General features: G+C 64.3%; 98 protein-coding genes, 1 tRNA gene and 1 other RNA gene. 43 read left to right on the plus strand and 57 right to left on the minus strand.

Going from position 1 to position 115343, the window contains the following annotated elements:
* Positions 1 to 197 precede the first annotated feature (197 nt).
* An RNA gene (gene rnpB, locus MA07_RS27830) (RNase P RNA component class A) lies at positions 198 to 589 on the minus strand.
* Between the two features lie 98 nt (positions 590 to 687).
* Positions 688 to 1494, minus strand: coding sequence for a lytic transglycosylase domain-containing protein (locus tag MA07_RS27810; protein WP_152568845.1), 807 nt, complete (start codon positions 1492 to 1494; stop codon positions 688 to 690).
* Between the two features lie 289 nt (positions 1495 to 1783).
* Here MA07_RS27810 and MA07_RS12540 point away from each other — a divergent pair, with 289 nt between their 5' ends.
* The 6 genes from MA07_RS12540 (at position 1784) to MA07_RS12565 (ending at position 7204) form a co-directional block, all read left to right on the plus strand.
* On the plus strand, positions 1784 to 2062 hold the full coding sequence (locus MA07_RS12540; protein ID WP_036351002.1) for a glycine zipper domain-containing protein: 279 nt from the start codon (positions 1784 to 1786) through the stop codon (positions 2060 to 2062).
* Between the two features lie 85 nt (positions 2063 to 2147).
* Entirely contained in the window at positions 2148 to 2873 is a 726-nt protein-coding gene (locus tag MA07_RS12545; protein ID WP_036351004.1) for a TerB family tellurite resistance protein, read from the plus strand.
* Positions 2874 to 2877: 4 nt separating this feature from the next.
* The gene (locus tag MA07_RS12550) at positions 2878 to 3645 is read left to right on the plus strand and encodes an N-acetylmuramoyl-L-alanine amidase (protein ID WP_036351007.1); all 768 of its coding nucleotides are present in this window, start codon (positions 2878 to 2880) and stop codon (positions 3643 to 3645) included.
* An 81-nt stretch (positions 3646 to 3726) separates the two neighbouring features.
* On the plus strand, positions 3727 to 5241 hold the full coding sequence (locus MA07_RS12555) for an efflux RND transporter periplasmic adaptor subunit (RefSeq protein ID WP_081928937.1): 1515 nt from the start codon (positions 3727 to 3729) through the stop codon (positions 5239 to 5241).
* Positions 5242 to 5252: 11 nt separating this feature from the next.
* Positions 5253 to 5975 carry an ABC transporter ATP-binding protein gene (locus tag MA07_RS12560; protein WP_036351010.1) on the plus strand — a complete coding sequence of 241 codons (723 nt, stop codon included), beginning with the start codon at positions 5253 to 5255 and terminating at the stop codon, positions 5973 to 5975.
* Entirely contained in the window at positions 5972 to 7204 is a 1233-nt protein-coding gene (locus MA07_RS12565) for an ABC transporter permease (protein WP_036351011.1), read from the plus strand. Before MA07_RS12560 ends, MA07_RS12565 begins: the two co-directional genes overlap by 4 nt.
* 268 nt (positions 7205 to 7472) lie before the next feature.
* On the opposite strand, the gene metH is transcribed toward MA07_RS12565, so the two are convergent.
* The 26 genes from metH to MA07_RS12700 form a co-directional block, all read right to left on the minus strand.
* Positions 7473 to 11228, minus strand: coding sequence for a methionine synthase (gene metH / locus MA07_RS12570; protein WP_036351014.1), 3756 nt, complete (start codon positions 11226 to 11228; stop codon positions 7473 to 7475).
* A 61-nt stretch (positions 11229 to 11289) separates the two neighbouring features.
* Entirely contained in the window at positions 11290 to 12195 is a 906-nt protein-coding gene (gene metF, locus MA07_RS12575) for a methylenetetrahydrofolate reductase [NAD(P)H] (RefSeq protein ID WP_036351016.1), read from the minus strand.
* Positions 12195 to 13208: a metalloregulator ArsR/SmtB family transcription factor gene (locus MA07_RS12580; RefSeq protein WP_052003122.1), complete on the minus strand. Its 1014-nt coding sequence runs from the start codon at positions 13206 to 13208 to the stop codon at positions 12195 to 12197. The genes metF and MA07_RS12580 overlap by 1 nt, the downstream gene beginning before the upstream one ends.
* A 67-nt stretch (positions 13209 to 13275) precedes the next feature.
* A complete protein-coding gene (locus MA07_RS12585) occupies positions 13276 to 14157 on the minus strand; it encodes a DMT family transporter (RefSeq protein ID WP_036351018.1) in 882 nt (293 codons plus the stop codon).
* A gap of 11 nt (positions 14158 to 14168) precedes the next feature.
* Positions 14169 to 15647, minus strand: coding sequence for an AMP nucleosidase (locus MA07_RS12590; protein ID WP_036351020.1), 1479 nt, complete (start codon positions 15645 to 15647; stop codon positions 14169 to 14171).
* 201 nt (positions 15648 to 15848) lie between these two features.
* The gene (locus MA07_RS27815; protein ID WP_152568846.1) at positions 15849 to 16253 is read right to left on the minus strand and encodes a hypothetical protein; all 405 of its coding nucleotides are present in this window, start codon (positions 16251 to 16253) and stop codon (positions 15849 to 15851) included.
* A gap of 143 nt (positions 16254 to 16396) precedes the next feature.
* Positions 16397 to 17083 carry an SDR family oxidoreductase gene (locus MA07_RS12605; RefSeq protein ID WP_036351023.1) on the minus strand — a complete coding sequence of 229 codons (687 nt, stop codon included), beginning with the start codon at positions 17081 to 17083 and terminating at the stop codon, positions 16397 to 16399.
* A gap of 5 nt (positions 17084 to 17088) precedes the next feature.
* Positions 17089 to 18741 (minus strand): energy-dependent translational throttle protein EttA, encoded by a 1653-nt coding sequence (ettA, locus tag MA07_RS12610; protein ID WP_036351026.1) that lies wholly within the window; start codon positions 18739 to 18741, stop codon positions 17089 to 17091.
* Between the two features lie 876 nt (positions 18742 to 19617).
* Positions 19618 to 20961: an erythromycin esterase family protein gene (locus MA07_RS12615; protein ID WP_036351028.1), complete on the minus strand. Its 1344-nt coding sequence runs from the start codon at positions 20959 to 20961 to the stop codon at positions 19618 to 19620.
* A 159-nt stretch (positions 20962 to 21120) separates the two neighbouring features.
* The gene (locus tag MA07_RS27820; protein ID WP_052003124.1) at positions 21121 to 23463 is read right to left on the minus strand and encodes a glycoside hydrolase TIM-barrel-like domain-containing protein; all 2343 of its coding nucleotides are present in this window, start codon (positions 23461 to 23463) and stop codon (positions 21121 to 21123) included.
* 208 nt (positions 23464 to 23671) lie between these two features.
* Positions 23672 to 25420 carry a hypothetical protein gene (locus MA07_RS12625; protein WP_036351030.1) on the minus strand — a complete coding sequence of 583 codons (1749 nt, stop codon included), beginning with the start codon at positions 25418 to 25420 and terminating at the stop codon, positions 23672 to 23674.
* A complete protein-coding gene (locus tag MA07_RS12630) occupies positions 25417 to 26274 on the minus strand; it encodes an ABC transporter permease (protein WP_036351033.1) in 858 nt (285 codons plus the stop codon). Before MA07_RS12630 ends, MA07_RS12625 begins: the two co-directional genes overlap by 4 nt.
* Before the next feature lie 5 nt (positions 26275 to 26279).
* A complete protein-coding gene (locus tag MA07_RS12635; protein WP_036351035.1) occupies positions 26280 to 27200 on the minus strand; it encodes an ABC transporter permease in 921 nt (306 codons plus the stop codon).
* Positions 27201 to 27270: 70 nt separating this feature from the next.
* A complete protein-coding gene (locus tag MA07_RS12640) occupies positions 27271 to 28797 on the minus strand; it encodes an ABC transporter substrate-binding protein (RefSeq protein ID WP_036351038.1) in 1527 nt (508 codons plus the stop codon).
* A 27-nt stretch (positions 28798 to 28824) separates the two neighbouring features.
* Entirely contained in the window at positions 28825 to 30699 is a 1875-nt protein-coding gene (locus MA07_RS12645) for an ABC transporter ATP-binding protein (RefSeq protein ID WP_036351361.1), read from the minus strand.
* 169 nt (positions 30700 to 30868) lie between these two features.
* Positions 30869 to 32134 carry an aminopeptidase gene (locus MA07_RS12650; protein ID WP_036351039.1) on the minus strand — a complete coding sequence of 422 codons (1266 nt, stop codon included), beginning with the start codon at positions 32132 to 32134 and terminating at the stop codon, positions 30869 to 30871.
* Positions 32135 to 32217: 83 nt separating this feature from the next.
* The gene (gene modC, locus MA07_RS12655) at positions 32218 to 33324 is read right to left on the minus strand and encodes a molybdenum ABC transporter ATP-binding protein (protein ID WP_036351041.1); all 1107 of its coding nucleotides are present in this window, start codon (positions 33322 to 33324) and stop codon (positions 32218 to 32220) included.
* Entirely contained in the window at positions 33324 to 34016 is a 693-nt protein-coding gene (modB, locus tag MA07_RS12660) for a molybdate ABC transporter permease subunit (RefSeq protein WP_036351043.1), read from the minus strand. Before modB ends, modC begins: the two co-directional genes overlap by 1 nt.
* Complete coding sequence (gene modA / locus MA07_RS12665; RefSeq protein ID WP_244445245.1) at positions 34016 to 34771, minus strand: molybdate ABC transporter substrate-binding protein; 756 nt, start codon at positions 34769 to 34771, stop codon at positions 34016 to 34018. The genes modB and modA overlap by 1 nt, the downstream gene beginning before the upstream one ends.
* Before the next feature lie 120 nt (positions 34772 to 34891).
* A complete protein-coding gene (msrQ, locus tag MA07_RS12670) occupies positions 34892 to 35533 on the minus strand; it encodes a protein-methionine-sulfoxide reductase heme-binding subunit MsrQ (RefSeq protein WP_052003125.1) in 642 nt (213 codons plus the stop codon).
* Positions 35533 to 36477, minus strand: a complete 945-nt coding sequence (msrP, locus tag MA07_RS12675; RefSeq protein ID WP_036351367.1) for a protein-methionine-sulfoxide reductase catalytic subunit MsrP — start codon at positions 36475 to 36477, stop codon at positions 35533 to 35535. Before msrP ends, msrQ begins: the two co-directional genes overlap by 1 nt.
* 95 nt (positions 36478 to 36572) lie before the next feature.
* Positions 36573 to 37241, minus strand: a complete 669-nt coding sequence (locus MA07_RS12680; protein ID WP_036351045.1) for an N-acetylmannosamine-6-phosphate 2-epimerase — start codon at positions 37239 to 37241, stop codon at positions 36573 to 36575.
* 1 nt (position 37242) lies between these two features.
* Positions 37243 to 38097 carry a carbohydrate ABC transporter permease gene (locus MA07_RS12685; RefSeq protein WP_036351048.1) on the minus strand — a complete coding sequence of 285 codons (855 nt, stop codon included), beginning with the start codon at positions 38095 to 38097 and terminating at the stop codon, positions 37243 to 37245.
* On the minus strand, positions 38094 to 39026 hold the full coding sequence (locus tag MA07_RS12690; protein ID WP_036351051.1) for a sugar ABC transporter permease: 933 nt from the start codon (positions 39024 to 39026) through the stop codon (positions 38094 to 38096). The genes MA07_RS12685 and MA07_RS12690 overlap by 4 nt, the downstream gene beginning before the upstream one ends.
* Positions 39027 to 39166: 140 nt before the next feature.
* Positions 39167 to 40417 (minus strand): extracellular solute-binding protein, encoded by a 1251-nt coding sequence (locus MA07_RS12695; RefSeq protein WP_081928938.1) that lies wholly within the window; start codon positions 40415 to 40417, stop codon positions 39167 to 39169.
* Positions 40418 to 40494: 77 nt separating this feature from the next.
* A complete protein-coding gene (locus MA07_RS12700; protein WP_036351052.1) occupies positions 40495 to 41370 on the minus strand; it encodes a hypothetical protein in 876 nt (291 codons plus the stop codon).
* 163 nt (positions 41371 to 41533) lie between these two features.
* Between MA07_RS12700 and MA07_RS12705 the strand changes: the two genes are divergently transcribed.
* The 3 genes from MA07_RS12705 (at position 41534) to MA07_RS12715 (ending at position 45260) form a co-directional block, all read left to right on the plus strand.
* On the plus strand, positions 41534 to 41851 hold the full coding sequence (locus MA07_RS12705) for a hypothetical protein (protein WP_036351054.1): 318 nt from the start codon (positions 41534 to 41536) through the stop codon (positions 41849 to 41851).
* 54 nt (positions 41852 to 41905) lie between these two features.
* Complete coding sequence (locus MA07_RS12710) at positions 41906 to 43816, plus strand: DEAD/DEAH box helicase (protein ID WP_036351056.1); 1911 nt, start codon at positions 41906 to 41908, stop codon at positions 43814 to 43816.
* A 295-nt stretch (positions 43817 to 44111) separates the two neighbouring features.
* The gene (locus MA07_RS12715; protein ID WP_244445240.1) at positions 44112 to 45260 is read left to right on the plus strand and encodes a PHB depolymerase family esterase; all 1149 of its coding nucleotides are present in this window, start codon (positions 44112 to 44114) and stop codon (positions 45258 to 45260) included.
* A gap of 56 nt (positions 45261 to 45316) precedes the next feature.
* Here MA07_RS12715 and MA07_RS12720 read toward each other — a convergent pair whose 3' ends face one another.
* Entirely contained in the window at positions 45317 to 46144 is an 828-nt protein-coding gene (locus MA07_RS12720) for a DUF1194 domain-containing protein (RefSeq protein WP_036351060.1), read from the minus strand.
* Positions 46145 to 46435: 291 nt separating this feature from the next.
* Between MA07_RS12720 and MA07_RS12725 the strand changes: the two genes are divergently transcribed.
* Positions 46436 to 46675 (plus strand): hypothetical protein, encoded by a 240-nt coding sequence (locus MA07_RS12725; RefSeq protein ID WP_152568847.1) that lies wholly within the window; start codon positions 46436 to 46438, stop codon positions 46673 to 46675.
* Between the two features lie 30 nt (positions 46676 to 46705).
* On the opposite strand, the gene MA07_RS12730 is transcribed toward MA07_RS12725, so the two are convergent.
* Together MA07_RS12730 and MA07_RS12735 are read right to left on the minus strand one after the other, a co-directional pair.
* The gene (locus MA07_RS12730) at positions 46706 to 47350 is read right to left on the minus strand and encodes an extensin family protein (RefSeq protein ID WP_348270404.1); all 645 of its coding nucleotides are present in this window, start codon (positions 47348 to 47350) and stop codon (positions 46706 to 46708) included.
* 410 nt (positions 47351 to 47760) lie between these two features.
* Complete coding sequence (locus tag MA07_RS12735; RefSeq protein WP_081928939.1) at positions 47761 to 48237, minus strand: HU family DNA-binding protein; 477 nt, start codon at positions 48235 to 48237, stop codon at positions 47761 to 47763.
* Positions 48238 to 48618: 381 nt separating this feature from the next.
* Here MA07_RS12735 and MA07_RS12740 point away from each other — a divergent pair, with 381 nt between their 5' ends.
* From MA07_RS12740 to MA07_RS12750, 3 genes are all read left to right on the plus strand, one after another.
* Positions 48619 to 49521: a sugar kinase gene (locus MA07_RS12740; RefSeq protein ID WP_036351064.1), complete on the plus strand. Its 903-nt coding sequence runs from the start codon at positions 48619 to 48621 to the stop codon at positions 49519 to 49521.
* Positions 49522 to 49559: 38 nt separating this feature from the next.
* The gene (gene eda / locus MA07_RS12745; protein ID WP_036351067.1) at positions 49560 to 50225 is read left to right on the plus strand and encodes a bifunctional 4-hydroxy-2-oxoglutarate aldolase/2-dehydro-3-deoxy-phosphogluconate aldolase; all 666 of its coding nucleotides are present in this window, start codon (positions 49560 to 49562) and stop codon (positions 50223 to 50225) included.
* 77 nt (positions 50226 to 50302) lie between these two features.
* Positions 50303 to 51943, plus strand: a complete 1641-nt coding sequence (locus MA07_RS12750; protein ID WP_036351069.1) for an acyl-CoA synthetase — start codon at positions 50303 to 50305, stop codon at positions 51941 to 51943.
* A 3-nt stretch (positions 51944 to 51946) separates the two neighbouring features.
* Here the strand turns inward: MA07_RS12750 and MA07_RS12755 are convergent, their stop codons facing one another.
* Entirely contained in the window at positions 51947 to 52747 is an 801-nt protein-coding gene (locus MA07_RS12755; RefSeq protein WP_036351071.1) for an enoyl-CoA hydratase, read from the minus strand.
* 123 nt (positions 52748 to 52870) lie between these two features.
* On the opposite strand from MA07_RS12755, the gene MA07_RS12760 reads away from it, so the two are divergent.
* Positions 52871 to 53452 carry a peroxidase-related enzyme gene (locus MA07_RS12760; protein WP_036351373.1) on the plus strand — a complete coding sequence of 194 codons (582 nt, stop codon included), beginning with the start codon at positions 52871 to 52873 and terminating at the stop codon, positions 53450 to 53452.
* Here the strand turns inward: MA07_RS12760 and MA07_RS12765 are convergent.
* Positions 53449 to 54831 (minus strand): FAD-binding oxidoreductase, encoded by a 1383-nt coding sequence (locus tag MA07_RS12765; RefSeq protein ID WP_036351073.1) that lies wholly within the window; start codon positions 54829 to 54831, stop codon positions 53449 to 53451. The two genes, MA07_RS12760 and MA07_RS12765, sit on opposite strands and share 4 nt — an antisense overlap.
* A gap of 116 nt (positions 54832 to 54947) precedes the next feature.
* A complete protein-coding gene (locus MA07_RS12770; RefSeq protein WP_036351075.1) occupies positions 54948 to 55736 on the minus strand; it encodes an SDR family NAD(P)-dependent oxidoreductase in 789 nt (262 codons plus the stop codon).
* Between the two features lie 482 nt (positions 55737 to 56218).
* Here MA07_RS12770 and MA07_RS12775 point away from each other — a divergent pair, with 482 nt between their 5' ends.
* The 6 genes from MA07_RS12775 to MA07_RS12800 all read left to right on the plus strand — a co-directional run bounded on the left by MA07_RS12775 (position 56219) and on the right by MA07_RS12800 (position 62340).
* Positions 56219 to 57307: an ABC transporter ATP-binding protein gene (locus tag MA07_RS12775; protein ID WP_036351076.1), complete on the plus strand. Its 1089-nt coding sequence runs from the start codon at positions 56219 to 56221 to the stop codon at positions 57305 to 57307.
* 9 nt (positions 57308 to 57316) lie between these two features.
* Positions 57317 to 58417 carry an ABC transporter ATP-binding protein gene (locus tag MA07_RS12780; RefSeq protein WP_036351078.1) on the plus strand — a complete coding sequence of 367 codons (1101 nt, stop codon included), beginning with the start codon at positions 57317 to 57319 and terminating at the stop codon, positions 58415 to 58417.
* Positions 58414 to 59310 carry a sugar ABC transporter permease gene (locus MA07_RS12785; RefSeq protein WP_036351081.1) on the plus strand — a complete coding sequence of 299 codons (897 nt, stop codon included), beginning with the start codon at positions 58414 to 58416 and terminating at the stop codon, positions 59308 to 59310. Before MA07_RS12780 ends, MA07_RS12785 begins: the two co-directional genes overlap by 4 nt.
* Positions 59311 to 59414: 104 nt before the next feature.
* Positions 59415 to 60191 carry a carbohydrate ABC transporter permease gene (locus tag MA07_RS12790; RefSeq protein ID WP_036351375.1) on the plus strand — a complete coding sequence of 259 codons (777 nt, stop codon included), beginning with the start codon at positions 59415 to 59417 and terminating at the stop codon, positions 60189 to 60191.
* Positions 60192 to 60201: 10 nt separating this feature from the next.
* Complete coding sequence (locus MA07_RS12795; protein ID WP_036351083.1) at positions 60202 to 60483, plus strand: DUF2160 domain-containing protein; 282 nt, start codon at positions 60202 to 60204, stop codon at positions 60481 to 60483.
* Positions 60484 to 60636: 153 nt separating this feature from the next.
* Positions 60637 to 62340 (plus strand): ABC transporter substrate-binding protein, encoded by a 1704-nt coding sequence (locus MA07_RS12800; RefSeq protein WP_052003143.1) that lies wholly within the window; start codon positions 60637 to 60639, stop codon positions 62338 to 62340.
* Positions 62341 to 62398: 58 nt separating this feature from the next.
* Here MA07_RS12800 and MA07_RS27825 read toward each other — a convergent pair whose 3' ends face one another.
* Together MA07_RS27825 and MA07_RS12810 are read right to left on the minus strand one after the other, a co-directional pair.
* Positions 62399 to 65845 carry a PAS domain S-box protein gene (locus MA07_RS27825; RefSeq protein WP_052003127.1) on the minus strand — a complete coding sequence of 1149 codons (3447 nt, stop codon included), beginning with the start codon at positions 65843 to 65845 and terminating at the stop codon, positions 62399 to 62401.
* Between the two features lie 111 nt (positions 65846 to 65956).
* Positions 65957 to 67024: a patatin-like phospholipase family protein gene (locus MA07_RS12810; RefSeq protein WP_036351086.1), complete on the minus strand. Its 1068-nt coding sequence runs from the start codon at positions 67022 to 67024 to the stop codon at positions 65957 to 65959.
* Between the two features lie 371 nt (positions 67025 to 67395).
* On the opposite strand from MA07_RS12810, the gene MA07_RS12815 reads away from it, so the two are divergent.
* The gene (locus tag MA07_RS12815) at positions 67396 to 67659 is read left to right on the plus strand and encodes a hypothetical protein (RefSeq protein ID WP_036351088.1); all 264 of its coding nucleotides are present in this window, start codon (positions 67396 to 67398) and stop codon (positions 67657 to 67659) included.
* Between the two features lie 123 nt (positions 67660 to 67782).
* On the opposite strand, the gene MA07_RS28975 is transcribed toward MA07_RS12815, so the two are convergent.
* Together MA07_RS28975 and MA07_RS12820 are read right to left on the minus strand one after the other, a co-directional pair.
* Positions 67783 to 68514 (minus strand): Crp/Fnr family transcriptional regulator, encoded by a 732-nt coding sequence (locus MA07_RS28975; RefSeq protein WP_081928941.1) that lies wholly within the window; start codon positions 68512 to 68514, stop codon positions 67783 to 67785.
* Positions 68515 to 68737: 223 nt separating this feature from the next.
* Positions 68738 to 68813 (minus strand) — tRNA-Ile (locus MA07_RS12820).
* A 229-nt stretch (positions 68814 to 69042) separates the two neighbouring features.
* Between MA07_RS12820 and MA07_RS12825 the strand changes: the two genes are divergently transcribed.
* A complete protein-coding gene (locus MA07_RS12825) occupies positions 69043 to 70029 on the plus strand; it encodes a glutathione S-transferase family protein (protein WP_036351090.1) in 987 nt (328 codons plus the stop codon).
* Here the strand turns inward: MA07_RS12825 and MA07_RS12830 are convergent.
* Positions 70017 to 71237: an adenylate/guanylate cyclase domain-containing protein gene (locus MA07_RS12830; protein WP_036351091.1), complete on the minus strand. Its 1221-nt coding sequence runs from the start codon at positions 71235 to 71237 to the stop codon at positions 70017 to 70019. The genes MA07_RS12825 and MA07_RS12830 overlap by 13 nt on opposite strands.
* A gap of 126 nt (positions 71238 to 71363) precedes the next feature.
* Here MA07_RS12830 and MA07_RS12835 point away from each other — a divergent pair, with 126 nt between their 5' ends.
* From MA07_RS12835 to MA07_RS12845, 3 genes are all read left to right on the plus strand, one after another.
* On the plus strand, positions 71364 to 71984 hold the full coding sequence (locus MA07_RS12835) for a TIGR02466 family protein (protein ID WP_036351093.1): 621 nt from the start codon (positions 71364 to 71366) through the stop codon (positions 71982 to 71984).
* A 70-nt stretch (positions 71985 to 72054) separates the two neighbouring features.
* Complete coding sequence (locus MA07_RS12840) at positions 72055 to 73116, plus strand: trifunctional transcriptional activator/DNA repair protein Ada/methylated-DNA--[protein]-cysteine S-methyltransferase (RefSeq protein ID WP_036351095.1); 1062 nt, start codon at positions 72055 to 72057, stop codon at positions 73114 to 73116.
* An 8-nt stretch (positions 73117 to 73124) separates the two neighbouring features.
* Positions 73125 to 73889 (plus strand): isocitrate lyase/phosphoenolpyruvate mutase family protein, encoded by a 765-nt coding sequence (locus MA07_RS12845; protein ID WP_036351097.1) that lies wholly within the window; start codon positions 73125 to 73127, stop codon positions 73887 to 73889.
* 12 nt (positions 73890 to 73901) lie between these two features.
* On the opposite strand, the gene MA07_RS12850 is transcribed toward MA07_RS12845, so the two are convergent.
* Positions 73902 to 75122, minus strand: coding sequence for an MFS transporter (locus tag MA07_RS12850; RefSeq protein ID WP_036351099.1), 1221 nt, complete (start codon positions 75120 to 75122; stop codon positions 73902 to 73904).
* 275 nt (positions 75123 to 75397) lie between these two features.
* Between MA07_RS12850 and MA07_RS12855 the strand changes: the two genes are divergently transcribed.
* Positions 75398 to 76606: a CAP domain-containing protein gene (locus tag MA07_RS12855; protein WP_036351101.1), complete on the plus strand. Its 1209-nt coding sequence runs from the start codon at positions 75398 to 75400 to the stop codon at positions 76604 to 76606.
* A 70-nt stretch (positions 76607 to 76676) separates the two neighbouring features.
* On the opposite strand, the gene MA07_RS12860 is transcribed toward MA07_RS12855, so the two are convergent.
* Entirely contained in the window at positions 76677 to 77951 is a 1275-nt protein-coding gene (locus MA07_RS12860; RefSeq protein ID WP_036351102.1) for a dicarboxylate/amino acid:cation symporter, read from the minus strand.
* Positions 77952 to 78147: 196 nt separating this feature from the next.
* Between MA07_RS12860 and MA07_RS12865 the strand changes: the two genes are divergently transcribed.
* Positions 78148 to 79257 carry a serine hydrolase gene (locus MA07_RS12865; RefSeq protein WP_081928949.1) on the plus strand — a complete coding sequence of 370 codons (1110 nt, stop codon included), beginning with the start codon at positions 78148 to 78150 and terminating at the stop codon, positions 79255 to 79257.
* A gap of 37 nt (positions 79258 to 79294) precedes the next feature.
* Here the strand turns inward: MA07_RS12865 and MA07_RS12870 are convergent, their stop codons facing one another.
* The 3 genes from MA07_RS12870 to dnaG all read right to left on the minus strand — a co-directional run bounded on the left by MA07_RS12870 (position 79295) and on the right by dnaG (position 83970).
* Complete coding sequence (locus tag MA07_RS12870; protein WP_036351379.1) at positions 79295 to 79744, minus strand: DUF1801 domain-containing protein; 450 nt, start codon at positions 79742 to 79744, stop codon at positions 79295 to 79297.
* 137 nt (positions 79745 to 79881) lie between these two features.
* On the minus strand, positions 79882 to 81882 hold the full coding sequence (gene rpoD, locus MA07_RS12875) for an RNA polymerase sigma factor RpoD (protein ID WP_036351105.1): 2001 nt from the start codon (positions 81880 to 81882) through the stop codon (positions 79882 to 79884).
* 195 nt (positions 81883 to 82077) lie between these two features.
* On the minus strand, positions 82078 to 83970 hold the full coding sequence (gene dnaG / locus MA07_RS12880) for a DNA primase (RefSeq protein WP_036351107.1): 1893 nt from the start codon (positions 83968 to 83970) through the stop codon (positions 82078 to 82080).
* A 218-nt stretch (positions 83971 to 84188) separates the two neighbouring features.
* Between dnaG and MA07_RS12885 the strand changes: the two genes are divergently transcribed.
* Positions 84189 to 86324 (plus strand): M10 family metallopeptidase C-terminal domain-containing protein, encoded by a 2136-nt coding sequence (locus MA07_RS12885; RefSeq protein ID WP_036351110.1) that lies wholly within the window; start codon positions 84189 to 84191, stop codon positions 86322 to 86324.
* 257 nt (positions 86325 to 86581) lie between these two features.
* Here the strand turns inward: MA07_RS12885 and MA07_RS12895 are convergent, their stop codons facing one another.
* Positions 86582 to 88741, minus strand: coding sequence for a PAS domain S-box protein (locus MA07_RS12895; protein WP_052003128.1), 2160 nt, complete (start codon positions 88739 to 88741; stop codon positions 86582 to 86584).
* Between the two features lie 290 nt (positions 88742 to 89031).
* A complete protein-coding gene (locus tag MA07_RS12900) occupies positions 89032 to 89274 on the minus strand; it encodes a hypothetical protein (protein WP_036351113.1) in 243 nt (80 codons plus the stop codon).
* 164 nt (positions 89275 to 89438) lie between these two features.
* Between MA07_RS12900 and MA07_RS12905 the strand changes: the two genes are divergently transcribed.
* Complete coding sequence (locus MA07_RS12905) at positions 89439 to 90197, plus strand: invasion associated locus B family protein (RefSeq protein WP_036351115.1); 759 nt, start codon at positions 89439 to 89441, stop codon at positions 90195 to 90197.
* Positions 90198 to 90267: 70 nt separating this feature from the next.
* On the opposite strand, the gene MA07_RS12910 is transcribed toward MA07_RS12905, so the two are convergent.
* Positions 90268 to 90702 (minus strand): Lrp/AsnC family transcriptional regulator, encoded by a 435-nt coding sequence (locus tag MA07_RS12910; RefSeq protein ID WP_036351117.1) that lies wholly within the window; start codon positions 90700 to 90702, stop codon positions 90268 to 90270.
* 117 nt (positions 90703 to 90819) lie between these two features.
* Between MA07_RS12910 and MA07_RS12915 the strand changes: the two genes are divergently transcribed.
* Positions 90820 to 91398 (plus strand): cysteine hydrolase family protein, encoded by a 579-nt coding sequence (locus MA07_RS12915; RefSeq protein ID WP_036351119.1) that lies wholly within the window; start codon positions 90820 to 90822, stop codon positions 91396 to 91398.
* Between the two features lie 111 nt (positions 91399 to 91509).
* Here the strand turns inward: MA07_RS12915 and MA07_RS12920 are convergent, their stop codons facing one another.
* Positions 91510 to 91968 (minus strand): GatB/YqeY domain-containing protein, encoded by a 459-nt coding sequence (locus tag MA07_RS12920; RefSeq protein ID WP_036351121.1) that lies wholly within the window; start codon positions 91966 to 91968, stop codon positions 91510 to 91512.
* Positions 91969 to 92111: 143 nt separating this feature from the next.
* Here MA07_RS12920 and carA point away from each other — a divergent pair, with 143 nt between their 5' ends.
* From carA to MA07_RS12935, 3 genes are all read left to right on the plus strand, one after another.
* Entirely contained in the window at positions 92112 to 93311 is a 1200-nt protein-coding gene (carA, locus tag MA07_RS12925; RefSeq protein ID WP_036351123.1) for a glutamine-hydrolyzing carbamoyl-phosphate synthase small subunit, read from the plus strand.
* 129 nt (positions 93312 to 93440) lie between these two features.
* Positions 93441 to 93815, plus strand: a complete 375-nt coding sequence (locus MA07_RS12930) for a hypothetical protein (protein WP_036351125.1) — start codon at positions 93441 to 93443, stop codon at positions 93813 to 93815.
* Between the two features lie 193 nt (positions 93816 to 94008).
* Positions 94009 to 94557: a cupin domain-containing protein gene (locus MA07_RS12935; protein ID WP_036351127.1), complete on the plus strand. Its 549-nt coding sequence runs from the start codon at positions 94009 to 94011 to the stop codon at positions 94555 to 94557.
* Between the two features lie 67 nt (positions 94558 to 94624).
* On the opposite strand, the gene MA07_RS12940 is transcribed toward MA07_RS12935, so the two are convergent.
* Positions 94625 to 95044: an organic hydroperoxide resistance protein gene (locus MA07_RS12940; RefSeq protein WP_036351129.1), complete on the minus strand. Its 420-nt coding sequence runs from the start codon at positions 95042 to 95044 to the stop codon at positions 94625 to 94627.
* A 152-nt stretch (positions 95045 to 95196) separates the two neighbouring features.
* Between MA07_RS12940 and MA07_RS12945 the strand changes: the two genes are divergently transcribed.
* On the plus strand, positions 95197 to 95658 hold the full coding sequence (locus MA07_RS12945) for a MarR family transcriptional regulator (RefSeq protein ID WP_152568848.1): 462 nt from the start codon (positions 95197 to 95199) through the stop codon (positions 95656 to 95658).
* A 23-nt stretch (positions 95659 to 95681) separates the two neighbouring features.
* The gene (locus tag MA07_RS12950) at positions 95682 to 96407 is read left to right on the plus strand and encodes a class I SAM-dependent methyltransferase (protein ID WP_036351133.1); all 726 of its coding nucleotides are present in this window, start codon (positions 95682 to 95684) and stop codon (positions 96405 to 96407) included.
* Here the strand turns inward: MA07_RS12950 and MA07_RS12955 are convergent.
* From MA07_RS12955 to MA07_RS12965, 3 genes are all read right to left on the minus strand, one after another.
* Entirely contained in the window at positions 96368 to 97618 is a 1251-nt protein-coding gene (locus tag MA07_RS12955) for an MFS transporter (RefSeq protein WP_036351135.1), read from the minus strand. The two genes, MA07_RS12950 and MA07_RS12955, sit on opposite strands and share 40 nt — an antisense overlap.
* 173 nt (positions 97619 to 97791) lie before the next feature.
* Entirely contained in the window at positions 97792 to 98187 is a 396-nt protein-coding gene (locus tag MA07_RS12960; RefSeq protein ID WP_036351137.1) for a GtrA family protein, read from the minus strand.
* Positions 98188 to 98218: 31 nt separating this feature from the next.
* A complete protein-coding gene (locus tag MA07_RS12965) occupies positions 98219 to 99004 on the minus strand; it encodes an SDR family oxidoreductase (RefSeq protein ID WP_036351383.1) in 786 nt (261 codons plus the stop codon).
* A 320-nt stretch (positions 99005 to 99324) separates the two neighbouring features.
* On the opposite strand from MA07_RS12965, the gene carB reads away from it, so the two are divergent.
* The 3 genes from carB (at position 99325) to MA07_RS12980 (ending at position 103916) form a co-directional block, all read left to right on the plus strand.
* On the plus strand, positions 99325 to 102795 hold the full coding sequence (gene carB, locus MA07_RS12970) for a carbamoyl-phosphate synthase large subunit (protein ID WP_036351139.1): 3471 nt from the start codon (positions 99325 to 99327) through the stop codon (positions 102793 to 102795).
* A gap of 106 nt (positions 102796 to 102901) precedes the next feature.
* A complete protein-coding gene (gene greA / locus MA07_RS12975) occupies positions 102902 to 103378 on the plus strand; it encodes a transcription elongation factor GreA (protein WP_036351141.1) in 477 nt (158 codons plus the stop codon).
* 34 nt (positions 103379 to 103412) lie between these two features.
* On the plus strand, positions 103413 to 103916 hold the full coding sequence (locus MA07_RS12980) for a twin-arginine translocation signal domain-containing protein (RefSeq protein ID WP_081928943.1): 504 nt from the start codon (positions 103413 to 103415) through the stop codon (positions 103914 to 103916).
* 12 nt (positions 103917 to 103928) lie between these two features.
* Here MA07_RS12980 and MA07_RS12985 read toward each other — a convergent pair whose 3' ends face one another.
* Complete coding sequence (locus tag MA07_RS12985; protein WP_036351387.1) at positions 103929 to 104414, minus strand: Lrp/AsnC family transcriptional regulator; 486 nt, start codon at positions 104412 to 104414, stop codon at positions 103929 to 103931.
* A gap of 173 nt (positions 104415 to 104587) precedes the next feature.
* Here MA07_RS12985 and MA07_RS12990 point away from each other — a divergent pair, with 173 nt between their 5' ends.
* The 3 genes from MA07_RS12990 to MA07_RS13000 all read left to right on the plus strand — a co-directional run bounded on the left by MA07_RS12990 (position 104588) and on the right by MA07_RS13000 (position 107683).
* Complete coding sequence (locus MA07_RS12990) at positions 104588 to 105601, plus strand: mitochondrial fission ELM1 family protein (protein WP_036351143.1); 1014 nt, start codon at positions 104588 to 104590, stop codon at positions 105599 to 105601.
* Positions 105601 to 106563: a thioredoxin-disulfide reductase gene (trxB, locus tag MA07_RS12995; RefSeq protein WP_036351145.1), complete on the plus strand. Its 963-nt coding sequence runs from the start codon at positions 105601 to 105603 to the stop codon at positions 106561 to 106563. The genes MA07_RS12990 and trxB overlap by 1 nt, the downstream gene beginning before the upstream one ends.
* A 229-nt stretch (positions 106564 to 106792) precedes the next feature.
* Positions 106793 to 107683, plus strand: a complete 891-nt coding sequence (locus MA07_RS13000) for a LysR family transcriptional regulator (RefSeq protein WP_036351388.1) — start codon at positions 106793 to 106795, stop codon at positions 107681 to 107683.
* Positions 107684 to 108157: 474 nt separating this feature from the next.
* Here MA07_RS13000 and MA07_RS13005 read toward each other — a convergent pair whose 3' ends face one another.
* The 4 genes from MA07_RS13005 to MA07_RS13020 all read right to left on the minus strand — a co-directional run bounded on the left by MA07_RS13005 (position 108158) and on the right by MA07_RS13020 (position 113712).
* Positions 108158 to 109891: an AMP-binding protein gene (locus MA07_RS13005; RefSeq protein WP_036351147.1), complete on the minus strand. Its 1734-nt coding sequence runs from the start codon at positions 109889 to 109891 to the stop codon at positions 108158 to 108160.
* Positions 109892 to 110033: 142 nt separating this feature from the next.
* Positions 110034 to 112073, minus strand: coding sequence for an elongation factor G (locus tag MA07_RS13010; RefSeq protein ID WP_036351149.1), 2040 nt, complete (start codon positions 112071 to 112073; stop codon positions 110034 to 110036).
* Between the two features lie 149 nt (positions 112074 to 112222).
* Positions 112223 to 112510, minus strand: a complete 288-nt coding sequence (locus tag MA07_RS13015) for a hypothetical protein (RefSeq protein WP_052003129.1) — start codon at positions 112508 to 112510, stop codon at positions 112223 to 112225.
* Positions 112510 to 113712, minus strand: a complete 1203-nt coding sequence (locus MA07_RS13020; protein ID WP_036351150.1) for a pyridoxal phosphate-dependent aminotransferase — start codon at positions 113710 to 113712, stop codon at positions 112510 to 112512. Before MA07_RS13020 ends, MA07_RS13015 begins: the two co-directional genes overlap by 1 nt.
* 136 nt (positions 113713 to 113848) lie before the next feature.
* On the opposite strand from MA07_RS13020, the gene MA07_RS13025 reads away from it, so the two are divergent.
* Both MA07_RS13025 and MA07_RS13030 read left to right on the plus strand, forming a co-directional pair.
* Positions 113849 to 114829: a tripartite tricarboxylate transporter substrate binding protein gene (locus tag MA07_RS13025; protein ID WP_036351152.1), complete on the plus strand. Its 981-nt coding sequence runs from the start codon at positions 113849 to 113851 to the stop codon at positions 114827 to 114829.
* Positions 114830 to 114958: 129 nt separating this feature from the next.
* Positions 114959 to 115339: a VOC family protein gene (locus MA07_RS13030; protein WP_036351154.1), complete on the plus strand. Its 381-nt coding sequence runs from the start codon at positions 114959 to 114961 to the stop codon at positions 115337 to 115339.
* Positions 115340 to 115343 lie beyond the last annotated feature (4 nt).

Below are 115343 nucleotides of genomic sequence, written 5' to 3' on the forward strand. Positions count from 1 at the left end.
TGCTTGACGCCCTCTTCGGAAGACACCGTCGACGGGATGGTTTGGGATAACATGGGATAATATGGTCGTCAACGGAACGGAGAGGGAGCGCAGGCCTTGTGGCATGCGACCCCCATGAGACGCATTTACGGTTAATGAATCGTAAGCGGAGCAAAGGTTTGCTCCGCTTTGTCGCAGAATGTGGCCTGTGGAAAGATGGGGTCAGCCGGCCTGTAAGCCGGGTTCTGTAGGGCCCAAAGTCTAAGACTTCGGACGTGGCGACCATTCCTCTGGGACGATCATTGCTGACCGCCTCTAGCAACCAACCCGGACGACCAGCCTGGAAGCAGGCCTGGCGCGAGCGCCTGTCGTCCCTATTCGGTTTTGCTCCTGGTGGGGTTTACCATGCCGTCCGCATTGCTGCGTCCGCGGTGCGCTCTTACCGCACCCTTTCACCCTGACCCTGGGGTCCGAAGACCTTGCAGGGCGGTCTGCTTTCTGTGGCACTTTCCCTAGGGTTACCCCCGCCGGACGTTATCCGGCACCTTGCTTCCATGGAGCCCGGACTTTCCTCCCCGAGCGAACTCGAAGCGGCCGCCCAGCCGGCTGACGGTGGGATGTGGTGCCAAAAGGGGCTTGACGTCAAGGGCGAAGAGCTGAGCATCGGATCGACCCCAAAAGTGAAGATCCACTTTTGGGTCCGATGCTCTAATCGGCCGCTGCCGTGATGACCTTCACCTTGGCGCAATAGGCCCGGGAGGCAGCCGTCATGGTCTGCGTGCGGTGGCCGAACTGGTAGCGCAGGATCGTGCCGCAGGTATCGCCGCCCGCGAGCTTGTAGGCAGTGGCCAGGTACTTGAGGCCATAACGGAGATTCGTTTCCGCATCGAGAAGTCCGGCGGCATTGCCCTGATAGCCCAGCGACTGCGCCGTGCGCACATTGATCTGGGTGAGGCCCATGTTCGGACCGTTCCGGGCGCCGGCATTGTAGCGGCTCTCGAGCCGGACCACGGCATCGGCCAGTTCGTAGGGCACTCCGTTCTCGGAGGCGTAGCGGGCGATGAGAGGCTTGAGCGCAACGGCGCGCGTTGCATCGGACGTGCGGGCTTTCGACCCCGTGCCGATCAGCGACACGGGAAGAGACGTGGGAAGGGACGCGGTCTGCTGATCCGCCTCCTCCGGCGCGGCCGTCGCTTTCGCAACCGGCTTGGGCTGCGCCTCTTCCGCCTTGTCCACCTGAGGCTTCGCGGGCTTGGAGGCGACGGTTTCCTTCAGCTTCTTCTTGCCTGCAGCCTTGGCGTCCGGCTCCGGCGCCTCCCCGGCAGACGCTGCGGCCGCTTCTTCCTCAGCGAAGGCCGCCGATTCAGCCGCCGCGGCGCCAAGGAACTGCTCGGCCTGGTCGGGGGAGATGGGGGCGTTCTCGCCTCCGCTCGCCCGGGCCTGCGATGCCACCGCAAGGGCGGCCGCGCCCAAACCTGCAATCGCCAGCGTTCTGAGGAAGTGTTGCCAAGTCAAACCGAAACTCCAGCTGGCGATAATCATGAGGGGGCGCTGGGTGACGGCGAAATGAGGCGAAGATGTGGCGCCTCAGGGCACGATTATGTTCAGAATTGGTTCAAGCTTGACCGTATTGTCTTCGTGGTGCTTGGGCCCTACAACGGGATTCTAGCCTCAAGACGGCTCTGAATCCTGCCCTCTTCCGCGTGTTTGGAGGAACTCTTTCTCCGCACAGGAGTTGGCGACAGCGTAAGGTCAAGCTAATTACCGCCGGGCCAAGGGCCCGCTCAACAACAGGGAAGCCTCCATGAAGAAGATCATGACAGCCATTGCCGCCGGTGCCCTCACCCTCTCGATGGCAGCCTGCAATACTCCTGGTGAGCGTGCAGTCGGCGGCGCAGCCATCGGCGGCCTCGCTGGTGCGGCCATCGGCGGCGCAGCAACCGGCTCGGCAAGTGGCGCTCTGGCCGGTGCGGCCATCGGCGGCGCAGGCGGCGCGATCGTGGGCGCCTCGACGGCTCCGCGCGGCCCGGCCTGCCCCTATGGCACCTACCAGGACGTCTACGGCAACGTGTACTGCCGCTAATCTCGCGAGAGAGCGAATTTCAGGGGCCGAGGCGTTCTCGGCCCCTTTTCTTTTGCCCGCACTTGAGCGTACCACTGGTCTCAAGATGATTCAGTCGATTTGGGGTAAGCTCGGAGGCGCCGGCATAGGCCTCGCGTTTGGCGGGCCGATAGGCGCTCTCCTGGGCGGGGTCGCCGGCCATGTTCTGGTCGATCGCGAAGGCGCTTTGTTCGGAAAGCCGCCGCGCGACGTCATGTTCACTATGGGCCTCGTGGCGCTCGCGGCCAAGATGGCGAAGGCTGACGGCGTGGTGGTCGATGTTGAGGTCCGGGCCTTCAAGCAGATCGTCGAGGTGCCGGACAGCGAGCACGACAAGGTGGAGCGCCTGTTCAACCTCGCCATGCAGACCTCGGACGGGTTCGAGGCCTACGCCCGGCAGATCCACGAGGAGTTCAAGGAGGAGCCTGCGCTTCTCGAGGACGTGATCGACGGCCTGTTCCACATCGCCAAGGCGGACGAGGCCGTGCACGAGGCCGAATATGCCTACCTCAAGGACGTGGCGACGATCTTCGCCTTCTCGGACGTGGATTTCGAACGCATCGCCGCGCGCCATGTGAAGCGCAAGGACGATCCTTATTTTATTCTCAAGGCCGACAGGAGCATGAGCGACGAGGAGCTCAAGCGCCACTACCGCAAGCTCGTCGCCGACAACCACCCGGACCGGGAGATCGCCCGCGGCCTGCCGCCGGAGGCCGTGAAGATCGCCACCGAGCGGCTTGCCACCATCAACGCGGCCTGGGAACGCATCGCCGCCGAGCGGAATCTCAGGTAGCCGCATGAGCACGCTGACACCGGAGAGCCCGCTGGCCGCCAAGGTGTTTCCATCCCCCAACCACGGGGAGCGCAAGGACGGCCGGCGCCCCAGCATGCTCATCCTGCACTACACTGGCATGCCCGACGAGGGCGAAGCGCTGCAGTGGCTGTGCAATCCGGTCTCGCAGGTCTCCGCCCATTACTTCGTGTTCGGCGACGGGCGCGTGCTGCAGCTGGTGCCGGAAGCGCGGCGGGCCTGGCATGCGGGCCTCTCCTCCTGGGACGGGGAGACCGACATCAACTCCAGCTCCATCGGCATCGAGATCGCCAATCCCGGCCATCCCGGCGGCCTGCCGCCCTTCCCCGATGGGCAGATCGAGAGCGTGGCGGCCCTGGCGAAGGACATCGTCACCCGCTGGCGCATACCGTCCACCCGGGTGCTCGCCCATTCGGATGTGGCGCCCGGCCGCAAGGTCGACCCCGGCGAACTCTTTCCCTGGAAGACCCTGCACGCGGCTGGTGTCGGCCACTGGGTCCCACCGGCTGCGATGAGCGACGGACGGTTCTTCTCGCGCGGTGACCAGGGCATGCCCATCGAGGCCCTGCAGGCCATGCTCGTGATGTACGGCTACGGTCTGAAGATCAACGGCGTCTTCGATGAGGACACCGAGAAGGTCGTGAGCGCCTTCCAGCGCCATTTCCGGCCCGAGCGCGTGGACGGCGTCGCGGATGCCTCCACCATCATGACCCTGCGCAACCTGATCGCAGCGCGGCCGCAGGCCGGCACATGACAAAGAGTTAACTCGCAACACTATAGGAAATCGGCCACAATCGCCCCGCATGAATGATCATGTCTTGCTGAGGGTTGTCGGGTGCGTCGCGTCTGGTTGTGGCTGATCGTCGTTGTTCTGGTGGCAGGAAGCGCTGGCTTCGTGCTGTGGAAGCCGACGGGCGGCAACGCCTCGGATCAAGCCTACCGCCTCGGCTCCGTCGATCGCGGGTCGATCACCGCGAGCGTGCGCGCCACGGGGACGCTCAACCCGGTGACAACGGTGCTCGTTGGCTCGCAACTGTCCGGCCAAGTTGTCGAGATCCTGGCCGACTACAACACGCCCGTGAAGGAAGGCCAGGTGGTGGCCCGCCTTTATGCGGAGCAGATCAAGTCGCGCCGGGATGCGGCCCTGGCGGATCTCGCCCAGGCGAAGGCCGATCTCGACACGAAGCGTGCCCAGATCGACAAGGCCCGCTCGGCGCTTCAGCGTGCCGAGGCGCAGGCCGCCGACCTTCGGGCGCAGCGTGAACGCACTCAGGCCCAGCTGGAGGAAGCCCGGCGCGGGAGCGAGCGGCAGACGCAGCTCAACACGCGCGCGGTGGGAACGCAGACGGCCCTGGAGCAGGCGCGCACGCAGGTGGACATCCAGACCGCGAACCTCGCTTCGGCCGACGCGCAGATTGCGTCCAACCAAGCGGAGACGCTCGGGCTGAAAGCCGATCTGGCCCTGGCGGAAGCGAATGTGAAATCCGCCGAGGCGATCATCCTGCAGCGGCAGGCAAAGCTGCGGGACATCGAGATCGATCTTGGACGCACGGAGATCAAGTCGCCGGTCGATGGCGTGGTGGTGAAGCGCGAAGTGGAGCTCGGCCAGACGGTCGCCGCGTCGCTCTCCTCGCCGACCCTGTTCACCGTCGCGCAGGACCTGAGCGAGATCGACATCTACGCCAATATCGACGAGGCGGATGTGGGCCGCCTCAAGGAAGGGCAGAAGGTCTCCTTCACGGTCAACGCCTATCCGAACCGCACCTTCGACGGCCGGGTGCGCATGGTGCGTCTCGCCGCGCAGACGGTGCAGAACGTGGTCACCTACACGGCGGTCATCAGCGTGCGCAACCAGGACCAGGCGCTGCTGCCCGGCATGACGGCCAACCTCCAGATCATCACCGACGAGCGCGAGGACGTGCTGCGCATTCCGAATGCGGCATTGCGCTTCCGGCCCGCCATCACGATGGCAGCCACCGAGGCACGGGACGGCACGCCGGATGAGCAGACGCCAGGACGTCGGCCTCGCTCTCAGGATGCGCAGGCTGGCAACGGCGAAGGAAGAGGCGCGGCGCCGCATGGCCAGGGACCGCGGCGGCGCCCCCGTGGCGAACAGGCCGGGTCCATTGAGGACGAAGGCACCCGGGCGCGCATCTACCGTGTCGGGCCTGACGGCAATCCCCAGCCCCTGCCCGTTCGGCTTGGCGTGACGGATGGAGCCTACACGGAGATCCTTCGCGGCGATCTGCAGGAAGGCGCTGCCGTCATTGTCGGTGCGCCGCGCGCCGATGCGGCGAATGACACGAACGGCGCCACCAACCGCCGCCCGCGTCCGCCGCGGATGTTCTAGGAACGCGCCCCGTGGCCCTCATCGAAACGCGCGATCTCAGCCGGGTTTACGATCTCGATGCCGGACGCGTCGTAGCGCTCGACAGCGTCTCCCTCGACATCGACCAGGGTGATTTCGTGGCTGTCATGGGACCGTCCGGTTCGGGCAAGTCCACCTTCATGAACCTGATCGGCTGCCTCGACCGACCGACGGGCGGCCAGTACCGGCTCGCCGGCACGGCTGTCGAGAGTCTCGATGCGGACGGCCTGGCGCGCCTGCGCAACCGCGAGATCGGCTTCGTGTTTCAGCAGTTCAACCTGCTGCCGCGCGTGGATGCCCTGGGCAATGTGGAACTGCCGATGGTCTATGCGGGCTTCGACCGCAGAACCCGCCGCGAGCGCGCCCTGCAGGCCCTCGGCCGCGTCGGTCTTGCGGACCGCGCCCATCACCGCCCGATGCAATTGTCCGGCGGGCAGCAGCAGCGCGTGGCAATCGCGCGGGCTCTCGTCAACAGCCCGAGCCTCCTGCTGGCCGACGAGCCGACCGGCGCCCTCGACAGCCGCACGGCGAACGAGATCATGGCGCTGTTTCAGGAGCTCAACCGCGAGGGCGCCACCATCGTGCTCGTGACGCACGATGCGGAGGTGGGGCGGCACGCGCAGCGCCTCGTGCGCTTCCGCGACGGCCGCGTGATCGAGGATCGCCGCCAGACTCCCGTCGATGCCCGCGATCTCGCGCCGGAGGCCGCCGAATGAGGCTAGTCGAGGCGATCCGCTCCGCGTTCTCCGCCATCATGGCCAATGCCCTGCGCAGCCTGCTCACCATGCTCGGCATCGTGATCGGCGTCGCGGCCGTCATCGCCATGGTGGCGATCGGCTCGGGTGCGCGCAATCTCGTCGACAGCCAGATCCGCTCGCTCGGCGCCAACCTCGCCATCGTCACGCCCGGCAACGTCACGCAGGGCGGAGCACGCCTCGGTGCCGGCGCAGCCTCGTCGCTCACGGATGAGGACGCACGGGCCATCCGGCGCGAGATCGACGGCGTGGTGGCGGCCGCGCCCTTCGTGCAGGGCGGCGCGCAGGTGGTGGCCGGCGGCAACAACTGGGGCACGCGGATCTACGGCATCGATCTCGACTGGTTCTCCGCCCGCGAATGGGATGTCGCCACCGGGCGCACCTTCGATCCGGAAGAGGTGCGCCGCGGCGACATCGTCATCCTTCTCGGGCAGACGGTCGCCCGCAACCTCTTCGGCGAGGACGATCCCATCGACCAGATCGTGCGCGTTCGCAACGTGCCGTTCCGCGTGATCGGCGTGATGGCGCCGAAGGGCCAGTCGGCTTTCGGGCAGGACCAGGACGATGTGGTCTTCGTGCCGCTCGACACGGGACGTCGCCGGGTGATCGGCCGCAACTACGCCAAGGACGGCTCCGTCGGCTCGATCTTCGTGAAGTTCGCCAACGAGAGCGACATCGTACCCGGGATCGAGAGCATGACGGAGCTGCTGCGCCAGCGCCATCGGATCATCGGAGAGCAGGAGGACGATTTCTCGATCCGCAACCTGACCGAAATCGCCAACACTGCAACCGCCTCCGCCAACACCCTGTCCATGCTGCTCGCAGCTGTGGCTGCCGTCTCGCTGCTCGTGGGCGGCATCGGCATCATGAACATCATGCTGGTCTCCGTCACCGAGCGCACCCGCGAGATCGGCCTGCGGCTGGCCGTCGGCGCGCGCCCGCGCGACATCCTCAGCCAGTTCCTCATCGAGGCGACAACGCTCTCCACCATCGGCGGCGCGCTCGGCATCGCGCTCGGCGCAGGCGCCGCCTATCTCGTGGCGCAGCTCGCCGGCTGGCCCTCGCTCGTATCGACGAACGCCATCCTCATGGCCGTGGGCTTCTCGGCGCTGGTCGGGATCTTCTTCGGGTTCTATCCGGCACAACGCGCGGCGAAGCTCGACCCGATCGAGGCGCTGCGGCGGGAGTGACCTCCCAAATTCGTCATCCCGGACGGCGGAGCCGATCAGGGATCGCAGGACCATTAAAGCGCTGTCATTCCGGGGCCGCAGAGCGGAGCCCGGAATCCATAAACACGACGGTTGAAGAAAATGCGATCAGCGTTGCACTTCTTTCTGCACCGTTAACGGTTATGGATTCCCGCATTCGCGGGACTGACTGTGTTGAGGTTCCAGTGGGAATCGTGACGCGATCCCGGATCTCCGCTGCGCTCCGTCCGGGATGACCCGTGAGGAAACCTTACTCCGCCGCCATCACCCGGTAGCTTGCCGGATCGTAGTTGAGGATCGGGCTGAGCCAGCGCTCGACCTCCGTCACGCTCATGCCCTTGCGCTCGGCGTAATCCTCGACCTGATCGCGCTCCACCTTGGCGACGCCGAAGTAGTAGGATTGCGGGTGCGACAGGTAGAGGCCCGACACGGAGGAGCCCGGCCACATGGCGTAGGATTCCGTGAGCTTGACGCCGATGCGGCGCTCGGCTTCGAGCAGGCTGAACAGGGTCGCCTTCTCGGTGTGGTCGGGCTGCGCCGGGTAGCCGGGAGCCGGGCGGATGCCCTGGTATTCCTCGCCGATCAGACCGTCATTGCCCAGGTTCTCGTCCGGCGCGTAGGCCCAGAATTCCTTGCGCACGCGCTCGTGCATGCGCTCTGCAAACGCTTCCGCGATACGGTCGGCAAGCGCCTTCACCATGATCGAGCGGTAATCGTCGTTGGCGCGCTCGAACCTCTCGGCGATCCGCACCTCCTCGATGCCGGACGTCACCACGAAGGCGCCGATCCAGTCGGGCTTGCCGCTCTCGACGGGCGCCACGAAATCGGACAGGCAGATGTTCGGCTTGCCGTCGCGCTTGGAGAGCTGCTGGCGCAGGCCATGGAAGGTGGCAAGCTGTTCCGAGCGGCTCTCGCCCGTAAAGAGTCGAATGTCGTCGCCCACCGTATTGGCAGGCCAGAAGCCGATGATCGCCTTCGGGTTGAACCAGCGCTCCTCGACGAGCTGCTTAAGCATGGCCTGCGCATCGTCCCAGAGCTGGCGCGCGGCCTCGCCCTGTTTCTCGTCCTCAAGGATCGCCGGAAAGCGGCCCTTCAGTTCCCAGGTCTGGAAGAACGGCGTCCAGTCGATGTAAGGCACCAGTTCCCCCACATCGTAGCTGCGGAACACCCGCGCGCCGGTGAAGGCGGGCTTGGGCGGATGATACGATGCCCAGTCGATCTTCAGGCTGTTTGCGCGGGCCTTCTCGATGGAGAGGCGCTGCTTGTCGGCTTCCGAGCGCGCATGGGCATCTGCCACCTTCCGGTACTCGGCCCGGAGCGTCTCCACATAGCCGTCCTTCATGTCGGACGAGAGCAGCGAGGACACGACGCCGACGGCGCGGCTCGCATCAGTCACGTAGACCGCCTGACCCTTGTTGTAGTTCGGGTGGATCTTCACCGCCGTATGCACGCGGCTCGTGGTGGCGCCGCCGATGAGCAGCGGGATGTCGAAGCCTTCGCGCTCCATCTCGCTCGCCACGTTCACCATCTCCTCGAGCGACGGCGTGATGAGGCCGGAGAGGCCGATCACATCCACGTTCTCCCGGCGCGCAGTCTCCAGGATCTTCTGGGCCGGCACCATGACGCCGAGGTCGATGACCTCGTAGTTGTTGCAGGCGAGAACCACGCCGACGATGTTCTTGCCGATGTCGTGCACATCGCCCTTCACGGTCGCCATCAGCACCTTGCCGGCGGCAGAACGCTCGGTGGATCCGTTAGCTGCCTTCTCGGCTTCCATGAACGGCATCAGATAGGCCACCGCCTGCTTCATCACGCGGGCGGATTTCACAACCTGCGGCAGGAACATCTTTCCGGCGCCGAAGAGATCGCCCACCACGTTCATGCCGTCCATGAGCGGGCCCTCGATCACGTGCAGCGGACGCTCTACGGATTGCCGTGCTTCCTCCGTGTCCTGCGCGATGAACTCGGTGATGCCGTTGACGAGGGCGTGCTCGATGCGCTTGCCCACAGGCCAGGAGCGCCATTCGAGATCGGCCGCCTTTACGGCACCGGTGCCGTCACCCTTGAAGCGGGGCGCCGCTTCGAGAAGGCGCTCCGTGGCGTCGGGACGACGGTTGAGCACCACGTCCTCGCACAGGTCGCGCAGCTCCGGATCGATCTCGTCATAGACCGCAAGCTGACCGGCATTGACGATGCCCATATCCATGCCGAGCTTGATGGCGTGGAACAGGAACACCGAGTGCATGGCCTCGCGCACGGGCTCGTTGCCGCGGAAGGAGAAGGACAGGTTCGACACGCCACCCGAGATATGAGCATGCGGCAGCGTCTCGCGGATGATGCGCGTCGCCTCAAGAAAGTCGACGCCATAGCCGTTGTGCTCCTCGATGCCAGTCGCCACCGCGAACACGTTCGGATCGAAGATGATGTCTTCCGGCGGGAAGCCCACCTGCTCGGTGAGCATCTTGTACGCGCGGGTGCAGATTTCGACCTTGCGCTCCAGGGTATCCGCCTGGCCCACCTCGTCGAAGGCCATCACCACGACGGCGGCCCCATAGGCGCGGCAGATTTTCGCCTGCTCGATGAAGGCCGCCTCGCCCTCCTTCATGGAGATCGAATTCACGATGGCCTTGCCCTGCAGACACTTGAGGCCGGCCTCGATCACGTGGAACTTGGACGAGTCCACCATCACCGGCACGCGGGCGATGTCCGGCTCGGCGGCCACAAGGTTGAGGAACTCGACCATGGCCTTCTCGGAATCGAGCAGGCCCTCGTCCATGTTGACGTCGATGATCTGGGCGCCGTTCGCCACCTGATCGCGCGCCACGTCGAGCGCGGCGGCATAATCGTTGTTGGTGATGAGCTTGCGGAACTTGGCGGAGCCGGTGACGTTCGTGCGCTCGCCCACATTCACGAACGGGATGTCGGAGGTGAGCGTGAACGGTTCGAGGCCCGACAGGCGCATGAGCGGCTGCACCGTCGGAACCGAGCGGGGCGCCTTGCCGGCGACGGCTTCCGCGATGGCTCGGATATGCTCCGGCGTGGTGCCGCAGCAGCCGCCGACCACGTTGACCAGACCTGAATCGGCAAACTCGGCCAGCATGGAGGCCGTTGCTTCGGGACGCTCGTCGTAAAGGCCGAACTCGTTCGGCAGGCCTGCATTCGGATAGGCACAGACGAGTGTATCGGCGACACGGCCGATCTCCTGAATGTGCGCCCGCATCTCGCGTGCACCGAGAGCGCAGTTGAGGCCGATGGAGAACGGCTCCGCGTGGCGCACGGAGTACCAGAAGGCTTCGGGCGTCTGACCCGACAGTGTGCGGCCGGAGAGATCCGTGATCGTGCCCGAGATCATCACGGGCAGCTTGACACCCTTCTCGGCGAAAACCTGCTGCGTGGCCACGATGGCCGCCTTGGCGTTCAGGGTGTCGAAGATGGTCTCGATGAGGATGATCTCGGAACCGCCGTCGACAAGCCCCCTCACCTGCTCGGCATAAGCCTCGCGCACCTGATCGAAGGTGACCGCGCGGTAGCCGGGGTTGTTCACGTCGGGCGAGATAGAGAGCGTGCGGTTCGTCGGACCGACGGCGCCGGCGACGAAGCGGCGGCGGCCATCCTCCTTCTCGGCGATCAGCGCAGCCTCACGGGCAAGGCGCGCGCCATCGAAGTTCAGCTCGTAGACGATCTCCTCCATGCCGTAATCGGCCTGGGCGATGGGGGTGCCGGAGAAGGTGTTGGTCTCGACGATGTCCGCGCCTGCCAGGAAATAGGCGAGATGGACATCGCGCACCGCATCCGGCTGCGTGAGGATGAGCAGATCGTTGTTGCCCTTGACGTCCTGCTTCCAATCCCTGAAGCGCTCGCCGCGAAAATCCTCTTCCGAGAAACGTGAATTCTGCAGCTCCGTGCCCATGGCGCCATCGAGCACGAGAATCCGCTTAGATGCGGCTTCACGAAGCGCCTTGAGCACGTCGGAGCCATTGGCCGAGCGAGGTGTGAATGCAGTCATTCGATCTGTTCTCTTTGCATCGCAGCCGGTTCGTGGGCTGTCGACGGTGATTTCATTGATGTCAGGCGGCAGCCTTCACGCTGTGATCGCGCAGCCCAAGCAGATGGCAGATGGCATAGACCAGATCGGCGCGGTTCATGGTGTAGAAGTGGAATTCGCTCACGCCGCGATCGACGAGGTCGATCACCTGCTCGGCGGCCACCGCTGCGGCCACGAGCTTTCGCGTCTCCACGTCGTTGTCGAGCCCGTCGAAGCGAGCAGCGAGCCAAGCGGGAACGCTCGCGCCGGTCTTCGACGCGAAGTTCGCCGTCTGCTTGAAGTTCTGCACCGGAACGATGCCGGGCACGATCGGGATGCTGATGCCGCGGGCATGCACGCGGTCGAGAAAGCGGAAGTAGTGATCGTTGTCGAAGAAGAACTGCGTGATGGCGCGATCCGCACCGCAATCCACCTTGGCCTGAAGCGCGTCGATATCCGCGTCCAAGGACGATGCTTCCGGATGCTTCTCCGGATAAGCCGACACGGAGACCTCGAAATCGCCGATGGCCTTGATGCCGGCCACCAGATCGCAGGTCTGCTGGTAGCCGCCCGGATGGGCCTCATAGGCGGTGCCGATGCCGCTGACCGGATCCCCGCGCAGAGCCACGATGTGGCGCACGCCTGCATCCCAATAGGAGCGCACCACATCGTCCACCTCGTCCTTCGTGGCCGCAACGCAAGTGAGATGCGCCGCAGGCTTCAGGTCCGTTTCCTGCACGAGGCGGGAAACCGTGGCGTGAGTGCGCTCACGGGTGGAGCCGCCTGCGCCGTAAGTCACGGAGACGAACTGCGGATTGAGCGGGGCAAGACGCTGGATCGACGACCACAGGGTCGCTTCCATCTCGGGAGTCTTCGGCGGGAAGAACTCGAACGACACCTTGATCGGACGGGAGGCCTGCCGGCTGGGGCGAAGGGTGAGCGGTGACATCAGGCGACCTCTCTGTCGGGTTCACTCATGGGCCAATCCGTCACCACGCGGCGATCCTGGCCAAGCCAAAGGGATACGGTCAGATGCTCGTCGCCCTTCGCGGGCGGAGCGATCTCTCTGTTGAGGGTGCAGTCGAGCCCGGCCTCGTCGAGCCAGCCTGCAACCTGAGCCGGTGCGAAGCCGAGGCGGCGGTGAGCCTGCGCCTCGCGCAGGAATTCGAGGCTGTGGGGCGCGAAATCCACCACGAGGATGCGCCCGCCCGGAGCCACGAGGCGCGCCGCCTCGCGGATCGCCCGAGCTGGGTCGTCGAGATAGTGCAGAACCTGATGGACGACGACGAGATCGAACGTGTCGCGCGGAAACGGCGGGGCATAGATGTCCCCCTGCCGCAGCTCGATGCCTCTTAAGCCAGCCTTCTCCAGATTGGCGCGGGCCACCGAGAGCATGGCATGGCTGGCGTCGAGGCCAACGGTTCGCTGCGCGCGTGGCGCCAGCAGCTGCAGCATGCGGCCGGTGCCCGTGCCGAGATCGACGAGGTTGCGGATCGTGCGCGTGCCCAGGGCATCGAGCACGGCGGCCTCGACCACCGCCTCGGGTGCGTGCAGCGAGCGAATCCGGTCCCATTCCGGTGCCAAGCGCGAGAAGAAGGCCTGCGCGGCCTGCGAACGCTGGGCGCGCACAGCCTGAAGCCTGGTCCGGTCTTCCAGCAGCCGCGGATCGGAATGGTCCAAGCTCTCCAGGGTAGGGCGAATGATGCGCAGCGCGACACCCCGGTCGGTCAGCCGGAAGAAGGCCCAGGCCCCCTCCCGGTGCCGCTCCACGAGGCCGGCCTCGACCAGGAGCTTCAGGTGGCGGGAGATGCGGGGCTGGGACTGGCCCAGGATGTCGGTGAAATCGGAGACGGAGAGCTCGCCCTCCGTCAGAAGGGCGAGCATCCGCAGGCGCGTCTCTTCCGCAGCGGCCCGCAGGACGTCCAGGGTCAGGTCCAGGGATGGAGACGGGGTGTCAGCCACGGCTAAATCTCGCTCTTACATATAAAGATATGTTTATATCTTTTTTACAGCAGGAGCAAGCAAGGCTTTAGGACTTTTCTCGGCGGACCTTCGCGCGCCCTGAGAGAACCACCAGGACGACGACAGCCGCGGCCACAAACCAGGCGGACAGCGCGATGTCCTCCCGGTTCAGAACGGACGCGATCAGCAGGGTGATGAAGGTCTGCAGGAGCTGGACTTGGGCAACATGGGCGATGCCCCCGATGGCAAGGCCGGCATTCCAGGCGAAGAAGCCCAGATACTGGCTCATCAGGGCGACATACGCGAAGCTGATCCAACTCCAGGTGGGGATCGCTCCCGGCTCGGCCGGCATGGTCCAGAGCGCCACCGGGATCGTGACCGGCAGGGCGACGACCAGCACCCAGGAAATCACCTCCCAGCCGGCGAGGCCGGCGCGAGCGAGCTTGCCGGAGAGCACATAGCCCAGGGCCGACGACAGGGCAGCCCCGAGGAGAAACACATCCCCCTGCCCCAGGGAGCCGCCGCCCTCGTGCAGGGTGAAACCGATCACGAGAGCCGCGCCGGCTACAGCCGCCAGCCAGAAGGCCGGGCTCGGACGCTCGCCTGCGATCAGGGTGCTGATAGCCGAGGTGGCGAGCGGCAGGATGCCGAGCACCACGCCGCCGTGGGACGCCGGCACCGTCTGCATGGCAAGCGCCGTGAAGCCCGGAAACCCCGCAACCAAGCACAAGGCCACGAGGGCCAGGGTGCCGACCTGCCGCCGCGACGGCCAGCGCTTGCGAAGCAGGAGAAGCGTTGCCAGGGCCAGGAGCCCTGCGAGCGCCGCCCGGCCGCCTGTGACGAAGAGCGGGCTCAGATGCTCGACGGCAATATGCGTGAAGGGCAGCGTGCCGGCGAAGATGCAGACGCCGACGAAGCCCAGGAGCAGGCCGAGGGTTTCGCGCGACACGGAGCGCCCGCTTACCGGAAGGGCGGTTCGTCGAAGCTCCGCAGCTTGCGCGAATGCAGGGAGGTGCGCTGTCCTCTCAGGATATCCAAGGCCGCCAAGCCGATCATGAGGTGCTCACTCACGGCGCGCTCATAGAAGGCATTTGCCGCGCCCGGCAGCTTGATTTCTCCGTGGAGCGGCTTGTCCGAGACGCAGAGCAGGGTTCCGTAGGGCACGCGCAGCCGATAGCCCTGGGCCGCGATGGTGCCGCTTTCCATGTCCACCGCGATGGCGCGGGAGAGGTTGATCTGGCGCCGTTCCTGGCTCCAGCGCAGCTCCCAGTTCCGGTCGTCATAGGTGACGACCGTGCCGGTGCGCAGGCGCCGCTTCAGCTCCTCGCCCTTCTCGCCGGTGACCTGAACGGCCGCCTCCTGCAGGGCGACCTGGATCTCCGCCAGCGCCGGGATCGGAATTTCCGGCGGGACGGCCCCGTCGAGGATGTGGTCGCGCCGGAGATAGCCGTGGGCCAGCACGTAGTCGCCGATGGACTGCGACTGGCGCAAGCCCCCGCAATGGCCGACCATGAGCCAGCAATGGGGGCGCAGCACGGCAAGATGGTCCGTGATGTTCTTCGCGTTCGATGGGCCGACCCCGATATTGACCAGGGTCACGCCCTGCCCGTCCTTGCGCATGAGGTGGTAGGCGGGCATCTGGAACCGGTGCCAGGGCGAAGAGGCGATCAGCTCTTCGGTGGCTGCTTCTTCGAGCCCACGCTCAATGGTGATGCCGCCCGGGAGTTCGAGTCTGGTGTAAGGCCCGCTCTCGTCGGCCAGTTCCTTCACGGCCCAGCGGATGAACTGGTCCACGTAGCGGTGGTAGTTGGTGAGCAGGATCCAGGGCTGGACGCAGCGCCAGTCGCTGCCGGTGTAATGCACCAGGCGCCGCAGGGAATAATCCACCCGGGCCGCATCGAAGAGCGCCAGTGGCCGCGCCTCGTTCTCCTGGAAGTTCCAGGTGCCGTCGGCGATCTCGTCGCCGACTTTGGCCAGAAGCGGAGTCGGAAAGTGCTGGGCCAGCTCGGAGGCGGAATGCGCTCCCCGGCCCAATTCGTCGCCGCGTTCGAACACGTAAGGGTACGGAATTTCCTGATCGCTGACCCCGACCTCGATGGTGGCGCCGTAGTCGCGCACGAGGAAGTTCAGCTGCTCCAGCAGGTAGTTCCGGTAGAAGGTCGGCTGCGTGATGGTCGTGGCATAGACGCCCGGCCCCTGGAACTTGGCATAGGCGCGCTGCTTGATCGGCGGCACAGACGACGCCCGGTAGTCCAGGCGCAGCTCCGGGTAGCGGAAGCGGGAGCGCTCGAGGGGCGTGGGGGCCGTGCCGGTGGCGAAGAAATGCTCCAGCGCATGGCGCTGCGCCTCGATGGCGCTGTCATGGAGCTCGATCAGCCGCTCGACGGCTTCCTGCGGGGTTGCGACGGATTCGAAGCTGGAAATGTTGTCGACTGGCACGTGGACTCTCTTCTTATGTCTCGTGCCTCAAGGGTCATACACTGTTTCGTCGAAGAACCCAACCGGGTTGAAGAAGTTCGTGATGAGGAGCCGGTGCCTCGTAGAGGAAACACGCGCAAACAGCCCAAGACGGGCGCTCGGAATTCGGGCTGTGCGCATCCAGCGGGAATAGGCAGCCGACGAAGCTGCCTTTCCCCTAGATTACTCGCAAACCTGCTCCCGACGAATGAAGACCCGTCCCCAATCGTCCACGAGGCGGCGGCGCACCGTGTAGCAGGTCGGCTCATCGTAGACCGGCGAGCCGTAATAGGTCGGATAGGTGGAATAAGCCGGGTAAGCGGGATACGCATAGGCCGGGCGTGACGCCAGCGCACCGAGTGCCAAGCCGCCGATCACCCCGGCAGCCACCGCGCCACCGACATTGGAGCCACGACGATAATGCGGACGATATCCGTACCCGGCGTTGGGCCGAACGATCCCATAGGGCGTGGCATACGATCCGTCGCGCCACCGGCCCGTTCTTTCACCCGCCGCCGCAGGAGCCGCAGCCATGAGAGAACCGCTCAGGACGAGAGCGGACGCTCCAACCGTAAGAACGCGCTTCATGCAGACCATGTGACCCTCCAGGCGGACCGAAGGTCGGGAGATCACGTCTCGTGGCCATCCCCGATCCTTGAACACGAGGGAGTTTAGTCCGGCCAAGATGAACTTGGGCTGAAGGTTTGCCGGCGCTCTCTGCAGGATCTTCACTAAAATGGAACAGGCTCTCCCTGCCAATCGAAGAAGCCGCCGCTGTGTTCAACCGTGAGGCCATCGATGAGCTTCACGAGACCGGCGGCGCTGTCCTGGACTGAAACATCAGCCCCCGATCCGCCCATATCCGTACGAACCCAGCCGGGATGAACGGATATGGCAACGATCCCCTCTTCCCGAAGATCCGTTGCGATCCCCTGCATCACCTTGTTCACCGCAGCCTTGGAGGCGCGATAGGCGATGCGGTCGGACTTCGCATGGGAGAGCGAGCCCATGCGGCTGCTGATGGTGACGATCCTGGCCGCCTTCGCGCGCCTCAAGTGAGGCAGGAAGGCCTGGACGACACGCAGAGGGCCGAGGGTGTTGATGTTCAGGGTTTCAAGAAACCCATCGAAATCCATGTCGAGGGTCGATTGCCGCTGCGGCCCGATGATGCCCGCATTGTTGACCAGAACATCGACGGGCTCACCGAAGCTCGCAGCCGCCTCAAGGATCGAGGCACCGTCCCGGACGTCAAGCGCCAGCAGCCTGAGCTGCCCACCGGCGATGAACCCGCTCCATTGGGGCGAGGCCTGACTCAAGTCCCGGAGGGTGCCGACGACGCGATCGCCGCGTTGCAGAAGAACGCGGGCGAGCTCCTGCCCGATCCCGCGTCCGATGCCCGTGATGAGGGTAGTCCCCACGGCAATTACCGCGAGAACTTCTTGTACTTGATCCGGTGCGGGATCGTGGAATCCGTGCCGAGGCGGCGCTTCTTGTCCTCCTCGTAATCGGCGAAGTTGCCTTCGAACCATTCCACGTGGCTGTCGCCCTCGAAGGCCAGAATGTGGGTGGCGATGCGGTCGAGGAACCAGCGATCGTGCGAGATGATCACGGCGCAGCCCGCGTAATCCTCCAGCGCCTCTTCGAGCGCCCGCAGGGTATCCACATCGAGGTCGTTGGTCGGCTCGTCGAGGAGCAGGACGTTGGAGCCCGACTTCAGGATTTTGGCAAGGTGCACGCGGTTGCGCTCGCCGCCCGAGAGCACGCCCACCTTCTTCTGCTGGTCGGAGCCCTTGAAGTTGAAGGCGCCGCAATAGGCGCGGGCATTGATCTCGCGCTTGCCGAGATAGAGCACCTCGTTGCCGCCGGAGATCTCCTCGTAGAGGGTCTTGTTGGCGTCGAGCGAGTCGCGGCTCTGGTCGACGTAGCCGAGCTTGACGCTCTCGCCGATCTTGATGGAGCCCTCATCCGGCTGCTCCTGGCCGGTGATCATGCGGAACAGGGTGGTCTTGCCGGCGCCGTTCGGACCGATGATGCCGACGATGCCGCCCGGCGGCAGCTTGAAGGACAGGCCGTCGATGAGGAGCTTGTCGCCGAAGGCCTTCTTCAGGTTGTCGAACTCGATGACGTTGTTGCCCAGGCGCTCGGCGATCGGGATGATGATCTGAGCGGTCGTCGGGCCCTTCTCGTTGGCCTTGGCCACGAGGTCCTCGTAGCGCTGGATACGGGCCTTCGACTTGGCCTGACGGGCCTTCGGCGAGGCCGACACCCACTCGCGCTCGCGCTCGATGGTGCGCTGGTGGGCCGCGTCCTCACGGCCCTCCTGCTCGAGGCGCTTCTGCTTCTGCTCAAGCCAGGACGAGTAGTTGCCCTCGTAGGGAATGCCGCGGCCGCGGTCGAGCTCGAGGATCCAGCCGGTGACGTTGTCGAGAAAGTAGCGGTCGTGGGTGACGATCAGGATCGCGCCCGGATAGCTGCGCAGGTGGCCTTCGAGCCAAGCGGTGGTCTCGGCGTCCAGGTGGTTGGTGGGCTCGTCGAGGAGCAGCAGTTCCGGCTGCTCCAGGAGCAGCTTGCAGAGCGCTACGCGGCGGCGCTCGCCGCCCGAGAGCTTGTCCACGGACCAGTCGTCCGGCGGGCAGCGAAGGGCGTCCATGGCCTGGTCGACCTGGGAGTCGAGATCCCACAGGCCCTTGGCCTCGATCTCGTCCTGGAGACGGGTCATCTCGTCCATCGTCTCTTCGGAATAGTTCATGGCGAGCTCGTTGTAGCGGTCGAGGATCGCCTTCTTGGCGGCCACGCCCTCCATGACGTTCTCGCGAACGTTCTTCGACGGATCGAGCTGGGGCTCCTGCGGCAGGTAGCCGACGCGGGCGCCCTCGGCCACCCAGCCCTCGCCGGTCCAGTCCGTGTCGGTGCCGGCCATGATGCGCAGCAGGGTCGACTTACCGGCGCCGTTGACGCCGAGCACGCCGATCTTGGCGTCCGGGTAGAAGGACAGATGGATATTATCCAGGACCTTCTTGCCGCCCGAATAGGTCTTGGTGAGGCCACGCATGTGGTAGATGAATTGACGGGACACGGGAAAAAGCCCTGCTTGATCGAGATGTGAATGGAGTTGGCCGTCAGTTAGCAGGAGCAGGCGACCGGGACAAGGCGGAGGAGTGTCGCCGGGGTCCTTCGCCAGCTGAGTTCCACGAGCCAGCGCCTTGTGACCCGCAGCTTGCGCTGCGAGCCTGAAGAGTAATCGAGGGTGGCGCGAATGGCAGCCCGGCTCGATGATGGATGGTGAAAGGGAAGAGCCGGAGTGCCTCTTCGCGCACGGCTTCTTTAGGCGTTCAGGCGATGCCAGCCCGGTGACCGTTCCAGGCGGGGTCCGTCTGCTCGACGGGGGCCTTGAACCGATTCCGACCACCGGCACGCAGCCTGGGCCTCCTGTCGAATGAGGCTGCGTCACCCCACCCACAGGACCGTGCCTGCCTCCACACTGCGACGCCTCGCGAGCGCGCCCCTCAACAGAGGCAGGTCTACACAACGATATAGCCGAGCTTGCAGCTTCTGTCAAGAACAAAATAAGAACATGAGCACGGCTGTCATTCCGGGCGAGCGAGAGCGAGAGCCCGGAATCCATAATCGCTGACGGTGCAGGAAGAGGCGCTACGCTCCTCGCTCTTTTCTGAGCCGTCGTGTTTATGGATTCCGGGCTCCGCTGTGCGGCCCCGGAATGACAGCGCGTGTGTCATTCCCGGCCGGAGCGAAAGCGGAGGGGAAGGGAATCCACTCACACGCGGCGCCATGGATCCCCTTCCCGGTCCTGCGGACCGCCGGGGATCCCGATCCGTGAATCACGGCGCTTTTCCAACCGGGATGGCCAGCAAAGGGCAGCCATGACGCCGATAGCGTCATGGCTGGGCAAGAATAGCGCGCCCCTCTCCCGAGACGATGAGAGTTATCCGCATCAGAGCCCGAACGGGTAGGTCTCCGGCATGCCCTTGCCGTGGGCGTGGGTGAGCGGCGTTACGGCCTTGGTCTCTTCGAACCAGACGAAGGCGTCGAACTGTTCGGCCAGAACCGCTTCGAAGTAATGGCTGTAGTGTTCCGTCTCCGGGCGGTAGACCACCCCAATGGCCCGCTCCAGCCGGGGCCGGGAGAGAACCTCGGTGAGGTCGGCCTGGCCGTTCTCACGCCAATCAGTGAGGAAGCAGCCTAGGCCCGTGTCGCGGAAGATGCGCTCGTGGCTGTCGGGCCGTGCCGGGCGGACGCTCTTCACCTGCATGGGCTCGTCCCAATCGTCGGCCGCCGCCACCGTGCCGCGATCCGTCCCGAAGCCGATGAGCACGGCCTCGTTGCGGTAGGTCTTGCGGCAGAGCTCGCCAATGTTGAACTCGCCCTGCCAGCCCATGGCCGTGGCGGCGGCGTTGCCGATGTGGGAGTTGTGCGCCCAGACCACGGCCTTGGCGTTGTCGCGTCGCGCCAGCAGGCTCTGGAGCGTCTCGAACATGTGGCGGTCGCGCAGGTTCCAGGACTCGGTCGCACCCTCGTACATGATCCGGTAGTAGTGCTCGGCCGCGTGGACGATCTTGGCGTTCTGCACCGCGTCAAAAAAGGCCTCGCCGCCATCGGCCTGGAGATACTCCATCCGCTTGTCGAGGATATCCTGAAGCTGGCGCAGCAGGGCCTCGTCGCAGGGCTTCTTCTGCCCGGTGAGCACGGCACGGCCGTAGCGGGCCGGATCCGACTGCCAGGGGCTGAGGCAGCCATAGCGTCCCCTCGCCTCCTGGGCGGCTTCCGGATCGACCTTGTCGAGATAGTCGAGAACGGAGCGGATGGACCCGTTCAGGCTGTAGACGTCGAGGCCACGGAACTCGGCCCGCTCGTCCTCGGCCCGTTCCTTGTTGTGCTCGCGCATCCAGTTGACGAAATCGGCCACCTCCTCGTTGCGCCACATCCAGGTGGGAAAGCGCTCGAAGGCCTCATCGTCGCCGTCGGGCACGGGGCGGTGGCGCACATAAGCATCGATCTGCGCTGCATCCGGCCAGTCCGCCTCGACGGCCACAATGGTGAAGCCGTGCTGCTCGATCAGGCGCTTCGTGATGGCAGCCCGCGCGCGATAGAACTCCGAGGTGCCATGACTCGCCTCGCCCAGCAGCACCACCTTGGCATCGGCAAAGCGGTCGAACATGGCGCCGAACGCCTGCTCGTCGGCAATCGGCGGAAGAGGCTCGCCATGCTCGCGCACGAGGTCGATGGTCTCCTTGACCGAGGCATCGTTCTCATTCTGCTTCCAGGACAACCGGGCCATGGCTGCATCTCCCGCATGGCCGGGCGCACCATATCCCGGCTCAGCCGGAGAACGGCGGCAGGACTCGGCTTGTTCCAGTGGCGGGAAACTGCCGTGGCGAAATGGAAACGGCCGGGGAAAGGTTCTCCGGCCGTTGCTTTGCTGAAAGGGATCCGGCTCTTACCAGAACCAGATATCGTCTCGTTGCAAGGTAGACGCCTTGAAGTTCTTCAGGGTCAGGACGTCACCTTCGCCGAAATTGATGACGGTGTCGCGGCCAACCTGCTTCACCAACTGCCTGAAGATCTGCATGACCTCCGCATCAGTCCTGCCGCTGCCGATGCCGGTTCCGTTCATGTCACCCTGGATGATGAGCTGATCTTCCTCTTTCAGCTTGAAGTCGTAGATCACGTCCTTGCCAATTCCTTGGCCGATCATGAAGTTGTCTGCGCCTTTGCCGCCCCACATCCTGTCGGTGCCTCCACCGGGGGTCACCAGATCGTCGCCTTTGCCGCCCCAGAGGTTGTCATTGCCGAACCAGCCCTCGATAACGTCGTTGCCGTCACCGCCGTAGAGCCTGTCGTCGCCATCGTCGCCCTCGATCCTGTCATCGCCGGCGCCGCCTTGCATGGTGTCGTTGCCGTCGCCGCCAGCCAGCTGATCGTTTCCGGCCTCGCCGTAAAGCTTGTCGTTGCCGTCGCCGCCATTGACAAGATCGAAACCGTCACCGCCACGGACCAGGTCGTTTCCGGCGTCGCCGTAGAGCATGTCGTTGCCAAGGTCGCCGCGAACCTGATCGTCGCCTGCGCCGCCATAGAGAATGTCGGCGCCGTCTCCACCATAGAGGCGATCCGCTCCGGCATTGCCCTCGAGGTAGTCGTCACCCGCATTGCCATAAACCGCATCGTTGCCGTCGCCGGCATGGATGCTGTCATCACCAAGACCGCCGGTCAGCCTGTCGCTGCCACCGAGGCCATGAACGATGTCGTTTCCGGCAAGCGCATTGATCACATTGGCCCGGCTGGTTCCGGTGATCTCGTCATCACCGGATGTCGGCTTGATCGAGGGTCCGGTCTGACCGATGGTGAACGTGAACCACTCGGCACGGATCGGCTCCGATGTCAGGATAGTGATGCTGCCGTTGTCGAAGCTGACCCGGTAGCCTCCCGCTATAGCGGCGACCTGAAGATCGGCGTAGCTGGCGGCACCTGCATTGAGCAGGCGGATCTTGTCCCCCTGAGCATAGCTGAAATCGAGAATCGTATCGTGGCCATCTCCGCCGGAATAGGAGAAGACATCCGCGCCTTTGTTGCCTCGGAGCGTATCGTTTCCTAAGCCGCCGATCAGCGTATCGTTGTTGAAGCCTCCGGCCAGCGTGTCGGCGAAGGATGTACCGGTCTTCTCGAGTCCCGTGACGGAGAGAGGATTCTTGAAATACTGCTCGACGATGGCGTCTGCGAGCTTTCCGTGGGTGGAGTAACCGTGATCCGGGCTCGGGTTGAGGACCCCTTCGCCCGCATCGTAGTTCCAGAACCAGTAGCCGGCCAGCCAGCCCTCATCCGCACGATCGGTGATGATCTTGTAGAAGGCCTTGTGCATGTTGAGTTGCTCGACTTCGTCGATAGGTCGGGTATCACCCCATTCCCACGGAGCCGTATTGTTGCCGTCCATGCTGCGGAAGCCGGTCTCGGTGAAGACGAGTTTCTTGCCGAACTGCTCGCAAATCCGCTTCAGAGCATCCATTGCGGAGATGTTCTGGCCGAACTTCTGGATGATCGGCCCACTCGTGCTGGAAACCTCCGACGGCTTGGTCCAACCGTCGATCAACTGCTGCAGCGTCGGATTGAAGTTGTTCTGCGTGAAAGCGATATAGGGGTTGGTTCCGACATAATCGAGCTTGTCCCAGAACTGAACATGGAGAGCCTTAGTCCAGGTGGCCGCGTAGGTGAGTTTGACGCTGCTGCCCGTGATCTCGCGAACATCTTCGATGATGTCGTTCCAGAACCCTGTGAAACGGGGATGCGTCATGCTCTCGCATTCGTTGCCGATGGCGAACGTCGTGACGCCCTGCTCCTTGGCCAATCGTGCGTAGTGGAGAACGGCCTGTTTGTAGGAAGCAAACCAAGCCGCGCCGAATTCCATCCACTGCGCTTCGGTCGGAGGTGTTCCATCGGGGTTTCTGCCGGGGCCGATCAGCGCATTCCAGTCGTCGTTCTGCATGTTCACATGCAGCTTGAAGATCACTTCGAGACCGCGGGCCTTTGCCTCCGAAATGGCCGTTCTGATGGAGTTGTCACTCTCGGTCCGGGGACGACCATCGACATTGTTCCCGCCGGGATCACCGTTGTCGCGGTACACCGTGGTGGAGCGGAGGCTGTCCATGTAGACGGTAGGAACAATCACCACCTGGGAAGCGCCATCCTTCTGGATCTCTGTCAGAACGTTCCGCGCGGCCTGGCTCTGGTAGTTGCCATCCCACCAGGACGGCATGCTCTCGGCCCGGAATTCAAAAAGCTTAGCCATGTAATCTGCCCCTAAGACTCAAAAATTTCGCCTATTATGCGTTATGAAGTTTTACTACAATATAACACAACATCCGGCAAGCGGAGCGCAGGTGCAGAAGATCAGCCTCGGCCTAATACCAATCGGGATGGAAGAAGATGGAGCTCTCCTGACCCGACGAGGGATCGGGTCAGGAACAATTACTTGACGTAACGGAAGTTCTGAGACCTCAGGCAACAGCGCCCATCAGCGTGTTGAACGCCTCTTCGGCCGCGATGACGGTGGCCATCTGCACCGTGTGCGCGAAGCGATAGGCGTCACCGTAAATCGTCTCGTCCGGGAATTCCGTGATCAGCGTCATCGGGCTCGGGTGCCGCTCGTCCGCCGTGATCAGGCAGGGGATGTCGTTGATGATCTCATAGGGCGTTCCGCCGGAATGGATCGAGCAGATCTCGATCTGGCGCCGGTTGAACTCGGCCAGATCCGGCACCGCCGACAGGCCCGTCGTGACGGCTTCGACCAGGGTCCGGGCCGTCTCGCCCCAGGCGGGATGGTGCCGCATGATCAGGAAGAAGCCCTTGGGGATCGTCCAGAGTTCGAAACCCCGCGGCAGGTAGCCCGTGAAGGGGCGCGTCCATTCATGGGCCGGGTAGCCGTGAAGATTGAGGTGCAGCTGCGCGCCCGAGAGGGCCAGGGCCTGATTGCGGGCGCCGATCTCATAAAGAGGCTCGCTGCCCCCGTATTCCAGGTCGTTGCCGAGCGACGTGTAGCGCGCCGCGTGGTGCATGTGGCGCAGGCTGCCCTCGCAGAGGCGCCCATGCAGGGCATACCCGTCCGGATTTTCGACCGGGATGTAGGCGATGTTCGCCTCCGGATTGGCGAGAAGCCGCCGCACGGCCCGCAATGTTCCGATAGGGGCCGAAGTCTCATTGGCATGCTGCCCGCTCGTGATGAGGACGGCGGCGCGCGAACCGGCACGATAGATGCCGCGAACCGGCCGCCCCTCGCGGGAGACGCCCTCGAAGGTGTCGCCCGGCAGGTCCGTAAGCTCGCGATGGATCTGGGCAAGAGACGGTGCGGCATCTGCCGTCTCGATATCCTGCTCCGGCCGCACCGGATCGGACGGCGCGCCGAAGGAGCGCAGGCTCACGCGAACGTCCGCATCGCCTTCGCCTGGGCGGATATCCGGCACGATCTGGCCCGGCTGCAGGCCGCGATCCTCGGCCGGGCGGCCCGAGCGATGCTTGAAGAACTCGAGGATCGAGAAATAGAAATCCTCGTGCAGCGCCTCGCGGGTGCTCATGACCTCGTCGCCGTAAGCGAGCTCCCGCTCGATGCCCGGAATGGCGACATCGATGGCGAGCGTCTCGACATAGGGCTCAGTTGCGGGCCAGTCATGGGCCATGACGGCCGCCATCACCTTGTGAAACACCTGCTGGATCTCGGTCTCGACAGGCTCGTCCAAGTCGGCGCCCCCGTCGGAACGCCCCGTCACCTTCAGCCAGCCGGTCGGGGTGAGATCGACCTGATCGAGATGGTTGGCGCGCAGGCGGTTGGGCGCGAACACCTCATGCTCCGCAACGCTCCCATCCGCGTAGTCGAGCGTGATCTGGTAGGTCAGATCGGCCTCGCCGGGCTCGAACCGGGTCTCGACTGTTCCGAGCAGGGCCGCCAGGGGATAGGCCTCGGAGAGGAAGCGCAGGCGGTCGGCCTTCTCATGCACGGGATAGCGCACGACCACGCGGGTCACGCCCGCCATGTCGAACTCTTCGAGAAAGGCATGCACGAGCGGCTTGTAGGCGCTGCGCAGGCGGGCGTGGATGCCGGATGCGGCGAAGACCTGTTCGGCCCGGCGGCGCGCCGCCTCGTCCTCGAACAGCCAGGCCTCCAGGACCATGCCGCGATGGTCGGCGCTGGCCCATTCGCGCACGAGGAGGTCGAGAGTGCGCGGAACCCGCTCGTCGAGCAAAATCGTCATTTCGAGGTCTGTCCTGTCGGATCGAGATAGTCGCGCAGCCAGTCGCCCAGAAGGTTCAGGCCGAGCACGGTGAACATGATGGCGAGCCCGGGGAACACGCTGACCCACCAGGCCGTCTGCAGATAGGTGCGCCCATCGGCCAGCATGCCGCCCCAGCTCGGAATGAGCGGATCGACGCCGAGGCCGAGGAAGGTCAGGCTGCTCTCCAGCAGGATGTTGTTGGCCACCTGCAGGGTCATGAGGATGACGATGGGGCCGAGCACGTTGGGGAGCACGTGCGTGAAGATGATGCGCCCGTTGCCGACCCCGATGGCGCGGGCCGAGAGAATGAACTCCCGCTCCCGCAAGGCCAGCACGGAGCCGCGCACGAGGCGGGCATATTGCACCCACTGCGTGGCGATCATCACGAGGATCACCTTGTCGATGCCCGCACCCAGGATGGCCAGGAACATGATCGCGACGAGGATGAAGGGCAGCGCGAGCTGAATGTCGACGAAGCGCATCAGGAGCATCTCGGCGATGCCGCGATAATAACCCGCCACCAGACCCACGAGCGTGCCGATGATGACGGCGCCGAATACGGAGAGAAAGCCGACCATGAGGGAGATCTTGCCGCCCACCGCGACGCGGGCCAGCACGTCGCGACCGAGGGGATCGGTGCCGAGGATGTGTGCCCAGCTCTGGAACGGAGGGATGAGCCTCGCCATGAGGTCCATGCCCTCGCCGCCGTCCGGAAACAGGATGGGTGAGAGCAGCACCACCAGGGCGATGCCGCCTGCGAAGAGGAGGCCGAGGACAAGCTCGAGCGACTTGAACCACGAGCGCGACGAGGAGACGGCCTGAGCCGTTGCCATGGGCCTTACTCCGTCCGGATGCGCGGGTCGATCAGCCCATAGGCGATGTCGACCAGGAGATTGATGAGAATGATGAACAGCGCCAGCACCGTGATCGTGCCCTGGAGCACCGGATAGTCGCGGTTGGAGATGGCATCGAAAGCGAGCGTGCCCATGCCGGGCCAGTTGAACACCCGCTCCACGATCACGATGCCGCCGATGAGGCCGCCGAACTGCAGGCCGATATAAGTGACGAGCGGAATGGCCGAGTTGCGCAGGGCGTGCTTGTAGAGCACGATCCGGTCGCGCAGACCCTTGGAGCGCGCCACCATGATGTATTGCTGCGAAAGCGTCTCCAGCATGGAGGTGCGCACGAGGCGCACGTTCGTGGCTGTGAGGATGACCGCCATGGTGAGCGCCGGCATGACGAAGCTCTCAGGCCCTTCCATGCCGCTCGGCGGCAAGACCCCGAGCACGATGGAGAACAGCAGCACCAGCATGATGGCGAGCCAGAAATTCGGGAACGACAGGCCGACCAGCGACAGGATGCGGATCATCTGATCCGGCCAGCGGCCGCGATTGACGGCCGCATAGATGCCGAGCGGGACGGACAGAATGATGGACGCAATCAGCGAGGCGAAGGCCAGCACGAGCGTTGCGGGCAACGCGCGGGCAATGAGCATGGAGACGGGCGTGCCGCCCATGAAGCTCTTGCCGAAGTCGCCCGTCAGAATGCCTTCAAGAAAGCTGAAGTATTGAACGAAGAACGGACGCTCTAGACCCAGCGCCTGTCGGATATTCTGTAGATCCTGCTCGGTGACGCTGCCGGCGCCGACCATCATGACAGCAGGGTCGCCCGACAACCTGATCGCAAAGGAGACGATCAGCGTGACAGCGAGGATCACGAAAATGGCTTGCAGCAATCGCTTGAGAATAAAGCCCGCCACGGGGTTTCCTTCTACACTGGAACAGGCCCCACTTTCGCGGGGCCTGTTCGATCATTACGAGGATATGAGCTTACTCGACCGTCACGTCGTTGAAGCGGAAGCGCAGGTCCGCCGGCGGGACGAAGTTCTTCACCCGCTTGCTTACCCCCATCACTGTGTTCTGGTTGTAGAGCGGGATCTCAAGCGCCTGATCTGCCACGTAGCGCGCGACTTCCTGCAGGATCTTCTGGCGCTGTTCCGTGTCGTAGATGGTGCGCTGCTTCTCGAGCAGGGCATTCAGCTTCGGATCGTTGTCGTACGGGTTCCACTTCTCGCCCGAGTGATACATCAGGTAAGCGGTGTTGTCGTAGTCGAAGGTCCATCCACCCCAGGAGTTGTGCCAGGCTTCGCCCGTCTTGCCATTGGGGATGATGTCGTTGAGCAGAACCGGAGGCTCGTGCGGCTGCAGCGACGGCTTGAGGCCGAGCGCCTGGAAGTATCCGGCGGCCGCCTGCGCCACCTCGCGGAAGGTCGCGTCATTGCCGCGGAAGTCGATCCGCACCTGCGAACCAGCCGGCACATTCGCCTGCTGCAGCATCTGCTTCGCCTTCGTGAGGTCGAAGGGCAGCGGCTTCAGGGCCGGGTCGTTGCCGAAGGACAGCTCGGACTGGAAGCTGGCAATCGGCTTGCCGTGGCCGAGCAGCACCGCCTTGATGATCGCGTCCCGGTCCACCGCCATGGTGAGGGCCTTGCGGACGTTCACGTCCTTGGTGATACCCTCCTTGGTGTTGAGACGCAGGGCCACGACCGTCGGACCCGTGATGCTGACCAGAGTGGCGTTCGGGCTCTTCTCCACCGTCGGCGCAAGGCCGAAGGGGATGAGCGTCGCGATATCGATGCGGCCGGCCTGCAGCTCTGCCACCTGGGTGTTGGCTTCAGGAATGAAGCGCGTCACGACCTTGTCCAGCTTCGGCGCGCCGCCCCAATGCTCGGGGAACGCCTCGAGCACCAGGTTCACCTTCGGCGTATATTCCACGAACTTGAACGGGCCGGTGCCGACCGGGTTCATGTTGAAGTGCGCGTCGCCCTTCTCCTGGATGTACTTCGGCGGCACGATCATGCCGCCGTAGCCGGCGAGCTTGGTCAGCAGAACGGGATCGGGCTGCTTCATGATGAAGTCGACGGTGTAGTCGTCGACGATCTCCACCTTGGAGATGGAGTTGTAGTTCGATTGCTGCGGCCCCTTTTTGCCTTCCTCGCCGAGCAGGCGGTCGAAGGTGAACTTCACGGCTTCGGCGTTGAAGGGTTCGCCGTTGTGGAACTTGACGTTCTGGCGCAGCTTGAAGCGGATGCGGCTGTTGTTGTCGAGAAACTCCCAGGAGGTGGCGAGAGCCGGCTGGAGCTTCATGTCAGGCCCGCGCGAGGTCAGGCCGTCATAGATGTTGTTGGCCGCCGACGACCAGGGCACGAGGAAGCTGTCGATCGGGTCCCAGCTGCCGGGATCGATTGTCGTTGCGACTGTAATGGTTCCCGCCGCCTGCGCACCGGATGCCATGAACGGCAGCACGGCTGTCGCGACGGTGAAACCGAGCGCTTTCAATGTTGTCGAAAACTTCATCCTGTTGTCTCCCTCTGAAGAGTCTTTTTACGCTGCGCCACGAAGCGAATCCGCCTCGATGGCAACCCAGTGTCCCGGCGCGACCTCGCGCATGCGATGGATGGCGGGCTCCTGCCCGACCGGACGCACGGGGCTCGGGATTTCTCCCTCGATCCGCACCTTCGCCCGCTCCCGCTGCGGATCGGCGATGGGCACGGCTGCCAGCAGCTTGCGGGTATAGGAATGCTGCGGGTTCTCGAAGATCGCTTGGCGCGACCCGAGCTCGACGATCTGGCCCAGATACATCACGGCGACGCGATGGCTGATCTTCTCCACCACGGCCATGTCGTGGGTGATGAAGAGATAGGACAGGCGCCGCCTCTCCTGCAGCTCCATGAGCAGGTTGACGATCTGCGCCTGAATCGACACGTCGAGAGCGGATACGGACTCGTCCGCGATCACGAGCTTAGGGTCACTGGCGAGTGCCCTGGCGATGCAGATGCGCTGGCGCTGTCCGCCGGAGAACTCATGCGGGTAGCGCTTGGCATGCTGCGGCAGCAGGCCGACCTGATCGAGCAGCTCGTGCACGCGCCGCTCGCGCGCCTTGGAATCCTTGATCAGCCCATGGACGATGATGGGCTCGGCGATGCTGTAGCCCACCGTATGACGCGGATCGAGGGACGCGAAGGGATCCTGGAAGATGTACTGGATCTCCTGCCGCAGGCGCCGCCGCTCGGCCTGGCTCATGCCCCCCATGTCGCGCCCATCGAAGCGCACCGTGCCGCCCGTGGGCTCGACGAGCTGCTGCAATGTGCGCCCGATGGTGGACTTGCCGCTGCCGGATTCGCCTACCAGCGCCAGCGTCTCGCCGGGGTAGATGTCGAAGCTCACCTCCTCGACCGCATGGACGCGATGCGTCACGCGGCCGAAGAAGGTCTTGCCCACGTCGAAGCGCGTGGTGAGCTTGTCCACCTGGAGAATGGGCCTCGTGTAATCGGCCGTGTTCTGTTCGTGCGTGCCGCCGACGGGCTTGGCCACGCCGCCGTCCATGACCATCACGGGCGTGCGCTTGGGCAGCGGCTGGCCTGTGAGAGAGCCTAGGCGCGGCACTGCGGAGAGAAGCGCCTTGGTGTAGGGATGCTGCGGAGAAGCGAAGACGTCGCGCACCGGCGCCTGCTCCACCTTCTTGCCCTTCCACATCACCACCACGTCGTCGGCCATCTCGGCCACCACGCCCATATCGTGCGTGATGAAGATGACGGCGGTGCCCATCTCGGCTTGCAGGTCGCGGATGATGTTGAGGATCTGCGCCTGGATCGTCACGTCGAGCGCGGTCGTGGGCTCGTCGGCGATCAGGAGCTTCGGGTTGCAGGCGAGCGCCATGGCGATCATCACGCGCTGGCGCATGCCGCCGGAGAGCTGATGCGGGTAGCGGTCGAGGAGCTTGTCCGCATCCGGCAGTCGCACCTTCTGCAGCAGGTCCCTGGCCCGCAGCCGCGCCTCGCGCCCGTTCAGGCCCTGATGCAGGATCAGCGTTTCGGCGATCTGGTTGCCGATGGTGAAGACCGGGTTGAGCGACGTCATCGGCTCCTGGAAGATCATCGCGATGTCGTTGCCGCGGATCTCCCGGAGCCTGGTGTCGGAGGCCCGGACGAGATCGATGGCCTCGCCGCCATTGGGGCGGAACAGCACCTGCCCATTGGTGATGCGGCCGCCCGTGTAATCCGTCAGGCGCATGATCCCCAGGGAGGTCACGGACTTGCCCGACCCCGACTCGCCGACGACCGCCAGGGTCTTGCCCGGCTGCACGTCGAAACTGACTTCCTTGACGGCCTTGAAGGCTCCCTCCCCCGTGCCGAACTCCACCGACAGGGAGCGGACCGACAGGAGGGCTTCAGATTGACGATTGGGTGTGTCCGACATCCATCCACGCTCTTGAGACAGCACCGGTCCGACCATCGACCGAACCGGTACCTCTTTGATACCTGTTATCCATCACAGTCACGATGCCGTTGCGTCAAGCACCGTTTGCATCAGATCAGGCAATCGCCTGGATCATAGATCCGGCATGGGGCAAAGGGCGAGTCCTTTGTTACGATGTCACCCATTCGCCGCCGCGCATGAGCGGCTCGGCCCTGCCGTCTTGTGTGATACCATCCACGTCCACCTGATCGGAGCCGATCATCCAGTCGATATGGATCAGGCTCTTGTTGGAGCCGCGCGAGCCGAGCTCATCCTCGTTCATGGCGCCGCCGCCGCGGATGCACTTGCTGTAGGCCTGGCCGAGGGCGATGTGGCTGGAGGCGTTCTCGTCGAACAGGGTGTTGAAGAACAGGAGCCCGCTCTGCGAGATCGGCGAGGAATAGGGCACCAGGGCCACCTCGCCAAGGCGGCGCGCGCCCTCGTCCGTATCCAGCACCTTGTTCAGCACGGCCTCGCCCGTGCGCGCCTTGCTCTCGACGATGCGCCCGCCCTCGAACCGCACCTGAATGTCCTGGATCAGGGTGCCGTTGTAGGAGAGCGGCTTGGTGCTCGTCACCGTGCCGTCCACGCGATCCTTGTGCGGGGTGGTGAAGACCTCCTCGGTGGGGATGTTGGCATTGCAGACGAGGCCGTTCTTCGCGGTCGTCGAGCCGCCGTTCCATTCATGCCCGTCCGCGAGGCCGACGCGCAGGTCGGTGCCGGGGCCGCGGAAATGGAGCGCGGCATAGTTCTTCTCGTTCAGCATGCGCGTGCGGGTCTGCAGGGCCGCGTTGTGCTTCTCCCAGGCAGCGATGGGATCGGGCGTGTCGACGCGGGATGCCGAGAAGATAGCCTGCCACAGCTTGGCCAGGGCGACCTCGTCCGCATCGTCCGGGAACACGGTCTTGGCCCAGGCCGGGGTGGCGGCGGACACGATGGTCCAGTTGATGTCGAAACCGGCGATCATGTTGAGGGCCGGCATATAGGCCTTGGAACGGGCCCGGTTGGCGCGTGAGACCTTCTCCGGATCCTCCTTGGCAAGGAGCGACGGGTCCTCGCCCACGATGGCAAGCCGGGCGGCGCCCTTCTTGTAGGCCTCGGCCATGCCCTCATAGAGCCAGGCCGGAGCCGTATCGAAGCTCTCGTCCCGGCCATGGCGGAAGCGCATGAGCGTGCTCTCCTCGTCGGAAAAGATCGTGGTGACAAGCGAAGCGCCCGCCTTGTAGGCATGCTCCGTGATGCGCCGGACGAGGGCCACGGCTTCGAGCGGCGCGGTCAGGACCAGTTCCTGCCCCGGCTTCAGCCCAAGCCCGACCCGAACGGCGACCTCCGCTAAGCGGTCGAGCAGCTGGGCATGGAAGGCTGCATCGGGCAAATTCCGGACTTGTTCGTTCATGATCTGGGTCTCTCGACGCTGGAAAAGATGACCGGAGAGGCTACACGGCTGTGCCATCCAAGCAACCTCAATGGGACCGGACCTCACATATTCTCCGCGCTCGCGACGCCAAGGGCCTCCGGGTCGAAGGCGATGCTCTTGATGATGGCGTGAACGGCAAGGCCAGGCTTCAGGCCAAGCTCCTCCACGGACTTGCGGGTCACGCGGGCCACGACAGGATCCCCGCCGCAGTCGAGCTGCACATCCACGCTCGCTCCCTCGGCATTGTCGATGGAGGAAATGAATCCCGGCAGCACGTTCAGGGCGCTCAGGCCCTCGGGCACCTTCAGCGACAGGATGATGTCGCGGGCGCGCAGGCGCACGCGCAGACTCGTGCCGACGGGATGCGAGAGGCGCGGAACGCTTAGAGTACCGGCTTTCGCCTGCAGCACGGTCAGGTCGTAAGCCGCATCATGACCCGACACCTGTGCCTCGATCAGCGCGCCGGCCTCCGTGAGTCCGCCCTGCGCGAAGGAATGCGTGTGCCGCAGGACTTCCACCGCCGGACCGGAGGCGACCACCTTCCCCTCGGAGAGAACCACCACGGATGTGGCCAGTCGCGCGATCTCGGCCACGGAATGGCTGACGAGCACGATGGGAACGCGGCCCTCGTCACGCAGGCGCTCGATGTAAGGATAGATCTCGGCCTTTCGTGCCTCATCGAGGGACGCGAGCGGCTCGTCCATCAGCAGGAGCTGCGGATCGGCGAGCAGCGCGCGGCCGATGGCCACGCGCTGCTTCTCGCCGCCGGACAAGGTCGACGGGCGGCGGTCGAGTAGATGGCCGATGCCGAGAAGATCCACCACATGATCGAAGCTCGCTGTCCGCTCACCCTTCGGTGTGAACCAGCGGCCGAAGAGCAGGTTGTGCCACACATTGAGATGCGGGAAGAGCCGCCCCTCCTGGAACACGTAGCCGATGCGCCGCCGGTGCTTGGGCACGACGATGTTTGCCTTCGTATCCACAAGCACACGGCCCTGCACCACGATGCGAGCATGATCCGGCCGCACGAGACCACCGATGGCGTTCACGATGGTTGTCTTGCCGGAACCGGACGGGCCGAACAGAGCCGTGAGCTTGCCATCGGATTGGAAGCTTGCCTGCAGCGCGAAGGCGCCCTGTTCATGCTCGATGCCGACGTCGAGGATCATCAGGCGTGAACCCTGCCACGCACACGCCGCGCCAGCCATTCGGAGAGCCACAGCGCCGCGATGGAGATGACGATGGACACGAGCGTCAGCCGCATCGCCCCACCCTCGCCTCCCGGCACCTGGGTGTAGGCATAGATCGCGCTCGGGATGGTCTGCGTCTCACCGGGAATGCTGGACACGAAGGTGATCGTCGCGCCGAACTCCCCCATGGCTTTCGCGAAGGAGAGCACCATGCCGGCGATGATGCCGGGCAGGATGAGAGGCAGCGTCACCACGCCGAACACCCAGACAGGATGCGCACCGAGCGTGCCCGCCGCATCCTCGAGCTTGCGGTCGACGGCTGCAATGGACAGCCGGATGGCGCGCACCAGCAGGGGAAAGCCCATGATGGCGCAGGCAAGCGCCGCGCCCGTCCAGCGAAACGAGAACACGATGCCGAAATGCTCCGCGAGAAACGCTCCAATGGGACCGCGGCGCCCGAAGCCGATGAGCAGAAACCAGCCGACCACGACGGGCGGCAGAACCAGCGGCAGATGTACGAGGACGTCGAGCGCTTGCCGCCCCCAGAAGCGTCCGCGCTCCAGAAGGAACGCGATGGCGATGCCGGGGATGAGGCTTGCCGCCATAGCCACGAAGGCGACCTTCAGGCTGAGGCGAACGGCGGTCCACTCTTCCGGAGAAAGCCCCTCCATCACGAGCCCGCTTTGTTCAATAGGGTGAAGCCCTGCTTCTCGAAGAAGGGTCTGGCCTTGTCCGAGCGGAGGAAAGCCATGAACTGCGCGGCATCGGGATTGGTCGAATCCCTGGTGAGTGCGGCCGGATAGACGATGGCCGGATGGCTGCCTTCCGGAAACGCCCCGACGATGGTGACGTTCGCGTCGGATACGGCATCGGTCTTGTACACGATCCCGAGGGGCGCCTCGCCGCGCGAGACGAGCAGAAGCGCCGCGCGCACGTTCTCGGTCTGGGCGATCCTGTCCTTCACCCCCGCCCAGGCGCCGAGATGTTCAAGAGCGGCCTTGCCGTATTTGCCGGCCGGCACCGCATTCACATGCCCCATGGCCAGGCGGTTGCTGCCAAGAGCCGCCGCGAGATCGAGCCCCGGCTTGAGTTCGACCTGCACTCCAGAGCCCTTCGACGCGATGAGCACAAGGGAGTTGCCGAGAAGGCTGACGCGGCTTTCCGGCCGGATCAGTCCCTTGGAGACCGCATAGTCCATCCAGTCGAGATCGGCGGAGACAAAGATGTCGGCCGGGGCTCCCGCTTCGATCTGCCTGGCGAGCGCGTTGCTGGCGGCATAAGACACCACGGCTCGCCTGCCGCTGTCGCGCATCCAGGCGGCGGCGGCATCGTCGAGCGCATTCTTCAGGCTGGCAGCGGCGAAGACAACCACGTCCCGGTTCTGGGCCGAGGCTCCACCGGGCACCGCGAGGCTCGCCCAGACCAGCCCGATCAGGAGCACCCGGGCGAATGCGCCGACGACGAAGCCCGCTCGATGGGTGATCCTGCCGTTCAAAGGAGAAGCCTTGCTTTTACCCGGCGCATCCTAGCCGAGTAGGCTGGCTCTTCAAGCGGGGCGCCGCCGGGGAGAAGGCTTCTTCACCAGGGAACGGACCAACCGGTAGCCGAGGAGCACGGCCACGATGGTCGCATAGACCAGAGGCTCGGGCGGCCAGGACTTCACCACGAGGATGTAGTGGAGCACCGCACCGACGGCCGCCGCATACACGAGCTTATGCAGCTTGGCCCAGGCCTGCCCGCCCATGCGCCGGATGGCGGCGTTGTTGGAGGTCACGGCCAAGGGCACGAGGATGACGAAGGTCGCCATGCCGATGGTGATGTACGGCCGCTTGATGATGTCGGCCACGATGGCCGCCATGTCGAGTCCCTGGTCGAGCACCAGATAGGTGATGAGGTGGAGGGCCGCGTAATAGAAGGCCAGCAGCCCGATGGCGCGGCGGTAGCGCAGGAGGTTGATGCCGAGGAGCTGCCGCAGCGGCGTGATCGCGAGCGTCGCAATGAGAAAGCGCAAGGCCCAGAGGCCGAGCGCCTGCTCGAGATAGCGCATGGGATCGGCGCCGAGCTGATCCATGATGCCGGCATAGAACAGCCACACGGCCGGAATGAAGCCGACGATGTAGACGAGGATCTTCGGCACCTGAGGCAGGGCAAAACCCTTGGCGGCGGGCGCAGAGGCTCTTCCGGCCATCAGTAGAGCTTCCGCAGGTCCATGCCCGTGTAGAGGCTCGCCACCTGCTCGGCATAGCCGTTGAACATCAGGGTCGGGCGGCGCTTCACGAACAGGCCGCCCTCGCCGATGCGCCGCTCGGTCGCCTGACTCCAGCGCGGATGATCCACCGTCGGGTTCACGTTGGCGTAGAAGCCGTATTCGCTGGGAGCCTGCTTGTTCCAGGAGGTCGGCGGCTGCTTGTCGACGAAGCTGATGCGGGTGATCGACTTGATGCCCTTGAAGCCGTATTTCCACGGCACCACGAGGCGGATGGGCGCGCCGTTCTGGTTCGGCAGCGTCTCGCCGTAGAGCCCGACCGCCAGGAGGGTGAGCGGGTTCATGGCCTCGTCCAGGCGCAGCCCCTCCACATAGGGCCATTCGAGCACCGGGAAGATGGAATCCATCCCCGGCATCTCCTCGGGCCGATAGGCCGTCTCGAACGCCACGTATTTCGCGCTGCCCAAGGGCTCCACGCGCTTGACGAGGTCCGCCAGCGGGAAGCCGACCCAAGGGATCACCATGGACCAGCCTTCGACGCAACGCATGCGATAGATGCGCTCCTCGAGCGCCGAGGACTTGATCAGGTCCTCGATGGCGAACTCGGCCGGCTTGCCCACCATGCCATCGACCTTGACCGTCCAGGGCGAGGTCTTGAGCGACTTGGCCTTGGCGGCCGGGTCGTCCTTGCCGGTGCCGAACTCGTAGAAATTGTTGTAGCTTGTGACGTCCTCGCGGCTCGTCAGCTTCTCGTCCGTCGAGAACGGGCTCTTGGCCGCCTGAAGCGGAGCCGCCTCCAAACCTCCCGGCAGGGCTGCCGCGAACGCAAGCCCGGCCGCGCCCGTCATCCACTGGCGACGGTTGAGATAGACCTCCCGAGGCGTGATCTCGGAGGGCAGGATATCGGAAGGGCGGCGGATCAGCACGGCATCACCTCGTTTGGAACCCATTGTGGATGGGTACACCCGAGAACGCCAGAGGTGCTCTCACGTTTCCGTTACAAACTATCCTCGGCTGTGCCTTAGGGCAGCGCCCGCACAAACTTTCTCGTGATCTCGCGCGGATTGGTGATCGCCGTGCCCACCACCACCGCGTGGGCTCCGCGCCTGAAAGCTTCCGCAACGAGCTCCGGCGTGTCGAAGCGCCCCTCAGCCACGATAGGACCCGGGATCTCGGCCACGAGGGCGGACAGAAGCTCCAGATTTGGCCCCTCGGTCTTGCGGGAGGCCGTCTCCTCCGTGTAGCCGGAGAGCGTCGTCGCGATGTAGGTCGCGCCCGCAGCGTGGGCGGCGCGCCCCTCCTCAAGGGTTGCGATATCGGCAAAGACCTCCCGGCCGAGTTCGCTGCGGATGCGCCCGATCAGGCGCTCCACCGGCTCACCGTCGCGCGGGCGCGGGGTGGCATCGAGGCCGATGATGTCGGCGCCGGCCCTCGCGATCTGCTCAGCCTGCGCGAAGCCCGGCGTGATGTAGACCGGGAAGCGGTCGTCCCACACCTTGGCGATGCCGATGATCGGGAGCGCGGTCACGGCGCGGATGGCCGCCACATCGTCTGAACCATTGGCGCGGATGCCCCTGGCGCCGCCCTGCTCCGCCGCCCGTGCCATGGCGGCCATGAGGACCGGCCCGTGCAGCGGATTGTCGGCTCTCGCCTGGCAGGAGACGACGAGCGCGCCTTTCGGGATCAGCATGCTACTTCACCGCGCCCGCCGTCATGCCCTGGATGAACTGGCGCGACAGGGCGATGTAGAGGAGCGTGATGGGCGCCGCCGCGATGGTGAGGCCGGCGAACAGCATGCCCCAGTCGGTGGTGTATTCGCCCATGAAGGTGGTGAGCCCCTGCGGCAGGGTTTTGCGCGCGTCGGTCTGGATGAAGACGAGCGGGAAGAAGAAGTCGTTCCAGATCGGCACTGCGTTCTGGATGGCGGCAATCGCCATGGGCGGGCGCGCCAGCGGCAGCATCACCGACCACATGATGCGGGGCTCGGATGCGCCGTCGATGCGGGCCGCATCCTCGAGTTCCGACGGCAGCGTGCGCAGGAAGCCCGCCATGATGAACACGGCGGAGGGCAACCCGATGGCCGTGTAGGTGACGATGAGACTCCAGCGGCTGTCGAGGAGGCCGAGATCGCGCAGCAGGATGAAGAGCGGGATGACCGCGAGCTTCAGGGGCAGCATCAGCCCTGCGAGGAAGAACAGCAGGATGAAGGTGTTGGTGCGTGATTCGTAGCGCGCCACCGCATAGCCCGCCATGGTGCCGAGCACGAGGATGAGGAGAACCGACGTGCCCGTCACCAGGATCGAGTTCACGAAATAGGTGGGCATTGCCGTTTCGCCGAGCACCTTGGCGAAGTTCCCGACTTGCGTGAAGTCGGGCAGCGCGAACGGATGCTCGAAGATCTCGCCCGTGGTCTTGAAGGCGGAGAGCACCATCACCACGACCGGATAGAGCATGATGAAGGAGTTGGCGATCAGGATGACCTGCGCGAGAAGCGCGAAGGAGATCGGCTGGCGCGATGCGGGCGCCTGGGATGTAAGGGCGGTCAAAACTGGATCTCCCGACGGCGCAGCCACAGGGTCAGCATGGACGCGAAGACGACGATGAAGAGGAACAGGAGCGTGGCAAGCGCCGATCCCATGCCGAAGTTCTGGATGCTGGCGCTCTGGTTGCCGAAAGCCGTGCGGTAGAAGACGAGACCGAGCACGTCCGTGGTGCCGAAGGGCGACCCGTCGAGGCCCACCATCACGTAAGGGATCTCGAACCAGTTGAACGCGCCGATGAAGAGCAGCGTGAACAGGATGGTGGTGCTCGGCGCCACCAGGGGCCACACGATGTTCTTCAACAGCTGCCACTCGTTGGTGCCGTCGAGCCGCGCCGCCTCGATGATCTCCGACGGGATGCGCTGCATGCCGGCGAGATAGACCAGCGTCGGGAAGCCCACGAAGTGCCAGGCGTTGGCGAGGATGAGAGCGCCGAGCGCCGTCGATGAGTCGCCGAGCCAGGGCTTGGCCCATGAATCGAGGCCTAGTGAATAGAGAGCCTGATTGATGATGCCGAAATTCGGGTTGAGGAAGAGCTTCCAGAGGAAGCCCACGATGATGGTTGAGAGCACCACCGGGACGAACACGGCGATCCGGTGGAAGCGGAAGCCGAAGGGTTCCTTGTAGAGCAGCCAGGCGAGAAGGAACCCGCCGCCGTTCTGGATGATCATCAGCGCAACGAGCGCGTAGACATTGTGCAGGAACGCGTTCCACACCACGGGCGCCATGGTGGCGCCGAACAGCACTTCCTTGAAATTCTTCAGGCCCACGAACTCGCCGCGCGCCAGCCCCTGCCAGTCGTAGAAGGCATAGGCGAAGGCCGACAGGATCGGATAGACCACGAACAGCGACATGAACACGATGGGCGGAACGACGAGGAACGCCACCCATAATTGCCGCTTCAGCGACGGGGCCTGTTTGCGCGAGACGAGCATGTATTGACCTTGATCGATCCTCGGGGATCATCCCTGCCGTCATGGCCGGGCTTGACCCGGCCATCCACGTCTTGAGAAACGCTGCGCCACCAAGACGTGGATCCCCGGGCTTGTCCCGGGGATGACGTGGGGTAGTAGTCTTACTTCTGGAACGGCTTGTAGTAGGTCGCGATGCCCTTGTTGATCTCGGCCGCGGCCTGCTCCGGGGTCTGCTGGCCGGCGAGCATCTTCTGCACGTTCGACTGCAGCAGCACCGAGCCGCTCGGCTCCTGGTAGCGGAAGCGCACAAGCATCAGGTAGGACATGGAGTTTTCGGCGAGCTTCGCCACCTCCTGGGTGATCGCATCCTCGATCTTGATGCCCTTGATCGGCGACAGGTTCTTCAGGGTGTTGGTGAAGGCCGTGCCGTATTCGGGCGTCGCGAGGTAGCGCACGAACTTGAGCGCCGCGTCCTTCTTCTCGCTCTTGGCGTTCACCGCGTAGCCGCCGTCGTAGTAGGTGGCGATCAGGTGCTGATCGCCGGCCTTCAGTACGGGAGCCGGGAACACGCCGAGGTCGAGGGTCGGGTTCTGGTTCTTGAAGTTCGCCACTTCATAGGAGCCGCCCGCGAACATGGCCGCGCGGCCCGCCACGAAGAGCTGCTGCGAGGACGGGTAGTCGACGCCGGTGAAGTTCGGCGAGAAGTACTGGCTGACGTCCTTCAGCTTGGTCAGCGCAGTGACGAAGCGCGGATCGGTGAAGTTCGCCTTGCCGGACACGATGTCGGCCTCGAACTCCTTGCCGAGCATGGACGAAAGCAGGCCGCCCACGATGGTCTCGTTCTGCCAGGCGGTGGCCGTGCCGTTGGCGAACGGCGTGATGTTCTTGGCCTTCAGGGCCTGGGCGAGCGTCATCAGCTCATCCCAGGTCTTCGGCGGGGTCACGCCGTTATCCGCGAAGATCTTCTTGTTGTAGACCACGAGCTGGGCCTGCATGGCGAAGGGAACGGCATAGACCTTGCCGTCGGCGCGCAGGGTCTCGGCGGCGAGCGATGCTTCAGGGAAGTTCGCCAGCTCCGGCACGTTCTGCTGGTCGAGGGCGAGCAGGTAGCCGGGGGTCGCGATGGTCTCCAGGTTGCCGTAGGCGCGCACCTGGATCACGTCCGGGCCGCGGCCGGCGGCGAGCGCCGTGGAGAGGATCGTCTGGTAGTTCTCAGGCGCATAGGTCTCGAACTTGACCGTGATGCCGGGGTTCTTCTCCTGGAACTTCTTGATGGTGTCCTGGTAGAAGGCGCGGTCTTCCTGGCGCCAGCTCCAGAAGGTCAGCTCGGTCTGCTGCGCCATGGCGGCGCCGGACGAGAGCAGGAGGCTGCCGGCGGCAGCGCCCATCAGAATGCGTCGGGTCAGTTTCATCGTCGTTTCCCTCATTGTTGAAGTCCTTGTCCTCCCACCGCAGGGCCTGTCTTTCGAACAGGCCTTGCGGAACTCGTTCAGCGCGATCGCTCGGCTGCAATGACGAGAAAGGTCGCGTCGTCGTGTGTCTTAACACGAGGATAAGCGCCTGCCATGAGGTCGCCCCGCTCCCTGTCCCGCAATTCCCGCATCAGGTCCTGCCCTTTTCCCGCGGCGAGCCGGTCGTAGAGCTCGGCGTCCGAATAGGCTTCGAACACGTCCACGAGCCTCATGAAGCCGTCGGTGGCGAGCACGATGGGCGCGCCCGGCCGCACCTGCGCGTCGAACCGCAGCTCCTGGCCGGCCCAGGGCCGACGCGGGTTCACGACCCAATAGCCGTCCTGTTGGTTGAGCCGGGCGCGGTTCTCCAGAATTTGATTCCTCACGGCCTCGGGAATCCGCCCCGGCTCATGCCCTTCGGCACCGAGAGCCGCCAGCGTCTTGCGCTCGAAAGGCTTCGCCCGCTCGTCGCTCCAGCGGGTGATCCCATGCTCCGACGGCACCAGGGCGATCACATCGCCAAAGAAACGCCCCTGGAGCCCGAGGAGACCTCCCTCCTCCTGCATCAACGCGATCAGGCCGAGACACGCAGAGGGGGTGTGATGGTCGCTGACATCCGGCACCCGGGCGGTCTCTTCCTCGAAGGCCGATCGAACGTCGACCTCAAGCTGCCGCAGCACCATATCGGCGCCCTCCGCTCCGGACAGGGCCGTCAGCCGCTCGCCCACGAAGGCCGCAAGCCAGGCGGCATCGCTGCCTCCGGAGGTCAACTGGTCGTCTGAGAGACCAGTGGCTCCGTCGATGATCCAGGCGAAACGGCCGTGCAGGCCGGCCCCGTCCTCATTGACGCGAGAGCCAGTCAGGGAAAGCCGGTCGAGGGACCGGAAGCAGAAGGTGGAGCCAGTCACGTTCACGACGTAACTGGTCTCATATTGGTTGCCTCCTGTCCATACTGGTCTCAAGGGCTGTTCACACCCTTCCTCAAGACCCCGAAAGGCTTACGCAGGATCAGTTTGATCGAATTCCGGGCTTGAGCGTTAGTCCCTTGGACCCCACTGCAGCGGCAAAGGATGAGCCATGGTCACCCTGGAGATAGGCGGCAAGGCGGTTGCCGTGACGAATGCGGACGAGAGCCAGGCCCGTGAACTCTTTCTCAGCGAGAGCTTCAAAGATGACCTGAAATCGTTTAAGAGCGAGGGCCGCTCCCTCTGGGACGGCTCAGCTGCCTTGACGACACGGCCCGCATCGGAAGACGAGATCGATGCCTTCTATGAGGCTTTGGACGAAGAGGACGAGGTCGACGAAGACGGCGAAGACGATGATGACGACCTCGATATCGATGTCGTGTTCCTGGTGTCCATCGACGAAATAGACGACGCCGCTGCCTCCGGCTGATCATCCTTACCGGAGCCCTCGAGGGCTCCTCTTGAAACGGTTCAGCCCATTCTCATGCCTTTCCCTAAGTCCAATCCCAGCCTCGACCGTGCCCTTGCCGACAAAGGCTACAACGATCCGACCCCCGTCCAGGCCGCCGTGCTGCAGCCGGAGGCTGTCGATCGCGATCTCCTCGTGTCCGCCCAGACGGGCTCCGGCAAGACGGTCGCCTACGGGCTCGCCATGGCGTCCACCCTGCTGGGCGACGCCGAGCGCTTCGAGGCTCCGCGCGAGCCCCTGGCCCTGATCATCGCCCCCACCCGTGAGCTCGCCCTCCAGGTCAACCGTGAGCTGATCTGGCTCTACGGCCCGGCCGGAGCCCGGGTCGCTTCCTGCGTCGGCGGCATGGATGTGCGCCGCGAGCAGAGGGCGCTCGCCGATGGCTGCCATATTGTGGTCGGCACCCCGGGCCGCCTGCGCGACCACCTGGAGCGCGGCCGCCTCGACACCTCCAAGATGCGCGTCGTGGTGCTCGACGAGGCGGACGAGATGCTCGATCTCGGCTTCCGGGAGGATCTGGAATTCATCCTCGACGCCACGCCGGAGGAGCGCCGCACGCTCCTGTTCTCGGCCACCCTGCCGAAGAACATCGTCGCCCTGGCCCGGCGCTACCAGCGCGACGCCCACCGCATCGACACCCTGGTCGAGAACGAGCCCCATGGCGACATCGACTACCGGGCCCTGAGGATCGCGCCCAACGAGGTCGAGCATGCGGTCGTCAACGTGCTGCGCTTCTACGAGAGCCGCGGCGCCATGGTGTTCTGCCATACCCGCGAGGCCGTGCGGCACCTGCATGCGAGCCTGATCGAGCGCGGCTTCGCGGCCGTGGCGATCTCGGGCGAACTGACCCAGAACGAGCGCAGCAACGCCCTGCAGTCGCTCCGGGACGGACGCGCCCGCGTGTGCGTCGCCACCGACGTGGCGGCCCGCGGCATTGACCTGCCGGATCTGGGCCTCGTGATCCATTTCGACCTGCCGAACGACCATGAGACCCTTCTGCACCGCAGCGGCCGCACGGGCCGCGCCGGCCGCAAGGGCACCTGCGTGATGCTGGTGCCCTATACACGCCGCCGCAAGGCCGAACGGCTCATCGACATGGCTCGGGTCGACGTGACCTGGGCCGGCGCACCCACGGCCGATGAGATCCGCCTGCGCGACCGCGAGCGCCTGATGCAGGACCCGATCTTCGCGGAAGAGGCGACGGACGAGGACATGGGCATGGCGCGCGCGCTTCTGGCCGAGCGCTCGGCCGAGGAGATCGCCAATGCCCTGGTGAAGTTCCACCGGGCCCGCCTGCCGGCCCCGGAAGAGATCGTTGATGCGGGCACCGACCGCGAGCCGCGCCAGCGCAAGGACAAGCGCGAACGGACCGAGGAGCGCACCCGCGGCTTCAAGGATCGTGGCGCGTCGGAGGGCGGCTTCGAGCGCTCGTCCGAGGACATGGTGTGGTTCCGCATGAGCGTCGGCCGCCGCAACAACGCGGATCCCCGCTGGCTGCTGCCGATCATCTGCCGCCTCGGCCACGTGACGAAGAAGGAGATCGGCTCGATCAAGATCTTCGACCGGGAGACGAAGTTCGAGATCGTCAAATCCCAGGCTGCGAAATTTGCCTCTGCCGTGCGCAAGACCAACGACGAGGACATGCGTATCGAGCCTGCCGATGCTGGGCCCGGCAAGCCGGGATACGGCAAGGGAGAACCCGGCAAGCCGCGCGACGCGAAGCCCTGGGGCGGACCGAAGGGCAATGGGCCCAAGAGCAGCGGGCCGAAGAGCCATGGCCCCAAGGAGCGGAGCGCCCATTCCGCCCGCAAGGGACCGCCAGCCGACAAGGGTCCGCAAGACTTCAAGGGCCCAAAGGACTTCAAGGGTCCGAAGGATTTCAAAAAGTCGAAGGACAAGAAGCGCTCATCCGACAAGCGCCCCTGATTGAAGCAACAGGCCGGGACATGTTCATGTCCCGGCCTGAGTTCATTTTGGCCTCGGAGGAGCCCTTCTCCTCCCGAAGCTTCCGGCAAGGCCCTGGTCTGTGGGCACGGACGGCTCGAAATTTCGCTCAATAGGATTGTTGCATTGCAGCATGGATATTGTGCATCGCAACATAAGCACCATATTAGGCGTTAGCTTCAGATCTTATCTTACCCGGAAGGGCCCAACCATAATGCAACGCTTAGGTCAGATGATTCAGCACCTGGCGCGCCATCGGCGCCAGTGGGAAACCACCATGAAAGCCTCCGGCGCAGCGGCGGCTTCCTTCGACAGTTCAACCATAGCAAGCCGCCTGACCGAGACGGTCAGCTTCGGTCCCAATCCGGGCAACCTGCGCATGCTGACCCATGTGCCGGAGATGGTCTCTTCATCCCCGGCTCTCGTGGTCGTTCTGCATGGCTGCACGCAGACCGCGGCTGGATACGATCATGGCTCCGGTTGGTCGTCCCTGGCGGATCGCTACGGCTTCATCGTGCTCTATGCCGAGCAGCAGGACGCCAATAACCCCAAGCGCTGCTTCAACTGGTTTCAGGCCGGCGACATCGAACGCGACAAGGGCGAAGCGTACTCGATCCGGCAGATGGTCGAGCATGCGATCAAGCAGCACAATGTGGATCGCAGCCGCGTCTTCGTCACCGGGCTTTCGGCGGGCGGAGCCATGACGGCGACCATGCTCGCCACCTACCCTGAGGTATTCGCCAGCGGTGCGATCATTGCGGGCCTTCCCTATCGCTGCGCCACCAGCGTTCCGGAAGCGTTCGAGTGCATGTTCCAGGGACAGACCCGATCGGCGCAGGAATGGGGTGATCTCGTGCGCAACGCCTCGTCCCATCGGGGGCCATGGCCCAAGGTGTCCGTCTGGCACGGCAGCGCCGACGCGACCGTAAAGCCGATGAACGCCGGCGAGATCATCAAGCAATGGACCAACGTCCACGGCCTGAAGCCGAGTCCCAGCTTGAGTGAAACCGTCGACGGTTACCCGCACCGTGTCTGGACCAACGCGTCCGGCGAGGACGTGATCGAGGAATATGTCATCACCGGCATGGCGCACGGCACGCCGCTGGCCACCGGCGACGACGAGAACAGCTACGGCGCGGCTGGCCCGTTCCTGCTCGATGTGGGTATTTCATCCAGCTACCGGATCGCAAGCTTCTGGGGGCTGACCGAACAGGCCGATGAGGTCTCGCGGGTGCGCACCACCTCTGAGCCCGTTCGGCATGCCCCGCCAACGGTGATCACCGGCAAGCGGCCTGCAGAAGACGAGTGGGCGGCAAGAGGCGCCACACGCAAGCCGCGGCAGGGCAACCCGAATTCCGGCATGCCGCATATGGATGTGGGCTCGGTGATCACGAAGGCCCTCAAGGCGGCAGGTCTGATGAAGTAAGCCGGTTGCGAGGGCGCACGAACGAGGGTCAGGCATCTGCGGGCGCCTGGCCCTTTTCACTTGTTCGATGGCTTTCTATCCTGACTCAGCAGGTCTTCCTGCTTGCGCTTCTCGCCCGTCACGCAATTCATGCTCGGGATGGTGGCTTGCGCCGGGATGATGCGAGGAGTGACATCATCGATCCCGGCGATCTCGCGCATGATCTTCGTGCGGATGACCATGGCGAACTGCTCGGGATCGTGCAGGGGCAGAACGAACGATCCGACGCCGCCGATCACGCATTCCTTGAAGTAGAGATCGAGATCCTGCAGTTCCGTCGAGCCTGACGCCCGCCTGAACATGATCGGCAGCCCATTGATGACGATGCCGTCCGCGACAGCCTCATCCCTGGCATAGGTGACGTGGCGGCCGTCGTTGTTGGGACCATCCCCGGATACGTCGACAACGCGGCGGATCGGAGCCCCGCCCAATTGCTCGAACAGCCTGCGGCTATGATCGACGATGCCGGAAATCGATGTCATGCCGGCCTGGCGAATGGGCTGGTAGGAAAGATGATTGGCGAAAGAAGTCGCCTTCTCGGGACTGTCGATGATGGTCCATGGCACGAGAACGCGCTGATCCTTCACGCCAGACCATTCCACGTAAGTGACGGCGATGCGGCCATTCAGGCCGTTTGCGATGGCCTCGTGCACAAGGGAGGATCGGAAGGCTTCAACGAAGCCCTCACGCTGCAGGCCCTGCTCATCGCCTTCCATGGACGAGGAGACATCGACCGCGATGACGAGAGCAACATCGAGTTCCGCTTCGGGGGTTAGCGGCCCGGCCGCTAGAACTTCACTGGCCAGAAGAAAAAACGCGAGAGTACTCAGGAGCCTGTTCGCCATGACTACCTCCGCTCCCGGCCCTCGATCCACCGACCGCTGCCAAGGCTGCGCTTGTCAACGCGCCAATCGGGCATTTGATACGCGGGAGCCGTCACAAATTCTGCGCTGGCGGATGGGAGCGAGCAGACGCCGCGTTATTTTTCGCCAGTCGAGCGGTGAAAAAATCATAACCACTGCAAGGACTTACCTCTTAAAAGTCAAACGTAACAAAATCCACTCTCTATACGCAGAGCAGACAAGGATCGGGCTGTTCAGTAAGGTTTAATGACGTTACGCAAGGGGGCTATAACAATGAAACCGGACATGGACCTGATCGGCGCTCTCACCAGCTTCTCCGTCGGCACGCTCGACGGCCAGGACGCGATGATGGTGATTGAATTGGCCACCACGCCTGAGGAATACGAGCAGGGTATCCGGCGTCAGATGCCGGTGGCCATGACCCCCGAGCATGCCCGCGAACCCGGCGAAGCGCTCCTTCTGGCGGCTAAGGCGGCTCAGATGGGTGAGGCCCCCAGCTACGCGATGAACTGATCCACTGGCTTTTAAGTCATGCGGGACCTGCTATCGGCACGCTCGGTAGGATCCCATATCGAAGTGGAAATGATCGTGGTGAGCCTCGTTGTAAGCGGGGCTGAGCACAACATCGAAGAACCGGCAGGCTCCATCTCTCAAGGCGCGCAGGAAAGCCACCCGGCGCCCATCGCCTCCTGACCAATCGTCCTTCACCGTGATCTGCTGCCCGTTGGCGAGGACGAAGCCTGCAATATCGATGGCATTGGCGGTGGCATGCTCGCTGCGCCGACCACCAGCCCGATGATTGATGTTCCGGCAGGCATAAGTGCCGAAATGCACGACCCTCACGACCTCCTGTCCGAGATGCTCCCGCGCGGCCGGAAGCAGGACGTGCTGCTCGAACAGGGCCCAGGCGACCGTCAGCGGGCATGTGGCCGTGAAATTCGCGCTCAACCCGACCGAAGACCGGGACACCTCGACGGCGTTCGACAGCCCGCAGCCGTCCTGTGAGGCACGATCCGGCACGGTTCGGTGAGACACTGTTGACCCATCCAATACAATCAAGCACTGCCTGGGATCACGCTCGAGACGGGAGAGCTTCCAGCCGGTCAGCCAATTGACCTCGTCCGCAACCCTCAGGGGCGTGAAGGGATTGAGCCGGTTCGGAATATCGAGAACACCGCCTCGGACCAATCACAACGCGACTGCAGCCCCAAGCACGAGAGCAAGAGCCAGCCGGACAAGGATGACCCGCATGATGCTGGAGCGCGGCTTCTGTTGAGGCTGATCGTCATGCACCCTCCTGTTCTAGGGCTACCCCGTGCAGGATCCACCTGATTGCTAAAGCATCGGACCCAAAAGTGGACTTGCACTTTTGGGGCTTATCCGATGCTTCCTCTGTCGATGAGAGCATCGTTCCTGCGGACCCGGTGGGACGCACGATGCTTGGGTGCGCAGCGTTCCTCTACGACGCAGCAAACCATGCAGGTGATGCGCTGCAGGTGCGAGGCAACAAAAAAGCAAGGCAGTTTCCTGCCTTGCTTGTGTCGAGACCCGATATCCTCTGCGGTCGAAGGGGCATCCCTCCGACTCGGAAGATTCGCTCAGATGGAGTCCTTGAGGTCCTTGGCCGCGCGGAAGGCGATCTTCTTCGAAGCCTTGATCTTCACGGGCTCGCCGGTCTGCGGGTTGCGGCCCATGCGGGCGGCGCGCTTGCGCACCTGCAGGATGCCAAGGCCGCTCAGGCGGATCTTGTCGCCCTTCTTCAGGCTCTTGGCGATCATCTCGACCACCTGGTTCAACATCTCGTTGGCCTGGCGCTTCGGAACCTCGTGCATCTCGGACAGACGGTCGGCAATGTTGCGCAGCGTCAGGATCGGGGAAGCCGACGAGGCCGAAGCCTTCGCGGTCTTCTTCACGGATGCCTTCGAAGTCTTGCTCGCAGCCTTGGTCGCAGCCGCCTTGCCGGCAGCCTTGGCGGGCGCCTTTGCGGTCTTCGACGTTGCCTTTGCTGCAGCCTTCGGCGCCGCAGCCTTCTTGGCCGGGGCCTTCTTGGAAACCTTGGTTGCAGTCTTGGCCATCAGGAACTCCTTGTTTTCGACGGTGAATGCATAAGACAGCAGTTCCTCATTAGCGCGTTCAGCGAGGAATTAAAGTGGCAAAGTTGGTTTTACGCACAATAGTCGAGGGATACTTGCCCATATCTCGTCAAGAGGCGCCCGATTGCTGCCTTGCATTCATAGAACCCGCGCCGTTGCACCGCCGATCGCGTTCGCCGTCGATAAGCGCAGCAGAAGTCAGGTCTCATCGGAGAATCAGCTCCGTATGCTTGGCCCATCGAAGCAAGTCCGAGCGACCGCCATTGTTCGGCGGCCCGGGCGAATGATAGCAATATTCAGATCGACAAAGAGCCTCGTCCCATCATATTCCCTAGCGGGATAGAACAACGCCACGGTGAGAACATGACACGGGTCGCCTGCATTGGGGAATGCATGATCGAGCTTCGCGAGGAGGCTGATGGCAGGCTCTCCCGAAGCTTCGGCGGAGACACCCTCAACACGGCCGTCTATCTCGCCCGCCTCGGCTCACAGGTCGATTACGTCACGGCCCTGGGGGACGACAGCTGGAGCGACGAGCTCATCGCAGCCTGGGAGGCGGAGGGCGTGGGCACAAAACGCGTGCTGCGCCTGGCGGGCCGCCTGCCCGGTCTCTACATCATCCAGACCGACACCAAGGGCGAACGCCGGTTCTCGTACTGGCGCGACACAGCCGCTGCCCGCCTGCTCTTCCAGGCTCCTGAAGCCCACACGATCATCGCCTCTCTCGCCGATGACGACCTCGTCTATTTCTCGGGCATCTCGCTCTCGCTTTACGGAGATGAAGGACGCGGGCGCCTGTTCGATGCGTTGCGCGCGGTACGCTCAGCCGGCAAGCGCGTGGCCTTCGATACCAATTTCCGCCCGCGGGGCTGGCCCGATCGGGAGATCGCCCGAATGGCCTTCCGGCAAGCCTTCGCATGTGCCGATATCATTCTGGCGTCCACGGAAGATCTCGAGCTCCTGTTTGAAAGCACCGGCACGGATGAAGTGCTGGCCTTCGCAGATCGGGCGGAAATCGTCCTCAAACATCCGGACCTGACGTGCCGGGTTATGCTGCAGGGCAAGGAGATCGTCGTTCCGGGCACGCCTGCGGACGACGTCGTCGACACGACTGCGGCCGGCGACAGCTTCGCGGCCGCCTATCTGCACACGCGCCTTCTGGGCAAGGACCCTGAGGCCGCGGCCCGTGCAGGCCATCGTCTCGCGGGACAGGTGGTGCGCTATCGCGGCGCGATCATTCCTCGCGATGCGATGCCCCAGCCCTAAGCCGCCTGCATGAATACATCGCTCAAGGAGTTCCTCGGATGACCCAAGATCTGTCAGCTCTCGCTGAATCCCGCGACCGGCAGCTTGCCGATCTGCTCCGCTCCGGTCCCGTCGTTCCGGTTATCACGCTGGAACGTGTGGAGGATGCGGTTCCTCTCGCACGCGCCCTCGTGGCGGGCGGGCTGCGCCTTCTCGAGATCACCCTGCGCACACCGGCAGCAGTCGATGCGGCAGCCGCCATCATCCGGGACGTGCCGGACGCCATCGTGGGCATCGGCACGGTGCTGACGCCAAAGGACCTGGAGCGGGCCCAGGCGCTCGGCGCCCGCTACGCCCTGAGCCCCGGCGCCACGCCGGACCTGCTCGATGCGGCGTCTCGAAGCGAGATGCCGTTCATTCCCGGCATTGCCACGGCGTCCGAGCTGATGATGGCGCTGGCTCACGGCTTCCAGACCGTCAAGTTCTTCCCTGCCGTTGCAGCGGGAGGCATTCCCGCCCTGAAGGCTCTCGCAGGACCGTTCCCACAGGCACGCTTCTGCCCCACGGGCGGCATCGACGAGAAGAACGCCAAGGACTGGCTTGCCTTGCCGAATGTGGTGGCGGTCGGCGGCTCATGGATCTGCTCAACCACCGACATTCGCGCACAGGCCTGGGATGAGATCACCGCAAAGGCGCAAAGAGCAGTAGCTTCAGCGAAGGCCTGAGGACCTTCCTCGCATTTGGTAGGATTGTCAGGCCCCTCCCCCGTGGCGATACTTCCGCGTAATGGGGAGGACCAGACGTGGCTCCGAGCATCTACGACACCGATCTCGACAAAAACCCGGCGAACTACCAGCCGCTGACGCCCCTCAGCTTCCTGGAGCGTGCGGCCGGCGTGCATCCGGACAGGATCGCCGTCATTCACGGACCGTTGCGGCGTAGTTATCGAGACCTCTATGCGCGCGCACGACGGCTCGCATCGGCCCTGACCCAGCGCGGCATCGGGCGCGGCGACACGGTGTCGGTGATGCTGCCGAACACCCCGGCCATGCTCGAATGCCACTACGGCGTGCCGATGGCCGGCGCGGTGCTCAATACCCTCAACACACGCTTGGACGCAAAGATCATCGCGTTCTCCCTGGAGCACAGCGAAGCCAAGGTTCTGATCACGGACAGGGAGTTCTCCGGCACGGTCAAAGCCGCTCTCGCGTTGAGCGCGAACAAGCCCCTCGTCATCGACTATGACGATCCGGAGTTCGCCGGCCCGGGCGAACGCCTCGGGACTATGGAGTACGGGGATCTGGTGAGCGAGGGAAATCTGGACTTCGCCTGGAGCCCACCACAGGACGAGTGGGACGCGATCACCCTCAACTACACCTCAGGCACAACCGGCGACCCGAAAGGCGTGGTCTATCACCATCGCGGCGCCTATCTGCTCGCCATGGGCAACATCATCACGGGCGGCATGGGCCAGCACCCGGTCTATCTCTGGACCCTGCCCATGTTCCACTGCAACGGCTGGTGCTTCCCGTGGTCGCTCTCCATCGTTGCAGGCACCCATGTGTGCCTGCGCGCAGTGCGGGCCAAGCCCGTGTACGATGCGCTCGCAGACCACAAGGTCACCCATCTGTGCGGTGCGCCCATCGTTATGTCGACGCTGCTCAATGCGCCTGAGGCCGAGAAGCGGCCGGTGCCGCATACGGTGAAGTTCATGACCGCGGCGGCTCCCCCGCCGGAAGCGGTGCTCGCCGCCATGAAGAGCGCAGGCTTCGACGTCACCCATGTCTATGGCCTGACGGAAGTCTACGGCCCTGCCGTCGTCAACGAGTGGCACCAGGACTGGGACGATCTCGACTCGGGCCAATACGCGGCGAAGAAGGCGCGCCAGGGCGTGCGCTATCCGGTGCTGGAATCCCTCGACGTGCTCGATCCCGAAACCCTGCAGCCCGTGCCGGCGGACGGTCAGACCCTCGGCGAAGTGATGTTCCGCGGCAACGTGGTGATGAAGGGCTATCTCAAGAACCCGAGCGGCACGGCCACGGCCTTCGAGGGCGGCTGGTTCCATTCCGGCGACCTTGGCGTGAAATACCCGGACGGCTATGTGCAGTTGAAGGACCGCTCGAAGGACATCATCATCTCGGGCGGCGAGAACATCTCGTCCATCGAGGTGGAGGATGCGCTCTACAAGCACCCGGCCATTCAGGCTGCCGCCGTCGTGGCGATGCCCGACGACAAATGGGGCGAGACGCCCTGCGCCTTCGTGGAAGTGAAGCCGGACCAGTCCGTCTCGGCCGAGGACATCATCGCCTGGTGCCGGCAGAATCTGGCATCCTACAAGTGCCCGCGAACGGTGATCTTCACCGAGCTGCCCAAGACCTCGACGGGCAAGATCCAGAAGTTCCAACTGCGCGAGATGGCGCGGGCCTACAAGGCCGCAAGCTGAGGGTTAGCGCCCCTTCCACACGGGCTTGCGCTTCTCGATGAAGGCATCGATGCCCTCTGCGGCGTCCTCGGCCATCATGTTGCAGGCCATGACATTACCTGCATAGGCATAAGCCTCCTCCAGGCCCATGGAGCGCTGGCGGCTGAACATGGCCTTGCCGGTGCGGATGGCGACCGGGCTCTTCGCGCAGATGCTCGCCGTCAAGTCAGCGACCGCCTCATCGAGTTCCGCATCCGGCGCCGTGCGGCTAACGAGCCCGAAGGACAATGCCTCGGTGGATGAAATGAAGCGGCCCGTCACCAGCATGTCGAAGGCATGCTTGGGCGAAACGTTGCGCGAGAGCGCCACCGCCGGCGTGGAGCAGAACAGCCCCACATTGATGCCGGAAACCGCAAATGTCGCGCTCTCGGCAGCAACGGCGAGATCGCAGGAGGCCACCAGTTGGCAGCCGGCGGCGGTGGCCATGCCGTGCACGCGGGCGATCACGGGAACCGGCAGGTTCACGATGGCCTGCATCACCCGGCTGCACTGGGCGAACAGCGCATCGTAGTAGTCCTGGCGTGGATTGGCCCGCATCTGCTTGAGGTCGTGGCCGGCACAGAAGGCTTTTCCTGACGCGGCAATGACCACGCAGCGGACCGCCTCGTCCTGCCCCAAGTTGTCGAGCGCCTCCTGCAGGGCCGTCAGCATCTCTTCGGACAGGGCATTGAACTGGGCCGGGCGGTTAAGGGTGAGCGTGACCACCCCTGCCTGCTCCTCGCGCAGCAGGATGCTCTCCTCGGACAAGGCCTGCTGGGCGCTCATGGCTGCTCTCCTTTGAATCCGAACCCGTTGTTTGAGGAATCCAACCCGAATAAGCTCGAACTTGCAAGAAGCCCGTGGAGGAGCGCCACCTCCGTGCAGGCCGAGGATGGAAGAGGTGCCCCCGTGACCAAGCCGATCAGCCGTTTTCCCGTTCCCGAGATCGCCGATCTGCCGGAGGATATCCGCTCGCGCATCCTGGCCGTTCAGGAGAAATCCGGCTTTGTGCCGAACGTGTTTCTGGTCCTCGCCCGCCGGCCCGACGAGTTCCGCGCCTTCTTCGCCTATCACGACGCGCTCATGGACAAGCCCGGCAACCTCACCAAGGCTGAGCGCGAGATGATCGTGGTGGCGACCAGCAACGCGAACCAGTGCCAGTATTGCGTCATCGCCCACGGGGCCATCCTGCGCATCCGGGCCAAGAACCCGCTGATCGCCGATCAGGTCGCCGTCAATTACCGCAAGGCCGACATCACGCCCCGACAGAAGGCCATGCTGGATTTCGCCATGAAGGTGGCGCTGGAGGCTCATACTGTCGGTGACGCGGACATTGCGGTCCTGAGCGCCCACGGCTTCGGTGAGCAAGACGTGTGGGACATCGCGGCGATTGCCGCATTCTTCGCCATGTCGAACCGACTCGCCAATGTCAGCAACATGCGGCCGAACGACGAGTTCTACATGCTCGGCCGCGTGGAGAAGCAGGCTTAAGGGAGCAGCACCTTCCCCGGATTGAGCCGGTTGTCGGGATCGAGCGCCCGCTTGATCCTGCGAGCCAGCTCCATCTCCGTGGACGCGCGGTAGCGGGCGAGTTCACCGACGCGGTACTGGCCGATGCCGTGCTCCGCCGAGATGGAGCCGCCGAAGGCCGCCACAACGTCATGCACGATGCGGTTCACGGCACCTGCATCGTGATCCGCTCCGACGAGCACGTTGTAGTGAATATTGCCGTCGCCCAGGTGCCCGAAGGCGTTCACGCGGGTTCCGGGCGCCCCGGCCGCCAGCGCCTCTCCGGCCTCAGAAAGAAAGCGCGGCACCTCCGTGAGCGGCACCGAGACGTCGTGCTTCACGCTCTTGCCCTCCCGCGCCTCCGACTCCGTGACATGCTCGCGCAGGGCCCAGAGCTGGGCCGCCTGCGCGCCCGACTCGGCGATCACGCCGTCGAGCGCGATCTCCTGCTCGAAAGCAGCGCCGAGCATGGTCTCGGCGGCTTCGCGCAGGCCTGCGAGGCTGGAGGCGGCCTCGATCAGCACGAACCACTCCCCCTCGGCGATCGGAGCCTTCAAGCCGGCATGCTTGGCCACGAGCTGCATGGAGGTGGCGGAGATCAGCTCGAAGGCGGAGATCTGGTCGCCCAACTCGTCCTGTGCCAGCGCCAGGAGCCTCAGGGCGGCAGCGGGATCGGCCACCGAGAGCAGCGCCGTGACAGAGTGTTTCGGCCGCGGCAGGAGCCTCAAGACCGCAGCCGTGACTATCCCCAGCGTGCCCTCGCTGCCGATGAAGAGCTGCTTCCAGTCATAGCCCGCATTGTCCTTGCGCAGCCGGCGCAGGCCGTTGGCGATGGTGCCGTCCGGCAGCACCACTTCGAGGCCGAGTACGAGGCTGCGGGTCATGCCGTAGCGCAGCACGTTCACGCCGCCCGCATTGGCCGCCACGACTCCGCCGATAGTGGCCGAGCCTTCCGCCGCCAGGCTGATCGGCAGGAGCCGGCCCGCCGAAGCGGCCGCATCCTGCGCCACCTTGAGAATGCACCCGGCCTCCGCCTCGACGGTCAGGCCGACAGGATCGACATAGCGGATGGCCGTCATGCGGTTCAAGGAGAGGACGACCTGAGTGCCGGACGCATCCGGCACCGCTCCGCCGGCCAGCCCCGTGTTGCCGCCCTGCGGCACGATGGCCGCTCCCGCCTCGCGGCAGATCTGCACGATCCCGGCCACCTGTTCGGTCGAGGACGGACGCACGACGCAGGCCGGCCTGCCAGGGAAGAGCTTGCGCCAGTCGACGGCATAGGGTTCGAGGTCAGAGCCGCCCGTAACGACGCCTGCCGGTCCCACAAGGCTCGTCAGGCGCTGCAGCAGATCCGTCGTCATCGCAAAACCTCTCGTGGCCGTCGAGTTTACGGCATGGATTACCGCTCCTGACCGATCAAGACGGGATCGTCAACGCGACATCCAAGAGAGGCAGGGAGAACGCAGCAGAGTTGCGTTCACTTCTTCCCGGATCCGGGCTCGGCCATCTTGCGGTGCTGCTCGGCCAGCATCCCGGCTGGGGTCACGGAAGCTAGGACGGTCGTGAACTTGTTCTTCCACCCGCTCACCACATCGCCGTCGCCGCGCATCATGGCATCGAAGCCGATCTTGGCCACATCGGCCGGATCGTCCTTCTTGTCCTGCCCGACCTTGGTGTCCTCCATGTCGGCGCGCTCGAAGAACTCGGTGTCGGTGGCCCCGGGCATGAGGCACGTCACCGTCACGCCCGTATCCTTCAGCTCGTTGCGGAGCGCGAACGAGAAGGAGTCGATGAAGGCCTTGGTGCCGTTGTAGACCGCCTGGAAGGAGCCCGGCATGAAGCCGGCGATGGAACCGGTGATGAGGATGCGCCCCTCACCGCGTGTTCGCATATCGCGCCCGACCTTCTGGATGAGATAGATCGTGCCGGTGATGTTGGTGTCGATCACATGGCGCACCTGGGCAAAGTCCTGATCCAGGAAGGCATGCCCAAGACCATGTCCAGCATTGGCCAGAAGAGCGCCAACGGGCCGGCCCTTCACAGCCGCGTAGAGCGTATCGACGCCCTCGATGGTGGCAAGATCGACTTCGACAGCATCGACGGAGGCCCCGAGAGCTTCGAAATCCTTTGCTGCGTCGTGAATGGCAGCCTGATCGGCCGCGATCAGCAGATCATATCCGTTCTCGGCGCACAGCTTGGCAAGCTCGTATCCGATTCCAACGGAAGCTCCGGTGACGATGGCGAGTGGTCTTGATGTATCCGGCATGGCGCTCTCTTTCGCAGGTGTGACGGCATTCAACCGGCCACTGCTGGAGAGGAGTGAACCCGGCGCATAAGCTTGAACTCCTGAAGGACGCGAGGGTTCAATGGCCTGCCGGGACTTGCAGACGGCGTCCGGTCGCGGAGCAGCCTCAGTCCACTCGAAGACCACTTCCGGAGCGAATACCACCCGGTTGCTTTCGCCCGGAGGGCAAGATACCTTCACCATAACAATAACGACAGATCAGACCCGGAGGGTCGGCAGTCGGGAGAAGCGCTCTTGGTTGGAGAGGTAACGGCGACGTTATGCGTCGCGGTGAGGGATGGCGCATATGGGCACGGCAGAGCCCTCGACGCGACCGAACGTGTCGCCGCGAAGAACTTTGCCGGATATGGAATGCCTGTACCTCCAACCCTTCCAGAGCAGACCGGCATCACTCCTCTGATTCTCGATAGTTTCTTTGCCGCTCGACTTCCAGGGAAGTGCCGATGACACTCGTTCTTGATGGCGCCTCCAAGAAGGTCGGAGCCTCCACGCACATCGAGAATGTCAATCTCACCCTGGAGCGCGGTTCCCTCAACGTGCTGCTTGGCGCGACATTGGCCGGCAAGACCTCGCTCATGCGGCTGATGGCGGGGCTCGATGCGCCGACGAGCGGTCGCGTCATGGTCGACGGTCAGGATGTGACGGGCTGGGCCGTGCAGCGGCGCAGCGTCGCGATGGTCTACCAGCAATTCATCAATTACCCCTCGCTCACGGTCTACGAGAACATCGCCTCGCCCCTGCGGGTCTCCGGCGTCGCCCAGAGCGAGGTCGATGCACGGGTGCGCGATGCCGCCAGGCTTCTGAAGCTCGAGCCCTATCTCGACCGCAAGCCGCTCAACCTCTCCGGCGGCCAGCAGCAGCGGACCGCCATCGCCAGGGCGCTGGTGAAACGTGCCGACCTCGTCCTCCTGGACGAGCCGCTGGCGAACCTCGATTACAAGCTGCGGGAGGAACTGCGCGAGGAGCTGCCGCGGGTGTTCGCGGCGTCGGGCGCCATCTTCGTCTATGCCACGACCGAGCCGTCGGAGGCCCTGCTTCTCGGCGGCAACACGGCCACCCTCTTTCAGGGCCGGGTGACCCAGTTCGGGCCGACGCCGCAGGTTTACCGCCAGCCTCACGATCTGGTCACGGCGCAGGTCTTCTCCGATCCCCCCCTCAACACCCTGAAAGCCCGCAAGGTGGATGGCAGCGCGACATTGAGCACCGGCGGACAGGTTCCTGCGGTTGGGCCTCTCGCCAGTGTTCCCGATGGCGAATACACGGTCGGATTCCGGGCCCATCATCTCACCCTCGAGCCTGTGGGCACGCACGAGATCACGATCGCCTCGACCGTGTCGGTGGCCGAGATCACAGGCTCGGAGAGCTACGTTCATCTCGATGCGAGCGACCACCGCTTCGTCGCTCTGGTGCCTGGCGTGAGGCGCCTGGAACCGAAAGCTCCGGTGACTGCCTATCTCGATCCCCGCCGCCTCTTCCTCTTCGATGCGGATGGCCGCTTGGCCGCAGCAGATCCGGCTCAGAAAGCAGCGTGAGAAAGACCCATGGCCCGCATCACGCTCGATCATCTCGCCCACGCCTATAAGGCCAATCCCCGCACGGCCGAGGATTACGCCCTCAAGGAGATCAACCACGTCTGGAGCCAGGGCGGCGCCTATGCCCTGCTGGGTCCTTCGGGCTGTGGCAAGACGACCCTGCTCAACATCATCTCCGGTCTCGTGCGTCCGACGCGCGGGCGCGTGCTCTTCGACGACCTCGACGTGACGGACCTGTCGACGGAGGCGCGCAACATCGCGCAGGTGTTCCAGTTTCCCGTGGTCTACGACACGATGACCGTGCGCGAGAACCTCGCCTTCCCGCTCAAGAACAGGAACGTGCCCCGCGACCGGACGGCTCGGCGGGTGGAGGAGATCGCAAGCCTCCTCGATCTCACCCGCGTGCTGGACCGCAAGGCCAGCAATCTCACGGCCGACATGAAGCAGAAGATCTCTCTCGGGCGCGGCCTCGTGCGTCCCGACGTGGCGGCGATCCTGTTCGACGAGCCCTTGACGGTCATCGACCCGCACCTGAAGTGGCAGCTGCGCTCCACCCTGAAGGAAATCCACAGCGCCCTCGACATCACCATGATCTACGTGACGCACGACCAGACCGAGGCGCTCACCTTCGCCGACAAGGTCGTGGTCATGCATGACGGCGCCGTGGTCCAGACCGGCACGCCCGAGGAGCTGTTCGAACGGCCCGCCCATACCTTCGTGGGTCATTTCATCGGCTCGCCGGGGATGAACATCCTGCCCTGCCGGGTCGAGGGAACCACGGCCTTTCTCGGCAGCACGACCATTCCTCTGCAGCGGGCCTATCGGACATTATCGGAGTCGGACCGTGTCGAACTCGGCATCCGCCCTGAATTCGTGCGCCTGCAGCCGAAGGGTGCGGGACTGCCCGTGCAGGTGAGGCGCATCGACGATATCGGGCGCGCCCGCATCGCCCGGGTCGAGATGAACGGGCGCCCCCTTGCAGCGAGCGTGCCGGACGGCATCTCCATCGAAGGAAGCGAGGCCGCACTCGCGATCGATCCTCGCCACGTACACATCTATGCGGATGGGCACCTGGTGCCGGGCGAAGCCACGGGAGGGCATGCCGCGTGACAAAGACGGTCAACAACAGGGCCTGGTTCTTCGTCCTGCCGGTCTTCGCCATCGTGGCGTTCTCGGCGGTTCTGCCGCTGATGACCGTCGTGAACTACTCGGTGCAGGACACCTTCGGCAACAACCAGTTCTTCTGGAACGGCATCGGCTGGTTCCAGGAACTGCTCGATCCGTCGAGCCAGCTCGGTGAGCAGTTCCTGTCGTCGCTCATGCGCACGCTCCTGTTCTCGTTCATCATTCTGCTGATCGAGGTGCCGCTCGGCATCGCGGTGGCGCTGGCCATGCCGCGCGAGGGCTGGACGGTGGCGCTCTGCCTCGTGCTGATGGCAATCCCGCTACTGATCCCGTGGAACGTGGTCGGCACGATCTGGCAGGTTTTCGCCCGCGGCGACATCGGCCTCCTCGGCTGGATCGTCAATCGCCTCGGCGTCGACTACAACTACACGGGCGACCCCGTCGATGCCTGGATCACCATCATCGTCATGGACGTGTGGCACTGGACGAGCCTCGTCGCCCTCCTCTGCTATGCGGGGCTCAAGTCGATTCCGGATGCCTACTACCAGGCCGCCCGCATCGACGGCGCTTCGCGCTGGGCGGTCTTCCGCACGATCCAGCTGCCGAAGATGCGGCGCGTGCTGCTGATCGCCGTGCTCCTGCGCTTCATGGACTCGTTCATGATCTATACGGAGCCCTTCGTGCTCACCGGCGGCGGACCTGGCAATGCCACCACCTTCCTGTCCATCGATCTGGTGAAGCTCGCCCTCGGCCAGTTCGATCTCGGCAAGGCGGCCGCCATGTCGCTGGTCTACAATCTCATCATCCTCGCCATCTGCTGGGTCTTCTATACGGTCATGACCAATGTGGATGCGCAGCGCGACAGGGTCGAAGCATGAGCGGTACCATCGCGGTCACCCCATCGAACGTGAAGACGGCCGCAAAGCCGGCCGCCGTCAATCGCGCCCTCTCGGGGCCTCGCGTGAGCGGCCGCGTGGTGGTGATGACCCTCTATCTCCTGTTCCTCATGCTGCCGATCTACTGGCTCGTGAACATGAGCCTGAAGACCAACATGGAGATCACCTCCGGTCTCACCCTCTGGCCGCGGGAGATCACCTTCGACAACTACGTCAGGATCTTCACGGACGAGAGCTGGTATTCCGGCTACATCAACTCGCTCACCTACGTGGTCATCAACACGGTGCTGTCGATCGCCTTCGCGCTGCCGGCGGCCTATGCGTTCTCGCGCTATCAGTTCCTCGGCGACAAGCACCTGTTCTTCTGGCTGCTCACCAACCGCATGGCGCCACCGGCGGTGTTCGCCCTGCCCTTCTTCAACCTCTATTCGGCCATCGGGCTCTTCGACACGCCCTGGGCCGTGGCCCTGGCGCATTGTCTCTTCAATGTGCCTCTGGCCGTCTGGATTCTCGAAGGCTTCATGTCGGGCGTGCCGCGGGAGATCGACGAGACTGCGGCCATCGACGGCTATTCCTTCCCGCGCTTCTTCATCAAGATCTTCATGCCGCTGATCGCGTCGGGCATCGGCGTCGCGGCGTTCTTCTGCTTCATGTTCTCATGGGTCGAGCTGCTGTTGGCACGCACCCTGACCTCCGTCACCGCCAAGCCCATCGCCGCCACGATGACCCGAACCGTCTCGGCCTCGGGCATGGACTGGGGCATGCTTGCCGCAGCGGGCGTGCTCACCATCCTGCCGGGCGCGCTCGTGATCTGGTTCGTCCGCAACTACATCGCCAAGGGCTTCGCCCTGGGGCGTGTTTAAGGAGGCCCCCATGCCCGATTTCGCCTGGATGGCCTGGACGTGGCAGACAGGGCTTTTCTTCGCCATGATCGCGAGCCTGCTTCTTCTGATGACCCTGCTGGCGATCTATCGTCCCGAGACAGAGCGTGTCGGGATCCTGCGCATTCCCACGACGCGCGGCGATCGCCTGTTCATCTCGCTTCTCGGCGCCGCCTTCATCCATCTCGGCTGGCTCGGCCTCGTCGGGCTGGACCTTTGGTGGGCGTCTGCTCTTTCGCTTCTCTATGCGGCATTCGTGTTCCGCTACGTGTGAGGAGGATCGAATTCAAAAGCCCTTCGGTTCAACCGGACGGAAGGGATAAGACCGGCGATCAAGCCGGCCAGGGGCTAATCTGGGAGGACAAGAATGAAGCTTACCCAAACTCACCGACGCTTGAAGCTTTTCGTCTCGACCAGCGTCGTCGCCATGGCGCTCGGCACCGGCGCCGCTTTTGCCGGGATGGAGGAAGCCCGCCGCTGGATCGACAGCGAGTTCCAGCCCTCGACGCTCTCGAAGGACGAGCAGCTGAAGGAGATGGAATGGTTCGTGAATGCGGCCAAGCCCTTCGCCGGCATGGAGATCAACGTGGTCTCGGAGACCATCACGACCCATGAATACGAGGCGCGCACCCTCGCCAAGGCGTTCTCGGAAATCACCGGCATCAAGCTCACCCACGACCTGATCCAGGAAGGCGACGTGGTGGAGAAGATCCAGACCCAGATGCAGTCCGGGCGCAACATCTATGACGCCTGGGTCAACGATTCCGACCTCATCGGCACCCACTTCCGCTACAAGCAGGCCGTCGCCCTCGACGACTGGATGGCGGGCGAAGGCAAGGACGTCACCTCGCCGACGCTGGATATCAACGACTTCATCGGCAAATCCTTCACGACCGCGCCGGATGGCAAGATGTACCAGCTGCCGGACCAGCAGTTCGCGAACGTGTACTGGTTCCGCTACGACTGGTTCCAGCGCCCGGACATCAAGGAGAAGTTCAAGGCCAAATACGGCTACGATCTCGGCGTGCCGGTGAACTGGTCGGCCTATGAGGACATTGCCGAGTTCTTCACCAATGACGTGAAGGAGATCGACGGCGTCAAGGTCTACGGCCACATGGACTACGGCAAGAAGGACCCGTCGCTCGGCTGGCGCTTCACCGATGCGTGGTTGTCCATGGCCGGCAACGGCGACAAGGGCATTCCGAACGGATTGCCCGTCGACGAATGGGGCATCCGCATGGAAGGCTGCCGTCCGGTCGGCTCCTCCATCGAGCGCGGCGGCGACACCAACGGACCTGCAGCCGTCTACTCGATCACGAAGTATCTCGACTGGCTGAAGAAGTATGCCCCTCCGCAGGCGGCGGGCATGACCTTCTCCGAGTCGGGTCCCGTGCCGGCTCAGGGCAACATTGCCCAGCAGATGTTCTGGTACACGGCATTCACGGCCGACATGGTGAAGCCGGGTCTTCCGGTGGTGAACGCGGACAACACGCCGAAATGGCGGATGGCTCCTTCACCGAAAGGCGCGTACTGGAAAGAGGGCATGAAGCTCGGCTACCAGGATGCGGGCTCGTGGACGCTGCTCAAGTCCACCCCCGTGGATCGCCGCAAGGCCGCTTGGCTCTATGCGCAGTTCGTGACCTCCAAGACGGTCTCCCTGAAGAAGAGCCATGTGGGCCTCACCTTCATCCGCGAGAGCGACATCTGGCATAAGTCCATGACAGATCGCGCCCCGCAGCTCGGCGGCCTCGTCGAGTTCTACCGCTCGCCCGCCCGCGTGCAGTGGACCCCGACGGGCAACAACATCCCGGACTATCCGAAGCTTGCCCAGCTCTGGTGGCAGAACATCGGCGATGCGGCCTCCGGATCGAAGACGCCGCAGCAGGCGATGGACTCGCTCGCAGCTGCCCAGGATGACGTGCTCACTCGTCTCGAGCGCGCCAATGTGCAGGGCGAGTGCGGCCCGAAGATGAACCCCAAGACCTCGGCCGAGGAGTGGTTCAAGAAGGCCGAAGCCGCCGGCACCATCGCACCCCAGCGCAAGCTGGCGAACGAGAAGCCGAAGGGCGAGACGGTGGATTACGACACGCTCATCAAGAGCTGGCCGGCCAATCCGCCGAAGCGCAGCTGATCGACCAGGGCCCCGCCTTTGCAGGCGGGGCCTTTCTCATTGCTCCTGAACCTAACGCCTACTCGCTTTCGAGCACGCGCTTCACCTTGTCGGTGAGGCTCCTGCGCGTGAACGGCTTGGTGATCAGGTTGACGCCCTCGTCGAGCCGCCCGTGATGGACGATGGCGTTGCGCGTGTAGCCCGTCGTGAAGAGCACCTTCAGCTCAGGTCGCAGCTTCCGGGCCTCGTCGGCGACCTTGCGGCCATTCAGCGGCCCCGCGAGCACCACGTCGGTAAACAGCAGATCGACCTCGGGATGGCTCCTCAACAGCGCCAGGCCGCTCGGCCCGTCCGCTGCCGCGAGGACCGTGTAGCCGGCTTCCTCAAGAGCCGAGACCGTGAACTCGCGCACCATGTCCTCATCCTCGACGACGAGGATGACTTCGCCATTGCCTTCCTGCAGAGGAGTCGGAGGCTGGAGAGCCTCTTCGCTCTTTTCCCGACTCTGACGCGTGAAGCGGGGGAAATAGAGCTTGACGGTCGTGCCTTCGCCCACCTCTGAGTAGATCACCGCATGGCCACCCGTCTGCCGCAGGAAGCCGTAGACCTGGCTCAAGCCCAGGCCGGTGCCCTTGCCGACGGGCTTCGTCGTGAAGAACGGTTCGAAGACGCGGTCCCGGATCTCGGGCGACATGCCTGCGCCCGTGTCGCAAACGGCAACCATGACATACTGACCGGCCTTGATCTCGCCACGCGCCACAGCGGGATAGGTCTCATCGAGATGGGTGTTGGCCGTCTCGATGGTGAGCTTGCCGCCCTCCGGCATGGCGTCGCGAGCGTTCACGCACAGGTTCAACACCGCGTTCTCCGCCTGGTTCGGATCGGCCTCCGTGCGCCAGAGGCCGCCGGCCAGAACCGTTTCGATGGAGATGGTCTCGCCGAGCGTCCGCCGGATCAGCTCCGACATGCCGGAGACGAGCTTGTTCAGGTCGACCATTTCGGGCTGGAGCGGCGACTGGCGCGAGAAGGCGAGCAGGCGGTGTGTCAGCGTCGCCGCGCGCTGCGCGCCCTCCATGGCATTCTGGATGTTGCGCATCAGGCGCACATCGCCTTGTCCGGCATCGAGCTTTCTATGGGCAATCTCGAGATGGCCCGTGATCACCGTGAGAAGATTGTTGAAGTCGTGAGCCACGCCCCCGGTGAGCTGCCCCACCACTTCCATCTTCTGCGACTGCCGCAGCTGCTCCTCCGTTTTGCGAAGGATCTCGGCCGCCTCTCTCTCCCCGGTGATGTCGCGGGCAATCGCATGGATGAATCTGCGATCGGGAACGGCGGTCCAGGACAGCCAGCGGTAGGAGCCGTCCTTATGCCGGTAGCGGTTGTCGAAGCGCAGGGTCGTCAGGCCCTCCGAGAGGCGGCCTGCCTCGGCCATGGTGTTGGCCTTGTCGTCAGGATGGACCAGGTCGAGGAACGAGGTTCCGATCAACTCCGCCTCGGTCCAGCCGAGGATCGCGCTCCAGGCCGGATTGACCGCGACGATCTCCCCGTCGAAGCGGGCGATCAGCATGATCTCTGCCGACAGGCGCCAGATCCGGTCGCGTTCCGCAATGGCGTCCTCGACACGCTGCTCCAGCGTTGTGTTGAGTTCCCGCAGTTCCGCCTCGGCCCGCTTCTGCCGGTCGATATCGAGGCAGGCCACAAGACCGCCTGTGATTCGGCCCGAGGCATCCCGAATTGGGGCGCCGATGATATGCACCCAAGTCTGCCGTCCGTCTCCGCGCTGGTAGAGAACTTCGAGCTCAGGCCTCTCTTCCCCGGCCTTGAGCACCCGTGAGAGAGGGTATTCCGCGGCCTCGACCATGCGGCCGTCAGCATGATAGCTGATCCACTCGTGGTATCCCTCGACGTCCTTGGAAGTTAGAACCGGATGCCCGAAGATGCGCTCGACCTGAGCATTGCCGTCTGTGATGCGGCCCGACGGCGCCTCTGCAACGATGATGCCGACCGGCACCGTGTCGAACACGGTCTTCAGCCGAGCCTCGCTCTCAGCCAGCCGCTCCTCCGCTCTCTTTCGCTCGGTGATGTCGCGCGTAACGGTGCCGTAGCGGATCGGACGCCCCGTCTGGGGATCATCGATGCGGAACACGTCATAGATGACGGAGATCCTCTCTCCGGTCTTGAAATGGCGGAATGTGAGCTCGCCGGACCACCGCCCTTTGTCGGCGACAGCCGGGATCACCTCCTCCCGGATGCGCTCATGCTCGGACGGATCGAAGTAATCCAGCATGCGGGAGCGGCGTACCTCGTCCTTATCGTCCAATCCGACAAGGTCCCGGCCCGCGTCATTGACGTAAAGGGCATTCAGATCCGTATCCGAGACACCGATGAAATCGAACGAGTTCTCCACCAGCGCGGCCAGCTCCCTGCTAAGGGCCTGGGCCCTGTCCCGCTCCTCCTCACGCTCGCGCAAGGCGGTCGACGCAGCAGCAAGAGCATCCCCGATCTCGTTGGCTTCCCGTAGGCCAGTAGCGAGCGCCGGCACCTGCTCCCCCTGACCGACGCGGCGAGCCACCTCCGCGAGCTGCCGCAGCGGACCGGCAATGCGCCGGGCAAACCAAAACGCCAAACCGATGGACAGGACGAGAACCACGGCGGCTGATCCGATGACGAGCCAGGTCATGCGGCGGAGGGGCGCCTCGATCAGAGCGGTCGGCACCCCGACGGCAACCCGCCATCCCGAAAGGGTCGAGCGGGTATAGCCTCCGAGAACCTCAGTGCCTTCGAGCGTCGTACCAAGCCATGTTCCGCCCTGACCCATCGTGTTGATCTTCAGGTCCGACGTCGCCTCATTGCCGACGAACCGCTCGTGCTGGCGCGAGCGGGCGATGATGCGGTCGTTCCGGTCGACGATCGCTGTCGTCCAATCCGGCAGCGTCGAGGAGGCAAGGATCTGCGACAGGCGAGCGGGATCGAGAGCAATGTTCAGGGCATAGGCGACTTTGCCGTCGCGCAAGACGGGAGCATCGATGAGGACGAGCCTCAGCCCGGTCGCGGCGCCAGTATAGAGATCGGACACCACAGGCTTGCCGGTATCGAAGACCTGCCGGTCCGTCGCCCGCACGACGGGGTCCGTGCTCACCGGCAAGGGTGCCCCGAAGGGCCGGCTGGTGTTGATGATCTGTTGGCCGGTGGCGTCCCGCATGGCCACGAAGGAGCCGCGCGTGCGAAGGAGAGCGCGCGCTTGAGCGTCGAAAGCGCCGAGATCGCCTCCGGCCTGAAGAGCCGGCGACGTGGACAGAGCCTCCAGGGCCGCCATCAGCCCATCCAGCTCGCGGTCGATGGCAGCGGACACCCGCTGGGACAGCTCCTGAGCCTCGGCCTGATGCCGCTGGCGCTCGGTGGCTGCGAACTGCCACAGGAGGGCGGCCGCAAACACCACGACCGGGATCAGAACGGCGGTGACGAGGAGAACGAGGCGTGCGCGGGTCGACAGGGCGCGTCGCCGGATGGCCGACGTGGGGTTCAAGCTGCAGCTCTTCGGCGATGGGTTTCAGGGGGTTATCTAGTGGCAAGTCCGGGAAACGTCCACCGCATGCTCTGCCAAATGCCCGCGGAGACCGGTCCCGGCCTCACCGGGTCAGGAATACGCACTGCGCAGATCAACCGTGCTTCTATTTCCGATGTGCCGGTAATTCTCCGCCAGCCAGCTCCGCGCAGCCCCCCTGCCCAGATCCCTGAGCGTCTCGAAGAACTCCCATTTGGCGCTCAGGCGCGAGGCGGCGGTGAATTCGTCGAGCTTTTCGCCACCGTGGATCCGGTGCATCAGCACCCTCTTGTAGTCCTGCGTCGAAAGCTTGCCCTCGTCGATCAGACGCGTGACGAAATCGACGGCCCGCAATTGCTGCAGCAGATTGGCGTTGAACGTGATCTCGGTGAGACGGTTCTGGATTTCCCGCGCGGTCTGCGGCGTCGCACGACGTTCGATCGGGTTGATCTGAACGAGCACGATATCGTCGGCTTGCGTCTCGTAGAAGAGCGGGAACAGCGCGGGATTGCCGGAATAGCCTCCATCCCAGTAGGGCTCGCCATCGATCTCGACGGCCTTGAAGATCATGGGCAGGCAGGCCGAGGCGAGAACGTGATCGACGGTCAGTTCGGGCCCGGTGAAGAGCCGGATCTTTCCGGACCAGACATTGGTCGCCGCAATGAAGAGCTTCGCATCCTGGCAGGCCCGCACCCGCTCGAAGTCGATCAGCTCGTTGAGCGCATCCCGCAGGGGATTGATATCGAGCGGGTTCAGATCGTAAGGGCTCGCCACCCGCGACCAGGCATCGAGCCAGAGATGCGTCGTTGCCCCGCCGATGCTCCAGAAGTTCAGCATGCGGTCAAACAGCGAGCGCTGCGCCGGAGACAGGCTGCCATCCAAGCTGACGCGCTGCCAGAACGTGCGAAGCTGCTCGCGTGCGCCGTCCCGTCCGCCTTCGAGCCAGCCTTCGAACAGGACCACCGCGTTCATGGACCCGGCGCTGGCGCCGGTGATCGCCTCGATGGCGAGGCGGCCATCCTCGAGCAAGTAGTCGAGAACGCCCCAGGTGAAGGCGCCGTGAGCCCCACCGCCCTGCAAGGCGAGCGAAACCGGCTTCTCGGCATGGGGGCTCCTCAGCCCGCCTACAGGCATGCTGGTCTTATCGGCTCGTCCGGTCATGGCAGGCTCCAGTCGTCCGGCAGCTTACCACGAGGAGCATTCCGGAATGCAATCCTGCCTTGGGGAGCACTGAGAAGCACGGGGCAGAACACTCAAACAGCCAATGAGAAAAGCAGCCCCTTGGCGCTCCAGGAGCTGCCAAGGAGGCTACTACGTACAATGTTTCGGAAAGCCACGCTGAGTGATAACTTCCAATGCCTTGGAGCATTTGCCTCTTATGGGAATGCTCCCTTATGGTCCCTCTCCAAACATAGGGGGAATCAATGGCAACACTTACATAGAATGGGTCGTATGGGTTCAATCTCAGAAACCATGATCTCAGCGATCTCTCATACGGCTACAGCTATACCCTCACATCGACTCTATTTTCGGTGAATTATGCAGCCAGCGGCTCCCATCGGGACGAGTTCCGCGGCACCGGCTTCACCTACGACGCCAACGGCATTCCTACAGGCGGCATCGTGAGGAGCTATGCGGCTTTCATGAGCGGAAAGAAGATCGCCTACATCGACGGCGCAAACATCACTGTCTCGAACCTAGCAGCGGCAGCTGAAACGTTCTCGACCGCTGATGATTTAATCGTTTGCAGGTCCATTCTTTCAGGGAGCGACAGGCTCACTACTTTCACCGTCTGATCCCATGAAGAACTTTTCTTGCAGCGTCTGTCGGAAAAGCGACAAAGCGGATGTTTTTGAAGGTGTCTGGCATAAAATGGCGCATGAAACTGCCAGAACAGTCAAATCTTGCCACTTCAAAGATCAAGCTGGCGGGTTTGGGTGAGGCAGCAATCGGTTAAATACTTGTCGTATGCTCTCATGACACTCACATGCTGCCTCTTCGAGGCCACGACGATTTAGGATCGCGATGGCTCCACGACGTTGACTGATCAAGCCTTGCGCTTGGAGTCTTCCGAGAACCGCACTCAGAGTGGATCGTTGCACAGAAAGCAGTTCGGCCAAGAACTCATGGGTGAGAGGAACAACCTCTTGGTTCACCCGATCCTGCATGTTCAGTATCCAGCCACAACACCGCTGTTCGACACTATGGGCGGCATTGCATGAGAGAATCTGGAACGTTCGGGCAAGCAGCGCCTCACCATATCGCATGATGATCTGGCGAATGCCGGGTCGCGCATTTCGGATCTCGTTTAGTCGCTCAAAGCGAATGCGTGATGCGGTCCCTGACACATGCACGATGTAGCGCCCGAAGGACTCGCGTGACACAAGCGCACTTAGTAGACCGAACATTCCCTCGCAGCCGAAGTTTGCCACTTCCACGCTGCGGCCATCTTTTAGAACATTGACTAGCGATACGATGGCGTCATGAGGAAAATAAGTATGGCCTACGAAGTCGCCGGTTTCATAGATCACCGTTCCTCTTCGTAAGGCGGCTATCTCCAAGTGAGGTTCGAGGTAGGCAAAATCGTCAGGATTAAGTCCGGCCAAAAGCCGATTAGACCTGTGGTTCTTCGCCTTCCGTGCCTGACTCATGTACGAGGACCATAGCCGTCTACTGAACTCGGTCCATTGATGAATAGGTTCTCGGGCTTGAGCGGCAACTTACCTCCTACTTAAGAGATAGCATTCCACTCTCACGAGTCTGTGAGTAGCATCAGCGGCGGCTCAAAAGGCTCATTCCATTGATGGGAAAACTGTCGCTAATCAGCGTGGCTAATGCCGGCAAACAATCAGCTAACTCTTTGATTTTGATAAGTGGTGGGCCCGGCAGGACTCGAACCTGCAACCAGACCGTTATGAGCGGCCGGCTCTAACCATTGAGCTACAGGCCCTTCCGGAGAAGGAGGATTGCCTTCTGCCCAAGAGGAATAAATTCCTGCTGGGCCGGTGCCGGAGCAGATCCGGCGCCCTCTCATGTTCCTGTAATACATCGCGCCCTCCGTCAAGCCGGTTCTGGCATCGCGGACCGCTCCCGGCTGTCGCATGGTCTCTTGCCGGACAGGCTCTTGATCCGGGCGGAATCCGACCATCTGTCTGGTCTCACAGCTGTTGGAGGAACAGATGGGCTTGCTTGTCGACGGGGTCTGGCAGGACCGGTGGTACGACACCAACAGCACGGGCGGTCGCTTCGTGCGGACGAACGCAGGCTTCCGCAACTGGGTGACCGCGGACGGGTCCCCTGGCCCGAGCGGCGAAGGCGGCTTCGCGGCCGAGAGCGGGCGCTATCACCTCTACGTGTCGCTGGCCTGCCCCTGGGCGCACCGCACCCTGATCATGCGCCGGCTCAAAGGCCTGGAGGCGATGATCGGCGTCTCCGTCGTGCATTGGCGGATGCTGGAACAGGGCTGGACCTTCGAGGACGGTCCCGGCGTCGTCCCGGACCCCATCCATGGCGCCCGCTACCTGCATCAGGTCTACACCGCCGCCAAGCCGGACTATTCAGGACGCGTGACGGTGCCGGTGCTCTGGGACAGGACGAACGGCACCATCGTGAGCAACGAATCCGCCGAGATCATCCGCATGATGAACGCGGCCTTCGACGGAATCGGGGCAAAAGCCGGCGACTATTACCCTGAGGACCTCCGGCCCGAGATCGACGAGCTCAACGCGCGCATCTACGATCATATCAACAACGGCGTCTACAAGGCGGGTTTCGCGACGCAGCAGCCTGCCTACGAAGAGGCCGTGCGCCCGCTCTTCGAGGCGCTCGATGCACTCGACGTGCGCCTGTCCTCACGCCGTTATCTCTGCGGCGACAGGCTCACCGAAGCGGACATCCGGCTGTTCACTACGCTGGTGCGTTTCGACCCGGTCTATGTCGGCCACTTCAAGTGCAACCTGCGCCGGATTTCGGACTACCCGAATCTGTCCGGTTACCTGCGCGACATCTACCAGACGGACGGCATCGGCGAGACGGTCAACATGGCTCACATCAAGGGACATTATTACGAGAGCCACAAGACCATCAATCCCACGGGCATCGTGCCGCTCGGGCCGGTCCTGGATCTCGATGCGCCGCATGACCGCGATCGGCTTCAGGGCCGGTAGACCTCGATCGCTTCTGCGAAGCCTTCCACCGCATGGGCTCCCAGAGGTGCAGGGTCTCCCCACAGGTGCTCCACGAAAGGCTTCGACATGAGCAGCGGCTCACCCAGCCGCTTGTTCAGTTCGGCAATGCGGCTGGCGAGGTTCACGTCGCGCCCGATCACGGTGAAGTCGAGGCGCTGGCCGGAGCCGACATTGCCATAGGCTGCATCGCCGTGATGCAGGGCGAAGCCCACGCTGATCGGCACGGGGAAGCGGCCCTCGCTGTTCGCCGCCTCGATGCGGCGAAGCGCATTGGTGGCGGCCGTGAGCGCCGATTGCGCCGCGCCGCCCGTGTCGTCGCCCTTGTCGCGCACGATGGCGAGCACGCCGTCGCCCAGATATTTCAGCACCTCGCCGCCTTCGTCCTCGATGGGCGGCACGAGGCAGTCGAAATAGGTGTTCAGCAGCTCGACCGCGCTCTCGGGGCTCAGCGTCGACGAGATATGCGTGTAGTCGCGCATGTCGGCGAAGAGGATGGCCGACCGGATGCGCGTCACCTGCCCGCGCTGGATGGCACCGGACAGGATCGCCTTGTGCGGGTCGTCGCCCACGTAGATGCGCAGCACCTGGTCGAGGCGATTGCTGGTTGCACGCAGCTCGGTGACGAGAGCGAAGGACGGCATGACCATGCGCAGGATCGTGAGCTCGCGCTGGCCGAACCCGCCCGGAGTTCTTGTGGCAAACGAGATTGCGTTCTCGGCCCCGTTGGTGAACAGGATCGGGACCGTCACGTATTGCCGGTAGCCGGCCTCCTTCAGCTCCGGAATGACCGCGAAGAGATCGTCGGGGGTCTCGTCCAGGTTCAGGATGAGCCATTCGCCGGTGCGGTTCACATAGGCGAAGGGGCTTGCCTGATAGATGGCCTCGCGCCGGTCCCCGTGCGGCAGGTAGCGCACGACCGTGCCCTCCTCCCGGGTCCAGAACCGGCCGATGCCCGCATATTCCGTATGGAGCGCCTCGATGGCCGAGACGGCCCGGTCGACCGGCAGGCCCATATCGATCAGCCGGTTGAGGAAGCCGGTCAGGACCTCGTTCGCATCCTCCATCCGGGCCGCGATGGTGACGAGCCAATCCCGCAGGGCCACGACGCGCGACAGGCTCTCCGTGTCGAGGTTCTTGGCCATGGTCAGGAGGTCGTCCGAGAAGGCTGTGGCGGGAGGAAGCGTCATAAGGCCAAGGTGTGGTGTCCCCGTGAAACCTTCAAGTCAGGGGAGGCATTCGCCCGGGAAAGCTGCTATGCGCCTCAATTGGGCAATCATTTTGACAAGGGGCGAAGCCCCATACAGAGCCGAACCATGGCAAGCATCGATACGCTTTTCGTCACCAAAGTCTACCGCGCCGAGCTGACCGGCTCCAAAGCCGAACAGCGCAACGCCGAGCTTGAGGCGGCTTCCCTGTCCATTGCCGAAGACGACGAGGCCGGGCAGCGCTGGTGCGCCAAGCACGGCTATCCGGGCTACACGTCCTATGCGTCCCTCAACGACCTGCCCTGGCGGGTCCCGGTTTTCGGCGACCTGCTGAAGGAGATCGACAAGCACGTGGCGGCCTTTGCCAAGGAGCTGGAATACGACCTCCAGGGCCGCAAGCTCGTCATGGACAGCCTCTGGATCAACATCCTGCCGCCGGGCGGCATTCACACCTCGCACATCCATCCGCACTCGGTGATCAGCGGCACCTATTACGTGACGATCCCCGAGGGGGCGAGCGCCCTCAAGCTCGAGGATCCGCGCCTCGGCTTCATGATGGCGGCCCCGCCGCGCAAGGCCAAGGCCAAGCCTGAGAACCGGCAGTTCGCCTATATGAAGCCTGCTCCCGGCACGGTGCTGCTGTGGGAGAGCTGGCTGCGCCACGAGGTGCCCCTCAACGAGGCGGAATCAGAGCGCATCAGCATCAGCTTCAACTATGCCTGGCAATAAGGGCGGCACCAGAAAAATAGACGCCTCGTTTCCGGCGACACGGGTCCGGTGACTGCGCTAGAACATCGTCATGCAACTGCTTCGCGACGACGACACTCTCTTTGCGGCCCTGCTCGCCCGCGATCCTTCCTATGAAGGTTTCGCCTATGTGGGCGTAAAGACCACGGGCATCTTCTGCCGCCTGACCTGCCCGGCCCGCAAGCCGAAGCGCACGAACGTCGTGTTCTTCGCCTGCCGGGATGCAGCCCAGGAGGCGGGCTTTCGCGCATGCCTGCGCTGCAAGCCTCTCGACATCAAGCCGCCTGCGAGCGAGGCGCTCCACAGCTTGAGAGAGCGGATCAAGGCGGAGCCCGACCGGCGGTGGAGCGCGGGCGACCTGAAGGCGCTGGGCTACGATCCCTCCACCGTGCGCCGCGCCTTCCAGCGCGAATACGGCGTCACCTTCGCGCAATATGCCCGGTCGCAGCGGCTGGGGCTCGCGGTCGGCACCTTGCAGCAGGGCGGCTCCGTGATGGATGCCCAGCTCGATGCCGGTTACGAATCCGGCAGCGGCTTTCGCGAAGCCATCAACAGGCTCATCGGTGACGCGCCGATCCGCATGGCTGCGCACCAGATCCTCACGGCGCAATGGCTCGACACGCCCATCGGGGCCATGCTCGTCGTGGTGGACGATGCGGGCGTTCACCTGTTGGAATTCGCCGAACGCAAAGCGCTCCCCAACGAAATCAAGCGGCTGCGCGAGCGGGTCGGGCCGATCCGGTTCGGACCTCATCCGATGCTCGACAGGCTGGCCGGCGAAGTCGAGCAATACTTCTCCGGGCAGCTGACGGCATTCACCGTACCGGTGGTTCAGAAGGGCACGCCCTTCGAGGCGAGCGTCTGGGATGCTTTGCGACAGATCCCGGCCGGCCAGACCCGCAGCTACGGCGCGCTCGCACACGCCATGGATCGCCCCAATGCGGTGAGGGCGGTGGCCAGGGCCAACGGTGCCAATCAGGTGGCGATCATCGTCCCCTGTCATCGCGTGATCGGCGCCGACGGGTCCATGACCGGCTATGGCGGAAAGATCTGGCGCAAGCAATGGCTGCTGAACCACGAGCAGCGCATGGCAGCATCACACTCGCAGCTTTGAGGTTACAGATGTCCGATCAAGTCACGAAGGCCCAGACGTTCAAGGCGCTCCACGTTCCCGGCAATCCGCTCGTCCTGTTCAATGTCTGGGATGCGGGCACCGCGAAAGCCGTGGCGGCCAGCGGCGCGAAGGCGCTCGCGACCGGCAGCTGGTCCGTCGCGGCGGCGCACGGCTTCGAGGATGGCGAGCAGATGCCCTTCGATCTGGCGCTGGCCAATCTGGAGCGCATCACGGCCGCCACCGATCTTCCGGTGACCATCGACCTGGAGAGCGGCTATGGGGCCGACCCCGAGGAAGTTGGGGCAAGCGTCGCCCGCGCGGTGCAGGCCGGCGCCATCGGCTGCAATCTCGAGGACAGCGCGCGTGAGACCCGGCCTTTGCGCGCGATCTCCGAACAGGCTGCACGGCTTAAAGGTGCGAGGAGCGCGGTCGACAGGCTGGGCGTCCCCGCCTTTCTCAACGCGCGCACCGACGTGTTTCTCGTTGCCCCAGCCGATGCCCATGAAGGCCTCATTGCGGAGGCACTCGAACGCGGACGTGCCTATGCCAATGCCGGCGCGAACGGCTTCTTCGTCCCGGGCCTCGTCAACGAGGCATTGATCGCCCGCATCGTCGAGGGCTCGCCTCTGCCGGTGAATGTGATGTTCAACGCAGCCATGCCGCCGGCTGCGAGGCTCGCAGAGCTAGGCGTCGCCCGCATCAGCCATGGGCCGGGTCCCTACCGGACAATGATGAAGGCGCTCGAAAACGCCGCCAGAGCCGCCCTGCTCTGACGGCTGCCTCCGTCAGGCGCGAGCCTTCTCGATCTTCGGCAGGAAGTAGGCGAGCAATCCGATGGCCGGCAGGAACGAGCACACCTTGTAGACGGTCTCGATGCTCGTCGCGTCCGCGAGATATCCCAGGGCCGCAGCACCCAGTCCCCCCATGCCGAAGGACAGGCCGAAGAACAGGCCGGCGATCATGCCGACGCGACCGGGCACAAGCTCGGTCGCATAGACCAGGATGGCCGAGAAGGCGGAGGCGAGCACAACGCCGATGATGACGCTCAGCACCGCCGTCCAGAACAGGCCCGCATAGGGCAGCAGGAGCGTGAAGGGCAGCACGCCAAGGATGGAAATCCAGATCACGTAGCGGCGGCCGATCCTGTCGCCGACCGGGCCTCCGAGCAGCGTACCGGCCGCCACTGCGCCGAGGAAGATGAACAGGTAGACCTGCGCATCCTGCACCGACACCTGGAACTTTGAGATCAGGTAGAAGGTGTAATAGCTGGTGAGCCCGGCCATGTAGAAGTTCTTCGAGAAGACCAGCAGCATCAGGATCGTGATCGACACGGCGACGCGCCTGCGCGACACGGGTGATGTCTTCTGCGCCGCTTTCGGCTTCGTCCTCAACTCCACGAGCCTGTCCCGGTACCAGCGCCCGACCGCAAACAGGATCAGCATGGCGAGCAGCGCCACGGCCGAGAACCAGGCAATGCTGCCCTGCCCGAATGGCACGACGATGAAGGCCGCCAGCAACGGCCCCAGCGCCGTTCCCGCATTCCCTCCGACCTGAAACACCGACTGCGCGAGCCCATGCCGGCCGCCCGAGGCCATGCGGGCGACGCGGGAGGATTCGGGATGGAACACCGAGGAGCCCATGCCGACGAGCGCTGCGCCCATAAGCAGCATCGGATAGGAATGGGCCTGCGAGAGCGTCAGCAGGCCGATGAGGGTGAAGCCCATGCCGACCACGAGGGAGAAGGGCTGCGGCCTGCGGTCCGTGAACGTGCCGACCAGCGGCTGCAGCAGGGATGCGCTCATCTGGAAGGTGAGCGTCAGCAGGCCGATCTGGCCGAAGTCGAGGCGGTAATTGTCCTTCAGGATCGGGTAGATCGCCGGAAGCAGCGACTGAATCAGGTCGTTCAGCAGGTGGGACACGCTGATGGCGGCCAGGATGGGGACCGCGACCCTCTCCGCCGAGGTCTGGACAGGTGCAGCGGTCATGACAGGCGATTTGGTGTCCATCGAGGGTTCTTTTGTTATGGCATCAGGCCCGGAGCTTACCTCCAGGGGCGTTTCCGGTCCTTCTATAGCCTAGAACAGGATGTCGATCCCCTTCCCGTCGTGCAATCCAGGGCTACGGCGCAGGCGGGGCAGAGTTCCTGCTCCTGCTGGCCAGAGACCGAACTGCAACATAATATCAATAAGGTCACAACTTCTTCCCATTTCGACCCTAGGGCTGAGAAACCAAGCAATAAGCCCGGCAACCGGGCAGATCGATTTGAAACAAGGGGAATTTCATGTCTCAGGCTACGTCCTATGAGCAATTGATGCTCGAACTGGTGAACCGGGAGCGCGCGAAAACCGGCGCCCAGCCGCTCACCTTCAACGGAAATCTCAACGATTCGGCCGACGCACACAGCAATTGGATGATCTCGGCCGATGTCTTCTCCCATACGGGCCTGGCCAGCTCGTCCCCGCACCAGCGGATGATCAACGCGGGCTACAGCTTCACCGGATCCTATGCCTCGGGCGAGAACATCGCCTGGGCGAGCCTCCAGGGCCCGACAGGGCTGCAGGATGAGGTGGAATACCTGCACACGAACCTGATGAACAGCCCGGGTCACAAGGCCAATATCCTCAACGGCAACTATCAGGAAATCGGCATCGGGTTTCAGACCGGGGGCTATCTGACCTGGGACGCGGCTTTCGTCACCCAGAACTTCGCCCGCTCGGGTACCAAGGCCTTCCTGACCGGCGTCACCATGGACGACAAGGACGGCGACCGGTTCTACGACATCGACGAAGGGCTCGGGGGCATCACGGTAACGGCCGTGAGTTCGACCGGGGCCAAGTACACGACCACGACGGGGAGCGCGGGCGGCTACAACCTGGCCCTGGCGGCGGGCGCCTATACGGTCACGTTCTCCGGGGGCGGCTATGCTCCCGTCACCAAGCAGGTGACCATCGGAACGGCGAACGTGAAGCTCGACCTCATCGATCCGACAGGCGGCACAACAACCAGCAGCACTCCGATCATCGGCACGGCGACGGCCAACAGCCTCTCCGGCACGGCGGCGGCCAACACGATCAAGGGCCTGGGCGGCAACGACAAGCTCTACGGCAAAGCCGGCAACGACAAGCTTTACGGCGGCACCGGCAGCGACGGGCTTGTGGGCGACACCGGCAATGACCGCCTCTACGGCGAGAGCGGCAAGGACAGGCTCAACGGGAGCAGCGGCAACGACATCCTCACCGGCGGCTCCGGTGCGGACAGCTTCCGCTTCACCGGCAAGTGGGGCGCCGACAAGATTACGGACTTCACGAACGGCGTCGACCGCATTGACCTGCGCGGCAACGGCTTGAGCTTCCGTGAGCTCAGCATCGCCCAAGGCCATGGCGACAGCGATGGCAGAGCGGACGATGTGATCATCAAGGCCAACGGCCAGTCGATCGCGCTGCTCAACGTGAAGGCTTCGCTGATCGGCGCCTCGGACTTCCTGTTCTGATTTCACCTCCAGCGGCAAAGAAAAAGGCGGGCTTTCGGCCCGCCTTTTTTTACTGATCGGCTGTCGTGACTTACTCTGCCGCGACGAGAACCGTCTCCCGGGCAGGCGCGCGCGTCTCGACGGCACCGTCATAGACGGCCTGATCGAGAATGCCCTCCTCCTTGGCCACGAGCACGGGCACGAGAACCTGGCCGGTGACGTTGGTCATGGTGCGCATCATGTCGACCACGCGGTCGATGGCGATGATGTAGCCGATGCCTTCCAGCGGCAGGCCTGCGGTGCTCAAGGTGAGCGTCAGCATCACGATGGAGGTGCCGGGCACGCCGGCGGTGCCGAGCGAACCGAGCACGGCCGTGAGGCCGATGAGCACGTACTGCGTCACCGTGAGATCGAGCCCGAAATACTGCGCGATGAAGATCGACGCGATGGCCGGGTAGATGGCCCCGCAACCGTCCATCTTCACGTTGGCGCCGAGCGGCACCGCGAAGCTCGCATAGCTCTGCGGCACGCCGAGCTTCTCGACCGCAACGCGCAGGGACATCGGCAGGGTGGCGAGGCTCGACGAGGTGGCGAAAGCCATCTGCATAGCCGGCAGCGCACCGCGGAAGAAGCGGCCCACCTTCAGGCCATGCAGCTTCAGGAGACCGCCATAGACCACGATGATGTGGAACAGGCAGGCGAGATACATGGCGGCGATGAACTTGCCGAGGGGCAGCAGCGACGACAGGCCGTAGCGCCCGACCACCCAGGCGATGAGCCCGAAGGTGCCGATGGGCGTAAGCTGCAGCACCCAGCGGGTGATGCGGAAGATGAGCGTTGCACCCTGATCGACCAGATTGCGAATGCCAACGGTCTTCTCGCCCAGCGACACGAGTGCGGCGCCGACGATGCCGGAGAAGAAGAGCACCTGCAGCACGTTGGTGTCGGCCATAGCCTTGATCGGGTTCGTCGGCACGATGCCGATCAGCACCTCGAGCGGGGTCGGTATGGTGCGCGGCTTCACCTCGCCGAGCGGCAGATTCGACAGGCCGAGGCCCGGGTCGATCAGGTGGCCGAACGCGATGCCGACCAGCACGGCAATCGCCGAGGTGGCGACGAACCAGAACAGGGTGCGCAGGCCTAAGCGCGCCACGTTGCCGGCTTCGGCGAGCTTGGCCACGCTGGACGTGATGGTGAAGAACACGAGCGGGATGACGATCATCCGCACGAGGTTCAGGTAGATGTCGCCCAGCGGCTTGAACCAGACGGCCGCCTGCTCGCCGGCGAGGACACCTGCTAAGATGCCGAGGGCAAAGCCCACCGCGACCCGCTGCCAGAGCGGACGGGTAAACCACGATTGCAGCATGTGAATTGCCTTATATTTACGAACGTGAGTTGTATTAATACCCGGGCGGGCGCAACGCAAATGTCGCAGGCGCAGGGCTGAGGCTGGCCACGTGCATGGATAGGCAAGACTCACAATGGTGTGTGGCGGGTTGCGGGCCAGGAACGCGGGTCCATCTCGGGTCTTGTCGGACGGTAACAGGATATCCGAAGTGACCATGCCCTCTTGTTTTCCTCGCGGCTTCCGACACGCTGGATTGTCGCTCCTGATCCTCGTTACCGGCAGCATCGGTGCGGGCGCCCAACCGGCCTCCCCTGCGCCTGTCGCTCCCGACAGCCGGCTGATCGAGGAGACGGTCGAGCGGGCCAAGGACCTGCCCAACCTCCGCTCGCTCATCGTCACCCACAACGGCACCGTCTTGACGGAGCAGGCGCTCGGCGGCACGAGGCTGGACCGTCCCACGAACATCAAATCCGCGTCCAAGACCATCATGTCGGCCCTCGTCGGCATCGCGATCGAGCGCGGGGTCCTGCAGGGCGTGGACCAGCCGGTGGCATCGATCCTCGACCAGAGCATACCGTCGGATGCCGACCCGCGCGTGAGGCAGATCACCGTCGGGCATCTGCTCTCCATGCAGGCCGGGCTGGAGCGAACCTCAGGCCGCAACTACGGCGCCTGGATCAGCAGCGGCAACTGGGTGCGGGACGCCCTCTCACGGCCGTTCGTGGATGAGCCCGGCGGGCGCATGCTCTACTCGACCGGCAGCACGCATCTGCTCTCCGCGACGCTCACACGCGCCTCGAAGCGCAGCACCCTGGAGCTTGCCCGCGACTGGCTCGGCGAGCCGCTGGACATCACCGTTGCGCCCTGGACCCGCGATCCGCAGGGCATCTATCTCGGCGGCAACGAGATGGCGCTCTCGCCCCGCGCTCTTCACCGCTTCGGAGAAATGTATCGCCAGGGCGGCACCATCGACGGCAAGCGCGTGGTGTCGGAGAACTGGATCAGGGAATCATGGACGCCGCGCACGTCATCGCCCTTCACCGGTGACCGTTATGGCTATGGCTGGTTCATGCGCGACATGGGCGGGCATACGGCCCATTACGCCTGGGGCTTCGGCGGGCAGATGCTCTACGTGATTCCGACCCTCGGACTGACGGTCACCATGACATCCGACCCGACCGAGCCGTCACGGGAGGACAACTATATCGGCCAGCTCCACGCGCTCGTCGCCGACGGCATCGTCCCGGCGCTTCTGCCGAAACAGGAGGACACGACCGGAAGCATCGGATCGGGCGCGCAGCCGTCGTCCGGGGCGCCGCTCTAGTGTTTGTCTTACGTGGAGCGGCAGACGGGGGCGCGGCTCACATCCGTTCGCCGGGCAATTGGCTGGCCTGCTTCACCCAGGCGGCGAACTGCGCTTCATCGAACGTGTCGTTCTCGTGGATGTGGAAATAGCGCACCTCCTTCTGCTTGGACGTCTCAGGAGGGACAGGATCCAGCGACGTGCCCCGGAAGAAAGCCACCTTGATGTACTTCGCGAAGCAATGAAGGCTCAGGAACCACCCCTGGCCTTCGAGGCCGTAGAACGGCGAGTTCCATTTGACGGCCTTATGCACGCCGGGGACGGTGCGCTCGATTAGCGCGTCGATGCGGCGCCCGATATCGCTTTTCCAGCCTGGCATAGCAGCAATATAAGCCTGCACAGGCGCATCGCCGTAGCCCATCGCGATCTGCGGGTTGCCGCCCGACAGCAGAGTTGGTGAAGGGGTCTGCCCAGTGGATAGCCCGGTCTGAAGCGTCTTCGTAGCCATCACCGGCGTTTTGGAGCGCCTTTTGAGTGCAGGATCGGTCATCGGCTCACCCCGTTGGCGATGTGCGGGCGCTCTTCATCTCAATGAAAAGGCGGGCTTGAGAGCCCGCCTTCATAATGTCAGTCAGTTCTGACTTACTAGTTATCCAGGAAGCTCCGCAGCTTCCGGCTCCGTGAAGGGTGCTTCAGCTTGCGCAGGGCCTTCGCCTCAATCTGACGGATACGCTCGCGGGTCACGGAGAACTGCTGGCCGACCTCCTCGAGGGTGTGGTCGGTGTTCATGCCGATGCCGAAGCGCATGCGCAGCACGCGCTCCTCGCGCGGCGTGAGCGAGGCGAGCACACGGGTCGTGGTCTCGCGCAGGTTCGACTGGATCGCCGCGTCGATGGGCAGGATCGCGTTCTTGTCCTCGATGAAGTCGCCGAGGTGCGAATCCTCCTCGTCGCCGATGGGCGTCTCGAGGGAGATTGGCTCCTTAGCGATCTTGAGGACCTTGCGCACCTTCTCCAGGGGCATGGCAAGCTTCTCGGCCAGCTCCTCCGGGGTCGGCTCGCGACCGATCTCGTGCAGCATCTGGCGCGAGGTGCGGACGATCTTGTTGATCGTCTCGATCATGTGCACCGGGATGCGGATCGTGCGGGCCTGGTCGGCGATCGAACGGGTGATCGCCTGCCGGATCCACCAGGTGGCATAGGTCGAGAACTTGTAGCCGCGCCGGTACTCGAACTTGTCGACCGCCTTCATGAGGCCGATGTTGCCCTCCTGGATCAGGTCCAGGAACTGCAGGCCGCGGTTCGTGTACTTCTTGGCAATCGAGATCACGAGGCGCAGGTTCGCCTCGATCATTTCCTTCTTCGCCTGACGGGCCTCGCGCTCGCCCTTCTGCACCATCATGACGATGCGGCGGAACTCCTGGATCTCCAGGCCGGTCTCGCTCGCCAGATTGTGGATGTTCTCGCGCAAGTCGTGGATGCCGTCCTTCGCCTTGGCGACGAAGTCCTTCCAGCCCTTGCCGCCGAGCTTGGACACGCGCAGCACCCACTTCGGGTCGAGCTCCCAGCCCTGGTAGTGCTTGAGGAACTCCTCGCGGGCGACGCCGTGGCTCTCGGCCAGACGCATCAGGCGGCCCTCATGGGAGATGAGGCGCTTGTTGATGTCGTAGAGCTGCTCGACCAGGGCCTCGATGCGGTTGTTGTTCAGCGACAGCGACTTCACCGACGCGACGATATCCGCCTTGAGCTCCTTGTACTTACGCTCCTGAGCAGGGGTCAGCTGCTTGTTCTGCATGCGCTGTTCCACATGCTCGACCTGCAGGCGGCGCAGCTTCTTGTAGTTGTCGGCGATCGAGTCGAAGGTCTCGAGGACGCGCGGCTTCAGCTCGGCCTCCATGGCCGAGAGCGACACGTTGTTCTCCATGTCGTCGTCGTCGAGGTCGCCTTCTGGCGGGGTCATCCCCTCCTCGGTCTCGGGCGTCTCTTCCTCCGCCTCGCCGCCTTCGCCCAGGGCGTCCACCTTGGGCGCGCCCTTGCCGTCGGGGCCGGCATAGGTGGCCTCGAGGTCGATGATGTCGCGCAGCAGCACCCGGCCTTCGACGAGCTCGTCGCGCCAGATGATGATGGCCTGGAAGGTCAGCGGGCTCTCGCAGAGGCCTGCGATCATGGCCTCGCGGCCGGCCTCGATGCGCTTGGCGATCGCGATTTCGCCCTCGCGGGAGAGAAGCTCCACCGAGCCCATCTCGCGCAGGTACATGCGCACCGGATCGTCCGTGCGGTCGGTCGGCTCCTTGGCCGTGGTCTCGCGGACGGCAACGGCGCGGGTCTGCGAGGCCTCGACGAGGTCGCCGCTCTCGGCCTCCTCCTCCTCAGCTTCAGGCTTCTCGCCCTCTTCCGCTTCTTCGGACTCGACGACGTTGATGCCCATCTCGGAAAGCTGGCCGAGCACGTCCTCGATCTGCTCCGAGTTGAACTCCTCGGGAGGCAGGACCTCGTTCAGCTCGTCATAAGTGACATAGCCGCGCTTCTTCGCGAGCTTGATCATCCGCTTGACAGCGGCATCGCTCAGGTCGAGCAGAGGCCCATCGGTCTGCTGCTCGGTGGTCGTGGTATCGCCTTCGTCGCCGCCGGTTGTCTTCGTTGCCATGCTTTGCTCAACTCCAGCGCCCCGCCTGTCCCCCCTACAGGACCTGCGCTGCGCGAAAGGGCGGCCAGCCTTGAAGGCTCCGCCACCCGAAATTCATTCCCGATTATAAACAGTGAGTCGCTGACTAACCGTTAACCATCTCCTGCTCAAACTGTGGCAGCCGCCCGACCTGCCGCATTTTTGAAATCCTGACCATCAGTGACCCCCGGGGATCCCTGCATCGTCCATGTCGGCCTCGGCACCCTCGACGGAAGACAGCTGGTTCTGGACCTCCCGCAACCAGGCGAGATTGGTCTCATTATCATCTTCGGCGAGTGCGCGCTCGGCTGCTCGAAGTTCGCTATGTAACGTGCGGGCGCGGCGATGCAAGGTGATGGCTTGCCTCAATGCGTCCTCAAGACGCAAGGGGTCCGCGTGAGGATCGAGCATCCATCGGTCGCCGGGACGGACCAGAGCCGTCAGCCTGTCAGCCTCGGCCGTCAGACCGGCCCGTTCGAGGCGGGCCCTCATGACGGTCAGGTCGGCAGGTTCGCCGCTCGCCGCTCCATCGAGCAGGAGACTGCGCACCATTTGGGTAGAGCGCCGTTCAAGTTCAAGATCTGCAAGGGTTTCCGCATGATTTTGAAGGAGTTCCGGGTGGATCAGGAAGGTGCAGAGGATCATCGCCTCCCGGGGAGACTCGGCCGTTCCGCCGGCGAAGAGCGCATTGCGGGCCAGCATCGGCGAGACGCTCAGGCGGGAGCTCGGCGTCATGGGCTGGGGCTTCTGGAAGTCCCGCCGTGGGCCGCCGCCCTGGCGGTTGAAACGGTTCGGCCGGGTGTCGGGACTCAAAGCCGCCAGGCGGCTTTCGACCTCCTCCCGGTAGTACTTCTTCAGGGTTTCGTCGCGAATCAGAGCAAGTGATTCGCGAAGCCGACGCTCCAGGGCCGCCCGCCGCTCCGGAGTATCGAGGGGACCCGCCTCAAACTCCCGGGTCCAGAGCACGTCCACCAGGGGCCGGGCCGCGCCCAGCACCCGCTCCACGGCGGCAGGCCCGCCGCCGCGGGCGAGGTCGTCCGGGTCCTGCCCCTCGGGCAGCATGGCAAAGCGCAGGGACTTTCCCGGCATCAGGTTCGGCAGCGCCACGTCGAGGGCCCGGTAGGCCGCCCGCTGGCCGGCCTTGTCGCCGTCGAAGCAGAGGATGGGCTCTTCCGCGAGGCGCCACAGCAGGGTGAGCTGGTCCTCCGTGAGCGCCGTGCCCAGGGGCGCCACCGCATGGGGAAAGCCCGCGACATTGAGCGAGATCACGTCCACATAGCCTTCCACCGCGATCACGGTGCCCCGGTCATGGGCGGGCTGGCGGGCGAGGTGGTAGTTGTAGAGGAGACGCCCCTTGTTGAAGAGCGGCGTGTCCGGGGAGTTCAGGTACTTGGCCGGCACGTCGGCGCTCATGGCGCGCCCGCCGAAGGCGATCACCCGGCCACGCAGGTCGCAGATCGGGAACATCACCCGGTCGCGGAAGCGGTCGTAGGGGACCTTCACGTCCTCGCCGGCAATCAGGAGCCCCGCCTCCACCATCATGTCGATGGACACACCCTTGCCGGCAAGATGGTCGCGCAGGGCGAACCGCTCGGGCGGCGCATAGCCGATGCGGAACCGTGTCTGCGTATCCCGGCTTAAGGAACGGCCGGCCAGATAGTCCCGCGCCTTGGCCCCGATCCGATCCTGCAACGAGGCTTCGAAGAACGCCGCAGCCAGTTCCATGACGTCGTAGAGGCTCTTGCGCTTGACCTCCTCCTGCCGGTCCTCTTGGGACAGCTTGGGCAGGGGCACCCCGGCCTCTCCGGCGAGCCGCTCGACGGCCTCGGGGAAGGACAGCCCCTCGGTCTCCATCAGGAAGGTGAAGATGTCTCCGTGCTTGCCGGAGGAGAAGCAGTGGTAGAACTGCTTCTGGTCGTTCACGTAGAAGCTCGGCGTCTTCTCCGCGTTGAAGGGCGACAGCCCCTTCCACTCCCGCCCGGCCTTCTTGAGACGCACGCGCTTGCCCACGACCGCCGAGGTCGGCAGCCGGGTGCGGATTTCTTCGAGAATCTGGGGCGGGTATCGCACGAGGCGTGAGTCTCCAAACCTGCTTCATAACCTAGGGCGGTGACGGAGAAGCAAGAAAGCGAACAGCCAAGCTTTTCTGTGCCCATAATCCACAGGCGAGACCTTCTTCCCTAACAAACCCAAGCCGATGAACCGATTGGTGCGGAAGTTTTAACAAGCCTGTGCCAGCCTGAATGCATTGCGAGAAAAACAACAAAGTTATTTTGGAGCAAGGGGCAATGCCCGCTGTTACGACAATCGGTTCCACTGGCGATACTTACATCGACGGCCTTCTTGGAAATCTGAAATGGGCCACTGGGAATTTCAGCTATAGCTTCCCGACGGATGCCTCTCTCTACGGCACATTCTACGGCGAGGGGGAAACCGCCAGCTTTGGCGTCCTCAACCCGCTTCAGCAGGCGACCGCCCGGATGGCCCTGGCGATGGTCGCTTCGGTGGCGAACCTCACCTTCACGGAGGTCACCGAGACGGCAGCCCTCCATGCCGACCTGCGCTTCGGCCTTTCCGACCTGCCCAATACCGCCTGGGCCTATTACCCGAGCACGGCCTCCGAAGGCGGCGACGCCTGGTTCAACAAGTCGAGCAGCGCCTACAGCAAGCCCGTGAAGGGCAACTACGCCTTCCTGACCTTCATCCATGAAATCGGCCATGCCCTCGGGCTGGAGCATCCTCATGAGGCCGGCATGCCGGCGGACCGCGACTCCATGGAGTACACGGTCATGAGCTATCGCTCCCATATCGGCGCCTCGACCACGCGCGGCTACGTCAACGAGACCTGGGGCTACGCCCAGTCGCTGATGATGCTCGACATCGCCGCCCTGCAGCATCTCTACGGCGCCAACTACGCCGCCAACAGCGCCGGCACGGTCTATGCCTGGAGCGCGACGACCGGCGAGATGTTCATCGACGGCGTCGGCCAGGGAGCTCCCGGAGGCAACAGGATCCTGCTGACGATCTGGGACGGCGGCGGCAACGACACGTACGACTTCTCGAACTACGGCACCAACCTGAAGGTCGTTCTGCGCCCCGGAGGCTGGACCACCACGGCCGCGGGCCAGCTCGCCAAGCTCCGCTACGACGGTTCGCGGCTGGCTGCGGGCAACATCGCAAACGCCCTGCTCCATCAGGGCGATACGCGTTCCCTCATCGAGAATGCCGTGGGCGGAAAAGGCGCGGATACGATTGTCGGCAACCAGGCGGCGAACACGCTCAAGGGCAATGCCGGAAACGACAGGCTCACCGGCGCTGAGGGCAACGACCTGCTGGATGGAGGCGCCGGAAGCGATACGGCTGTCTTCGGAAGCCGCCGCTCGGATTACGGCGTCACCCTCCTGGCCGACGGATCGCTGCAGGTTGCAGACCTGCGCACAGGCGCACCGGACGGCACGGACACCATCTGGAACATCGAGATGTTCCAGTTCAGCGACCGAACCTACTCCCTCGCGGAACTGATCCCGGTCGCCCAGCCGGTGGCGACTGAACCTCCCGTCACGGACGAGCCGGCGGCGACCGATGAACCACCGGTCCCGGAGGATCCCCTGGCCAAGCAGGACCTCGTGCTCACCGGCACCGGGGCCGCCGACAGCCTCGATGGCGCAGAGGGCAACGATCAGATCAACGGCCTCGCCGGGAACGATGCCATTTACGGCCTGGACGGCGACGACATCCTGATCGGCGGATCGGGCCGCGACATCCTCGACGGCGGCACAGGCACGGACACCGCCAGCTATGCGACGGCCCGGGCAGGGGTTGCGGCCGACCTGATGGCCGCGTCGAGAAACACGAGGGATGCATTCGGAGACCGCTATGCGAGCATTGAGAACCTGACCGGCAGCGCCTATGCCGACGTGCTGAAGGGCAACGACGGCGTGAACGCTATCATCGGCGGCTCCGGGTCGGACGCGCTCTACGGCCGTGGCGGTTCCGACCGGCTCGAAGGCGCCGACGGCAACGACTATCTCGAGGGAGGTCTCGGAGCCGATGCTCTGTACGGTCATAGCGGGCGCGACACCCTGTATGGTGGTGCGGGAAGCGACGTGCTGGCCGGCGGGTCAGGAGCAGACCTGTTCGTGTTCAAGGCGCGTGGTGAAACCGCATCGGGCGCGCAGGATATCATCGAGGACTTCGTGTCCGGCACGGACAGGATTCATCTGCGCAGCATCGATGCCAACACGAAGGTTTCCGGCAATCAGGCGTTCTCGTTCATCGGCGGCAGTGCCTTCACCGGCAAGGCCGGGCAATTGAACTTCCGCGACGGCGTGCTGTCCGGGGACGTCAACGGCGACGAAATGGCCGATTTTCAGATCGCCCTCCCCACTGTCTTGTCACTGAAATCGACGGATTTCTATCTTTGACGGGAGAGCGCCTTGGGCGAGTGGATCGATTTCGAACGATGGAAGGAATGCCCGCAGCTCGAGCGGCCCGGTTACGCCTTCGAAGTCAGGAATGCCGAGGGACAAAGCCTCTTCACGGCGTGCGACGTCTCTCTGAAGCTGCCGTCCAGCTGGACATCCGCTCCCGTGCAGTTCCGGCTCGTGGAGGCTCCCAAGCCCCGGCATTCAACCCCGATCCCGAGGCCTCGATCCTGAGCGGGTGAAAGCCGGATCGGGATCTAGGCCATGCCGTCCGGCAGCGGAGCCTTGACCGTGCAGACGACGCCCGTGGGCACATAGGCGAGGCTCACATCGCCTGCGAGTTCCTGCGCGAGGCTGCGTTCGATCAGTCGTGTGCCGAACCCCCTGCGCTCCGGCAATGCGACGGGTGGGCCTCCGCGCTCCTGCCAGCACAGGGTCAGCTGCCTCTGTTGACCCGGCATGACCGACCACGAGATCGCCACCTGCCCCTCCGGCACCGACAAGGCCCCATACTTCGCCGCATTGGTCGCAAGCTCATGGACGGCCATGGACAGGGCGAGCGCCATGCTCGGCGTCAACCGGACACGCGGCCCATCGATGTCGCAGCGCCCGCTGGACTGGCGGCAATAGGGTTCGATCACCTCGCCGACGATGTCGCGCAACTCGGCCCCCTCCCAGTTGTCGCGGGTAAGGATGTCATGCGCCCGTGCCAGAGCGAACAGGCGATCCTGAAAGGCCGTGACGCTCGGGCCGGTTGCTGTATCCGTGTGCCGGAAACTCTGGAGAGCGATCGACTGAACCGTGGCGAGCGTGTTCTTCACCCGGTGGTTCAGCTCGTTGATCAGCAGGCGCTGACGCTCCTCCCACAGCTTGCGCTCGGTAATGTCGAACGCAACGCCGGTTGCTTTGACGTAAACGACACCTTCTTCCCCATGCGTGACCTCCAGGTCTGCCCTGAGAAGCAGCCAATGCCGTGAACCGTCCGGCCAAATGACTTCGAGCTCTTCTTCGGCATAGTTCTCATGCCGTCCGAGCGCAGCCGCGACTGCTGCCCGGAGCCGGTCCTGAGCCCCCGGCGCATAGCGAGCCCTGATCTCCTCGATGGTGGGAGATGCATCCTCGGGAAAGCCAAGAAGACGATTGAGTTCAGGGGAGGTCCTTACGGAATTAGTCCGCGTGTCGTTTTCCCACACGGCCATCCGGCCGGCATCGAGTGCGAGCCGAAGTCGGGACTCGCTCTGGCGCAGGGCGGCTTCGGCCTCCCGACGGGCCGTGAGGTCGATGCTCACCGCTACGATCGAATGTGGTTGCTGCGCCTCGCTGCGGATAAGGTTCACCGTGTTGCCGACCCACACCTCGGAACCGTCAGGCCGGATGTAGCGCTTCTCGATCTGAAACGGCTCACCCGCATCAATGGCGGATCGGAGGAGACGGAGGTTCTCGGGCAGGTCGTCGGGATGGGTGATTTCCTGCATGCGCCGGCCGCTCAGGAGTTCTTCTCGCGTGTAGCCTGTAATGTCGCAGAAGCGGTCATTCACGCGAAGGAAGCGTCCGGTCAGATCCACCTCGGCGAAGCCAGCAGCGGTTTGGTCAAAAATAGCAGCAAAGTGAGCCTCACTGTCGCGCAGCGCAGCCTCGCGCCGCTTGCGCTCGGTGAGATCGCGAGCCAGGCCGATGCGCACCTTCTGGCCCCGCCAGGTGCTGGGCCGCCCCACAAACTCGGCCGGAAAGACGGAGCCGTCCTTGCGGATCGCCTCGATCTCGTAGGGCTCTTCGTCCTCCAGAGCCCCCTTCTCCCGAAGAAGGGCTGCGCTCCTGGGGCTCACGAAGGCCGTGCTGGGCAGTCCGATCACCTCGGAGATGTCGCCGTAGCCGAAAACCCGGGCATAGGCAGGATTGCAGTCGAGTATGACCTCGCCGTTGTGGATGACCACGCCCTCCCGCGTCTCCTCCGAGAAGAGCCGGTAGCGGGCCTCGCTCTCGCTGAACGCTGCCTCGGTCTCGACCTGCCGGGTGACATCGAACCCTTGGGCGAAGATGCCTGTCACTCGAGCTTGATCGTCCACCACCGGCTGATAGACGAAGTCCATGTACCGCGTTTCCGCAGGGGCATTCGGCTGTCGCTGCAACGTGACGGGCATCCGCCGCCCGATGAACGGCTCCCCCGTGTCGTAGACCTTGTCGAGCAAAGCGACAGTGCCCTGCTGCTCAAGCTCAGGCAGCACATCGCGCACCCGCTTGCCGACCACCTCGTGTCGGCCGACGAGATCCAGATAGGCCGTGTTGGCAAACTCGAACACGTGATCGGGCCCGCTGAGGATGGCGATCATCCCAGGCGCCTGCTGAAAGAAGAAGCGCAGACGGTCCGTCGGGGCATTCCCCGGAGCCCGCGTGGGAGCGTCCGGCTTACCGTGCATCGCTCTCACCGGTGGCATGTTCTGCGTGCTCTGGACGGCTTCTCCAGAAACCTTGCGGCATGGTCAGATGGCGGATGGCCCGCACGTCTCGCGCATGCCTATCCCGGCCTCGCCCCATCCTGGTGGCGGCGGGCAGGATCGGTCGGCGGGTCAGGGAGGCTGCGATGATTGGCTGCGAGGACATCGGAAAAAGATTAGAAGAGCTCAAATCTGCCTAGCAGCAAAGCCGGAGCTTGAACATCAGACGTTGGTGCCGGTCGCTGCGGCGCTTCGCCCCGATTCGAAGGGGGCTACAGATTGAGAATGGGCAGGACCTTGGCGCTGCCATGCGCCTGGAGATCGAGATCGTAGGCCAGGACCTCCTCTTCCGTGAGTTCGCGCAGGGTTTCGGCGGAGGCCTGCGGACCTGCTGCCTGTACGGCAACCAGCTCGGCATCGCGCTCGTCCCGGGCGACAACCACCAAAGGGGCCGTCTTGGGTTCCTGGCCGTCCGGCTGCGGCACCGTGACGGTCACGCCAAATCCCTTGTTCATCCGCGCGCTCCTGCAGCTTGGCCTTAACGGCTCATCATCCAAATTCTGACATCAACCTCCTCGATAGACGGCCGATCCCCAAGGCAGGTTCCAGCCGAGTGCCACTCAGCTCCTGGGAGAGCCGGCCGATGACAGTTCAGTTCAACGAGAGGAGAACTCCCGTAATGCCCATCACTTCCCGCCTTCCCGCGACCGTGATCGCCTCGGTGCTGGCGCTCAGCCCCCTGCCGGTTCTGGCACAGACCTCAGGACAGGCCCCGAAGCCGAAGCAGCCTGCACAAAAAGAGCAACCCGCGCCCAAGAACCAGCAGGCCCAGCCTCCGGCTGCCGCGCCCGTGGTGGTCGCCCTCAAGGCATCGCCCGCCCAGCCGGAATGGACGAAGGTCTGCGCCAAGGATGAGCGCGCCAACACGGATATCTGCTACACCACGCGGGATTTCGTCACCGATAAGGGGCAGCGCGTCCTCGCCGTGGCTCTCTATGACGTGAAGGCCAAGAATGCGCCGAAGACCTTGCGGATCCTGATGCCGCTCGGCCTGCTCGTGCCGCCCGGAATCCGCATCGCCGCGGAGAAGAGCCAACCGGTGGCCGGCCGCTATTCCACCTGTGTCCCCCATGGCTGCTTCGCCGAAGCGGCCGTGAAGGACGATCTCGTTGCCAACCTCAAGAAAGGCGCAGGCCTGACCGTCAGCGCCCGGAACCAGGCCGGCAAGGAAGTGACCTTCGCGATCCCGATGGACGGTTTCGGCAAAGCCTTCGACGGACCGCCGGTCGACCCGCAGGTCCTGGCCGAGCAGCAGAAGAAGATCCAGGAGGAGCTTCAGAAGCAGGCGGAAGAGCGACGCGGCGGCCGGACAGGCAATTTTGGCAGTCCCGGGCAGGCCCCGGAGGCCAATGCTGGAGTTCCAGGAGCCAAGAACTAGCGCCAGCTCGCTGTTTTCATCCTCTCGCGCCAGCTCGAGCTTAGCCCAGGGCTGTCGGTAGTGGAATGGACTATTCCCGTGCCCATTCCGTCGCGAGGACGATGTGGGTCGTGGCGGTGGCGACACCCGGCACGGATGCGACCATGTCCCGGATCCGGTTGAGGGTGGCGTTGGAATCGCACGCCACGCTCACCATCAGGTCGATGGAGCCTGTCAGGGAGTGACAGGCGACGACCTCCGGGATCCCGGCAAGGCGGGGGACCACCTGCTTGCAGCGGAAGCCCGGCTCGAAGGTGACGGCGATCATGGCGCGCACGGCAGGATCCTGGGCCGAGGCCAGTTCAACCGTATAGGCCTTGATGACGCCATCCCGCTCCAGGCGGCGCATCCGCTCTTGGGTGGCGCTGCGCGACAGGCCTACGCTGCGGGCAAGGCCCACAAGGCTTTCCCGGGCGTTCCTGCGCAGAGCCGCGATCAGGATCTTGTCTTTTTCGTCCAGCGCCATGCCCCGATTGCCGCTCTATCCGTCTTGCGGCCGACACTTAGCCGGTCGACCAGTCATCTTGTCTAGTGAAACCGGCAGCACAAGGCGCGAAGACAATGGGGAACAAGGAGGTGCCCCATGAACTTCGCCCAGACCGTTCTTCTACCCGTCGACATGCAGCAGGCCTTCGACGGCCCTTCCTGGCCACGCCGCTGGAACGGCGCCGTCGACCGCAACGGTCAGGCGATCCTCGACGCCTGGCGCTCCAGAGGGCTGCCGGTCATCCATGTGAAGCATGATTCCATCGATCCCGGCTCGACCCTGAGGCTGGGCCAGCCCGGCAATGCCTTCCGCCCGGGCTTCGAGCCGCGCGACGGCGAGCCCATTGTGTCGAAAAGCGTCAATTCCGCCTTCATCGGCACCGATCTCGACCTGCGCCTGAAGCGGCTCGGCGTCCGCAAGGTTGTGGTCTTCGGTATCACCACGGACATGTGCGTGTCGACGACAGTGCGCACGGGAGCCAATCTCGGCTACGAGATGATCCTCGTGGAGGATGCCTGCGACTGCTTCGACCTGCCCGACGGGCAAGGCGGCACGATCCCGGCCCGGACGAGTCATCAGGCTCACGTGGCGACGTTGCGCTTCGAGTTCGCCAGGGTGCTCACCACGCAGGAGATCGTCGAAGCACTCGGGAATGCGGCAGCCGCCGCTGCCTAACCCCCTATCCTCGTCATGGTCGGGCTTGTCCCGGCCATCCAGGTTCTAATCGGGTTTAAGTCGTCATCCCCGGAACAAGTCCGGGGATGACGACGAAAGGGTTTAGAGGCTTCACCCCTTCGGTAGCATATCCTTCACAAGGCCGCTCGCCTTGGCGAAGTCCATGCGGCCGGCATACTTGGCACGCAGCACGCCCACGACCTTGCCCATGTCCTTCATGGAGGCGGCACCGGTCTCGGCGATGGCGGCCTCGATGGCGGCCTTCGTCTCGGCCTCGTCCATCTGCTGCGGCAGGTAGGAGGTGATCACCGCCACCTCGTCCTTCTCCTGCTGGGCCAGCTCCGTGCGGCCGCCCTGCTCGTACATGGTGATCGATTCCTGGCGCTGCTTCACCATCTTCTGCAGGAGAGCCAGGATCTCCTCGTCGGAGAGCGGCTCCTTGCCGGCCCCACGTGCCTCGATGTCCTTGTCCTTGAGGGCGGCCTGAATCAACCGGATGGCACCGAGCTTGCCCTTTTCTCCGGCCTTCATGGCCTCCTTCATGTCGGCGGTGAAACGTTCGCGCAGCATCGATATCTCCTTGGTTTTTAAGTCGCTTGAGCGTTGACTGACGGCGGCCGGCCCCTTAAGTCACGCAGGACAGTTCAAGGGCGGCCCGGATGTGGCCCGCTCAAGCATGGCCCATTGGCCCCGGACTTAAAGAGATCATGACGATGCTGCAAGACAAAGACACGGCGGGTGGCTGGGCAGAGCCGCGCGCGACGGCCGTTCTCGTGCTCCAGGACGGCACGGTTCTCGAGGGCTTCGGCATCGGCGCCGTCGGCGAAGCGACCGGCGAGGTCTGCTTCAACACGGCGATGACCGGCTACCAGGAAATCCTGACGGACCCGTCCTATGCCGGCCAGATCATCACCTTCACCTTCCCGCATATCGGCAACGTGGGCACCAACGAGGAAGACATCGAGAGCGTCAACGCCGCCTCGTCCTCGGGCGTGCGCGGCGTCGTGCTGGCGGCCTCGATCACCGAGCCGTCGAACTGGCGCGCCTCCCGCGATCTCGACGCCTGGCTGAAGGCCCGCAGCATCGTGGGCCTCACCGGAATCGACACCCGGGCGCTGACGGCCCTGATCCGCGACCGGGGCATGCCCGTTGCTGTGATTGCCCACGACCCGGAGGGTCGCTTCGACATCGAGGCCCTGAAGGCCAAGGCGGCTGCCCTCCCGTCCATGGACGGCCAGGACCTCGTGCCGCTGGTGACCAGCGGCCAGCGCTTCGACTGGGACGAGACCACCTGGAACCGGGGCGAAGGCTACGGCCACCAGGACGGCTCGCATAAGCACCACGTGGTGGCCATCGATTACGGCGTGAAGCGCAACATCCTGCGGCTGCTGGCCCAGGCCGGCTGCAAGGTCACGGTGGTGCCCGCCACCGCCACGGCCGAGGACGTGCTGGCGCTCAAGCCCGACGGCGTGTTCCTCTCCAACGGACCGGGCGATCCGGCCGCCACCGGCGAATACGCCGTTCCGGTCATTCGCAAGGTGCTGGACGAGAAGATTCCGACCTTCGGCATCTGCCTCGGCCACCAGATGCTGAGCCTCGCGGTGGGCGCCAAGACCAAGAAGATGCATCAGGGCCACCATGGGGCGAACCATCCGGTGAAGGACAGGACCACCGGCAAGGTGGAGATCACCTCCATGAACCACGGCTTCGCGGTGGATCCGGAGACCCTGCCGACGAACGCCGTGGAGACCCATGTCTCCCTCTTCGACGGCTCCAATTGCGGCATCTCGCTCACCGACCGCCCGGCCTTCTCGGTGCAGTACCACCCGGAGGCCTCGCCCGGTCCGCAGGACAGCCACTACCTGTTCGATCGCTTCGTGCAGCTGATGGACGAGAAGAAGATTCAGGGCTGAAAGCTCAAGCATTTCAGGGCTGGCGCCGCGACAAACGAGTGGGTTGCGCCAGCCACCCAAATCACGGTAACCGATCATTAACCATAAAACGAAAATGATCTCGGGCCTTGATTTGGGGGTATTTCAACCATGAATTTCGATGACGATTCCGGCGAATTCAGCCGGCTGCACAACCTGTTCACGTTCCACCTCGGCATTGCCGTGTCGCTGTCCTGGCTGACGTCGCTCTATGCCGCCTTCTATGCTCCGTGGGTGCGCAACATCCGCCCGCTGATCGACCCCTCCAATGTAGGCCCGGTCGAGAGCACGTGGTCCTACCTCTTCATCTTCCCGGTGGTGCTCACCACGGCCTGGCTGATCTCGATCTTCGGCCAGAACCTCTTTGCGCAGTTCCGCATCTTCAAGAACCAGATCGTCGAGTTCGCGTTCGCCGCCCTGGTGGCCTTCGGCATGTTCTACCTGTCCATCGACCGCGCCGTCGCGGCGATGCTGATCGGCATGTAAGGTTCGCTGGCGCATCGTGCGGAAAAGTGGATCCGGTTTTCCGGTCCACACGATGCGCTCTTCAAGAATGGCGCATCGGATCGATCCCGAAAGTGCAAGACCACTTTTGGCCCGATGCTTCCGGTTTCCAACGGCCCCGCTCGATCTTTCGCCTGCCCAGAGCGTTCCCTCCCCGAATTGAAGGGAGAGACTTATGGCGCAGGCGAAAGGTTATGGCGATCCTCACGGCTACAACGCACCGCTCGGAACCGACACTTACGTCTTCCGCAGCAACGGCATCGTGCCGAACTCGTCGCTGCCGCTGATCGTCCGCCGCGGGGCGATCCCGCCGTCTCAGGACGATCCGACCAAGGCGTTCAAGGCGACCTTCGCCAAGAACGGCTGGACGAATGCCTGGCTCGACAGCATTCACGACTATCACCACTACCACCCCAACACCCATGAGGTGCTCGGCATCGTGTCGGGTTCGGGCCAGATCCGCTTCGGCGGTGAGGACGGCGATCTCGTCTCCGTCACCATGGGCGATGTGGTTGTCGTTCCGGCCGGAGTCGCGCATGCGCTCATCAACGCCAGCGACGACTTCGCCGTCGTCGGCGCCTATCCGAACGGATCCGATTACGATACCGTCCGCGACGATCCCAAGGCGCTGGCCTCCTCGCAGCAGCGCATTGCCCAGGTTCCGCTGCCGGATTCGGATCCCGTCGATGGGGCCAACGGGCCGCTCACGAAGCTGTGGACCTGACCACAAAAAAGCCCCCTGCCCGATGAGCAGGAGGCCTTCGCCCCTACGGCGTCGATAGATCTTCTTATTAAACGGACAGCGTAACCTGCACGTTGCCGCGGATGGCGTGCGAGTACGGGCACACCACATCGGCCTTGTGCAGCAAGTCTGTCGCCTGGTCCTGGGACAGCCCCGGCAGGTTGACCTTCAACTCGACCACCAGCCCGAATCCCTGGCCATCGTCACGCTTGCCGATGCCGACGGACGCCTCGACCGAGGTCTCCGCCGGGAGCGCGACCTTGTTCTGCGAGGCCACGAACTTCAGGGCCCCGAGGAAGCAGGCGGAATAGCCGGCTGCGAAGAGCTGCTCCGGATTGGTCCCCTCGCCGCCACCGCCGCCGAGCTCCTTCGGCGTGGAGAGGCGAACCTCCAGCTTTCCGTCGTTGGAAGCGGCGACGCCTTCGCGTCCGCCCTGGGCTGAAGCATGGGCTGTGTAGAGAGGGGTCATCGGAAAGCTCCTTGGGTTGTCACACCTGACCGTCAGGCTGCCAAACTGCACGCTTACAATTCAATCGCGTACAATCTATAAAGACCCATAGACCCGAATTAAATTGCGCGCAACCTATTTCTTTTGTAAGATGGTTGCAGGTGGAGATGACGATGACGGCAAACCCCAGTCCCTTGGCGCTCAGCAACCAGCTGTGCTTCGCCTTCTATTCCGTCTCACACGCGTTCAGCCGCGCCTACCGCCAGTTCCTGGACCCGCTCGGCCTCACCTATCCGCAATACGTGGTTCTGCTGGTGCTCTGGGAGCAGGACGGCCTCACCGTGAAGGAGATCGGGGACCGGCTCTTTCTCGACTCCGGCACCCTGACCCCGCTGCTGAAGCGGCTCGAAAGCGCAGGCCACATCCGCCGGGCACGAGACAAGAAGGACGAGCGGCAGGTCCGCATTTCCCTTACCAAGACCGGCCGTGCCTTGCGTGAGAAAGCCGAGGAGATCCCGCGGCAGGTGGGCTGCGTGCTGGGCCTGCCCGTCGATGAGCTCCGCGCACTCACCGAGCAGGTTGCGAAACTGCGCAGCAGGCTGCATGACTCGGCCTCGCCCTCACTGAAATCCTGAACCGAGCAGGGAAAGCTTTATCGATGAACTGGCGCGACTACTGGAACCAGGACACGCCGATCTACACGGGCGAGCGGCACAAGCTGCTCCATTACCGGCTGATCGCCAACGACATCGTCGGTCTCATCCCCTCCCCCGATGCGGCGGTGCTCGATTACGGCTGCGGCGAAGCGCTGTTTGCCGACAAGATCGCGGCGAAATGCGCCCGCCTGACGTTGAGCGATGCGGCGCCGCTGGTGCGCGAACGCCTGAACGAGCGGTTCAAGGGCAACGGACGGATCACGGTTCTGTCGACGGACGATGTCGCCGATCTGCCGGACGCCTCCTTCGATCTGATTGTCGTGAACTCGCTGGTCCAGTATCTCTCCCTGGACGAGTTCCGCGCCCTTCTGAAGCTTGCCCACGACAAGCTGAAGGCGGACGGCAGGCTGGTCCTCGGCGATATCATCCCGCCCGACATCAGCCCCGTCACCGATGCAAAAGCACTGCTCTCCTTCGCCTGGCAGGGCGGCTTCCTGCGCTCCGCGCTGACAGGCCTCGCCCGCACGGCCTTCTCCGAATACCGCAAGATCCGCGAGGAAGTCGGGCTCGCGCAGTACAGCGAGGAAGAGATCGTCGATCTCCTGGAGGATGCCGGTTTCAGGCCTGAGCGCTCGCTACGCAATCTCGGGCACAATCAGGCCCGGATGACCTTCGTGGGACGGCCCGTTCAGGCTCGCGAGATCGAGGACGATCTGACGGAGCGCTGATCGCTCGCCAGCGACAGGCCGAAGACGACGAGACCCGCAACGGCAAGAACTGCGCCGACCCATCCGGTCGACTCGAAACCGTAACCGGCCGCGATGGCGAGGCCGCCGAGCCAGGCGCCAAGCGCATTGGCGATGTTGAAGGCGGAGTGATTGAGCGCCGCCGCAAGCGTCTGCGCGTCCGCCGCCACATCCATGAGCCGGGTCTGAAGCGCGGGACCAATGGCGACGCTGCAGCCGACGAGGAAGACGCAGGCGGAGAGCAGGTAGGGATTCTCGGCGGTGAGCCAGAGCACCGTCATCACCACCACGCTGCCGGCGAGCGTGCCGCCGATGGTCGCCATCAGGTTCTTGTCGGCAAGCCAACCGCCCACGAGATTGCCCGCGATCATGCCGGAGCCGAACAGGGCCATCATGACTGGAACGGCGCTCTCGGGCATTCCGGCCACCTCGGTGGCTGTCGATGCGATGTAGGAGAAGACGGAAAACAGGCCGCCGAACCCCACGGCCCCGATGCCGAGGGTGAACCAGACCTGCTTGCGCCTGAAGGCGCCGAGCTCCCGCATGGGGCTTGCGCCCTCCTGCACCTTGTCCTTGGGCAGGAACAGCCAGATCAGCAGCACCGTCAGCGCGCCCATGACGCCGACAGCCCCGAAGGCGATGCGCCAGCTGACGGCCTGCCCGAAGTAGGTCGCCACCGGGGTGCCGAGCAGGGTCGCCACGGTGAGGCCCAGCATGACACGGGCGACAGCCTGGGTGCGCTTGTTGGGCGGCACCAGGGATGCGGCCACCAATGCCGCTACGCCGAAATAAGCTCCATGCGGCAGACCCGTGAGGAAGCGCAGAAGCACGAAGGATTCGAAGCTCGGCGCAACGGCGCTCACCCCATTGCCGACGGCGAAGACCGCCATCAGGAGAAGCAGCAGCGTCTGGCGCGCCAGCTTTGCCGCCAGCACGGCAATGATGGGAGCGCCCACCACGACCCCAAGCGCATAGGCGCTGATCGCGTATCCGGCCTCGGGGGTGGTGACATTGAACTCCTGGGCCACGTTCGGCAGCAGGCCCATGATGGCGAATTCGCCGGTGCCGATGCCGAAGCTGCCCACGGCGAGCGCCAGCTCGATCAGGGCCACCGCAAGACGGGAGCGGGGCACGGCGGGAGCCTTGTCCTTCACAGCAGGACAGACTTCCTCGGCAATGGCCATGTCGGACATGAGGCTTCCAGAGTTTCCGCGATGGGGTAATCGAATCCGATGCGGGACGGATCCCGCATTGTCGTGACGTTCATATTGCACCGCGAAAAGATTTGCGGGACCCGCCCGGATGCAGCCCTGGGCTGCGCTGCAGGCCTGGAACCACGGCTCTGCTCACTGGAAGCGCCCTGATCCTAGGCAAATGTCCAGATCTTGTGCGCCATGAAGCTCCACACCATCACGACACCCGTGGTGATGATCTGCGAGGGCAGATAGGGCCCTTCGAGCCAGACCGTGAAGGCGTGCATCAGGAACCAGGTCACGAGGAAGCCTACGAAGGCCACCACGGCGAAGCGCCAGGTCGCCTCCCGGTGCGGCCGCTCGCTGCCATAGGTGTGCCGGCGGTTGAGGACGTAGGACACCAGCCCTCCTGCCACATAACCGGCCAGGGTCGCCGAAACCGGATGAAGGCTCGCGCCTTCCACGAGGCCGATCAGGAGCCCGTAATGGACGACAGCCGCGACGAGGCCCACGCCGAAGAAGGCGGTGAACTGGCGAGCGAGGCGATGGAAGGGACGGGAGGCGGTCACGAGGCTTCGATAGCGGCTTCTGCCCCGGCCGTCACTTCATTCCCTGCAGAAGCCCGGCGATCCGGCGCGATACGAAGCGCGGCATGAACTTGGCCCCGATGGCGCCGGCCCGGTTCTTGGCGCCCGGGATGACGATGGCCCGGCCTGCCTCGTAGCCCGCGAGTCCGACGCGGGCGACCTCCGCCGAGGTCATGGCGCCCGCCTTGAACAGCCGGGAATCCTTGAGGCCCGCCGTGTCCGAGAACTCGCTCTCGGTGGGGCCTGGGCAGAGGGCCGTCACGGTCACCCCGTGGGGCTTGGCCTCGTCGTGCAGGGCCTCGGAGAGGGACAGGACGAAGGCCTTCGTCGCGTAATAGACCGCCATGTAGGGCCCGGCCTGAAACGCCGCGATGGAGGCCACGTTCAGGATTCCGCCCCGCCGGCGCTCGATCATGCCCGGCAGCATCAGGCGGGTCAGGGAGGCCAGGGCCGTGACGTTGAGGTCGATCATGGCGAGCTGCTTCTCGTGCGGAAGAGACGCGAAGTATCCGCGCAACCCGAATCCGGCGTTGTTGACCAGGGTATGGACCGCGATGCCCCGCTCTCGCAGCATCTCGGCCAAGTCCTGAGGCGCCTCCCGGTCCTCGAGGTCGAGGGCCATCACCTCGACCGGAACCCCATGGGCCTGGCGGATCTCGTCCGCCAGCGCCTCCAGCCGCTCGTGCCGCCGGGCGGTCAGGACCAGCGCGTACCCCCTGGCCGCGAAAACGCGAGCCAGTTCCGCGCCGATTCCACTGGAGGCTCCCGTTATGACGGTCCAGCGCGGTTCTCCTGCCATGGCCATGTTTTCCCAGCTCCCTTGCCGACTCGGTCCCAGCGGATCGTACCGCATGGGCATTCGCTGTCTAAATCACGGCTAGCGCATCATGCGGAGAAGTGGATCCGGTTCTCCGCACCCGATGATGCGCCAGTCAAGAGTTGGAGCATCAGATTGGATCCCAAAAGTAGACCCACTTTTGGGTCCGATGCTCTAAGGCCTTTGAATTTGCCCAAGGTCCGTGTAAGAGCCTCCCTCAACCTATAATCCGATCACATCCCGGCTGCGCTTGAAGCTCCGTAGCTTTACGGCCGCGCGGCTGGACACGCCTGGGTGGCCCAATGCCGAAGCGGACAGACATCTCCTCCATTCTCATCATCGGCGCCGGTCCGATCATCATCGGCCAGGCCGTGGAGTTCGATTATTCGGGCACCCAGGCCGTGAAGGCCCTGAAGGAGGAAGGCTACCGCATCATCCTGGTGAATTCGAACCCCGCCACGATCATGACGGACCCGGATCTCGCGCACGCAACTTACGTGGAGCCGATCACGCCCGAGATCGTCGCCAAGATCATCGAGAAGGAGCGCCCGGACGCAATCCTGCCCACCATGGGCGGCCAGACGGCGCTGAACTGCGCCCTGTCGCTCAAGAAGATGGGCGTGCTCGACAAGTTCAACGTGGAGATGATCGGCGCCACGGCCGAGGCCATCGACAAGGCCGAGGATCGCCAGCTCTTCCGCGAGGCCATGACCAAGATCGGCCTCGACACGCCGAAATCCCGCCTCGCCAATGCCTCGGCGCTGAAGAAGGCCGACCGCGACGCCTATCTCGCCGAGCTCGCCCGCATGGAGGCGCTCGACATCCATCCCGGCGACAAGAAGCGCATGATCGCAGCCTACAAGCTGAAGTGGGACGCGGGCGAGAACGAGCGGCGCAAGCGCTACCAGGAACACGCCCTGGGCGAGGCCCTGCTGGCATTGGCCGAAGTGGGCCTGCCGGCCATCATCCGCCCGTCCTTTACCATGGGCGGCACCGGCGGCGGCATCGCCTACAACCGCGAGGAATTCCTCAGCATCGTGGAAGGCGGCCTGGACGCTTCGCCCACCAACGAGGTGCTGATCGAGGAGAGCGTGCTCGGCTGGAAGGAGTACGAGATGGAGGTCGTCCGCGACAAGGCGGACAACTGCATCATCATCTGCTCCATCGAGAACTTCGACCCGATGGGCGTGCACACGGGCGACTCGATCACAGTCGCTCCGGCGCTGACGCTCACCGACAAGGAATACCAGATCATGCGCGACGCATCGCTTGCGGTGCTGCGCGAGATCGGCGTCGAGACCGGCGGCTCCAACGTGCAGTTCGCGATCAACCCGGAGAACGGGCGCATGATCGTGATCGAGATGAACCCGCGCGTGTCGCGCTCGTCCGCTCTCGCGTCGAAGGCTACGGGCTTCCCCATCGCCAAGGTCGCGGCGAAGCTCGCTGTCGGCTACACGCTGGACGAGATCGCCAACGACATCACCGGCGGCGCGACGCCGGCCTCCTTCGAGCCGACCATCGACTACGTGGTCACCAAGATCCCGCGCTTCGCCTTCGAGAAGTTCCCGGGCGCCTCGACCACCCTCACCACGGCCATGAAGTCCGTGGGCGAGGCCATGGCCATCGGCCGCTCCTTCCCGGAATCGCTCCAGAAGGCGCTGCGGTCGCTGGAGACCGGCCTCACCGGCCTCGACGAGATCGAGATCGAGGGCATGGGCAAGGGCGACGACAAGAACGCCATCAAGGCGGCCATCGGCACCCCGACTCCGGACCGGATCCTGAAGGTCGCCCAGGCCCTGCGCCTCGGCGTCAGCCATGAGGAGGTTCATGCCTCCTGCAAGATCGATCCCTGGTTCCTGGAGCAGCTCCAGGACATCATCGACATGGAAGCCAAGGTGAAGGCCCACGGCCTGCCGCAGACGCCCGGCGCATTCCGCCAGATAAAGGCGCTCGGCTTCTCGGATGCCCGACTCGCCGTGCTCACCGGCAAGACCGAGGCCGAGGTGCGGACCTTGCGCCGCTCGCTGTCCGTGCGTCCGGTGTTCAAGCGCATCGACACCTGCGCGGCGGAGTTCGCCTCGCCCACTGCCTACATGTACTCATCCTATACCGCCCCGTTCGCCGGCACCCCTGCGGACGAGTCCAATCCGTCGGACGCCAAGAAGGTGATTATCCTCGGCGGCGGTCCGAACCGGATCGGCCAGGGCATCGAGTTCGATTATTGCTGCTGTCATGCCTGCTTCGCGCTGAAAGACGCGGGCTATGAGACCATCATGATCAACTGCAACCCGGAGACGGTCTCGACCGACTACGACACCTCCGACCGGCTCTATTTCGAGCCGCTGACGCAGGAGGACGTGCTGGAGATCATCGAGACCGAGCGCTCCAAGGGCACCCTCCACGGCGTGATCGTGCAGTTCGGCGGCCAGACGCCGCTCAAGCTCGCCCACGCGCTCGAAGAGGCAGGCGTGCCGATCCTCGGCACCTCGCCGGATGCCATCGACCTCGCCGAGGATCGCGACCGGTTCAAGCGCCTGCTCGACAAGCTGCACCTGAAGCAGCCCAAGAACGGCATCGCCTATTCGGTGGAGCAGGCCCGCCTGATCGCCGCCGAACTCGGCCTGCCCTTCGTGGTGCGCCCGTCTTACGTGCTCGGCGGCCGGGCCATGGCGATCATCCGCGACGAGGCGCAGTTCGAGGATTACCTGCTCGGCACCCTGCCTAGCCTGATCCCGTCCGACGTGAAGGCCCGCTACCCCAACGACAAGACCGGCCAGATCAACACGGTGCTGGGCAAGAACCCGCTGCTCTTCGACCGCTACCTTTCGGACGCCATCGAGGTGGACGTGGACTGCCTCTGCGACGGCAAGGACAGCTTCATCGCCGGCATCATGGAGCACATCGAGGAGGCGGGCATCCATTCGGGCGACTCCGCCTGCTCGCTGCCGCCGCGCTCCCTGTCGCCCGAGACCATCGCCGAGCTGGAGCGCCAGACGAAGGCGCTGGCGCTTGCCCTCGAGGTCGGCGGCCTGATGAACGTGCAATACGCCATCAAGGACGGCACGATCTACGTGCTGGAGGTGAACCCCCGCGCCTCGCGCACGGTGCCCTTCGTGGCCAAGGTCATCGGCGAGCCCGTGGCCAAGATCGCGGCCCGCATCATGGCCGGCGAGAGCCTCAGCCATTTCGGCCTCACCCCGAAGGAGCTGCCGCATATCGCCGTGAAGGAGGCCGTGTTCCCCTTCAACCGCTTCCCGGGCGTCGACGTGCTGCTCGGGCCCGAGATGCGCTCCACCGGCGAGGTCATCGGTCTCGACCGGGGCTTCGGGGTGGCGTTTGCCAAGAGCCAGCTCGGCGCCGGAAGCCAGCTGCCCAAGACCGGCACCCTGTTCGTGTCGATCCGCGACTCGGACAAGCCGCGCATTCTCCCGGCGGTGAAGATGCTGGAGGAGGCCGGGTTCCAGATCGTGGCCACGGCCGGCACCCAGCGCTATCTCGAGGAGCAGGGCGTCAAGGCGCGGCGGATCAACAAGGTGCTGGAGGGCCGCCCCCACGTGGTCGACGCCATGAAGAACGGCGACATTCAGCTCGTCTTCAATACCACTGAAGGAGCCGGCGCCCTGTCGGATTCCCGCTCGCTACGGCAAGCTGCCCTCTTGCATAAGATACCTTACTACACCACTCTTGCAGGAGCGGTCGCCGCAGCCGAGGGCATCAAGGCATACCTCAGCGGCGATCTCGAAGTGCGGGCGCTTCAGGAATACTTTGCCTGAGGCATCCGGCCTCATAATGGAACTGCGAAGCTTTTTGTAAGTTTTCGTTGACATGCGAGGGCGCTGGAAACAGCGGCCTCGTACCTCTTTTTGGACGAGACAAACGATGGACAAGGTCCCTCTGACGATCAAGGGTTTTGCGGCGCTCGAGGAAGAGCTCAAGCACCGGCAGCAGGTGGAACGCCCCCGGATCATCCAGGCGATCGCGGAAGCCCGCGCGCTTGGCGACCTGTCGGAAAACGCCGAATACCACGCCGCCAAGGAAGCCCAATCCCTCAACGAAGGACGCGTCCTTGAGCTGGAGAGCCTGATCTCCCGCGCCGAGGTCATCGACATCACGAAGCTCTCGGGCGACCGGATCAAATTCGGCGCGACGGTGAAGCTCGTCGACGAGGACACCGAGGAAGAGAAAACCTATCAGATCGTGGGCGAGCCCGAAGCCGACGTGCGCTCGGGCCGTGTCTCGGTTGCCTCCCCCATCGCCCGCGCCCTGATGGGCAAGACCATCGGCGACACGGTGGAGGTCTCGACCCCCGGCGGCGGCAAGTCCTACGAGGTTGTCGGCGTCCAGTTCGGCGCCTGATGCGAAGAAGGGGGCTTCAACAGTGAGAAATCCGATGATGTCCCCTCTCTCCCGCCGCTCCATTCTGAAAGCCCTCGCCTGTGCCGGCCTCGCCGGCGCAGGCTTTGCCATGCCGGCTCAGGCGCAGAGCTTCCCTCAAGGATTCTCGTCTTTTGCCGTGGATGTGAGCGTCCTGAAGGCCAAGGGCCTCGGGCCTTACGCCGATTTCGTGGGTTCCGTCGCTCTCGACGAGCTGCGGCGCTCCTTTGCCGACCGCACTGATCCGCGTGCCCCCCGGCTCGTGGTGCGGCTGACCAGCGTCACACTCACGGCCTTTCCCGGCGGGGGCGGCGGCTTCCGCTGGCGCGGGGGTGGAGGCGGAGGACATGACGCGGTCGAGGGCGAGGCCCTGGCCGTCGGCCGCCGTGGCGAGATCTTCGCACGCCACCCGATGCTGGCCGTCCTCGACGCCCATGCGAGCACCGTCAACCCCAACGAGCAGGGCCGCACCGTCGCCGTGACGCAGCATTGGGTTCGCTGGCTCAGGCGGCAGATCTAAGTCTCGGCCGATTTAGCCTTCGACGGCCGCCACATCCTCGATCGGCACCAGCGGCTCGTCCTTGACCAGGTCGAGGGTCAGGGCCGTGCGGACGTTGCGCACGTTCGGCAGGCTGGTGAGTTCGGAGACCAGCCCCTGGAACGAGGCGAGGTTCGGGGCCACGCATTTCATGATGAAGTCGATGTCGCCCGAGAGCGTCCAGCACTCGCGGACCATGGCCCAGTCCTTCACCCGCTGCTCGAACTCCCTGAGCTCCTTCTTGCCCTGGACGTCGAGCTGCACCATGGCGAAGCAGACGATCTCGAAGCCTAAGTTCTTCGGGTCGAGGATCGCCCGGTAGGCCTTAATGATGCCGGCGCTCTCCAGGGCCCGCACGCGGCGCAGGCATGGGGGAGCCGACAGCCCGACCCGGCGGGCGAGTTCCACATTGGTGATGCTGCCGTCGGCCTGCAGTTCTTTCAGAATGGCCCAGTCGATGGAATCGAGGCGTCCGCGCACGGTAACTCCGTAGGCATGATCCGGGCGGGCGATATCGGCCAAGCGCTTGAATCATGCAGTATCAGGTCAAAAAATCTCGTCTTGGCTGACTAGACCGTATAAGGGATCCGCACAAGGAGGACGGGCGATTAAGTCGCAACGAACTCCATGAACTCCACAGGCTCATTGATCGAATGTTGCGCGACGAGACTGGCCTCATCACCTGGGTGCTAACGGACGGCAAGGCCGGGGACGAGATGCAGGCGTTGAGCGTGGCCGAGGCGCTGGGCGTGGCGCCGGAGGTTCGCAGGGTCAAGCCGAAGCCCCCCTTCACGTGGCTTATGCCCTGGGGACCTGTGGATCCGCGCGAACGGCCGGGCGCTCCCGGCAGCCCCCTCGCCCCGCCCTTCCCCGACCTTCTGATCGCCTCCGGCCGCCGGGCCGTGGCCTATCTGCGCCATGTGAAGCGGGTGTCCGGCGGGCGCACCTTCACGGTGTTCCTCAAGGATCCCCGCACCGGGCCACAGACCGCCGACTTCATCTGGTCGCCGAGCTACGACCACTTGAGGGGACCGAACGTCCTCACCACCCTCACCCCGCCCCACAGGGTCTCCGCGCAGCGGATCGAGGCCGCCCGTGCGCGACCCGATCCGCGCCTCGCCCTTCTGCCCTACCCTCGGGTGGCCGTCCTCGCCGGAGGGAACAGCCGGCATCACCGCTTCACGGAAGAGAACATCGCCCGCCTGGTGGAGCATCTGACGTCCGTCGCCGAGGCTGGAGCGGGGCTGATGGTCACGGCCTCCCGCCGCACCCCTACTGCCTTGCGGGACGCTTTGATTGCCATCACATCCAGGCATGGCGGCTTCTTCTGGGATGGGACCGGCGAGAACCCCTATGTGGACCTGCTGGCGCTGGCCGACTTCATCGTCGCGACGGCGGATTCCTTCAACATGATCGGCGAGGCCGCCGCGACGGGACGGCCGATCCTGGTTTTCGAGCCCTCCGGCGGCCACCCGAAACTGGATGTTTACATGAAAGGGCTTAAAAGCCATGGAGTTGTGCATCCCCTCAAAGGCCGTCTTGAAGGACAGCCCTACGAACCCTTAAATTCAACACCCAAGGTCGCGAAGGCGATCGCTGAAGGCTTCGGCCGCCACCGCCGCGCTCTCGGCCTGCCGGACATCGCCTTTCCACTGGAGACCCCCTGATGGCCCATTCTCACGCCAAGCTCATCATCATCGGCTCGGGGCCGGCCGGCTACACGGCGGCGATCTATGCGGCGCGCGCCCTGCTCGAACCCGTGATGATCTCCGGCTTCCAGCCCGGCGGGCAGCTCATGATCACCACGGACGTGGAGAACTACCCGGGCTTCGCCGACGTGATCCAGGGCCCCTGGCTCATGGAGCAGATGCGCCTGCAGGCCGAGCATGTGGGCACCAAGATGGTCTCCGATCACATCACCAAGGTAGACCTGAAGCAGCGCCCCTTCCGCCTTGAGGGCGATTCCGGCGACACCTACACCTGCGATGCGCTCATCGTCGCCACCGGCGCCCAGGCCAAGTGGCTGGGCCTGCCGTCGGAGGGCCAGTTCCAGGGCTTCGGCGTCTCCGCCTGCGCCACCTGCGACGGGTTCTTCTACCGAGGCAAGGAAGTGGTTGTCGTGGGCGGCGGCAATACCGCCGTCGAGGAGGCGCTGTACCTCGCGAACCTCGCGTCCAAAGTGACCCTCGTCCATCGCCGGGACAGCTTGCGCGCCGAGCGCATTCTGCAGGACCGCCTGTTCAAGCACCCCAAGATCGAGGTGATCTGGAACTCCGCCGTCGAGGAGATCTGCGGCTCGGAGAACCCCTCCTCGGTCACCCATCTGCGGCTGAAGAACCTCGTCTCGGGCGAGGCCTCGGACTTCAAGACCGACGGCGTGTTCATCGCCATCGGCCACAAGCCTTCGACGGAACTATTCGTGGGACAGCTCGACATGAAGTCCGGCGGTTATCTGGTGACGAAGCCGGGCTCGACGGACACCAATATCCCGGGCGTCTTCGCTGCCGGCGACGTGACGGATGACATCTACCGTCAGGCCGTCACGTCGGCAGGCATGGGCTGCATGGCGGCTCTCGATGCGGAGCGTTATCTGGCGGCCCTTGAGGCAACCCAGGAAGCCGCCGAATAGGATTTGTTAACAACTGGTTAGTCTTCAGGCCGATTTCCTGTTGCGTCGGGCTCGCGGCTCATAAGAGATAAAGGCTGCCTTGCGTCTGGAGCATGTGAGGCCTAGAGCATCGTGCGGAAAAGTGGATCCGGTTTTCCGCATCAACGATGCTCTTATCCAAAAAGGAAGCATCGGATCCGATCCCAAAAATGCAAATCCACTTTTGGGTCCGATGCTTGAGGGGAATGCCGTGGACTGGGACAAGATCCGGATTTTCTACACCGTCGCCGAAGCGGGCAGCTTCACGCGGGCCGGTGACGATCTGGGCCTGAGCCAGTCAGCCGTCAGCCGCCAGATCAGTGCGCTGGAGCGGGAGCTGAAGGCCCCGCTGTTCCACCGCCATGCGAGGGGCCTGATCCTCACCGAGCAGGGCGACCTGCTGTTCCGCGCCGCCCGCGACATGCGCATGCGGCTTGAGACCACCAAGGCGCGCCTCGTCGAGACCAGCGAGCGCCCCTCGGGCGAGTTGAAGGTGACGACCACGGTCGGCCTCGGGTCGATCTGGCTCGCGCAGCGCATCGCGGAATTTCTCGACCTCTACCCAGATGTCCGCGTCGAGCTGATCCTGTCCAACGAGGAGCTGGATCTCGCCATGCGCGAGGCGGACGTGGCCATCCGCCTGCGGCGCCCGGCTCAGCCCGACCTGATCCAGCGCCGCCTCTTCACGATCCACTTCCACGTCTATGCCTCGGCCGACTACATCAAGCGGTTCGGCGAGCCCAAGACCCTGGAGGATCTGGACGAGCACCGGATCGTGTCCTTCGGCGGCCACCAGCCGTCGTATCTGATGGCCGTGCACTGGCTTGCCACGGCCGGACGCGAAGGGCGCGAGCCGCGCCAGTATCATTACGTGGTCAACAACATCACGGCCCTGAAGCTTGCCGTCGAGACCGGCGCCGGCATCGCCGTGCTGCCGGATTATGCCGTGGTGGGCAACCCGGATCTGGTCCAGATCCTGCGCGACGTGGAGATGCCCTCCCTCGACAGCTATCTGGTCTATGCCGAGGAGATGCGCTCCGTCGCGCGCGTCCAGGCCTTCCGCGACTTCCTGATCTCCAAGGCTCAGCGCTGGACGTTCTAATGCATCGGATGAGGCCCAAAAGTGGCTTTGCACTTTTGGGCCTCATCCGATGCGTCTTCATAGATGAGAGCATCGTTCTTCGCGGAAAACCGGATCCACTTTTCGCTAGCGCAGCCCGCTGCGTCCGCACGATGCTCTAGGCCTGAACCCGAAGCCAAGCTCGATGGCTCGCCGGACTTTGTCACCCATGTGACGGAAGCCATGCGTTATTTGCAGCCCTTTCATGAGGCATGCTGCATTGCAAAGAGGCAGGATGCAGTCGATATGAGCGGTGGCTGATTTCAACGCGGCAGTGCTTTCTTCCTCCCGGCGCTGCCGTGTCGGCCGTTCCCTCTGGAAGGTTTTGACTTCTTTGTCGGACCTCTACTTTTGCCGGGCCTTTGGCCCGGCTTTTTTCTTTTTAAGGTCTAGAGCAGCGCATCGGTTCGGGCGGAAAACCGGCCTCCACCTTTCCTCACGATGCGCTGGTCGACGTCAGCTCCAGCGGACGTGAGACTGCTCCGCCTCCTCCTTGAGCGCACGGCGCAGGACCTTGCCTACGTTCGTCTTCGGCAACGTGTCGCGGAACTCGATCCGGCGGGGCACCTTGTAGCCGGTCAGAGCCTCGCGGCAGAACTGGCGCAGCTCATCGGCCGTGAGGTTCGGATCCTTGCGGACCACGTAGGCCACCACCGCCTCACCCGATTGCTCGTCCGGCAGGCCGATCACGGCCGATTCCATCACACCCGGATGATTGGCGAGCACATCCTCGACCTCGTTCGGATAGACGTTGAAGCCCGACACGAGGACCATATCCTTCATGCGGTCCACGATCTTGATCTGACCGTCGGGCAGGATGACCGCCACGTCTCCGGTGCGGAACCATCCGTCCGCCGTCATGACCTTCGCGGTCTCGTCCGGCCTCTGCCAGTAGCCCGCCATAACCTGCGGACCCTTCACGCACAATTCGCCGCGCTCCCCATCGGGAAGGACGTTGCCGTCGCCATCGCGGATGGTCACATCCGTTGACGGCAGGGGATATCCGATCGTGCCGGTGAAGTCCGCGATGTCGAGCCGGTTGGCGCACACGACCGGCGACGTCTCCGAGAGACCGTATCCTTCGACGATGGGTTGCCCGGTGATGTCCTTCCACTTCTTGGCCACGGCCTCCTGGGTGGCCATGCCGCCCGAGACGGCAAAGACCATCTGGGAGAAATCCACCTTCTCGATCCCCGGCGCATGCGCCAGGGCATTGTAGAGGGTGTTGAGGCCGGACATGAGCGTGATGCGGCTCTTCTGCAGCGTTTTGACGAAGCCCGGGATGTCGCGCGGGTTGGCGATCAGCAGCTGGCAGCCGCCGATCTTCGCCATCAGGAGCCCGCAGACCGTGAGGGCGAAGATGTGGTAGAGCGGCAGCGCGGTGACCATGAGATGATCCTCGCGCGTCCCGAAGAAGGGCAGCATCCAGGCTTCGCATTGCAGCACGTTGGCCACCACGTTGCGGTGGAGGAGCGTCGCCCCCTTCGGGACGCCGGTCGTGCCTCCCGTATACTGCAGGAAGGCCACGTCATCCGGCGAGACAGCGACCGGCTGCGGCTTTGTCCGCGCCCCCGCAGCGATCACGGCCTTGAAGGTCACCGCCTGCGGCAGGCTGAACGGCTTCACGGCCTTCTTCACGCGGCGCGACACGAGATTGATGATCGCGCCCTTCAGGCCGAGCAGATCGCCCGGCGTCACGACGACCACCCGATCCAGCTTGATCTGCGGCAGCGACTCCTCGACCGTCGTGCCGAAGTTTTCCAGCACGAACAGGAAGCGGGCACCGGAATCGTTGAGCTGGTAGGTCAGCTCGCGCTGGGTGTAGAGCGGGTTGACGTTCACCACCGTGCCGCCGGCCAGCAGGATCCCGAACAGGATGGCCGGGAAGGCCATGACGTTCGGCAGCATGATGGCGACCCGGTCGCCCTTCTTCAGCCCCTGACCTTGGAGCCAGGAGGCCACCGCGTCCGCGTCGCGCCCGATTGCGGCATAGGTCACGCGCTTGCCGAAGCTCTCGGCGGCCGGCCGGTTCGGGAACTTGGCGAGGGCATCGCGGAAGATGTCGTTGATCGTGCCGATCCTGGCCTCGTCGATCACGGGCGGAACGCTTGCGGGATAGGATTTGAGCCAGGGGCGGGCAGGAGAATGCTGAGCGCCTGCGGTGGCAGGCGCCGGGTTCGTGGCGTTCATTGTCGTCCTCCGCTTCGGGGCGAGGTTTGCTTCATGGGAGATGGCGTCTCCATCAAGCTTAACTTGGCGCGGAAGAGTCCTTTTGTCGATGGGAATAGTTTAGACCTGAACGATCTACAGAGATCGTTCAGGTCGAGAGAGCTCAATGGGCCTTCTGCAGCACCATGTCGGCGGGGCGTCCGCTGAGTTCGGCCATGTGGTCGAACCGGGTCGAGAAGGTCCCTACCCCGGCCGTCGCCGAGCGCAGCTCCACGATGAGGTCGCCGATCTCCGATTCCGGGATCGTCGCGCTCAGGACCTGCCACCCGGTCCATCCGGGCCGCTCGTCATAGCCGAGGATCTGCCCGCGCCGGCCGGTCACCAGGGCCGTGGCCTTGGACAGCGCCTCGGACGGGATCGTGATCTCCACCGACAGAACAGGCTCCAACAGCACGGGCTTGGCCTTCGGCAGAGCCTCCGCCAGGGCCAGTTTGGCGGCGGCCTGGAAGGCAGCATCGGAGGAATCCACCGTATGATACGAGCCGTCCGTCAGGCTCACCGCGAGATCCACCACGGGAAAGCCGAGGGGACCGCACTTGAGCGCGTCCCGCACCCCGGTCTCCACGGACGGGATGTACTGGCGCGGCACCACGCCGCCGGTGATCTGGTCCTGGAAGGCGAAGCCCTCGCCCCGGGGCAGCGGCTTGATTTCGATCATCACATCGCCGAACTGGCCATGGCCGCCGGTCTGCTTGCGATGGCGACCCCTTGCGGCTGCCGGCAGCTTGATCGTCTCGCAATAGGCTACCCTGGGCTTGGCGGTCTCGACGCCCACCTGGAAGCGCGAGGCGAGCTTTTCGACTGCCACCCGCAGGTGCATCTCCCCCTGGCCGTGAAGCCGGATCTCGCCCATTTCGGGTCGGGTTTCGATCACCAGCGACGGGTCCTCCTCGGTGATCTTGGCGAGCGCGCTCGAGAGGCGCACATCGTCCTTGCGGTCCTTGACCTTGAGGGCCACTGCGTAAACGGGCTCCGGCGGCGCAACGGACAGGATGGCCTCGGGCCTTGCCTTGCCGGTCGCAAAGCTGTCGCCCGTGGCGATACCCTCCAGCCGGCCGAAACCGACCGTATCGCCGGCCAGTGCCTCCGCCTTGCGTGTGGTGGTGGTGCCGATCATCGTCAGGAGGCTGCCGATCCGCGCCTCGCCGCCGCGGGAGCCCACCACCGTATCGCCCTCGTGGAAGGTGCCGCGCATCACGCGGGCGATGGAGAGCTTGCCGCCCTGGCCCTGGTGCAGGGTCTTCAGAGTCTGAGCCAGAGGCTGCCCTTCTTCGGAAAACCCGAGGCGTGCCCGGGTCTCGGCCAGGGTGGGCGCCTCGTGGCGCAGCGCCTTGAGGAGCCGGGTGATGCCGTTGCCGCGCTCGGCCGAGCCGATGAGCGCCGGCACCACGTGCCTCTCCCGCAGCTCCTTGGAAAGATCGTCGAAGATCTGGTCACGCGGCGGCTCGATCTCCGAGATCAGCTCCTCCATGAGCGCGTCGTCGTAGTCGGCCAGGCGCTCCAGCATGGCGAAGCGCGCCTCCTTCTCCCGCGGTAGCTCGCCCTCGGGCAGGTCCACCACTTCGCTCGGCGCGTGCTCGCGGTAGATGAAGGCGCGTTCAAGCGCCAGGTCGATGAAGCCGATGGCGATGCCGTCCTTCCAGAGCGGGATCTGGCGCAGGAGCAGCGGCGTGCGCGAGGCCTGCTGCAGCAGCGCAAGCGTGTCGCGGATGCGCTGGGTGGCCGCATCGATCTTGTTGATGAACAGGAAGCGTGGAATGTCGGCTTCCTCGAGCTCCCGCAGGATGACTTCGAGGGCCGGGACCTTACGCTCATCCGCCTCGCACACGACGATGGCCGCGTCGCAGACCGGCGTGATGTTGCGCATTTCGTGCAGGAATTCCGTGGAGCCGGGGCAATCGACGAAGGTCAGGTTCTCGCCCAGGAAATTCACCGTGGCCACATTGGGCTCGATGCTCATGGCATGGGCGCGGGCCTCGGCGCTCGCATCGCCCACGCTGTCCTTCGTTGCCACGCGGCCTGCCCGCGAGATGGTTCCGGTCCGCTCCAGGATGGCCTCAAGGAGTGTGGTCTTGCCGCTCTGAAACGGGCCGACGATCGCGATGCATCGTGGGCCCGCAGCTGGTCTGCCGTTGGGTGCCATAGGATTTCATCCTCCCTGCCCCCGCTGTTGGCGCGCTCTTGTTCAGGACGCGTTGAGGATGATGCTCTGCCTGTGATGCTGAGTTGGCAAGAGGTTTTGTGGGATGATCCTGGAGGCGAGAAGAGCCGATGCCCGTTGGCTCCATCGGGTCAGTGAGCCGGAGCAGCGTCCTGATGCTCACCCCTTCGCACCACGCGCATGGCCGTGATGGTCACGGGGCCTGCGCGCAGAAGGTTCATGGCCGAGACGATCATCTCGGCGAGGCGCTCAGGGTTGATGCTGTCGCCCTCGATGTCGAGCAGGAAGTCCTTCGCCTCCACATAGCCGCCGTTGGTGAAGTCGACGCGGGCGTCGAACTTCACGCGGTGCGTGGAGGCGGGATTGGCCCGGTAGGGCTGTGCCGCGGGATCCGGGTTGAATGTCCGCGGCAGGATCATCAGCGCAACGATCCGCAGAAGCGCTGGATGCGATTGCAGGCATCCTCAAGCGCCGCATTGGACGTGGCGTAGGAGATGCGGAAGTTCGGGCCCAGCCCGAAGGACGAGCCGTGCACGGCGGCGACGCCCTCGGCTTCCAGCAACTCGGACACGAAGTCCTCGTCCGTCTCCAGCACCTTGCCCGAGGGCGCGGTCTTGCCGATGGCCTCGGCGCAGGACGGATAGACGTAGAACGCGCCTTCCGGCATCGGGCACTTCAGACCCTTCGCCTGGTTGAGCATGGAGACCACGAGGTCGCGGCGCTCTTCGAAAGCCTTCTTGAATCGCGGCAGGTGATCCTGCGGCCCATCGAGCGCCTCGACGGCTGCCCATTGCGAGATCGCGCTCGTGCCCGATGTCTGCTGGCCCTGCACGAAATCCATGGCCTTGATGAGATGCTCAGGACCGCCCGCATAGCCGATGCGCCAGCCGGTCATGGCATAGGCCTTCGACACGCCGTTCATGGTGAGCGTGCGCTCGTAGAGATTGGGCTCCACCTGCGCGGGAGTCACGAACTCGAAATCGCCGTAGGTCAGGTGCTCGTACATGTCGTCGGTGAGCACCCACACATGCGGATGGCGCATCAGCACGTCGGTGATCGCCTTCATCTCGGCGCGCGAATACGCAGCACCCGTCGGGTTCGACGGCGAGTTGAGGATGATCCACTTCGTCTTCGGCGTGATGGCACGCTCGAGCGGCTCGGGCTGGAGCTTGAAATTGTGCTCCATGGTGCAATCCACGAACACGGGCTTGCCGCCGCACAGCACCACCATCTCAGGATAGGACACCCAGTAGGGTGCGGGAATGATGACCTCGTCGCCCGGGTTCAGGGTGGCGAGCAGTGCGTTGTAGATCACGTGCTTGCCGCCGGTGGACACGATGGTCTGCGAGGGCTTGTAGTCGAGGCCGTTCTCGCGCTTGAACTTGCGGGAGATCGCCTCGCGAAGCGGCACGATGCCGGACACGGGCGTGTACTTGGTCTCGCCCCGGCGGATGGCCGCGATGGCCGCTTCCTTGATGTTGTCGGGCGTGTCGAAATCCGGCTCGCCGACGGAGAGGCTGATCACGTCCCGCCCCTGGGCTTTCAGATCCCGCGCCTTCTGCGTGATGACGATGGTGGCAGACGGCTTGATGCGGGAAAGGGCGTCAGACAAAAAGCCCATGGGAATCCTCCGAGGGGGGCGTTAAAAAGGGACCGTGACGGCGGCGGACCGTAAAGCGGTCAAGCCGTCCAAGCAAGCAAAACAGCCAGGAAAAACAACCCTTCCCAGACGGGATTTCGAGGAGACGCCTTTTCCGATGACCCAATCCGTCACCCGCCGCCTTGCGCTCGGCCTTTTCGCCGGCGCCGCCCTCTTCGCCACCGCAGCCTCCGCGCAGGACTTCCCCACCCGCGTCGTCAAGATGGTGGTGCCCTATCCGGCCGGCGGACCCACCGACGTCATCGCCCGCATCGTCGCGGAGGAGATGGGCAAGGAGCTCGGCCAGAACGTGCTGGTGGAGAACCTCGCCGGCGCCTCGGGCGCGGTCGGCACCCGGTCGGTCGCCAAGGCGGAGCCCGACGGCTACACCATCGTGTTCGGCAACAACCAGACCCACGGGAACAACATGTTCCTGCTGAAGGAGCCGGGCTACGACGCCGTGAAGGACTTCGCGCCGCTCGCCGGCGCCGGCGCCTTCGAGCATGTGTTCGTGGTCAAGAACGACCTGCCCGTGAAGACGGTCCCCGAGCTGGTGGAACTCGCCAAGAAGGATCCGGGCAAGCTGAATTACGGCTCGACCGGCGTGGGCTCAGGCTCGCATCTGGCCACCGAGCTGTTCATGACCCGCACGGGCACCAAGATGACCCATGTGCCCTTCCGGGGCGCGGCTCCCCTGGTGACCGAGCTCATGGCCGGCCGCATCGACGTGTCGAACTCGACCCTGCCCAGCGTGCTCTCGCAGTTCCAGGCCGGGCAGATGCGCGCCATCGGCATCGCCAGCCCGCAGCGCAACCCGCAGGCGCCGGACGTGCCCACCCTGCGCGAGCAGGGCATCACCAACGCCGACGCGGAATCCTGGGCCGCCTTCTTCGCCCCGGTGAACACGCCCAAGCCCATCCTCGACAAGCTGTCGGGCACGATCATCGCGATCCTCAACAAGCCCGACGTGAAGGAGCGGATCACCAAGATCGGCTTCACCCTGAACGTGCGCGATCCGGAAGCCTTCAGGCCGTATCTCGAAAAGGAGATCCAGACCTGGGCCGAGATCATCAAGACCGCCGGCATCAAGGCTGAGTGAGGCTTTCACCGACGTCATCCCGGACGGCGAGAGCCGATCCGGGATCGCGAGCAGGATGAGGAATTATTATCGTCATACGATCCCGGGTTCTGCTCCGCAGCCCCGGGATGACAGCCGAAAGAGACCGGCATGCAACGCCACCAAGGCCGCCTGATCGACCACATCCACCTGCGCGTCTCCGACCTCGAAGCGAGCCGGCGCTTTTATCGCGCGGTCCTGCAGGCCATCGGGCGCGACTTCACATCCGAGAGCCCGGAGCATTTTGCCTGCGACGAATTGTGGGTCGACAAGGCAGTGGGCCCGGTCTCACGGGTCCATCTCGCGTTTCAGGCCAAGGACCGTGAAAGCGTTCATGCCTTTCACGCGGCTGCCCTCAGCGCTGGCGGGCGCGACAACGGCGGCCCCGGAGAGCGCTCCTATCACCCCGGCTACTACGCGGCCTTTGCCTTCGACCCCGACGGTCACAACATCGAAGCCGTCTTTCACGGCCCCACGGAACGCTCCGCCTAAGTCC

Origin of the sequence: Microvirga sp. BSC39 (genome assembly GCF_000739015.1) — a bacterium.
Classification (GTDB): domain Bacteria; phylum Pseudomonadota; class Alphaproteobacteria; order Rhizobiales; family Beijerinckiaceae; genus Microvirga.

Bases quoted from the DNA above. Each gene is read 5' to 3' on its own strand.
- MA07_RS12540 (WP_036351002.1), top strand. From the start codon at position 1,784: ATGAAGAAGATCATGACAGCCATTGCCGCCGGTGCCCTCACCCTCTCG.
- MA07_RS12545 (WP_036351004.1), top strand. From the start codon at position 2,148: ATGATTCAGTCGATTTGGGGTAAGCTCGGAGGCGCCGGCATAGGCCTC.
- MA07_RS12550 (WP_036351007.1), top strand. From the start codon at position 2,878: ATGAGCACGCTGACACCGGAGAGCCCGCTGGCCGCCAAGGTGTTTCCA.
- MA07_RS12565 (WP_036351011.1), top strand. From the start codon at position 5,972: ATGAGGCTAGTCGAGGCGATCCGCTCCGCGTTCTCCGCCATCATGGCC.
- metH (WP_036351014.1), bottom strand. From the start codon at position 11,228: ATGACTGCATTCACACCTCGCTCGGCCAATGGCTCCGACGTGCTCAAG.
- metF (WP_036351016.1), bottom strand. From the start codon at position 12,195: ATGTCACCGCTCACCCTTCGCCCCAGCCGGCAGGCCTCCCGTCCGATC.
- MA07_RS27815 (WP_152568846.1), bottom strand. From the start codon at position 16,253: ATGAAGCGCGTTCTTACGGTTGGAGCGTCCGCTCTCGTCCTGAGCGGT.
- MA07_RS12615 (WP_036351028.1), bottom strand. From the start codon at position 20,961: ATGGCCCGGTTGTCCTGGAAGCAGAATGAGAACGATGCCTCGGTCAAG.
- MA07_RS27820 (WP_052003124.1), bottom strand. From the start codon at position 23,463: ATGGCTAAGCTTTTTGAATTCCGGGCCGAGAGCATGCCGTCCTGGTGG.
- MA07_RS12625 (WP_036351030.1), bottom strand. From the start codon at position 25,420: ATGACGATTTTGCTCGACGAGCGGGTTCCGCGCACTCTCGACCTCCTC.
- MA07_RS12630 (WP_036351033.1), bottom strand. From the start codon at position 26,274: ATGGCAACGGCTCAGGCCGTCTCCTCGTCGCGCTCGTGGTTCAAGTCG.
- MA07_RS12640 (WP_036351038.1), bottom strand. From the start codon at position 28,797: ATGAAGTTTTCGACAACATTGAAAGCGCTCGGTTTCACCGTCGCGACA.
- MA07_RS12645 (WP_036351361.1), bottom strand. From the start codon at position 30,699: ATGTCGGACACACCCAATCGTCAATCTGAAGCCCTCCTGTCGGTCCGC.
- MA07_RS12650 (WP_036351039.1), bottom strand. From the start codon at position 32,134: ATGAACGAACAAGTCCGGAATTTGCCCGATGCAGCCTTCCATGCCCAG.
- modC (WP_036351041.1), bottom strand. From the start codon at position 33,324: ATGATCCTCGACGTCGGCATCGAGCATGAACAGGGCGCCTTCGCGCTG.
- modB (WP_036351043.1), bottom strand. From the start codon at position 34,016: ATGGAGGGGCTTTCTCCGGAAGAGTGGACCGCCGTTCGCCTCAGCCTG.
- msrQ (WP_052003125.1), bottom strand. From the start codon at position 35,533: ATGGCCGGAAGAGCCTCTGCGCCCGCCGCCAAGGGTTTTGCCCTGCCT.
- MA07_RS12680 (WP_036351045.1), bottom strand. From the start codon at position 37,241: ATGCTGATCCCGAAAGGCGCGCTCGTCGTCTCCTGCCAGGCGAGAGCC.
- MA07_RS12690 (WP_036351051.1), bottom strand. From the start codon at position 39,026: ATGCTCGTCTCGCGCAAACAGGCCCCGTCGCTGAAGCGGCAATTATGG.
- MA07_RS12695 (WP_081928938.1), bottom strand. From the start codon at position 40,417: ATGAAACTGACCCGACGCATTCTGATGGGCGCTGCCGCCGGCAGCCTC.
- MA07_RS12705 (WP_036351054.1), top strand. From the start codon at position 41,534: ATGGTCACCCTGGAGATAGGCGGCAAGGCGGTTGCCGTGACGAATGCG.
- MA07_RS12710 (WP_036351056.1), top strand. From the start codon at position 41,906: ATGCCTTTCCCTAAGTCCAATCCCAGCCTCGACCGTGCCCTTGCCGAC.
- MA07_RS12715 (WP_244445240.1), top strand. From the start codon at position 44,112: ATGAAAGCCTCCGGCGCAGCGGCGGCTTCCTTCGACAGTTCAACCATA.
- MA07_RS12720 (WP_036351060.1), bottom strand. From the start codon at position 46,144: ATGGCGAACAGGCTCCTGAGTACTCTCGCGTTTTTTCTTCTGGCCAGT.
- MA07_RS12725 (WP_152568847.1), top strand. From the start codon at position 46,436: ATGAAACCGGACATGGACCTGATCGGCGCTCTCACCAGCTTCTCCGTC.
- MA07_RS12735 (WP_081928939.1), bottom strand. From the start codon at position 48,237: ATGGCCAAGACTGCAACCAAGGTTTCCAAGAAGGCCCCGGCCAAGAAG.
- MA07_RS12740 (WP_036351064.1), top strand. From the start codon at position 48,619: ATGACACGGGTCGCCTGCATTGGGGAATGCATGATCGAGCTTCGCGAG.
- eda (WP_036351067.1), top strand. From the start codon at position 49,560: ATGACCCAAGATCTGTCAGCTCTCGCTGAATCCCGCGACCGGCAGCTT.
- MA07_RS12755 (WP_036351071.1), bottom strand. From the start codon at position 52,747: ATGAGCGCCCAGCAGGCCTTGTCCGAGGAGAGCATCCTGCTGCGCGAG.
- MA07_RS12765 (WP_036351073.1), bottom strand. From the start codon at position 54,831: ATGACGACGGATCTGCTGCAGCGCCTGACGAGCCTTGTGGGACCGGCA.
- MA07_RS12770 (WP_036351075.1), bottom strand. From the start codon at position 55,736: ATGCCGGATACATCAAGACCACTCGCCATCGTCACCGGAGCTTCCGTT.
- MA07_RS12775 (WP_036351076.1), top strand. From the start codon at position 56,219: ATGACACTCGTTCTTGATGGCGCCTCCAAGAAGGTCGGAGCCTCCACG.
- MA07_RS12780 (WP_036351078.1), top strand. From the start codon at position 57,317: ATGGCCCGCATCACGCTCGATCATCTCGCCCACGCCTATAAGGCCAAT.
- MA07_RS12790 (WP_036351375.1), top strand. From the start codon at position 59,415: ATGACCCTCTATCTCCTGTTCCTCATGCTGCCGATCTACTGGCTCGTG.
- MA07_RS12795 (WP_036351083.1), top strand. From the start codon at position 60,202: ATGCCCGATTTCGCCTGGATGGCCTGGACGTGGCAGACAGGGCTTTTC.
- MA07_RS12800 (WP_052003143.1), top strand. From the start codon at position 60,637: ATGGCGCTCGGCACCGGCGCCGCTTTTGCCGGGATGGAGGAAGCCCGC.
- MA07_RS12810 (WP_036351086.1), bottom strand. From the start codon at position 67,024: ATGACCGGACGAGCCGATAAGACCAGCATGCCTGTAGGCGGGCTGAGG.
- MA07_RS28975 (WP_081928941.1), bottom strand. From the start codon at position 68,514: ATGAGTCAGGCACGGAAGGCGAAGAACCACAGGTCTAATCGGCTTTTG.
- MA07_RS12825 (WP_036351090.1), top strand. From the start codon at position 69,043: ATGGGCTTGCTTGTCGACGGGGTCTGGCAGGACCGGTGGTACGACACC.
- MA07_RS12830 (WP_036351091.1), bottom strand. From the start codon at position 71,237: ATGACGCTTCCTCCCGCCACAGCCTTCTCGGACGACCTCCTGACCATG.
- MA07_RS12835 (WP_036351093.1), top strand. From the start codon at position 71,364: ATGGCAAGCATCGATACGCTTTTCGTCACCAAAGTCTACCGCGCCGAG.
- MA07_RS12840 (WP_036351095.1), top strand. From the start codon at position 72,055: ATGCAACTGCTTCGCGACGACGACACTCTCTTTGCGGCCCTGCTCGCC.
- MA07_RS12845 (WP_036351097.1), top strand. From the start codon at position 73,125: ATGTCCGATCAAGTCACGAAGGCCCAGACGTTCAAGGCGCTCCACGTT.
- MA07_RS12850 (WP_036351099.1), bottom strand. From the start codon at position 75,122: ATGGACACCAAATCGCCTGTCATGACCGCTGCACCTGTCCAGACCTCG.
- MA07_RS12855 (WP_036351101.1), top strand. From the start codon at position 75,398: ATGTCTCAGGCTACGTCCTATGAGCAATTGATGCTCGAACTGGTGAAC.
- MA07_RS12860 (WP_036351102.1), bottom strand. From the start codon at position 77,951: ATGCTGCAATCGTGGTTTACCCGTCCGCTCTGGCAGCGGGTCGCGGTG.
- MA07_RS12865 (WP_081928949.1), top strand. From the start codon at position 78,148: ATGCCCTCTTGTTTTCCTCGCGGCTTCCGACACGCTGGATTGTCGCTC.
- MA07_RS12870 (WP_036351379.1), bottom strand. From the start codon at position 79,744: ATGGCTACGAAGACGCTTCAGACCGGGCTATCCACTGGGCAGACCCCT.
- rpoD (WP_036351105.1), bottom strand. From the start codon at position 81,882: ATGGCAACGAAGACAACCGGCGGCGACGAAGGCGATACCACGACCACC.
- MA07_RS12885 (WP_036351110.1), top strand. From the start codon at position 84,189: ATGCCCGCTGTTACGACAATCGGTTCCACTGGCGATACTTACATCGAC.
- MA07_RS12895 (WP_052003128.1), bottom strand. From the start codon at position 88,741: ATGCACGGTAAGCCGGACGCTCCCACGCGGGCTCCGGGGAATGCCCCG.
- MA07_RS12900 (WP_036351113.1), bottom strand. From the start codon at position 89,274: ATGAACAAGGGATTTGGCGTGACCGTCACGGTGCCGCAGCCGGACGGC.
- MA07_RS12905 (WP_036351115.1), top strand. From the start codon at position 89,439: ATGCCCATCACTTCCCGCCTTCCCGCGACCGTGATCGCCTCGGTGCTG.
- MA07_RS12910 (WP_036351117.1), bottom strand. From the start codon at position 90,702: ATGGCGCTGGACGAAAAAGACAAGATCCTGATCGCGGCTCTGCGCAGG.
- MA07_RS12915 (WP_036351119.1), top strand. From the start codon at position 90,820: ATGAACTTCGCCCAGACCGTTCTTCTACCCGTCGACATGCAGCAGGCC.
- MA07_RS12920 (WP_036351121.1), bottom strand. From the start codon at position 91,968: ATGCTGCGCGAACGTTTCACCGCCGACATGAAGGAGGCCATGAAGGCC.
- carA (WP_036351123.1), top strand. From the start codon at position 92,112: ATGCTGCAAGACAAAGACACGGCGGGTGGCTGGGCAGAGCCGCGCGCG.
- MA07_RS12930 (WP_036351125.1), top strand. From the start codon at position 93,441: ATGAATTTCGATGACGATTCCGGCGAATTCAGCCGGCTGCACAACCTG.
- MA07_RS12935 (WP_036351127.1), top strand. From the start codon at position 94,009: ATGGCGCAGGCGAAAGGTTATGGCGATCCTCACGGCTACAACGCACCG.
- MA07_RS12940 (WP_036351129.1), bottom strand. From the start codon at position 95,044: ATGACCCCTCTCTACACAGCCCATGCTTCAGCCCAGGGCGGACGCGAA.
- MA07_RS12945 (WP_152568848.1), top strand. From the start codon at position 95,197: ATGACGGCAAACCCCAGTCCCTTGGCGCTCAGCAACCAGCTGTGCTTC.
- MA07_RS12950 (WP_036351133.1), top strand. From the start codon at position 95,682: ATGAACTGGCGCGACTACTGGAACCAGGACACGCCGATCTACACGGGC.
- MA07_RS12955 (WP_036351135.1), bottom strand. From the start codon at position 97,618: ATGTCCGACATGGCCATTGCCGAGGAAGTCTGTCCTGCTGTGAAGGAC.
- MA07_RS12965 (WP_036351383.1), bottom strand. From the start codon at position 99,004: ATGGCAGGAGAACCGCGCTGGACCGTCATAACGGGAGCCTCCAGTGGA.
- carB (WP_036351139.1), top strand. From the start codon at position 99,325: ATGCCGAAGCGGACAGACATCTCCTCCATTCTCATCATCGGCGCCGGT.
- greA (WP_036351141.1), top strand. From the start codon at position 102,902: ATGGACAAGGTCCCTCTGACGATCAAGGGTTTTGCGGCGCTCGAGGAA.
- MA07_RS12980 (WP_081928943.1), top strand. From the start codon at position 103,413: ATGATGTCCCCTCTCTCCCGCCGCTCCATTCTGAAAGCCCTCGCCTGT.
- MA07_RS12990 (WP_036351143.1), top strand. From the start codon at position 104,588: ATGTTGCGCGACGAGACTGGCCTCATCACCTGGGTGCTAACGGACGGC.
- trxB (WP_036351145.1), top strand. From the start codon at position 105,601: ATGGCCCATTCTCACGCCAAGCTCATCATCATCGGCTCGGGGCCGGCC.
- MA07_RS13005 (WP_036351147.1), bottom strand. From the start codon at position 109,891: ATGAACGCCACGAACCCGGCGCCTGCCACCGCAGGCGCTCAGCATTCT.
- MA07_RS13010 (WP_036351149.1), bottom strand. From the start codon at position 112,073: ATGGCACCCAACGGCAGACCAGCTGCGGGCCCACGATGCATCGCGATC.
- MA07_RS13015 (WP_052003129.1), bottom strand. From the start codon at position 112,510: ATGATCCTGCCGCGGACATTCAACCCGGATCCCGCGGCACAGCCCTAC.
- MA07_RS13020 (WP_036351150.1), bottom strand. From the start codon at position 113,712: ATGGGCTTTTTGTCTGACGCCCTTTCCCGCATCAAGCCGTCTGCCACC.
- MA07_RS13025 (WP_036351152.1), top strand. From the start codon at position 113,849: ATGACCCAATCCGTCACCCGCCGCCTTGCGCTCGGCCTTTTCGCCGGC.
- MA07_RS13030 (WP_036351154.1), top strand. From the start codon at position 114,959: ATGCAACGCCACCAAGGCCGCCTGATCGACCACATCCACCTGCGCGTC.